Below are 108,451 nucleotides of genomic sequence, written 5' to 3'. Positions count from 1 at the left end.
TCGGCGAAGGTCATTTGATTCATCATCGAAAAGCTCGGCGATTGGTGCCCGGAGATTTTGCCAAATCAGGAAGTCTTTTTCAGGATTTCCTTAGTAGGGGTACGTAGCAGATCAAGCAACGATGGTGAGCAAGCGCTTATTTGCATGTTTGGAGTCATCGAGCTCGTGTCTCTGCCCGGAACTTCAATCGTGATTCCCCAAAAGCTGACACCTGCGGCACCTCCGCAGGTAGTCTGCAAAAACTGACCAGCACCGCCCGTCATTGGGCGGTTTTTGCATCTGGCAGAAACCAAAAAGCCCCAGCGGCCTGGGCTTTTGCGTTGAAGTGGAAAAGAAAGCTACCAGATTGTCGAGGCTCAGTCTCGCCATCAGGCTTTCTGGTTATTCGATGACAAGCAACACCTTGCCCTGGCACAGAAGAGGTGGGTTTGCTCCAGGGATCTCGAGTACGACGTTGTAGCCGCCGGATTCCATTGACGATAAATCTGCGGTGAACGAAAAACCTCACTTCAGGAGTTTTTCATTGTTGTACGTCTTCACCAGGTCAATTCGATCAACGATGGCGGGTCCTTGAACGTAGTGGGCTTTCCTTTGTAGCCGGTCAGGCGAAGTCTGATTTCTTTCGGAGCGTCCTGGTTCGCAGTGATCACCGAGCCGTTGAACATTGCGACGCCCCGCGGTACGTAAATGCTTGCTCCTGTTCCCGGGCTGATCTTCCCGGCAATTGAGTCAATGTTGCATTTGTAGGAAGAATAATAAGTGGTTTTAGTGGCTGCTGCGTTTCCCGTGCTCCCCTCCTTGTCTTTGCACCCCGTCAGTGTTGCTGAGGTGATGGCGAGAAAAGTAAGTGCAGCAATCATCTTGTACATGGTTTTTCCTGACGGGTTTCAATGTTTAATGGCATTGATTTCTTGGCATGTAAGAGCTCGGGCGATGCTGCTGGTGTGGTGCGAAAACAGTGCAGTTCATTCGTGGCGCAGGCTTCATTATTGTTGCCAGCAGCGGTGAAATCAGTGGTCGGATTATGTAGCGGATGGCTAAGCAGTACAGGGGTGCGGCGGAGGTGCTGGCTCTCGTCAGGCCTTGCTGTGCCGTAAGGTTGGCGGGTGCCGGAGGCCGGTATGGTCACGCGGAAGATGGTCGGTTTTCGACGTTGTGTCTGGTTTAGGGTGAGGCGTCATGGCCTGGCGTTGGGAGGTCCGTATGATTGCGGTCGTGCCGAGCGTGTCACTGTGGTGTTTGCTTCCTCAGTCGTTAATCTTTTTTAATCATGGCGTAGTGCAGAGTTGCAGGTCAGAAGCGTTACCTCGGTAAGTTGCACCGCCTTTCCGTGGTGCGCAGTGTGGCTGCTGCCGCAAGGTGTTTGAGCGTACGCCAGCTTTTGCCTCTGGTGGGTGACAAGTTGTAGGGCTTATCCGAGAGTAAAATTGTCAGGCGCGTCAATTGCTTGCAATGGGTGGCGCGCGTGGGTTGCGTTGTGTACGATGCGCGCCGGGTTGAATAAGGCTGCAAGCAGCCCGGCGCTATGGAATCAGCAGCGCAAAATGTGCGTTGATTCATCAGGCTTCGAGGCTGAAGCCTTGCATGGCAGGTGTGCGGAGATTTCTTTGTGTTCTCCGTTCGCCAGAGCAGAAGTGATTCAAGCGAAAGCCCGGGTCGCTGCAAGCCGCGTGAAGCGGCTTTTTTTGTTTCAGCGTATTCGCTTTACCGTTTCACGGGTCCGGTGGCTTGCCGCCGTCGGTCGAGTGGGACGTGCTACCTGGATGGAGTCGGTCGTCTCCGGCGCTGATGCTTCTTTATATAGAGGCCGTGCCAGACGCGTCGCCGAGGGTGTGAGGCTTTTTTCTTCCTTGCGCTGCAGCGCTCCGCTTTCGTCCTATAAATCCACCCTTTTTCAGTAGGGTGACTTCTTGAGTTTGACCCACTAGAATGCATGCCCTTGATTCTGGGGTCGGAAACGGTCGGCTAACGTCTGTGCAACGAGGAATATCCATGCAAGTTTCTGTTGAAAATACTTCCGCTCTTGAGCGCCGCATGACCATTGGCGTGCCTGCCGAACGCATCGAGACTGAAGTCAACAAGCGTCTGCAGCAGACCGCACGCAAAGCCAAGATCCCGGGCTTCCGCCCAGGCAAGGTGCCTATGAGCGTGATCCGTCAGCGTTATGAAGACGGCGCACGTCAGGAAGCACTGGGCGATCTGATTCAGGCTACTTTCTACGAAGCTGTGGTTGAGCAGAAGCTGAACCCGGCCGGTGCTCCTGCTGTAGAGCCGAAATCTTTCGAAAAAGGCAAAGACCTGGAATACGTGGCTACTTTCGAAGTATTCCCGGAATTCACCGTTGCCGGTTTCGACACCATCGCCGTAGAGCGCCTGTCTGCCGACGTGGCGGACAGCGATCTGGACAACATGCTGGAAGTGCTGCGCAAGCAGAACGTTCGTTTTGAAGTGGCCGACCGTGCTGCCCAGAACGAAGACCAGCTGAACATCGATTTCGTGGGCAAGGTCGACGGCGAAGTGTTCGCTGGCGGTTCTGCTACGGCTACCCAGCTGGTGCTGGGTTCCGGTCGCATGATTCCTGGTTTCGAAGACGGTCTGGTTGGCGCCAAGGCTGGTGAAGAGCGCGTTCTGAACGTGACCTTCCCCGAGGACTATCAGAATCTTGAGCTGGCCGGCAAGGCTGCCGAGTTCACCGTGACCGTCAATACCGTTTCCGAGCCAAAGCTGCCTGAGCTGAACGAAGAGTTCTTCAAGCAGTTCGGTATCAAGGAAACCGGTATCGAAGGCTTCCGCACCGAGGTTCGCAAGAACATGGAGCGCGAGCTGCGTCAGGCGATCAAGTCCAAGGTCAAGAATCAGGTCATGGATGGTCTGCTGGCTGCCAACCCGATCGAAGTGCCTAAAGCGCTGCAGGAAAACGAAGTCAACCGTCTGCGCGTCCAGGCTGTTCAACAGTTCGGCGGCAACATCAAGCCAGACCAGTTGCCGGCTGAGCTGTTCGAAGAGCAGGCCAAGCGTCGCGTCGAGCTGGGTCTGATCGTTGCCGAGGTCGTCAAGCAGTTCGACCTCAAGCCTGATGATGCTCGCGTACGTGAAATGATTCAGGAAATGGCATCCGCCTATCAGGAGCCTGAGCAGGTTGTTGCCTGGTACTACAAGAACGAGCAGCAAATGAACGAGGTACGTTCTGTTGTGCTTGAAGAGCAAGTTGTAGATACTGTTTTGCAGAAAGCTAGCGTGACCGACAAATCGGTCTCCTACGAAGAAGCTGTCAAGCCGGTGGAAGCTCCAAAAGCCGACTGATTTCTCTTTTCGTGCGAAAACACCCACAAGCCAGCCTTCGCGCTGGCTTGTGCGTATTCAAGACTCGACTATTTGGGAGTGAATGCAGGACATGTCCCGCAATTCTTATATTCAGCAGAACTCTGACATCCAGGCCGCTGGCGGCCTGGTCCCGATGGTTATCGAGCAGTCCGCCCGTGGCGAACGCGCCTATGACATCTATTCGCGCCTTCTCAAGGAGCGAGTCATCTTTATGGTTGGTCCGGTAGAGGACTACATGGCCAACCTTATCGCGGCACAACTGCTCTTCCTTGAAGCGGAAAACCCGGACAAGGATATCCATCTCTACATCAACTCGCCGGGCGGTTCGGTGACAGCAGGCATGTCGATCTACGACACCATGCAGTTCATCAAGCCGGACGTTTCGACTATCTGTATCGGTCAGGCTTGCAGCATGGGTGCATTCCTGCTGGCCGGTGGTGCAGAAGGCAAGCGTCATTGCCTGCCCAACTCGCGGATGATGATTCACCAGCCGCTGGGCGGTTTCCAGGGTCAGGCGTCGGATATCGACATCCATGCCAAGGAAATCCTGCACATTCGTCATCGTCTCAACTCGCTGCTGGCGCATCACACCGGCCAGAGCCTCGAAACCATCGAGCGCGACACCGAGCGTGACAACTTCATGAGCGCAGAGCGTGCGGCTGAATACGGCCTGATCGACTCCGTGATCAACAAGCGTCAAATGCCTGCCTAAGCGGCTCAAAATGTAGGGGGTCGGCACAACCGACCGCCTGCGGACTTGAAAAAGCCCGCAATAGCCTTCATCTTGTGTTGCAAGCCTACCGGATTGGATCGATCGAATGACTGACACCCGCAACGGCGAGGACAACGGCAAATTGCTCTATTGCTCCTTCTGTGGCAAAAGCCAGCATGAAGTGCGCAAATTGATTGCCGGCCCCTCGGTCTTTATCTGCGACGAGTGCGTCGACCTGTGCAACGACATCATCCGCGAGGAGGTGCAGGAAGCACAGGCCGAAAGCAGCGCGCATAAATTGCCTTCGCCTAAAGAAATCAGCGGCATCCTTGACCAGTATGTCATCGGTCAGGAACGTGCCAAAAAGGTCCTCGCAGTAGCGGTGTACAACCACTACAAGCGTCTGAACCAGCGTGACAAGAAGAATGACGATGTCGAACTGGGCAAGAGCAACATCCTGCTGATCGGCCCTACGGGCTCCGGCAAGACGCTGCTGGCCGAAACACTGGCCCGTCTGCTCAATGTGCCGTTCATCATCGCTGACGCCACCACCCTGACCGAAGCCGGTTATGTGGGTGAGGACGTTGAAAACATTATCCAGAAGCTGTTGCAGAAATGTGATTACGATGTCGAGAAGGCCCAGATGGGCATTGTCTACATCGATGAAATCGACAAGATTTCGCGCAAATCCGACAACCCTTCGATCACTCGTGACGTTTCCGGCGAAGGCGTGCAGCAAGCCTTGCTGAAGCTGATCGAGGGCACCGTGGCTTCCGTTCCTCCGCAAGGTGGTCGCAAGCATCCGCAGCAGGAATTCCTGCAAGTGGACACACGCAACATCCTCTTTATCTGCGGTGGTGCCTTCTCGGGCCTGGAAAAGGTCATTCAGAACCGTTCCACCCGTGGCGGTATCGGCTTCAACGCCGAGGTTCGCAGCAAGGAGGAGGGCAAGAAGGTTGGCGAGTCCCTGCGTGAAGTCGAGCCTGACGATCTGGTCAAGTTCGGTCTGATCCCTGAGTTCGTGGGCCGTCTGCCAGTGCTTGCAACGCTGGACGAGCTGGATGAGGCTGCTTTGATACAGATCCTCACCGAGCCGAAGAATGCGCTGACCAAGCAGTATGCCAAGCTGTTCGAGATGGAAGGCGTGGACCTCGAGTTCCGCACCGACGCGTTGAAGTCGGTTGCCCGTCGCGCGCTGGAGCGCAAGACCGGTGCCCGTGGCTTGCGTTCCATCCTCGAAGGCGTGCTGCTCGACACCATGTACGAAATTCCGTCGCAAAGTGACGTGAGCAAGGTGGTGATCGATGAGAGCGTTATCGATGGTACGTCCAAGCCGCTGCTGATCTACGAAAACAGTGAGCCGCCTGCCAAGGTTGCCCCTGACGCGTAACACATGCAGGCGTATGGGCGTGTGAAGTAATACGGAAGGGGGCCTTTTTGGCCCCCTTTTGCATTTTTCAGCCGTTCATTCGTTTTGTATGAAGAAATTGATCTTGGCGGGTCGTGGCTCTAGAGCTTGTTTTTTTTGGACGCTACCCCCATCTTGGCTTCAAGCTAATTCCATCTGTCCCGGCCAATTGGCCGCCGTAGAGGCGAAATCATGAAGACCACTATTGAATTGCCTCTCTTGCCATTGCGTGATGTCGTGGTTTATCCGCACATGGTTATCCCGCTGTTCGTGGGGCGCGAGAAGTCTATCGAAGCCCTTGAAGCGGCAATGACGGGCGACAAGCAGATTCTGCTGCTCGCGCAAAGGAACCCGGCTGACGACGATCCTGATGAAAAGGCGTTGTACAACGTCGGCACTATTGCCACCGTATTGCAGTTGCTCAAGCTGCCTGATGGCACCGTCAAGGTGCTGGTCGAAGGTGAGCAGCGTGGTTCGGTAGAGCGTTTCATCGAAGTCGATGGCCATTACCGCGCCGACGTCGCGTTGATCGACGAAGTCGATGCGCCGGATCGCGAGTCCGAAGTATTTGTGCGCAGCCTGCTGGCTCAGTTCGAGCAGTATGTGCAGCTTGGCAAGAAAGTCCCCGCAGAAGTCCTCTCGTCGCTCAACAGCATCGATGAGCCCGGTCGCCTGGTTGACACCATGGCAGCGCACATGGCGCTCAAGATCGAGCAGAAGCAGGAAATTCTCGAGATTATCGACCTGTCGGCCCGTGTCGAGCACGTGCTGGCCTTGCTGGATGCCGAAATCGATCTGCTGCAGGTTGAAAAGCGCATTCGCGGTCGTGTGAAAAAACAAATGGAGCGCAGCCAACGCGAGTACTACCTGAATGAGCAGATGAAGGCCATTCAGAAGGAACTGGGCGATGGCGACGAAGGCCATAACGAAATTGAAGAGCTGAAAAAGCGCATCGACGCTGCCGGGCTGCCCAAGGACGCTCTGACAAAGGCGACTGCCGAGCTTAACAAGCTCAAGCAGATGTCGCCGATGTCGGCCGAGGCGACTGTGGTGCGCTCCTACATCGACTGGCTGGTTCAGGTGCCGTGGAAGGCTCAGAGCAAGGTGCGTCTGGACCTTGCGCGCGCCGAAGCGATCCTGGATGCAGACCATTATGGTCTGGATGAGGTCAAGGAACGCATTCTCGAATACCTCGCCGTGCAAAAGCGCGTGAAGAAGATTCGTGGCCCTGTACTGTGTCTGGTAGGTCCACCGGGTGTGGGTAAAACTTCCCTGGCCGAGTCCATCGCCAACGCAACCAATCGTAAATTCGTGCGTATGGCACTCGGTGGCGTACGTGACGAGGCTGAAATTCGTGGTCATCGCCGGACTTACATCGGTTCGATGCCAGGAAGATTGATACAAAAGATGACAAAAGTGGGCGTCCGCAACCCGCTGTTCCTGCTTGATGAAATCGACAAGATGGGCAGTGACATGCGCGGCGATCCGGCGTCGGCATTGCTTGAGGTTCTGGACCCCGAGCAGAACCATAACTTCAATGATCACTACCTCGAAGTCGACTACGATCTTTCCGACGTAATGTTCCTGTGCACGTCGAACTCGATGAATATTCCGCCAGCCTTGCTGGACCGGATGGAAGTCATTCGCCTGCCGGGTTACACCGAAGACGAAAAGATCAACATCGCCGTCAAATACCTCTCGCCCAAGCAGATTCAGGCCAATGGCTTGAAGAAAGGCGAGATCCAGTTCGACGAGGAAGCAATCCGCGACATCATTCGCTACTACACCCGTGAAGCGGGCGTACGCGGTCTAGAGCGCCAGATTGCCAAGGTTTGCCGCAAGGCGGTCAAAGAACACGCCATGGAAAAACGCTTCTCCGTGCAGGTTACTGCCGAGATGCTCGAACACTTCCTGGGTGTGCGCAAATTCCGCTACGGACTGGCCGAGCAACAGGATCAGATCGGTCAGGTCACAGGCCTGGCGTGGACTCAGGTGGGCGGTGAATTGCTGACCATCGAGGCTGCGGTTGTATCGGGCAAGGGCCAGTTGATCAAGACCGGTTCGCTGGGTGATGTCATGGTCGAATCCATCACAGCTGCGCAGACCGTGGTGCGCAGTCGTGCCCGTAGTCTGGGCATTCCAGCCGATTTCCACGAGAAACACGACACGCATATCCACATGCCGGAAGGCGCGACGCCCAAGGATGGACCAAGCGCTGGCGTAGGCATGTGTACTGCTCTGGTATCAGCGCTTACACAGATCCCGGTACGTGCCGATGTGGCAATGACGGGCGAGATTACCTTGCGCGGGCAGGTGCTGGCGATTGGTGGTCTGAAGGAAAAACTTCTGGCTGCGCATCGCGGCGGAATCAAGACGGTGATCATTCCGGAAGAAAACGTGCGTGATTTGAAGGAGATTCCTGACAATATCAAGCAGGATCTGCAAATCAAGCCCGTTAAATGGATTGACGAAGTCCTGCAAATTGCGCTGCAATACGCGCCGGAGCCGGAGCCGGAGCCGGAGCCGGAGCCGTTGCCGGACGTGGCTACAGATCTGGTCGCAAAGGAAGAAAAACGCGAGTCTGACTCTAAGGACAGAATTAGCACGCATTAAGACTGGGTAGGCTTCCTTGACAGCTTTTTAGAGCCCTTGTTATAAAGCGGCTCTTTAAAGCAAGCACCAGCAAGCCTTCCAGCGCTCGTTTTGCTTAACACCTAAAACTTAGAAACATACTCAATATAGAGATAAGGGGACTTAGAGTGAACAAGTCGGAACTGATTGATGCTATCGCTGCATCTGCTGATATCCCGAAAGCTGCTGCTGGCCGTGCGCTGGACGCAGTGATCGAATCCGTCACTGGCGCTCTGAAGGCTGGCGACTCGGTTGTTTTGGTTGGCTTTGGTACGTTCTCCGTGACTGATCGTCCTGCTCGCATCGGTCGCAACCCTCAGACTGGTAAGACGCTGGAAATCGCTGCTGCTAAAAAACCAGGTTTCAAAGCTGGTAAAGCCCTCAAAGAAGCTGTCAACTAAGCCTCTCGATGCCTTTGCCCGCTGGGTCGGGTCTGTCCTGATCCAGTAGCGGAGCGGTGGTGCATTCGGTTGCAACACCGAGGGGTTCGAGCCCTATCGCTCCGTCAGTTACGAGAAGGCGCATCCTCGGATGCGCCTTTCTTCTATCCGCTTTCTACCCACGCTCCGCGGTTGGTTAGTCAGTTCAACCGTTTTGGGGGACGCAATGCTGCAGAACATCAGGGACAATTCACAAGGCTGGATTGCCAAGACAATTATCGGAATCATCATCGCTTTGATGGCCTTCACCGGCATCGAGGCGTTGTTTACCGCTACCAGCAATAAGCAGAACGCGGCTGAAGTGAACGGCGAGGACATCTCTCAGAATGAGTTGAGCCAGGCCGTCGACATGCAGCGGCGTCAGTTGGCTCAGCAGCTCGCGCAGCAGTTGGGCAAGGATTTCGATCCTGCGATGCTGGATGAAAAGCTGTTGCGTGAATCAGCCCTCAAAGGCCTGATCGACCGCAAGCTGCTGCTGCAAGGTGCAACGGATGCGAAGTTCTCGTTTTCCGACGCGGCACTGGATCAGCAGCTTTTGCAGACGCCTGAGTTTCAGGTCGATGGCAAGTTCAGTGCTGACCGTTTCGATCAGGTCATTCGCCAGCTGGGTTACAGCCGTCTGCAGTTCCGCCAGATGCTTGGCCAGGAAATGCTCATCGGTCAGGTGCGTGCGGGGGTTGCCGGCAGTGCTTTCGTAACCGATGCACAGGTTGACGCTTTTGCCCGTCTGGAAAAGCAGACCCGTGATTTCGCGTCGCTGACCCTGCCCGCCGATACCACGGCGATCAAAGTGACGGACGACGAAGTCAAGGCTCACTACGACCAGCATGCCAAGGAGTTCATGAGCCCTGAGCAGGTTGTGCTTGATTACATCGAATTGAAGAAGTCGTCTTTCTTCGACAAGGTGCAGGTCAAGGATGAGGACTTGCAGGCGGCTTATCAGAAGGAAATCGCCAATCTGTCCGAACAGCGTCGTGCTGCGCACATCCTGATCGAGGTCAACGACAAACTGAACGACGAGCAGGCCAAGGCGAAGATTGAAGAAATTCAACAGCGTCTGGCCAAGGGTGAAGATTTTGCGGCGCTGGCCAAGGAATATTCGCAGGACCCTGGTTCGTCCAGCAAGGGCGGTGATCTTGGTTACGCAGGCAAGGGTGTCTATGACCCTGCGTTCGAAGACACATTGTATGCCTTGAACAAGGACCAGGTATCGCAGCCTGTGCGTACCGACTTCGGCTGGCACCTGATCAAGTTGCTGGGCGTCGAGGCTCCATCGGTGCCGACCTTCGCCAGTCTGAAAGACAAACTGACCACGGATTTGAAATCGCAGCTGGTCGAGCAGAAATTTGTCGAAGTGACCAAGCAGCTGGAAGATTCTGCGTTTGAATCGTCCGATCTGTCTCAACCGGCACAGGACCTGGGCCTGAAGGTTCAGACCACTGCGCCATTCGGTCGTGAAGGCGGTGAGGGTATTACAGCCAACCGTGCGGTCATCCAGGCTGCGTTCAGCCCAGAAGTGCTGGAAGAGGGCTCCAACAGCAACACGCTGGAGCTGGATCCGGAGACCGTCGTGGTGGTGCGCTCCAAAGAGCATCTGCAACCTCAGCAGTTGCCGCTTGAGAGCGTTGCCAGCTCGATTCGCACTCAACTGGTCAAGGAGCACGCCACGGCCGCTGCCAAGGCCAAGGGCGAGGCTCTGCTGGCCGGGCTGCGTGATGGCAAGATCCCTCTGGCTGCGAAGCAGGATGGACGTGACTGGAAATCGATGGAGGCAGTCACTCGCAGTCAGGAAGGCGTTGATCCTCAAGTACTGCAGACGCTGTTCCGCATGCCCAAGCCTGATGGCAAGGGCAAGCCGGAATTCGCCAGCATTACTGCAGCCGATGGCAGCTTCGTGATTGTGCGCCTCAATGGCGTGAATCAGGCTGCTGCGCCGACTGACGCGGAAAAGGCGCAATACCGTCGCTTCCTCTCGTCGCGTGCGGGTCAGCAGGATTTCGCTGCGTACCGTGCACAGCTGGAAAGCAACGCGAAGATCGAGAAGTTCTAAGCTCGAAACCCGCACAAAAAAGAAGGCCGCTCACTGAGCGGCCTTCTTTTTGAGTGCAGGAAAGTTGCCTGCCGGAAAAATGCCGCTCGCGAGGAGCGGCGCTTGCCGTCTTACTCTTCCATGCTGCCCATCGCGGTGGTGTTGAAACCGCCGTCGACGTACATGATCTCACCACTGATGCCCGACGCCAGGTCAGAGCACAGGAACGCACCGGCATTGCCGACTTCGTCGATGGTCACGTTGCGGCGCAAAGGAGTCTGCGCCTCGTTGGCAGCCAGCATTTTGCGGAAGTTCTTGATACCCGAAGCCGCCAGTGTGCGGATCGGGCCGGCCGATACAGCATTGACGCGAGTACCTTCCGGGCCGAGGCTGCCGGCCAGGTAACGAACGCCGGCTTCCAGGCTGGCCTTGGCCATGCCCATGACGTTGTAGTTGGGCATGGTGCGCTCTGCGCCCAGGTACGACAGGGTCAGGAGGCTGCCATTGCGGCCCTTCATCATTTCGCGACCAGCCTTGGCCAGGGCCACGAAGCTGTAGGCGCTGATGTCATGAGCGATGCGGAAACCTTCGCGAGTGGTAGCGTCGGTGAAGTCGCCGTCGAGCTGGTCACCCGGAGCAAAGCCGACCGAGTGAACGATCACGTCCAGGCCGTCCCACTTCTTGCTCAGCTCTTCAAAGACCTTGGTGATCTCTTCGTCGCTGGCCACATCGCAAGGGAAGCACAGCTCGGGACCTGAGCCCCAGCCTACGGCGAACTCTTCGACACGGCCCTTGAGCTTGTCGTTCTGGTAGGTGAAAGCAAGCTCTGCACCTTCACGATGCATGGCGGCAGCAATGCCGGATGCGATGGACAGTTTACTGGCGACACCGACGATCAGGACGCGCTTACCGGCGAGAAAACCCATGTGTTGTTCCTCTTCAGGTTAATCGACAGCTACCGGTGCCAAAAAGGCGGCTTCCAGCAGCTGCTGTGTATAAGGATGTTGCGGTGCGGCGAAGATGTCCTGCGCTGCACCCTGTTCGACCACTTGGCCTTGCTTGACCACCATCAGCTGGTGGCTCAGCGCTTTGACGACAGCCAGGTCATGGCTGATGAACAAATACGTCAGATTGTACTTGGCTTGCAGCGAGCGAAGCAGCTCGACGACCTGACGCTGTACGGTCCGGTCTAGGGCTGACGTCGGCTCGTCCAGCAAGATAAGCGCCGGTTTCAATACCAGCGCACGTGCAATGGCGATCCTCTGCCGTTGGCCACCGGAGAACTCGTGAGGGTAGCGGTGCCGGGTATCCGGATCCAGGCCAACCTCCCTGAGTGCTTCGATGATCGCCGTCTGTTGCTCGGCGGCCGTGCCCATGCCATGGATTCGCAAGCCTTCGCCAACGATTTCACCCACTGACATACGCGGGCTCAAACTACCAAACGGGTCCTGGAACACCACCTGCATCTGCCTGCGCAGCGGACGGATCTGCTGTTGCGACAGAGATTCTAGCGCGTTGCCCTTGAAACGTATGGTGCCCTGGCTGCCGATCAGCCGAAGAATCGCCAGCCCCAGCGTCGATTTGCCCGACCCGCTTTCACCCACGATGCCCAGTGTTTGCCCTTGCGGCAGGCTGAAGCGTATGCCGTCCACCGCCTTGACGTGGTCGACCGTGCGCTTGAGCAGGCCCTTTTTGATCGGGAACCAGACTTTCAGGTCCTCGACTTCAAGCAGCGGGGCGCCGGCCGGGTTGGTCGAAGGACCGCCGCTGGGCTCTGCGCTGAGCAACACTTTGGTGTAAGGATGTTGCGGCGAACGGAACAATTCTTCGCACGATGCCTGTTCGACGATGCAACCGCGCTGCATGACACATACTCGGTTGGCTATTTGCCTTACCACGTTCAAATCGTGGCTGATAAGTAACAACGCCATGCCCAGACGAGCCTGCAATTGCTTGAGCAACTCAAGAATTTTCAGCTGTACCGTGACGTCCAGTGCAGTAGTCGGTTCGTCGGCAATCAGCAGCTCCGGCTCGTTGGCCAGTGCCATCGCTATCATTACACGCTGGCGTTGGCCGCCTGAAAGCTCGTGTGGCAAGGCTTTGAGCCGTTTGTGTGGCTCGGGGATGCCTACCAGCTCAAGAAGCTCCAGCGTGCGTTTGGTGGCGTCCTTGCCGGTCAGGCCCTTGTGCAGGCCCAGCACCTCGTTGATTTGTTTTTCGACCGAGTGCAGCGGGTTCAGCGAAGTCATCGGTTCCTGGAAGATCATGGCGATACGGTTGCCACGGATCGAGCGCAGCTTTTTCTCTTCCACTTTCAGCAGGTCTTCACCGCCGTAGCGGATAGTGCCGCTCGGATGACTGGCAATGGGGTAGGGCAGCAGGCGCAGGATCGAATGCGCTGTAACCGATTTGCCCGAGCCGCTTTCGCCGACCAGTGCGAGGGTTTCACCCCGACGGATGTCAAAGCTGATGTTCTCGACCACCCGTTGCCGTGAGTCGCCCGTCACGAACTCGACCGCCAGATCGCGGATTTCGATCAGATTGTCATTGCTCATCTTATTTCCTTGGGTCGAAAGCATCGCGGGCAGATTCGCCGATGAACACCAGCAGGCTCAGCATAATGGCCAGCACAGCGAACGCGCTGATGCCCAGCCAGGGTGCCTGCAGGTTGGATTTGCCCTGCGCCACCAGTTCGCCCAGCGAAGGCGATCCGGCGGGCAGGCCGAAGCCCAGGAAGTCCAGTGCAGTCAAGGTGCCGATGGCCCCGGTGAGGATGAACGGCATGAAGGTCATGGTCGAGACCATGGCGTTGGGCAGGATATGGCGGAACATGATCGCGCCGTTCTCCATGCCCAGCGCTCGCGCGGCTCTTACATATTCCAGATTCCGGCCACGCAGGAACTCGGCACGCACCACGTCCACCAGGTTCATCCAGGAGAACAGCAGCATGATGCCCAGCAGCCACCAGAAGTTGGGTTGCACGAAGCCGGCGAGAATGATCAACAGATACAGCACGGGCAGGCCCGACCACACCTCCAGAAAACGCTGGCCCAGCAGGTCGACCCAGCCGCCATAGAAACCCTGCAGGGCACCGGCGATGACGCCGATGATCGAGCTGAGGATGGTCAGGGTCAGGGCGAACAGCACGGAAATCCTGAAGCCGTAGATCACTCGTGCCAGCACATCACGGCCCTGATCGTCGGTGCCCAGCAGGTTTTCCCGGGACGGTGGCGCAGGGGCGGGGACTTTCAGGTCGTAGTTGATGCTCTGGTAACTGAACGGGATGGGCGCCCACAGGGTCCAGCCATCCTTCGCCGCGAGCAATTCCTTGATGTACGGGCTCTTGTAATTGGCTTCCAGCGGGAATTCGCCGCCGAAGGTGGTCTCCGGGTAACGCTCCAGCACCGGGAAGTACCAGTGACCGTCGTAGCGCACGGCGAGCGGTTTATCGTTGGCGATCAGTTCGGCGCCCAGGCTCAGGCCGAACAGGATGAGGAACAGCCACAGTGACCACCAGCCGCGTCGGTTGGCTTTGAAGCGTTCGAAGCGACGGCGATTGAGAGGAGACAGCTTCATATCAATGCTTCCTGCTTTCGAAGTCGATGCGCGGGTCTACCAGGGTGTAGGTGATGTCGCCGATCAGCTTCACCACCAACCCCAGCAGGGTGAAGATGAACAGGGTGCCGAACACCACCGGGTAGTCGCGGTTGATAGCGGCTTCAAAGCTCATCAGGCCGAGGCCGTCCAGCGAAAAGATCACTTCCACCAGCAGCGAGCCGGTGAAGAAGATACCGATGAACGCCGACGGGAAGCCGGCGATCACTAGCAGCATCGCGTTGCGAAACACATGGCCGTAGAGCACCTTGTGGTTGCTCAGGCCCTTGGCTTTGGCGGTGGTGACATATTGCTTGCTGATTTCGTCGAGAAAGCTGTTCTTGGTCAGCAGGGTCATGGTGGCGAAGTTGCCGATCACCAGCGCGGTGACCGGCAGCACCAGATGCCAGAAGTAGTCGAAGACCTTGCCCAGAGTGCTCAGTTCGTCATAGTTGTTCGAAGTCAGCCCGCGCAGCGGGAACCAGTTGAAGTAGCTGCCACCGGCAAACACCACGATCAGCAGAATCGCGAACAGAAACGCCGGGATGGCGTAGCCGACGATGATCGCCGAGCTGGTCCACACGTCGAACTGGCTGCCGTGGCGAGTGGCTTTGGCGATCCCAAGCGGGATCGACACCAGGTACATGATCAGCGTGCTCCATAACCCCAGAGAGATGGAGACCGGCATCTTCTCGACGATCAGGTCGATCACCTTGGCATCGCGAAAGAAGCTGTCGCCGAAATCCAGCGTGGCGTAGTTCTTGATCATGATCCACAGGCGTTCCGGTGCCGATTTATCGAAACCGTACATGCGTTCGATTTCTTTGATCAGTGCCGGGTCCAGGCCCTGCGCGCCACGGTAGTTGGAGCCCGCCACCGATACCTCGGCACCGCCACCCGCAAATCGGCTGGTAGCGCCATCAAAGCCTTCGATCTTGGCGATCATCTGCTCGACCGGTCCACCGGGTGCGGCCTGAATGATGACGAAGTTGATGATCAGAATGCCGAGCAGGGTAGGGATGATCAGCAGTAGCCGTCGCAGAATATAAGCCAGCATGTTATTGCTCCGCGTTCGCAGGCTTGGCCTGATCAGTGGCTGACGGGGTCGCGGTGGCGGGTTTGACATTCGGCTTCGCCCACCAGGTCATCAGGCCGATATCGGAAAGCGCCTTGGCCTTGGGATGGTCGATGTGATTCCAGTAAGCCACCCGCCAGGTTTTGATGTGCCAGTTGGGTACAACGTAAAAACCCCACAGTAATACGCGGTCCAGCGCTTTGGTATGGGTGATCAGGCTTTCCCGGGAGTCGGCGTTGATCAGCCCGTTGACCAGCGTGTCTACCGCCGGGTCCTTGAGGCCCATGAAGTTGCGGCTGCCCGGGTTGTCGGCGCTGGATGAGTCGAAATACACGCGCTGCTCGTTACCGGGTGAGCTGGACTGCGGATAGCCAGTGACGATCATGTCGTAGTCCCGCGAGCGCAGGCGGTTGATGTATTGCGACACGTCGGCGCGGCGAATCACCAGCTCGATGCCCAGATCACTCAGGTTACGTTTGTAAGGCAACAGAATGCGCTCGAACTCGGTCTGGGCGATCAGAAACTCCAGCTTCACCGGGTTGCCCTGGGCATCGACCATCTTGTCGTCGACGATCTTCCAGCCCGCTTCCTGCAACAGCTGGAAGGCCCGGCGTTGCTGTGGACGAATCATGCCACTGCCATCGGTTACCGGCAGCGTGAAGGGTTCGGTGAACACTCGATCCGGAATCTTGCCGCGCAACGGTTCAAGAATTTTCAGTTCTTCGGCGGACGGCAGGCCGCTGGCGGCCATTTCCGAGTTGTCGAAATAGCTTTTGGTGCGGCTGTACGAGCCGTTGAACAGCTGTTTGTTGGTCCACTCGAAGTCCAGCAGCAGAGTCAGCGCCTCACGGACCCTGACGTCTTGAAACACCGGCTTGCGCAGGTTGAAGACAAAACCCTGCATGCCCGTCGGATTGCCATTGGGAAGCTCTTCCTTGATCAGCCTGCCATCCCGGACTGCTGGCGTGTCATATGCAGTTGCCCAGTTCTTGGCGCTGGTTTCCACCCAATAATCGAACTGCCCGGCTTTGCCCGCTTCCAGCGCGACGGTGTTGTCGCGATAGTAGTCGGTGGTCAGCACATCGAAGTTGTAGAAGCCCTTATTGATCGGCAGGTCCTTGGCCCAGTAATCCTTGACCCGTTCATAGCGCACCGAGCGCCCGGCTTTTACATCGGCGACCTTGTACGGCCCGCTGCCCAGCGGGAAGTCCAGGTTGCCCTTGCTGAAGTCGCGATCTGCCCAGAAATGTTTGGGCAGCACGGGTAACTGGCCAAGAATCAGCGGCATCTCCCGATTGCCCTTGTGCTTGAATTTGAACAGCACGCGCAGCGGGTCTTCGACGACCACCTGATCGACGTCGGCGTAGTAACCCTTGTACATGGGCGACCCGTGCTCCATCAGTGTCTTGAAGCTGAACTCCACGTCTTCGGCACGCATCGGGTGGCCGTCATGAAAGCGCGCTTCCGGGCGCAGGTAGAAGCGTACCCAGCTGTTGTCCGGGGCTTTCTCGATTTTACCGGCAACCAGCCCGTACTCACTGAACGGTTCATCCAGGCTTGCACGGGCCAGGGTGTCGTAGATCAGGCCGATGTCATCTGCCGGCACGCCCTTGTTGATGAACGGGTTGAGGCTGTCGAAACCGCCGAAGCCTGCCTGGCGGAACGTGCCACCCTTGGGCGCATCAGGGTTCACGTAGTCGAAGTGCTTGAAGTCGGCCGGGTACTTGGGCGGCTCGTCGTACAGCGTCACGCCATGCTGAGGCGCAGCCTGTACCGTGCAGGCGAGGCTGGCCAACAGCAGGCCGGCCGCTTGCGCGCGCAGGGAATGCAATGGGTTCATCGGGGCTTCTCCAGAGTCTTGAGCCACCACGCACGCAGCCCCAGGGTGTAGGGCGGGGTGGTGACCATGGCGAATCGGTTGCGATAGGCAAGCCGATGATTGTTCAGATACCAGTTGGGAATGCTGTAGTGCTGAGCCAGCAGCACGCGGTCCAGCGCTCGCGCAGCCGCGACCTGTTGATCGCGGGTTTGCGCGCCGAGCAGTTTGTTCAGCAGGGCGTCGACCACCGGGTTGGCAATGCCGGCGTAGTTCTTGCTGCCGTTGATCGCGGCCTGGCTTGAATGAAAATATTGCCACTGCTCAAGACCGGGGCTCAGCGTCTGTTGCAGGGTCATGAGAATCATGTCGAAGTCGAAACGGTCCAGGCGTTGTTTGTACTGGGCGCGATCGACGGTGCGCAGCCCTGCATCAATACCCAGGCGTCGCAGGTCTTCGATGTAGGGCTGCAGGATGCGTTCGAGGTTGGGGTTGACAGCAGGATCTCGAAGCGCAGCGGTTGCTTGTCGGCGTTAAGCAAGCCCTTGTCCGACAGCGTCCAGCCAGCATCGGCAAGCAGTTTCAAGGCCTTGCGCAGAGTGTCGCGCGGGATGCCGCCGCCATCGGTTTTCGATGGGGCAAATGGCTGGGTAAACAGACTGGCGGGCAACTGATCGCGATAAGGCGCCAGCAATAACCATTCAGCCCCGCTCGGCAGGCCCGTCGCGGAAAACTCGCTGTTGGGGTAATAGCTGGTCGAACGCTCATAAGCGTCGCTGAACAGTGTGCGGTTGGTCCATTCGAAATTGAACAACAGCCCCAGTGCTTCGCGTACGCGGATATCGGCGAAGGCCGCGCGCCGGGTGTTCATGAACAGGCCTTGGGTCTGGGTCGGTATGCGGTGCGGAATCTGCGCCTTGATTACCTGACCGTTTGCGACTGCCGGGAAGTTATAGCCATTCGCCCAGTTCTTGGCCTGATGCTCGATGTAGATATCGAATTCGCCCGCCTTGAATGCTTCGAACGCCACATCGCTGTCGCGGTAGAACTCGACTTCCACCCGGTCGAAATTGTATTTGCCGCGGTTGACCGGCAGGTCCTTGCCCCAGTAATCCTTGACCCGCTCGAACACCAGCTGACGTCCGGGCTGCACGCGGGTGATGCGGTAGGGGCCACTGCCCAGCGGCGGTTCGAAGGTAGTCGCCTTGAAGTCTCTGTTCTTCCAGTAATGCTGGGGCAGCACTGGCAGTTCCCCAAGACGCAGAATCAGCAACGGATTGCCAGAGCGCTTGAAGACAAACCGGATGCGATGACGATTGAGGATGTCGACGCGCTGCACTTCCTGCAAGGCGGTGCGGTATTGAGGATGACCGTCCTTGAGCAGCGTTCGGTAGGAAAACGCCACGTCGTAGGCGGTGATGGGCTTGCCATCGTGAAAGCGCGCCTGCGGGCGCAGGTTGAACACCACCCAGCTGCGGTCCTCGCTGTATTCAACGGACTGGGCGATCAGCCCGTAACTGGAGGTCGGTTCATCGTCGGACGGGTCGTACTGCCCTGTGCCCACCATCAACGGCTCGTTCAGTTCATTGACGCCGTATTGCAGGAAGTTTCCGGTCGAGACCGGGCTGCTGCCCTTGAATGTGTAAGGATTGAGCGTGTCGAACGTACCAAACGCCATCATTCTCAAGGTGCCACCTTTCGGCGCCTCGGGATTGACCCAGTCGAAATGAGTAAAGCTGGCCGGGTACTTGAGAACACCAAACTGCGCATAGCCATGACTTTCTGTGATGGCTGCGTTGGCGCAGAAGCTCAAGGCGAGGCTGATGGTTAGCAGGAAGGGACGTATCACGATCCGGGCGACTTGGGCTTTCGGGTCGCTAACAGTAACAGCTTGTTCCAGCTGGAAAAAGACTGCAGGTGACTGCGCCGCCGGGGCTGCATCGGCCACCCGCCCCAAGGTTATCGAAGGGCAAGTGGCCGCGATCATCAGTGCGGCAGGTAAACGGTCAGGGTCTGACCGGGTTTGAGGGCCTGCCCGCTACGTGGATTCCAGCGCTTGAGATGTTGCATCTCGACGTTAAAGCGCTTGGCGACCAGGTACATCGAGTCGCCTTTCTGGATCTTGTACTGCATGGATTTCTTTTCGCCGTCTTTGGCGCTGGCGACCGTTTTACTGCTGGATTTGCTGGTGTCCTGCATGACCAGCGTCTGGCCGACCTTGAGCTTCTTGCCGGTCAGCTTGTTCCAGCGTTGCAGGTCTTCGACATCCACCTTGTTGGCTTGCGCGATGGTGGTCAGGTTGTCACCGCTGCGCACCTTGTAACTTCGGGTACGTGACGGCTTGTCGTTGCTGGCCAATGCTTCGAACACGGGCTGTGAATTCTGCATGCCCGGCTTGACCGGTATGCTCAGTGATTGACCGACCTTCAGGCGGTTGCCGGAGAGCTTGTTATTGCCCTTGAGCGAGCTGACCGTGACCTGATAGCGACTCGCCAGGCTTTCCAGAGTATCGCCCTTGCGTACGCGGTAAGGCTGCCAGGCGACCAGCTCTTCCTGCTTCATGGTCAGCAGGCTGGCAGTCAGCAGTTGCGCCTTGGACGTTGGCACCAGCAGATGCTGAGGCCCATCGACCGTCAGGCGCTTCTTGTAGGCAGGGTTGAGCTGGATAAGCTCATCTTCGTCAATATCGGCAGCGCTGGCCACTTTGGACAGATCGACGCGCTTGTTGAGTTCGACGACTTCGAAATAGGGCTGGTTGGCGATCGGATTGAGGTTGACGCCATAGGCTTCCGGCGACAGTACTACCTGGGACAAGGCCAGCAGCTTGGGCACATAGTCACGGGTTTCCTGCGGAAGTGGCAGGTTCCAGTAGTCGGTCGGCAGGTTGAGCTTGTCATTGCGCTCGATGGCACGGCTCACTGTGCCTTCGCCCGCGTTGTAGGCCGCGAGGGCCAGCAACCAGTCACCGTTGAACATGTCATGCAGACGGGTCAGGTAATCCAGTGCGGCAACGGTCGAGGCCTGGATGTCGCGACGTCCGTCATAAAAGCTGGTCTGGCGCAGGTTGAAGTAACGCCCGGTCGAGGGGATGAACTGCCATAGACCTACAGCCTGGCTGCGTGAAACGGCCATCGGGTTGTAGGCGCTTTCGATGACCGGCAGCAGAGCCAGCTCCAGCGGCATGTTGCGTTCTTCAAGGCGCTCGACGATGTAATGCATATACAGGCTGCCACGCTCGCCAGCGTTTTCCAGAAAGGAAGGGTTGTTGGCGAACCACAGGCGCTGCTGGTCGATACGGGGGTTTTGATCGTTGCCTTGTTGCAGTTGAAAGCCCTGACGCATGCGCTCCCACACATCTTGTGGCGGGGCGAGGGGAGTGACGGGCCTGTGAGACAGGAAAATCGGTTTTTGCTTGATGCCGGCGGCCAGATTAGGCGTGCGATGGCTGCTGACCGGGTCGACGCTGGCAGTGCTCTGGCAACCGGCCAGAAGCGCACTCGCGGTGACAGCCATGGCCTGAGCCAACCGAGTCAATGCGTCCGAATGTGAAGGCTTGCTGATAGATGACGACATTGTTCGGGGGGTACATCCAGACGAAAATGTCGGGCGATTCTAGGAAGCAGCCTGCCGTCGGTCAACCTTTCAGAATTTTATTGCGGTTTTATGGTCAGGTCAGAACTTATCTTTCCATGCCCTCAAGCTGGCAAAGACCGCACTCTGCGAGGTGTTTTGCCCGCCGCTCCGTTCGTCCGCTTTTTCTTTAACAGATGTTTCCCGGGTTCGCAGGAACGGGTTGGTGCGTTTTTCCAGAGCCAGGTTCGAAGGAAGGCTGATGCGATTTTCACTACGCCAGCGGGTGACTTCGGCGAGGCGTTGGGCAATATCCTGATTATCGGGCTCGACGGCCTGAGCGAAGCGCAGATTACTCAGCGTGTATTCGTGGGCGCAATAAATCAGCGTGCTGTCCGGCAGTTTGGCCAGACGCTCGAGGGAGTCATGCATCTGCTCTGACGTACCCTCGAACAGACGTCCACAGCCTGCTGCGAACAGCGTGTCGCCGCTGAACAGCAAGTGCGTTGTAGCGTCTTCATGGTAGAAGGCGATATGACCGAGCGTGTGGCCGGGAACTGCATGCACCACAAACTCGAGGCCGAGCACTGTCAGTCGGTCATGGTCGACCAGTGCGATATCGCGTGCCGGAATAGTCTCTGCCGCAGGGCCGAGTACGCGTGCCAGGGTCGCCTGCTTGAGTTCCGCCACGCCGCCGACATGATCATTTTGGTGGTGGGTGATGAGAATATCGGTCAACCGGTAGTCCGGATGCTCCGCCAGCCAGCCCCGCACCGGTTTCGCGTCGCCAGGATCGACCACAGCGCATTGCTGGCTCGAAAGGTCTTGTAACAACCATATGTAGTTGTCATTGAAAGCAGGAAGGGCGTGGATCTGTATCATGGCGCAGTTCGCATAGCGGCGGACAATGGTGCATCTTAGAGTCTGTTGCCGCTGTACGCGAGCACCTCTGGAGGAGAACTCATGACCGATGAAGCGTTCGCTCAGGCTGATCCTGAGTGGCTTGCATTGATCCGCGCTGCCCGTGAATGGCTTTCCGGGCCGCTGGGGCAGCTTCTGCTCGAAGAGGAACGGCGCATTCTCGACGAAGAGCTGGGGCGGTATTTCGGCGGCTACCTGGTGCATTACGGCCCGTCGGCGCAAGCGCCGCCGGTTGCCCCGCAGGTGCAACGCAATGTGCGGCTCGGAGCACCATTGCCGGGCGTCGAGATTGTCTGCGAAGAGCAGGCCTGGCCATTGAGCGAGCACGCGGCGGATGTCGTGGTACTGCAGCACGGTCTGGATTTCTGTCTGTCGCCCCACGGGCTGCTGCGTGAAGCGGCCAGCAGTGTTCGGCCGGGCGGGCACTTGCTGATTATCGGCATCAACCCCTGGAGCGCCTGGGGCATGCGTCACGTGTTCGCTCGGGATGGGCTGCGCAAGGCGCGCTGCATCTCATCCTCGCGGGTCGCCGACTGGCTGAACCTGCTGGGCTTCGCGCTGGAGAAACGGCGCTTCGGATGCTATCGTCCGCCCCTTGCTTCAGCGGCATGGCCGTCACGCCTTGCTGGGCTCGAAAGCCTCGGTGAAGGACGTCAGAGCCCCGGTGGCGGCTTCTACCTTCTGGTGGCGCGTAAACTGGTGGTAGGCCTGAGGCCTGTACGTCAGGTACGCCGCGACCCTATCGGCAAGCTGATTCCCATGCCGATGGCCAAGGTCAGTCGCAACACTCAGGATCATTCCTGAGCAATGCCATGCTGCACATGAAGCCCATCATTCTGGAAAGGTCGTAATGAGCGATAGCGTTGAACTCTTCACCGACGGTGCCTGCAAGGGCAATCCTGGCCCGGGCGGGTGGGGTGCCCTGCTGGTGTGTAAGGGTGTCGAAAAAGAGCTGTGGGGTGGCGAGGCCAACACCACCAACAACCGCATGGAGCTGACGGGTGCCATTCGCGGGCTCGAAGAACTCAAGCGTCCCTGCGAAGTGACGCTGGTGACCGACTCTCAGTACGTGATGAAAGGCATTACCGAGTGGATGGTCAACTGGAAGAAACGCGGCTGGAAAACCGCGGCCAAGGAACCGGTCAAAAATGCCGATCTGTGGCAGCTGCTCGATGAACAGGTCAGCCGGCATAACGTGAAATGGCAGTGGGTACGAGGCCATATCGGCCATCCCGGCAACGAGCGTGCCGACCAGCTTGCCAACCGTGGTGTTGACGAAGTGCGTGGCATAAAAAGCTGATATTCGTCAGTCGACGTTCAGTCAAACACTCTGTACGAAATCGAGGATGACATTGCCTGCCGCGTGCGGCGCCACGAGGACGCGGTCCGGTATTTCATGACCCCGTATTTCATGATGAGCCACGTCATTACGCGCCAGTATTGCGCGCAGATCGTTGAGGCTCGTGGTGCGCAGCCGGATGGAAATCGCATGGGGGCGCTCCCTGGTAATTGCAGGTAGCTCGACGTCCGGAAATTCCAGGGCAGCTGTCGCGGCGTCGATGGCACGCAATACGCCGCATCGGGTATCAGCCTCCAGGGCGGCACCGTTGTATGTCACCGCATTGCCGTAGATAGCTCGCCAGCGGGGTTCAAGCCGTTCGGGGTCTGCCAGATAGGTGATCGCCAGAATCCCGTCTGCACCATTGGGGTGGTTCTGCCAGCCGCGCACCCAGATCAGCTCAGGACGATGCTGATGGCAGATAAAGTTGGAGGCGTCCGGGAGTTCCGGGTCGATGAAGAGCGCCAGCGAAACAACGGCTTCATCGTCGCGACCATCGGGAAGCGTCATTTTTCGGCGAAAATCAATACGGCCCTGGCTTTCAAGCCCTGCAGCCGCCATACGCGCGTGGTCATCGTCGGCATCTTTACTGTGCAGCGCCACCAGCGAAACGCCTTCTTCGCCGCGGTCGAGGAATTGACCCAACTGACGTCCGAAGCAGAAACCGTTTACCTAGTGGGTGCCGAATTTCGAAGCATCTTCGACGCCGATCAATTCGATAAAGTTACTGGGAAACATCATCAACGAGGTGACGGTTCCCCAAGGGTGGTAGCTGACCGGCGACGGCGCGAAGCCCATTCTGCGATACAGCTCCAGAGCCTCGGCATGATTACGCACGGTGACAAGAGGATGATCGATACCCTGCGCAAATTGAGCAACGGCTGTCATGGTAATAGCTCCTGATTAGCCTTTGGATTTTGTCGTAAAGGTCGCCAGAAAAGCAGGGGCATTACCCACCACCTTTGCCGGTGTGCCAGCGACGACCGTTTCAGCCGCCACTGCTTTGAGTACGACCGGGTTGGCCGCCACAATGGCATTGGCTCCTACTTCGATGTTTCCCAGAACGGTTGCTCCGGCGCAAATAAGTGCGCCTCTGCGGATTTTCGGGTGTCGGTCGCCTGCTTCGTTGAGGGTGCTGCCCAGCGTGACACCGTGCCAGAGGCTCACTTGATCTTCGACTACAGCGGTTTCCCCGATAACAAGGCCGATGCCATGGTCGACAAACAAGGATTTGCCGAGCCGCGCCGCCGGGTGAATATCGATGCTCCAGGTGTTGGCCGCCCAGTTCTGCACAAGCACGGCGCTTTGCTCATCGCCCTCAGCCCACAGTGCATGGGCGATGCGGTATGCCTGAACGGCCTGTATGCCACGAAAGGTCAGAAAGGCCGTGAGGTGATCCGGGCAGGCAGGATTGACTGTTTCCAGATGGTTGATATCGGCAGCTGCTGCCTGAGCGATGGACGGCCTGGCCTTTATGATCGCCTTGAACCAGTCTTCCAGCGCCACGTTACTCGCTTGGGCCTGCATCTGTCGGGCAAGGTTCGCAGCGAGCGCATCCTCGAAAGTCGAATAGACCAGCAGGTGGCTTGTCGCATAATCGCCGAGTACCGGGTTGCGCTCGGTCAGTTGCCGGGCTTGATCGCGAAGGCGCTGCCAAAGAGGGCTCATATCGATCTCCTGTTGCCGATGGGTCGAGTATGGACACGCGGCAGACGCGTCAGCAATCATCGCAAACTCGGAACTCTGTTGCCTTTATCGCAACTCATGGTGCAACTCGGGAGGCGGGCGAGTTCCGGGTAAAATCGCCGAATCCGTTGTATCCCTGCAGCGCCCGCTGACGTTTATCCCTTTCAATTGCGGATGGATCCGACAGGCTCGCAGCTTCCATGGCGTGTTAGAATCGCGGCCTGTAGATGAGGCGACAGTCAATGGCATTACAAAACCTGGATAACAGATCGATCGTTCTCGATACCGAAACCACCGGTATGCCGGTGACAGATGGTCACCGGATCATCGAGATCGGTTGTGTCGAGTTGATTGGCCGGCGCCTGACCAGTCGGCATTTTCACGTGTACCTGCAACCTGATCGCGAAAGTGACGAAGGCGCGATTGGTGTTCACGGTATCACCAACGAATTTCTGGTCGGCAAGCCCCGGTTTGCCGAAGTCGCCGATGAATTTTTCGAATTCATCAAAGGCGCGCAACTGATCATTCACAACGCAGCGTTCGATGTTGGCTTCATCAACAACGAATTTGCCTTGATGGGTTCGCAGGACAGGGCTGATATCACCCAGCACTGTTCGATCCTCGACACCCTGATGATGGCCCGCGAGCGCCATCCGGGGCAGCGCAACAGTCTGGATGCCCTGTGCAAGCGCTACGGCGTCGACAACTCGGGCCGCGAGCTGCACGGCGCACTGCTCGACTCTGAAATTCTGGCCGACGTCTACCTGGCGATGACCGGCGGGCAGACCAGCCTGTCGCTGGCTGGTAATGCCTCTGACGGCAACGGCTCCGGTGAAGGCTCTGGCAACCGAGGCAGCGAAATCCGCCGTTTGCCTGCCGATCGCAAACCTTGCCGCATCATTCGTGCTTCGGAAAGTGAACTGGCCGAGCATGAAGTCCGTATGAGCACCATTGCCAAGGCATCCGGTGCACCTGCTTTGTGGGTACAAATGCTGGAAGCCGCAGCGCAGACGTCCTCCTGACAGCAACCAGCGAGTGGTGACATGAACCTGGCAAACCCTGCCTTGAGCATTCGGATCGCAGACGAATGCTTCGAGGACTACATTCTCAATAGCGAATTCACGTTTACAGTGCTTGGCTATGCCCAACCGCGTATCGGCGAAAGCGTTGATTCATGGCAGGTTGAGCTGGTCGAGCCGTACAGCAAGAATTATGGTATCGATTCTCAGGAGTTTGCCGATCATCGCGATGCCGCCACGAGGTCGGTGATGGTGGCATGGCTGGATGACCGCCCGGTTGGCCATATCGTGATGAGCACTCACTGGAGCGGGTTCGCCTACATCGATGAATTGGCGGTAGACGAGTCGGCGCGTCGTCATGGGGTCGCGCGCTCATTGCTCGATGTCGCTCAATTCTGGAGCCGCAAGCGCAATCTGCCCGGCATCGTTCTGGAAACCCAGAACAATAACCTGGGTGCCTGCAGGTTGTATGAGCGTTGTGGATACGTGGTAGGCGGGGTGGACCATATGCGCTATCGAGGCATAGATCCCAACACACGTGAAACGGCAATTTTCTGGTATCTGATCTTTTCTGACTAGCAACTTCCCGCTGGCAGCGGTAGCTCGAGCGGGAGTTCTGTTTGTATTACGGCGTTGTACGGGTGATTTTCACGCCCGATTGCACCAGTTGAAAGTCTTCACCGCCCAAATGCTTGACCCGGTCACCAATTGCCAGTCTGTAAGTGATTACCGGCTGCCCGCCCTGCACCTCACCCGGCTGCGATTCCTGGAATTCATGGACCGGGTAGACGCGACCTTCGGCGTCTCTGGCATGAAATTGTCCGACGAGAACTGAAGCCATTTGCTCTGTAACCTCTGAAACTGAATACAACTGCTGGTTTACGAATCCATCGAGGCTAGTAGACCACTGATCTATAGGTGAGTTTGCCGGCAGGAAAAAAATAATCCGGGCGGTTGTGGCGCGTCGGGGAATTGACCAGGGCAATGGTCGTCTAAAGGCGGCTGTTGTTGTATACCTGATATTCCCTATTAATCAGATGACGGATATTTTCATGAGCCAGGTTCATACCATTGCCGTATTGGTCGGCAGTCTGCGAAAAGACTCCATCAACCGAAAAATTGCGCTTGCCCTCGCGGAGCTGGCACCTGCCAGCCTTAAACTTAATATCGTCGAAATTGGCGATTTGCCTCTGTATAACGAAGACATTGATGGCGCTTCTCGGCCGCCAGCCTACAGTGCATTTCGCGACCAGTTGGGCGCTGCCGACGGCGTGCTTTTTGTAACACCGGAATACAACCGTTCGGTGCCGGGTGCCCTGAAAAATGCCATTGATGTGGGCTCGCGTCCTTACGGCAAAAGCGCTTTCAGCGGCAAACCCGGCGCGGTCATAAGCGCTTCTCCGGGTGCTGTCGGTGGCTTTGGTGCCAACCATCACCTGCGCCAGTCTCTGGTATTTCTGGACGTGCTGTGCCTTCAGCAGCCTGAGGCATACCTGGGTGGCGCTGGAAGCTTTTTCGATGAAGCGGGCGCACTGTCCGACAAGACACGGCCATTTTTGGAGACGTTCATCAACGCCTTCGCTGCATGGGTTGAAAAGAACGTCCAGCCTTCCGTTAATTGATGTGGGCGACGTGCGCCTGCGGACCCATTGCTTTATGTAACGCAGGCGCGTCGTGCTACCTCAATAAGCTGTTTCCTTTTCCTCTGCCACGTGCCCCGGCGCAGTGAGCGATGAGGGCTAGTCAAAGGAAACAGCACATGCCAACAGTACTTCCCTATTTTTTCAGCGACTCTCTGCGCAGCCGATTCACACAGGACATTCATGACGCAGTCGGCAGCTCACGCATCAGCAGTGAAGATGGCAAGTGGCTGCAATTATTGGTCGGAGTAAGTGTCGAGCCCAACAGCGATGCACCCCTTCCAAGAGCTGATCGGCTGATCATAGGCGACAATTCGCCCGATAACGCCGAACTTGCGGGTGCCTTGTTAATCAGTGACCCCACGCCAGGTGCCGCGCCAGTCTTTTTGAGTACCCTGACCTTCGGGGTCGAGCGATTCGAGAGCCGCACTTCGCTGCTAAGTGCCTTGCAGCAGCGGTTTGGCGACGTCAGCGATATATCGACTATCGAGGCAGAGCGTGTCGAGGGCTCGCTCTTCGAAGCGCGTACGCTGGCGATCATGCGCCAGCAGGCCGGGCATCTGGAACGCCTGTTGGTCCAGTTGCAGGAGCTGCAGGAGCTGCCGGACCTGCGAGCTGCGGCAGGCAAGGCCTTGCAGACGGCGTTAGTGCAGAGAGGCGTCGCAGACAGCGTCGACGTTTTCAGTCAGGTGGTGCAGATTCTGGGCACTGACCCCGGAGCCAATCCGGTGGTGTCATCGGTAGTGGGCACTCAGTATCTGGCTGATGCTGCTGTGCAGGCATTTTCCCTGAACGTTCTTCCGACGGGTCTGATACGGCAATTTCTGGATGCGCGGGGCCTTGTCTTGCCGCAAGCGCAGAGCGAGCTTTTCGAGCTGGCGCTGGCTGACGTGGTTTCGGGAGTCCGCGATGCATACGAGCAATTGCTGTCTGACTACTGGATGTCAAAACGACAGGACGGCCGTACAGCAAGAGACTTTATTGGTCATGCGCTCGCTGAGTGCTTTCTTCAGCATCTTCTATCGAGCCGGGCACATGGCACGATGACTGAAGCAGAGTATCGCTGTTTGCTCAGCCTGTTACCCTCGCAACCTGGCAATGCACAGTCGATACGCGTTCAACGGTTGTCAGTCACCGTTGCTGGACAGGAGCCTGTCAAGCTGGTGGGCGTGTTCCTGATTGATTTTCCCGCAGAACAGCCGTCGAGTGCGTTTCTCTACTCCTCGCTGTCGGGCTTCTTGCGCTTTGATGATCCGGCTCGTGCAATAGCGCACGTACTGAGCGCCCCCTCACGTGCCGAGCTGCTGTTTTATTCATCCTTGAACGATCACCTTGCCATTAAAGAGAAGGGTAAGGTCGAGTCGTATCAGGATGCGTTAGCCAACGTGTTTTTCAGTGAATTCGCTGACTCTGTGATCGCTCTGCAAAAGCGCAATTTGCGTTATGTCCTGGGCCTGCCACCGATCCAATATGAAAAAAATCCGGTTCGGGTTGATGATGCACTGGATATTCGCGCACTACTGGATGGCCGGCTATCAAACCTCCACGACTCAGGGCGCTGGCGTCCGGAAGTGCTGCCCTTTGGCTAAACCTGGGGAGCCTCGATCCAGGCTAGCGTGGGGGAGCATCCGACGCTTGTTTCCGAGCCTTCTTACAACTGGATTGGCAAACTGAAGAAGCTTGATGTGTTGCTTGAGCGCGTTGATGTTCTACATGCCGGTGTAGAGGGCTGCATGCGTCACGCGCTGAACCGTTACCTGGCTGTAATTGGAGGACCACCTCTGGATGCCCGGGCCCTTTGGATCTTGCCGGCTGCCATGGATGGGGTGCCTGTGCGGCTGCTTTCGTTGGCGCTTGACCGCGTTTGTGGCTACACGCAGGACCCCCTGTCAGACAGCGTGGTGGTGGCAGGGCTGATAACTCCGGTTCTGAACCGGCCGTTGCAACGCCTGCCGTTGGCATTGCTCGAACACATACTGGTCTGTGTACAGGAGGAGTTTCCTCGCCGCTTCGAAGAGCAAATCAGCCAATTCTATTCACGTACGGTTCGTCAGCTGGATAGCAGCGAGCGCCCCGGTGTGATATCCGGCCTGGTCCGCGAGTATGCACTGCGCCTGGAATTGCTTGTTGAAAAGCGTACAGGTTTGCTTCCCGAGTCGGTCATCGAGAGCGTTCAGCAATTACTGGACCGGCCACTGCCTGGTCTCAGGTAGGCTCTGGGTGAGTCACAGGTCGATGCGTTCACCGTTTCTGTTCAGTTCGATCCTGAATCACCTGCAATCCAGGTGCCCAACGCGTTCGTGATCAATAACAGGCTTGCTCACAGCTCGCCCGCTCTGTGGGTACTGAGCAAGGGACTTGTAAGTTTCGAAACCCTGCAGGCACTGAAAGACTACATTGCTGCGCGGTTGACAGGTTTCGAACTGGTTTCGCACTTGTCGGGGGTTCTTGCCGAGCCGGACAGGCAGAGGCTGCTTGATCATCGTACCCGGACTGGCACGCTGGATCTCAAGGTAAAACTGCAACGCATTGAAGAGCATTTCATCGAAATGTTACAACGTGGCGAGGTGGAACGTCAGCGAAGCACCGTGGCGTATCTTTATCAGCAGGCCGTGACCTGGCGGGTACCGTCAGAACTTTTCGTCAACCTGCTGAGTGCAGGAGAGCGCGATGACCGAAATCGCCAGGCTCTTGGCTATCTGGGCGTTGCCATCCAGTTCATCATCTACAAAGCCATCGTCCCTTCATGGGTCAGCGAAGCGTCGGGGACTGATCAGATTACGCTGGTGAATGCCCTGCAGCGGTTCTATGTGACCTGTATCGGCCAGAAAGATTTTTTGTTTGATATACCCAGTCTCTATGACTACTCCTGCGAGCGACTGAAAAGCAGGTTCAACACTGATTTCACCGAGCCTTGCCCTGACCCTGAAAGCGTCCGGGTGACAATGGCGCATTACATTCCTGTCCCGGTCGCACCGGGGCAGACACCCCAGTCGATACCGGCGGCCACACAATCAGTCAGCGAAACCCTTGTGGAATATGCCATCGACCGTTTCCTGTCCAGGTAGGACGGGGTCATCCTTCTCTCATCAGCGCACGATAAGCCACTGAACGCGTCGCTCACTCCGGCTTACGTTCGTGATCTGGTGAGGTCGCTGGACATCGCTGCGGGTTACCGGAGCATGCTCGACCCGATCCTTGCCGCGACTGCTCCTGATTACCTCAAGCGACGCAAACTGTTCGTCGATCAGATCCCTTCGCTGGATATACTGCGAGCGTTTGCGCTCAGGCTCAAGAATGAGTTGTCCGAGCAAGCTTATACGGTTATCGAAAACGTTCTTGATATGCCTGATGCCATTGCACGCCTTCCCGTCAACGGCTGCAAGATGGTATTCAGCCCCCTGCAGTTGCTCCCTGCCAAGGAAGGCTGGGAGCCGACCCTCGTACTCAATACGTATCTGATGGGGCCGCATGAAAGCCAATCGGGACCGTGGGTGCTTTACGCGCCACTGCACGACGAATTTGTTTTCAAGGAGTACCAGGACCAGGCTGCGCTGTTGAGGGACATCCATACCTCTACCTATCTTCAAGCGTACATTCTGGATCGTGTTGATCCCCATTTGCGCAAAGTCTATGACAAAGGTGGCTTCGTGGAGCCGCATCTCCCTTTCAGTGCAGAATCCTCTTTTGACGTGCCCTTTGATACTCCTGCACCGGTGACCGTGCAAATCGATCCCTATAACGGTAACTGTCTGCTGCTGATGTTCGAGGGCGCTCTGGATACCCTGAAGTTACAAGTGCAACAGCACAGCGTCACTAATGCCGAACAGCGCCGCGCTGCTTCCCGGTACCTGTTCACTCTGGGGGCCGAGCAAGTCATGGCACTGATGCCGGGGCGTCTGGGTGCATTGGTTGGTATCATCCAGGGGCAGGCGCTATTGAATCTGTCGGTCATCTCGGCCGGGGGGCAGCACTGGGGCAAGGCCCTGTCGGAGTTCATGGCTGCCTTGAGCGTAATGATCTCTTCCGGGCAGAACTCTTCGGCATTCACATCACGTACGGTTGACGAGACCAGCACGTTACCGGACGACGCTGCTCTGTCCGACACGCTTTTGCAACTGGAAGATGAGCCCAATGAGTCCGGGTTTTCCTGGAGCAATAGCTCACTGACGCAGCAGATAAGAGACCGCCTGCGCGAATTCGAAGCTCATGAGATCGCCTTGGACACGCTGCAAAGGGATGAGCTGTTAAGTGTCTACCGCGATCCGGCCACCGATAGAAAGTATGCAGCCATTGGTGGTAAGACCTATGAATTGCAGTCCGATGAGGACGGTTGGTTCATTATTGCGGGCAAGAAGATTGGCCCCTCGGTCAGTCTTGATGCCGATCAGCAATGGAAACTCGATATTCAGGGCGGACTAAAAGGTGGCGGTGGTGCACTTACCCGTATTGAAGGCAGCGTCATTGATGATCTGGTTGACGACCTGATAGTCATCAATGCTCGAGGTATGTCCGAGATTCGACATTCCTATCGAGAAATGGCCCAGGCCATCGAAGATGCATATGTTCAGGCTCAGCATTATCTGGAAAACTGCCTGGCCAACCTGACCAGGCGATTGCCGGACGGAAAGCCAGATCCACGGACGGAAAAGATACTGGCTGATTTTTTTGCTCAGAAGGTCCCGGATGAGCATTTATATAAAGTCACCAAAAAGGCCGTTACCAAGATTTACGAGGAGTTGATGAGCCCTTCGATGTCGCCTATCGACTCCAAGCGTTACGTGGTCGGCATTAACCGGGTGGGCAACGAGTCCGCCAGTGCGTTTATCTTCGAAGCTGACCCATTAAGGCGGGTTTTTCTGACTGAGCAGTTCTTTCGTTTGCCTACCTACCGTTTCAAGCTCAACGTCATTCGCTCGGGTGAATTCAAGCATGGTCCGCATTATCGCGCCACGATCCTGATTCATGAGTTATCTCACCTGGTGCTCAAGACTGACGACATTGCCTATCTCGAATCTCAGGCGCCATTTGTTGATTTACTGGATGATGCATCGGAGTATCGACTGCGCATCAGAAACGAGCTGACCTATCAACAGCAAAAGACCCTGTCCTACCACACTGACCGCGACAAACTGTTCAGGCAGCTGGATGAAGACGCGTGGCGCGACTTGAGGCGAACGGACGGTAATGGTAAGCAGACGATTCTGCGGATAGCGGGTAAGAAGACCCTAGATGAGGCTCAAGACGTGTTTTACGACGATGTTCGCAAGCGTATCGACATCACGCTTAAAAACGCCGACTCGGTCGCGTTGCTGGTGACACTGCTTGGGCGGGAGCGATTCATGACGCGCTGACAGCATGCCCCGGCGATAGGCATCGCCGGGGCAGTCGCGTTTATCAGACCAGGTAGTGACGCAGTTCGCGGGCAATCAGCAGACGCTGGATCTCACTGGAGCCTTCGTAGATCTGGGTGATGCGCGCGTCGCGGTAGTACCTTTCGACAGGGTAGTCTTCCAGGTAGCCGTAGCCGCCATGAATCTGGATTGCTTTGGAACACACCCACTCGGCCATTTCCGAAGCGAACAGCTTGGCTTGCGAGGCTTCGGACAGGCACGGCTGCCCGGCGCTGCGCAGGCGCGCGGCATGCAGAATCAACAGCCGCGCGGCATTGATGCGGGTGTGCATGTCGGCCAGCAGGTTGGCGATGCTCTGGTGCTCGATGATCGGCTTGTCGAACTGCACACGTTCACGCGCATAGGCCAGCGCGGCTTCAAACGCGGCGCGGGCGATGCCCAGCGCCTGCGCCGCGATGCCGATACGGCCACCTTCCAGGTTGGAGAGGGCAATGGACAGCCCCTTGCCGCGCTCACCCAGCAGGTTGGCCGCCGGGATACGGCAATTGTTAAGCGTGACGGCGCAGGTGTCTGACGCCCTGATGCCCATCTTGTGTTCGCTGCGGTCAACCACGAAACCGGGGTTTTCGGTGGGCACCAGAAACGCTGACAGGCCCTTTTTGCCGAGCTGTGGGTCGGTCACGGCAAACACGATGGCCAGTTGTGCGCGTTTGCCGTTACTGACGAACTGTTTGGCACCATTGATGACCCACTCATCACCTTGCAACTCGGCACGAGTGCGCAGGTTATGTGCTTCAGAGCCCGCATGCGGTTCGGTCAGGCAAAAGCAACCTATAGCCCGACCGGTGGCGAGCTTTTCCAGCCAGGTGTGTTTCTGCTCATCAGTCCCGTAATTGAGCGCTGGCCCGCAGCCAACTGAGCTGTGTACGCTCATCAGCGTGCCGGTAGCTGCGTCGGCAGCGGAGATCTCTTCAACCGCCAATGCATAGGCGACATAGTCGATGTAGGTACCGCCCCACTGCTCCGGCACCACCATGCCTAAAAGGCCCAGCTCGCCAAGTTTGGCGACCAGCGCATCATCGATCCAGCCGGCCTTTTCCCAGGCCTGGGCGTGCGGGGCGATTTCGTTGCGGGCAAAGTCGCGCGCCATGTCGCGAATCATTACCTGTTCTTCGGTCAATTCAAGGTCGTGCACGACTTAATTCTCCACACCGCTGAAGAAACCCTGCACATGCGCGCTGCTGACGTCCTGCGCGCTGGCGTGTTTCCATTGCGGCTTCTTGTCTTTATCGATTATCAGGGCGCGTATGCCCTCAATCAGGTCGCCGCGCTCGAACCATTTGGCGGTCCAGGTGCAGTTCCATGGCAAAGCAGTCCTGTAGTGGCAAGTGACGGCCACGACGGAGCATTTCCAGGGTCACGGCCATCGCCAGCGGCGAGTGACGCTTCATGCGGCCGACGGTATCCAGCGCCCACTCGCGGGTGTCGCCGATGACCACCTCTTGCAACTGCTCGAGTATGCTGGGGATATCCGGCAAGCCGAAAAAATGATCAATCGCCGGGCGCAGGGTTTCCAGAGGCGGGTAGGGCAGGCGCTGGGTCGCCAGCTTGGCGAGGGCACCCTGCAGGTCCTTGAGCGGCGTCGATTTCCATTTCAGGTGGTCGAGCATGTGGTCGAGGCGCGGCAGCATTTCGCTGTTCATCGACCAGTTGGCAAGCCCGCAGTACAAGGCATCGGCAGCGCCGATCTGGGACCCGGTCACGCCCAGCCAGGTGCCCAGCTCGCCAGGAAGACGCGACAGGAAATAACTGCCACCGACATCCGGAAAGTAGCCAATGGCGACTTCCGGCATGCCTAGTCGGCTGCGTTCGGTTACCACGCGCAGGTCAGCGCCCTGGACAAGGCCCATGCCGCCGCCCAGCACCAGACCGTCCATCAGGGCCAGTATCGGTTTGCGGTAACGGTGAATGGTCAGGTCCAGCTCATACTCTTCGGCAAAGAATGTGTAGTGCAGGTCCTGGCCGTTCTGATGGCTTTCGTACAGTGAACGGATATCGCCGCCAGCGCAGAATGCCTTGCTACCTGCGCCGCGCAGAACCACTGCATGAACAGACGGGTCGTCAGCCCAGAGGTCAAGCTGCTGGCGAAGTGTGCGGACCATGTCCAGATCGATTGCGTTCAGGCCTTCCGGGCGATTGAGGGTCAGGTGACCCATGTGGTTACGCACCTCGACAACGATCGAATCCCGGCTGGAGGGTTGCCGAACCGGGCGGGCCGATGAAACCTGTGAACTCATTCTGAACTCCTTGTTCGGTTGCGCTTTCTTCTTGTTCGAGTCTTTTTGGAGCGTCGCAGAAGATCCTAGCAGCGCAAATGTGCAAAGCAAAACTGCGTTTTAAGCATAGCCTGAAGTTTTACAAAGCCACTATTTAGAGCGTTTGCGGCGAGACTGAGTTTAATGCGCCGGGCTGACCGGGGTGAATCATTGCCTGGCTGATGAGTATTATGACTGTCATTAGTGTCACAAAAGGGAATTCCTCGGGTGCACCCATGAAAGTCTCCATGACCGTTCTCTATGACTGATAAATATGCCCCGCGCGAGTGGGCCGCCCATGAGCGTCCAACCATGCCCGGCTCGCCTTCGACGCCTTTGCATTCCGATGCGCGGCGCTGGGCATTTGCGCTGGTGGGGGTGATCGTCGCGCTGACTGGCGGACTAGGCAACGCGCTGGTGGTTGCCAACCTGCCCTATTTGCAGGGTGCTCTGGGTGCTACGTCGCAGGACATCGCTTGGCTGCCGGCTGCGTACATCATGACCAATGTGTCGATGAACCTGCTGCTGGTGAAGTTTCGTCAGCAGTTCGGTTTGCGCGCGTTCACCGAACTGTTTCTAGTGCTTTATGCACTGGTGACGCTGGCGCACCTGTTCGTCAACGATATTGATTCAGCCATCGCCGTGCGTGCGGCGCACGGCATGGTTGGCGCTGCACTCAGTACCCTTGGGCTGTATTACATGATTCAGGCGTTTCCGCAGAAATGGCGGCTCAAGGCGCTGGTGCTCGGGCTTGGCACCGCCCAGCTGGCGACGCCGCTGGCCCGGCTGGTGTCAGAAGACTTGTTGCAGATCGCCCAGTGGCGCGGTTTGTATCTGTTTGAACTGGGTATGGCGCTACTCTCGCTGGGTTGCGTACTGCTGCTCAAGCTGCCACCGGGTGATCGTTTCAAGGCGTTCGAAAAGCTGGATTTCCTGACCTTCGGCCTGTTGGCTGGTGGTTTTGCGCTGCTCTGTGCCGTTCTCTCGCTGGGGCGCATTGAATGGTGGCTGGAAGCGCAGTGGATAGGTCTGGCGTCGGCGGCCTCCATTGTGCTGATATGCGCCGGACTGGCCATCGAGCATAACCGAAGCAATCCGTTGCTGATCACGCGCTGGCTAGGCAGCGGGGCGATTCTGCGTCTAGGGCTGGCCGTTATCCTGTTTCGCGTGGTGCTGTCCGAGCAGTCAGTGGGTGCCGTAGGCTTTCTTCAGGCGCTGAACATGGGCAGTCAGCAACTGCACACGCTGTACATGGTGATGTTGCTGGGCAGTGTGGCCGGGTTGGCGGTCAGTGCGCTGACCATCAACCCTGCGCACCTGATCAAGCCATTGCTGATTTCTCTGGCGATGATGGCAGTCGGTGCCTGGATGGACAGTCATTCGACCAATCTGACCCGTCAGTCGAACATGTATCTCAGTCAATTCCTGCTGGCATTCGGCGGTACGTTTTTTCTCGGTCCGACGCTGGTGCTGGGGATCAGTGGTGTACTGGCCAACCCGCGCAACATGGTGAGTTTTTCGGTGTTGTTCGGGATCACACAAAACATTGGCGGCCTGATCGGGTCTGCTGCACTGGGCACTTTTCAGATCGTGCGCGAGAAGTTTCACTCCAGTCACATCGTTGAGCACTTGACCCTTATCGACCCGCTGGTTCAGGCGCGATTGCAGAGCTACAGCGCCAGTTACAGTTCAGCGATTGCCGACCCGTCGCTGCGCAACACTCAAGGCATGCGCGCGATGGCTACGGCTGCGACCCGAGAAGCCAATGTGCTGGCCTACAACGATGTGTTCATGCTGATCGCCCTGATTGCCGTACTGACCATGATCTGGATTTCAGCCCGGGTCCTGTGGCTGAAAATGACCACTCAACCTTTGGCGTTGGCACCTGTAGCACCTGCCGCTTCGCCTTCCGTATCCAATTCCGGCGTTAAATCTTCATGAACGAATCCACGACCTCAGATACAGAAGCAACCCGCAGCGCGCCGCCACCTGCACCGTTGACGTCGCCGGTGACCAGCAAGCCGCGCTCGACCCGCAAGCGAGTCGTGTCTTCGGTGATTTTCGCTGCCGTCGCGCTGGTCGGGGTGCTGGTTGTGCTATACGCCTGGCAACTGCCACCGTTCGCAAGTCCGATCGAGAGCACCGAGAACGCCCAGGTAAAGGGCCAGACCACGCTGATCGGGCCGCAGTTGAGCGGGTATGTTTACGAAGTGCCGGTTCAGGACTTCCAGTTCGTCAAGGCCGGCGACTTGCTGGTGCGTCTGGATGATCGTATTTATCGCCAGCGCCTGGATCAGGCCATTGCGCAACTGGCGGTACAGAAAGCCTCGCTGGCTAATAACCTGCAACAGCGACGCAGTGCCGAAGCGACCATCGGCCAGCGCCAGGCTGAACTGCAGAACAGCATCGCCCAGAGCCGCAAGAGTGCTGCCGATCTGCGCCGCAATCAGGCACTGGTGACCGATGGCTCGGTATCGAAAAGCGAGCTTGATGTGACCCGTGCTGCCGATGCGCAGGCAAATGCCGCGGTCGCTGAAGCCAGGGCGGTATTGCAGATCGCCCGCGAGGATCTGCAAACGGTGATCGTCAACCGTGGCTCACTGGAAGCTTCAGTGGCCAATGCTCAGGCGGCCATCGAACTGGCGCGCATCGACCTGGACAACACCCGCATTGTCGCCCCGCGTGACGGGCAGTTGGGGCAGATCGGCGTGCGCCTGGGTGCCTACGTCAACTCGGGTGCACAATTGATGGCGCTGGTACCCGAGCAGCGCTGGATCGTTGCCAACATGAAAGAAACCCAGATGGCCCATGTGCGCCTTGGCCAGCCGGTAAGCTTTACCGTCGATGCGCTCGACGGTCACGAGATGCACGGCCACGTACAACGAATTTCGCCTGCCGCAGGTTCTGAATTCAGCCTGCTGCCTGCCGATAACGCGACCGGCAACTTTGTGAAGATTTCCCAGCGCATCCCGGTGCGCATCGTGGTCGATGCCGATCAGCCAATGCTCGAGCATTTACGGCCGGGCATGTCGGTGGTGGTGAGTATCGATACCAGTGTAGAGGGTGATGAACCATCGGGTCCCGAGGCACGATAATCTCGCCACCCCTATCGTGCGACGCAGAGCGTCGCGACCTGCATTCCCACGCTGGAGCGTGCGGAACGATCATCGCAACTATCGTGCGGCGCTCCGCGTCGAGACCTGCATTCCTGCGCTGGAGCGTGAGGAACGATCATCGCAACTATCGTGCGACGCTCCGCGTCGAGACCTGCATTCCTACGCTGGAGCGTGCGGAACGATCATCGCAACTATCGTGCGACGCTCCGCGTCGCATGCATTTCTGGACGCTCCGCGTCCTCTTTGCGACCTGCATCAAGACTTGATGGCAGCAGGCACCGCTCGCTGAAGACCTCAAAACAGTTTGCCGAACACCCAGTACAGCGAACCCGAAAGCAGGATGGCAGCCGGCAGGGTCAACACCCAGGCGGTGGCCAGGTTGCGTAAGGTGCGCATTTGCAGGCCTGAACCGTTGGCGACCATCGACCCCGCTACCCCGGATGACAGCACGTGGGTGGTTGATACTGGCAGCCCGTACATGTCCGCCGCGCCGATGGTGAACATCGCCACGACTTCTGCCGACGCGCCTTGTGCGTAGGTCATGTGCGTCTTGCCTATGCGCTCACCTACCGTCACGACGATGCGTTTCCAGCCGACCATCGTGCCCAGCCCCAAGGCGATAGCGACCACAATCTTGACCCAGGTCGGAATAAAACGCGTCGCGCTGTCGATCTGCCCTTTGAACGCATCGAGCTTGGTCTGGGTATCGGCGTCGAAATTGCCTACCTTGTTCTTATCCATCACCCGAATGGTTTCCGAGGTCAGGTACATGTCGTTTCGAACGTTGGTCACCGCTTCCGCAGGCACCTTCGAGAGCGAGCCGTAACTGGCGACCTGATTGCCGATCTTGCCGGTCATGACCGCCAGCGCAGGGATCAGGTCGGGGCCTGCCTGTTTGCTGACCAGATAATCCGACAGGGTCTGGCGCGAGTCAGCCGGGGCAGGCAGGGGAGCACTGCGCATCAGTGCCTGTTGGGTGACCTCTGCCACCGCGCCGAACTGAGTGGCCTGATCGGCCGGCATGGTGCGGTTGAGCGCATAGGCCATCGGCAGGGTACCGACCAGAATCAGCATGATCAGCCCCATGCCTTTCTGCCCGTCATTGGAGCCATGAGCGAATGATACGCCGGTGCAGGTCACGATCAGCATGGCGCGAATCCACAGCGGTGGCGGTGCATTGCCTTCTGGTGCCTTGTACAGCGCGCGGTTCTTGATGAACATGCGCATGGCCAGCAATAGCAAGGCGGCACAGCCGAAACCCACCAATGGAGACAGCAGCAGCGAGTAGCCTATTTTGGTTGCCTGAGACCAGTCCACGCCGCTGGTCCCGTCCCGTCCGTGCATCAAGGCGTTGGCGATGCCGACACCGATGATCGAGCCGATCAGCGTATGCGACGAGGACGCTGGCAAGCCCAGCCACCAGGTGCCCAGGTTCCAGATGATCGCCGCGATCAGCAGGGCGAAGATCATGGCGAAGCCTGCCGATGAGCCGGTTTGCAGAATCAGCTCCACCGGCAGCAGTGCGATGATGCCGAACGCTACTGCACCGCTGGAGAGCATCACGCCGAGAAAGTTGAAGAACCCCGACCAGACCACCGCAAAGCCGGGTGGCAGGGAATGGGTATAGATCATGGTGGCGACTGCGTTGGCGGTGTCATGGAAACCGTTGACGAACTCAAACCCCAGTGCAATCAGCAACGCCACGCCCAGCAGCACGAACGGGGTCCAGGTGGTAACCACCGTGCCCATGTCATCGACATCCTGCTTGAGGCTGTAGCCAGTAAATAGCAGGCCGGCGATGAGTATCGCGAAGAAAATGACCATGGTCAGTCGACCCGGTTTGCGCCCGAAGTGAGTTGCCGACAGGCCCGCCCGGCCCGTCGCATCGGGAGAAAGTGCGTTTATAGCCATGTTCGCAATCCTGATTGAAAGAATATTGACATGGTCATTGCAAAATGTGACAGAGATGCGACATGCGAGTAATCAGTGGCCTTTTGCGCCAGATTTCTGACAACCGGCAGGCCGGGTCAATAATCGCCACGTTTGCGAAATGCCCAGCGTCCCGCGACCAGCGTAAACGTCGCGACCAGTGCCACCAGAATCCAGAAGCCTTCAGGGTCGGACGCCAGTGGTACACCCCCCACGTTCATGCCGAAAAAGCCCGCGACAATGTTGATCGGCAATGCCAGAACCGTTACCACGGTCAGGGTAAACAGGGTTCTGCTGCTCTGTTCATTAAGGTTGGCGGCAATCTCTTCCTGCAACAGTTTGATGCGCTCGCCCAGTGCCGTGAGGTCGTTGATCACCAGCGAGGACTCTTCAATGGACTGGCGCAGCGCCTGGACATCCTGCTCGCGCAGCCATTGCGGAGGCTTGTGCAACAGGCGCATCAAAGAGCCCGGTTCCAGCGCCAGCAGACGCTGCAGTCGCACCAGCACACGGCGCATGGCACCGAGTTCGGAGCGATTGTTGCTCAGTCGCTGTGAAAGCAACTGGTCCTCAATGCGGTCGACGTTGACGCTGGTCTTGCGCAGAAACTGGGTCAGCACTTCGCCCTGATCGCTCAGCAGGTGAGCGAGCAGTTCCAGCGGTGAATCGAACTGTTCGCCGCGTTTGACCGCCGAGCGCAACTTGTCTACCGAACGCAGTGGCTGCAGCCGGGCGGTGATCAGCAAGCGCTGTCGAGCGCAGACCCACAAGGTCGAGATGTCGGTCGAGAGCCTGTTGAAATCGAACACCACATCGTTGACTACTGCCAGCAACGTGGCGTCGACGTGCTCGATTCGGGTGGAACGCGAACCCTCGTGCAGGGCCTCGAAAAACTCTTCTGGAAGGTCCAGATGGGTTTTCATCCAGCGCTCGCAGGCTGCGTGCGACAGGTTCAGGTGCAGCCAGATGAAGTCGTTCTCTTCGGGAGGATTTTGCAGGTAATCCAGCGCGGCGGCCGAGCCGATTTCCTGGCCACTTTCAGCGTGGCGAAAACGGAAGCCGTAGAGCAGACCGAAAAGGTCGGAGTCCTGATGATGGTGCGCGATACTGTGGTTCATGGCTGTCCACGTGCGGCCTGGCCCGGGCAGGGAGGCGAAGGCCGCATGATGACAAGGCGTTATTTCATATTTGTGACAGCTTGTTGCCGGGTGTGTCATCTGTCACATGAAGAGACGGCCGCATTGGCGGCCGTTCAGTCAATCGACAGCTGCTACTGCATCGACACCGGTCAGACCATTGCCAGCGGTACTTTGCGAGTCGGCGCTGGCCAGGCCAGATCAATGTCGGCCAGGTCGCGCTCGGTGAGGCGAATCTGCTCGGCAGCGATATTCAGACGGATATGCTCGGGGTTGGTCGCCTTGGGAATGGCGATCATGTTGTCCTGACGCAGCACCCACGCCAGGGAAATCTGCGCCGGTGTTGCGTCATGGCGTTTGGCGATTTCGTGCAGGGCAGGGTGGTAAAGCAGATCGTCGGCCTGGCCAATCGGGCAGTACGCCATCATCGGTAAGTGGCGGTCTGCGCTCCACAGCATGAGGTCGAACTCGATGCCGCGTTGTTCCGGGTTGTACAGCACCTGATTGGTCGCGCAACGCGGGTTGTTCAGTTCGATCATGTCCGGGACATCAAAGTTGGAAACACCCCAGGCGCCGATTTTACCCGCTTCCTGCAAGCGTTCGAAGGCTTCGACGGTTTCGGTCAGTGGGTACTGGCCCGGCCAGTGCAACAGATAAAGGTCGATGTAGTCGGTGTTCATCCTTCGCAGGCTTGCTTCGCACGCGGCCGGGATACCGCTGCGGCTGGCATTGTGCGGGTAGACCTTGCTGACCACGAATACCTTGTCGCGTTGCCCGGCGATGGCTTGCCCGACGATCTCTTCGGCAGCGCCGTCGGCGTACATCTCGGCGGTGTCGATCAGGGTCAGGCCCTGTTCGATACCCATGCAAAGGCCAGCAATTTCTGCCGAGCGCAGGTGCCCTTTTTCACCCATGTGCCAGGTGCCCTGACCCAGCACTGGCACAGTTCTGCCTGCCAATTCCAGTGTGCGCATGTGACCCCCTGCAATAAATAAGCAGCTAAATGAGCGGTTGATTAAGCAGGTGTCAGGCAACAAGAAGCGCACTAGGTTCCGTGCACCCCATCGCAATGCAGATTTAAACCCGGAACTGCTTCAGCAGCCCGTTCAGTTCTTCACTCAAGTCGCGCAGGTGCAGGCTGGCCGAAGTCGATTGTTCAGCGGCGAGTGCAGTGCTTTGGGACAGTTGCGCGGCCTGGGTCACGTTCTGGTTGATGTCGTCCACCACATGCGTCTGTTGCAGAGTAGCGCTGGCAATGGAGGTGTTCAGGCTATTGAGGTTGCGTAGCGCCTGACTGATGGACGTCAGGCTCTGGCCTGCCTGGTTGGCCTGCTCGATAGTCAGTTGCGAGGAACGGCTGCTGTCGCCGATTACCTTGACCGCCGCGTCGGAATGCTTTTGCAGGCGTTCGATCATGGCCTGGATTTCTGCAGTCGACTTCTGGGTGCGCTGGGCCAGCAGACGTACTTCGTCAGCCACTACGGCAAAGCCACGACCCTGTTCACCTGCGCGTGCCGCTTCGATGGCGGCGTTCAGCGCCAGCAGGTTGGTCTGCTCGGCAATCGAACTGATGACTTCCAGTACGCTGCCGATCTGCGTGCTCTCGCTGGCCAGACTCTGCATCACTTCAACGGCTTGGCCGATGGTGGTGGACAGGTGTTCGATCTGGCGCAGGCTGTTATCGATGTTGACCTGACCCTGCTGCGCCTGTGACTCGGCATCACGCATTTCGTTGGCGGCCTGCTCGGCGTTCTTGGCCACGTCTTGTACGCCATAGGTCACTTCGTTGATCGCGGTGGCAACCAGGTCCATTTGTTGGGACTGCTGCTCGCTGCGTTTCTGCGCCTGCCCGGCATTGCTGCCCAGATCCGTTGAGGCCTGGCCCAGCGCTACTGCCGAATTCTGCAACTGGCCGACGACATTGCGCAGCTTGGCGACAAAGGCGTTGAAGTGAACGCCCAGCTCGGTGATTTCATCCTTGCCGTGGGTTTCCAGCGTACGGGTCAGGTCACTTTCGCCACTGGCGATGCTGGCCATTGCACCGACCGCCGCTCTCAGCGGTCGCACGATACTGCGCACAATCATGACCAGTAGCAGGACCATGACCAGCACGATGCCTGCGATGAAGATGCCGGCGTTCCATAGCTGTGCCTTGAACTCTGCCGCTACGTCATCGACGTATACGCCCGACCCCAGAATCCAGCCCCAGGGCTGAAAAAGCTGCACGTAAGAAGTTTTTTTCACCGGCTCGCTGGCGCCGGGCTTGGGCCAGCGGTAATTCACCATCCCGGCACCCTGGGCTTTGACCAGCGTGACCATTTCGTTGAACACCGCAAAGCCGTCCGGGTCCTTGATGGTCGATATGTCCTGGCCTTCAAGTTTGGGGTTGGTGGGGTGCATGATCATCACCGGGCGCAGGTCGTTGATCCAGAAGTAGTCGCTCTGGCTGTAACGCAAGCCCTTTATCTCTTTCAAGGCCTGTTGTTGCGCGGCTTCGCGCGTCATGCTGCCCGCGGCTTCAAGCCCTTGGTAGTAGGTGAGTATGCCGCTGGCGGTCTGGACCACATGCATGGTTTTTTCGGCCTTGGCCTGATACAGATCGTTATGGATCTGTCTGAGCAGGGTCGCCGACAAAACAAAAAGCATCAGCACTGAAACCACAAGGATCAGCCACAGACGGCGGCTGATGGAAAAACTGCGCATACTCATGATTGTCATCCCGTGCATTATTTTTTCTTTTTATGGAAACCGAGCCGCGCAACGCGCGATGCAGAGCCTTTTAAGCTTCTCGGCGCATCATGACCAAACATGAGATGACAGTCACATTTTTTTACAGACCTACATCGGTATAGCGAAAGGCTTACACCAACAGACGCGATTGGCTCTATCGACGGACCCTCAGTGAATGTAGGATCCAATTCAACAGCTGCAGCGAAGGAACGCCGCAGCGGTCAGGGAAGATCGACCATTGCCAGGAGGCTACTGACAGGATGTCGGTATGGTCATGTTGCAAAACCACCCGCTTCGGCGGGTTTTTTGCGTCTGCAGCAAAGCGGGGTGGGGTTCAGCGGTCCGGCTCGCAACCCTTGAGCACCAGCCTGAGAATGGTCCGGGTCGCGGCCTCGTAATCAGCGTCCTCCAGTTTCGCCTTGCCGGTGACGGTTGCGATCTGCCAGTCGAAATCTGCATAGGTCTGGGTCGCGGCCCAGATGGTGAACATCAGGTGATGGGGATCGAGCGGGGCGATCTGCCCGCTGTCGATCCAGGCTTGAATGCATTCGATATTGTGCCGCGCCTGCCCATTGAGCTGTTCGATCTGCTCTGACGTAAGGTGCGGGGCGCCGTGCATGATCTCGCTGGCGAACACTTTTGAGGCAAAGGGCAGGTCACGGGAAATCTGGATCTTCGAACGGATGTAGCTGCTCAGTACGTCGGCCGGTACACCTTGAGGATTGAACGGCGTCGAAGCTTGCAGGATGGGCTCGATGATGCTTTCCAGCACCTCGCGATAGAGGTTTTCCTTGGATTTGAAGTAGTAATAGACGTTGGGCTTGGGGACACCGGCCTTGGCCGCGATATCGCTGGTCTTGCTGGCGGCGAAGCCCTTGTCGGCGAATTCTTCGCTGGCAGCGCGCAGGATGAGTTCTTTGTTGCGCTCGCGGATACTGCTCATGACCCGGTTATTCCCTTGCCTGCATGGCGGTCGCGCATGTTAGCACCGGGTTCGCGCAGCGCTCAATGTCGAAGGCCCGAAGCAGGATCGCAACGAGCCGGTTGCATCAGGCGCTCATCAATTCCTGGACTCGGGCAGCCAGAGCATCAATCGCAAACGGCTTGGTCAGTACCCGCATGCCTGGCCCGAGCTGCTCGTCACCAATGGCAGCGTTTTCTGCATAACCGGTGATGAACAGGGTTTTCAGATGCGGACGTACTTCGCGTCCCGCGTCGGCCATCTGTCGCCCGTTCATGCCACCGGGCAAGCCCACGTCGGTGATGAGCAGATCGATATGCACGTCCGAGCGCAGCAGTTTGAGGCCGGCCAGGCTGTCGGCCGCCTCGATCAGGGTATAACCCAGATCCCCGAGCGCGTCGGTGAGCAGCATGCGTACCGTCGGTTCGTCGTCCACGATCAGAATGGTCTCTCCAGACTGGGTAAATTCGAACGGCGCCTGGTGCACATCGCTCTCGTCTCTGGTCGCTGTACCGTCGTAACGTGGCAGATACAGGGATATCGAGGTTCCTTTGCCCACCTGCGACTGAATGCGCACCCGACCGCCGGACTGATTGGCGAACCCGTAAATCATCGACAGACCAAGACCGGTGCCCTGACCAATGGGCTTGGTGGTGAAGAAGGGGTCGAATGCCTTGGCGATGACATCGGGCGTCATGCCTGTGCCGGTGTCGGTCACGCACAGCGACAGATAGTGACCCTCAGGCATATCGTGCATCCGCGCCACATCACCTTCTATCCATTGGTTGTCGGCCTCGATCGTGATGCGCCCGCCGTCCGGCATCGCGTCGCGGGCGTTGATACACAGATTCAGCAGCGCGTTCTCCAGCTGGCTTGCATCGACCAGCGTTGGCCATAGACCTATGGTGCCAATGGTTTCGACCACGATGCTGGGGCCTACCGTGCGCTGGATAAGGTCTGTCATGCCTTTCATCAGCCTGTTCACGTCGGTTGGCTGTGGGTCCAGTGTCTGGCGTCGGGAGAAGGCCAGAAGCCTGTGCGTCAAGGCCGCGGCGCGCTTGGCAGCGCCCTGTGCGGTGACGATGTATTTGTCTACATCGTTCCAGCGCCCCTGTGCAATACGGGTGTTCATCAATTCCAGAGCACCGGAAATGCCCGCCAGCAGGTTGTTGAAATCATGGGCGAGACCGCCAGTCAGTTGCCCCACAGCTTCCATTTTCTGCGACTGACGCAGCTTTTCTTCAGCCTGCATCAGTTCCGCAGTGCGTGCTGCCACGCGCTGTTCAAGCGTGTCGTTGAGCGAGCGCAGCGCTGCAGTGGCCCGGTCGCGCTCGGCCGCCACAGCACGTCGTTCATCGACGTTGATGAGCACGCCCGGGAAGCTCAGTGGAGTGCCGTCATCGGCACGGTCGACACGACCGTTCGCCTCGATCCAGTAGTAGAGGCCGTCGGCACGGCGGACCCGATACTGGTGGGCATAAACACGCCCACTGGTGATGACCGCGTTGATAGCATCAATCAAGCCTTGTTTGTCTTCGGGATGAACAGTGGCAATGACCTGTTCCAGACTCAAACCATCGAAGCCCAGAGCGGGGTCAAGACCAAACGCCTTGGCGAAGGCTTCGTCGACGGTAAAGCGGTCGGCCGTCAAGTCCCAATGCCAGGTACCGATAATCGCACCCGCGGCGAGGGCGAGCTGAACGCGGTCGACGTTCGCGCGTGCGACGGCTTCGCTGGTGCGCAATCGCTCCTCGGCGTTGCGTCTTTCCGTCACGTCACTGAAGATGACTGCAATCTGTCGATCAGCCGGTTCACCGACACGCACCGCTCTGACTTCAAACCAGCGCTCGAACGCCTTGGCGTAATTCTCGAAATTGGCAGGTTCGCCGGTTTTGGCGACATGGCCATAAGCCTCAAACCAGAAACGCTCCAGGTCTGGAGCAAACTCGGTCACCCACTTGCCACGCAAATCGACACCGGCCTGACGTTCAAAGGCAGGATTGACCTCGATGAACCGGTAGTCTACCGGGCTGTCGTCTGCATCGAACTTGACCTGAATGATGGCGAACGCTGCTTCGATGGTCTCCAGCATGGCTCTGGAGCGCTCTTCGCTCTGGCGCAGCGCGTTTTCTGCCTGTTGCATCTGTGACATGTCGAGCATCGCGCCGATCATGCGTACGGCTTTGCCCTCGTTGTTGCGTATCACATGACCACGGTCCAGAACATTGGCATAAGTACCATCGAATCGGCGAAAACGGTATTCATCGGTCCAGGCAGTGCCGCTGCCGTCAATCAATGCATGGATAGAGTGGTAAATGCGTGTCTGGTCATCGGGATGGATCTGGGCTATCCACCAGTTACCGGAGGTGTCAAGTGTCGCCAGGGGGTGGCCGTATGCCTGTTCCAGTGCGTCATTCCAGAGCACGTGGTTGGCGGTAAAATCCCAATCCCATATTGCGTCATTGGTAGCCTTGGCGGCCAACCGGTAACGTTCCTGGGCTTCTTCGGTTGCGCGTGCCACCAGATGCTCCCGGGTGCGGTCGCGCAGGATCTTGACGAAGCCAAGGTGAGTATTTTCCTCGTCATACAGCGGCATCATTTCGCCAGACGCCCAGAACAGCTGACCATCCTTGCGCAAGTGCCAGCGTTCGTCCGACGCTCGGCCGACGCTCAGAGCGAGTTGCATTTCATGTTCGATCCGGCCGCAGGCGCGGTCCTCCGGCGTGAAGAAACACTCCGCATCCTGCCCGACCATTTGTGCAGCGGACCAGCCTAACACCTGTTCTGCACCCGGATTCCAGTCGGTAATGATGCCGTCTGGATCCGTGAGGATCATGGCAAAGTCCAGCGCGCTGTCAAAAGCCGCACGCTTGCGAGCCTCCCGGCTGGGCAGTGCTGCTGCGCCGTTTTCCGGCCCGGCGTCGATACCGGCTTCTTCAAGTGCTGCGCGCAGGTGCACGACCTGTGCTTCCAGCTCTTCTCTTGTCAGGTATTTCAGAGCGCCTCCGGCTCACACGTTAATTGTCTGCATGGTCGGGCAGCTGCCCGTGGCTGCTTTTCGCACTGCAATCTCACTGTCGAGGTCGACGCTTGCCAGTGCCCCTCAGCGTCCGGGTGCCAGGTGCCGTACTTTGGGTATGTCTCTCTATGGCTATCGACATACAGTCGGGCTTCGGTATGCATCGGCATGCGTGCGGGTTTCTTTAAAGGGCGTCAATATCGGTGCTCAGGCCTTTTTTCCGGGTTTCTTCCGGTCGCATGCTACGATTTATCCTTTCGTTGTGCGAACAGTGCCCTTCGTATGTCCGTGAATTCAAACAGTTCTGATACACCCGCCACAGTCAAGCAACCTGCGGTGAAGCGACGTCTTCCCAAAGGGGAGGTGCGCAAGGCAGAGATTATTCAGGCAGCCATGACCATCTTCGCCCGGGATGGCTATGCGGGGGCCTCGTTGTCTAACATTGCCAAGGTTGCAGGTCTCTCTCAGGTCGGATTGCTGCATCATTTCCCGACCAAACTGGTGTTGTTGCAAGCTGTTCTTGAACATCGGGATCAGTACGTTGCTGCCAGGTTGCAGGACGCCGGGCAAGTCGCTTCGCTGGAGGGGTTCATGGCCTTTCTGAAGCAGGTCATGAGTTTCAGCATCGAAGACGCCTCCGTCAGCCAGGCGCTGATGATCATAAACACTGAAAGTCTGTCGGTCACGCACCCTGCACACCGCTGGTTCAGTGAGCGTTTCCAGATTGTGCACAGTCATCTTCAGACGCATCTGAATGTGCTGGCTCAGGCAGGTGAAATTCGCCAGGACATTGATGTCAGGCAAATCAGCCTTGAGATAGTTGCGATGATGGATGGCATGCAGATTCAGTGGCTTCGATCGCCAGCAGACGTGCAGATAGACAGCGCATTTGCCAGGTTTCTCGAACGACTGGCGCGGGATCTGACTGGGCGCTGATCAACGATCAATCGCATGAGAGTAATCGGTGGTCGCATCGACCACCGATTACCGCTACTCAGAATGGCTGTTGCTTAGTAAGCCTGCTCTGCCTTGCGCAGGGGGACTGGAAGGGGGTTTGAATCTCGTGTGGTCAGTTGCTCCGGGTAAAGCGCTACTACCGTGCGGTCGAGTGTCAGGTTTTCCGAGTCCTTTCCAACCAGGACCTTGAACTTGCCAGGGTCGACGGTCCAGCTCACCGAATCGGGTGAGTAATAAGCGAAAGAACGCGAGTCCAGTGCAATCGTGACGGTTTTGCTCTCACCTGCCTTCAGGTAAACCTTGGTAAAGCCCTTCAACTCTTTCTCCGGGCGATCAACCTGAGGCCTGGATGGCTGCACATAAAGCTGAGCAACTTCAAAACCTGCCTTGTCGCCAGTATTGGTGACCTTGAAAGAGGCCTGAATGGTCGCGCCCGGAGCCAATACGTTGCTCGACAGTTTCAGATCACTGTACTCGTACGTGGTATAGGAAAGCCCGAAACCGAATGGATAGAGCGGTTTGGTGTGCTTCTTGTCGTAACCGCGATAGCCCAGGTACAGGCCTTCGCTGTAGGTCATTTCAACTGGAGGGTTGGCGCTGCTGAAATAGTACGGCACCGGGTTCGAGTAGGAAGCATGGCTGGGGTTGTCCTGCGCCTTCTTGTCCAGGGTGATCGGAAGCTTGCCCGACGGGTTGACCTTGCCATACAGAATTTCGGCCAGTGCCTGACCACCCTGTTGCCCCGGATACCATGCGTGCAGAGACGCAGCTACCTTGTCAGCCCAGGGCTGCATATCCATACCACCGCCACCGTGCAGTACGACGATGGTTTTGGGGTTGGCTTTCTGAATGAAGCTGATCAACTCGGACTGGAATTGCGGCAGTTCGAACGGCCGACCAAGCGACTCACCCTCGTATTCGAAGTTATTGCCGGCGGCTACCACGACAGCGTCGTAATCTCCCAGGTTCTTCGGTGGACGCAACGATGCCCAGCTCATCTGCACACCGTTCATGCCACCCAGCACCGGAGTGAAGTTGCCTTTAAGCCGGCGATATTCAAGGCGCACGTTGTACTCGGTACCAGCCTTGAGACTGGCCGTTTTGACGGTGCGCGGCACCACTGGAATCAGGTCGAACGAGACTTGCGAGCCCTCATCCTCAAGCACCAGCTCGTCATTGATCCAGAGTTTATAGGCACCGTCCGCCCGTACCTTGAACACCTGAGGGCCGCTGATCGTCGGTTTGATCTTGCCGGTGAAACGCGCCGAGAACGAGCCTGCTGACGGGGTATAGCCGTTGACTGTGCTGGTGCCGTTATCGGTCTGGTTGGTGTTGGTAATCCAGTCCAGATTGATGCCGGGTTCGACGCGGGTTGCAACCGGGTCGCCGGACAGCGAGGTATTGGCGTAATACTCGGCTTTTACACCGGTATTGCTGATGGCCTGTTGGTCTTTAGCGGGCTGATACCAGACCGACGACTTCGGGTTCAGGCTCATCTGTGAAAGGTATTCCACGTTGGATGTATTCGACGCCAGTTGCTTGAGGCCGCTCAGTTCAGTGACATAGCTTGCGGGTGCCGAATAAGCCGTACCGAACGGCGCGGTCGGGGGCTGCATGGCCAGATCACCAATGACCGCTATCTTTGCGTTTCTGGACAGTGGCAGCAGAGGCTTGTTTCCGTCTACCGGCTGGTTGCGCAGCAGAACTATCGACTCCCTGGCCACGTTCAAGGCCGCCAGTTGCCCGTACTCACGATGCTCCAGTGGCTGCGCCTTGTTGATCCCCTTGTCAAAGCCGTAGCTGACCAGCGCTCTCAGGTTTCTGCGCACCTTGTCGTCGATCACGTTCTGATGCAGTTGACCATTCCAGACATAAGGCAGCAGTTTGGCTTCAGTAAACTGGAGTCCGCTGGGCATGTCGATATCGGTACCCGCCCACGCACCCTTGAAGGCGTCCTGAACCGAGTTGAAATCGCTCATGACGTTACCTTGAAAGCCCCATTGGCCTTTCAGGATGTCGGTGATGAGGTGGTGGTTTTCACACGCGTATTCGCCGTTGATCTTGTTGTAGCCGCACATGATCGAGGCGATATTGGCGTTCTTGACCAGTGACTCGAAGCCAGGCAGATACAGTTCTTGCATCGCTCGCTCGTCAATCTTCACATCCAGATAATGACGGTTCGCTTCCTGCTCGTTCATCAGGTAATGCTTGGCGGCCGCCTGGACGCCCTGCACCTGAATGCCGTTGGTCACCGCAGGCGCCAGTACTGCACCGAGAAACGGGTCTTCGCCGCTCATGTACTCAGCCGCTCGCCCGTTGAAAGGCGTACGGTAGAGGTTTATGGCTGGCGAGAGCATTTGCTGCCCGCCCGCTATCCGGGTTTCGTAGCCGATCGCCAGACCGAATTCCTTGGCCCGGTTGATGCTCCAGGTGGCTGCGAGTGCTGACGGGGAAGGGTACTGCGCACCGAACGTCTTGCCGCCGACCAGAACGCCCATCGCCGAGTCATAGGCGACCGTACCCTGCAGGTTGAACTTGTCCAGCTTCGGAATCATCCGGCCGTCGTCAACGCGCGAGAAATTGATTTTTTCCGATTGCGTCATGTTGTCGAGCATTGCGCCTACGCGCGCTTCGACTTCATTGCCTGTCATCGGCGTCACAGCGAACACGCTGCCTGCCTGGGCGATACCGAGCGCCAACAGGCTCAGGCCCAGGCCTTGTTTGATCATGGACACGGAGTTATTCCTTACGTCATTCATAGGTTGATCGGTTGCAGTCAGTGGGTCACTCAGTGGTCTTCACTGCCGGCAGGGGCGTCAGCAGTGTCGATCGGCGCATCCACCACCGTTTGCGCGCCATTGGGCGTTTTCTGTACGGCAGCGTCGGCACCGGTGATCTGCTCACGCTGAGCGTCGACCTCTGCACGCCGCTCGCTCGAGGTTGATGGCAGCGGGTTCTGCCTGTCAGCGGCAGACACCGGCAGGGCGGCGAGGGACATCAGTAAAGTGGCAACAACAGGCAGCAGGGGGCTGGCCATCGGGAGAGTCTCCAAATAGAAATATGAAACAGGCAGACATGCAAGTCGGCAGCTCGGGGCGGCCGACAGGTTCTTCAAAACGTGCGTGACAAGCAGAAAATTGCTGAACGGTAAAATACACGAATGCAATTTTATATATTTGATCGTATGTAAATTCAGGTATCAACTATACGGATTTAACTTTTATTTAATCCCATACAATTCATATTTACGGCAATAAATTAGTGTTTTCTATTATTTTATGGAAATTAATATTCTTTTTTAAAAGCAGAGTGTTCACTCTGTTTTCGGAATTGGCTACGGTTTTCCATGTGGCCGCGTGCTGATGAGGACAAGTATCGCTGCCGCCTGAATACTGGCAGCAAGTGCCAGCGCTATCAGGTCGCTGTCAGGCCCGTTGAATAAAGTCCGGACACCACCGAAGAGTGCTGGCGCAAAGGCGTAGCAGCCTTGAGCGATGGCGACGATCAACGTCACCACGCGCGCAACCTGATGCCTGGGAAATTCCGCTTGGGCAATTAGCGGAGGCAGTGATGTCGCATTGCCGATACCCACACCGAAAAGAATCATGCCGGCACATAACAGGGCAGGGCTTGTGCCTATAAACATCAGCACCACACAGCCCAGGCACTGGCAGGCGTAACTCAGGCAGGCGACGTGGCGTCGACAGGTGCCTGGCGCTAACAGCCTGCTGGACAGAAACCTGCCGAAGATAGCGCTGCAGGTAGCGACACCCATGGCCATACCTGCGGTCTGCTGTGTGACGTGATCAGTCAGCAGCAGGAATAATTGGCTGATCAGGCCGATCTGCGCAAACAGCCCGAGCGACATGGCTGCCGCCAGCGTGAGGAATGGTCGGTTACTCCGTAACGTTATGGGCGCAGTGTCCTGGAATGGAGGCAGGTCAGTGGTTATCTGGAGAATGCCGTCGGGGTGCTGACCCAGATGTTCAGGCCTGAAACGGAACACACCGAAAGCGAGGAGCGCGATCACACCTGTTGAAAGCACACCCACCACGACCGCAGCAAGGCTGAACCCGAACCGGTCGATCAGGTACACCCAGCCCGATGAAAAGACTACACCGCCGATGCTTGCGCCGTTATAGGCCATCGCCAATGCGCCAGGGCGCTTGCTGACAAACCACGGCGAGATGGTAGCGTTGACCGCTGCCGCGCCCATGGTTACCCAACCGAATCCGCTCAGCGCCGCGGCGATGAACAATTGCCAGGGCTGATTGGCGATCGACCAGCCGTACACACCGACAGCAAGGGTTGCCGCCCCTGAAACCGTAATCCACGGGAGGCCATACCTTTTGTACAACGCAGGCAGGTTGACCACGACCAACGTACCTGCCAGAAAATGCACCGTGACCGCAGCCGAGCACAGCGCGGTCGACCAGCCGGTTCTCTGAATCACGGCATACATGAATATCGGCGGACCGTAAAAGCCTATGCCCCAGCCAAACACAGCCATCAGAAACGTAGCAACGACGACTTTTCTGCCGAAAAAACTAGATTGATGCATAGGTGAATCCCTTCAAGTGGTTTGGCAGCAGTATGATGACCGCCTACGAGAACACTTCAGGGATGGCTGAACTATGGATGTTGAAGCAGCAGACCTCTCGCTGGCGGCAGTGGCGGGTGCCATTGCTGACCCAGCACGATCCCGAATGCTTTGCGCGCTACTGGACGGGCGCGCACGAACCGCGACCGAGCTGGCGGCGCTGGCCGATATAGGCGCATCGAGTGCCAGCGGCCATTTCGCGCGTTTGCGTGAGCAGGGGCTGGTGGAAATGCTCGTACAGGGCCGGCATCGTTACTATCGACTGACCAATGCGCAGGTGGCGCAAGCGCTGGAAGCCTTGCTGTTACTGACTCAACACAGCGCCGTGCCCTTCAAACCCAACACGCCTTCGGCCTTGCGACAGGCTCGAACCTGTTACGACCATTGCGCCGGTGAAGTCGCCGTCAAGTTGCACGATGCCTTACTGAAGGCCGGCTGGTTAAATGAGCAGGGCAAGGACTATGTGATCAGTGAGCGGGGTGTCGAATCACTGAATGCGCTGGGCATCGACGTAGACGCAGTACGTCAGCAACGCAGGCGTCTGGCCTACGCCTGTCTGGACTGGAGCGAACGCGCCCCGCACATCGGTGGCGCTCTGGGGGCGGCGCTGCTGGAGCTGATGCTCACGCGCGGCTGGGTAAGCCGCCATCTGGACTCCAGAGCACTGAAGCTGACGGCCAAAGGGGTGGGCGGTATGGCGAAGGTGTTTGGGGTGTGAGGCGTAACCACGCTGCTACCGAGCATGCCTGGTAGCAGCGTGGCTCAGGCTCAAAAGCTGTACTTGGCCGTCAACGCATAGCTGCGCGGGTTGCCGTAGACGTCGGTGGAGCCCCATACCGAGCTTGCGCCAATCGCCGTGTAGTAGGTGCGGTCAAAGATGTTGTTGGCGTTCAGTTGCAAGTCGAGGTTCTTGCTCACCTGATACCCCGCCATCAAGTCTGCGACGGCGTAGCTGCCTTGTTCCAGGCGATAGCTTCCATCGGTGAGCGCGATGTCGTTGTACATGCGGCTCTGCCAGTAGACGTTGCCGCCGACGCGCATCTTTTCCAGTGCGCCTTGCAGGCGGTAGACGGTCGATACCTTGAACAGGTGCTCAGGTGTGTCGGTGTTGAATTGCTGGTTCTTGTTCGCCGGATCGGTGTCCTTGAGGTAGTGGGTGCGGGCGTAGGTGTAGCCTGCGCCGACTTGCCAGTTCTCGGTCAGCGCGCCTTGCAGTTCCATCTCGATGCCCTGACTGCGTACCAGACCGGCTGCGTCGTAACAGGTCAGGACCGCGCAGCCCGCCTGGGTCGGTGACTCGGTCTTGAGGTTTTTCTGGTCGATCCGGAACACTGCCAGGCTGGCATTGAGGGCGCCGTTGAAATATTCGCCCTTGATGCCGACTTCATAGTTTTCGCCCACGACGGGGTCGAGCACCTTGCCGGACAGGCTTTGCGCGCTCTGTGGCTGGAAGACATCGGTGTAGCTGGTGTACAGGGAATGGTGTTCATCCAGCTTGTAGATCAGCCCCGCGTAGCGGGTCAGATTGCGGGTGACCTTGTAGTCTTCATCGCCAGAGCGATCGTCGTAGTCGTACCAGTCCAGACGGCCGCCGAGGAGCAGGGTCAGCGGGTCGGCCAGGCTCAGACGTGTAGTGAGGTAAATCGCGTCCTGAGTGGCGATGCTATGCGTCTTGCCATCGCGGACGAAGTCCGGCTTCGGCGCGCCAATCGGCAGTCCTGTGTCGTAGGGGCTGTATTCCTTGCTGGTCTTGTCGTACACGCGCCTGCTGGTGCCGACCACCACTTCATGGGTGCGCCCAAACGCTTCGACCGGTCCGCTGGCGTAGACATCGAATGCAGTCTGCTGCTCCTCAGGCTTGGACTGATAGGCCGTCGTTTCCAGCGGGCCGTTGTAGCGCGACAGGTAAGTGCCTGAAAACAGACCGTCCAGCGACGAGCTCGAGCCTGCTACGCGTAGTTTCCAGTCGTTGTCGAAACGGTGCTCCAGCTCACCGAACACGGTGTCTATGCGGATTTTCTTGTTTTCCCAATCCGAGCCGGAATAGGTCGAACGCGGCAGGTTCAGGTGATGGCCGTCAGTGCCGAGTGGGAGGCCGCCCCAGAAGTAATTGGTCTGATCTTCCTGACGAGACAAGCCCAGAGTGGCGGTCGTGGCATCGTTCAGATCGGCCTCGACAACCCCGTAGAAAACGCTGTGATCGCTTTTTTCCTTGTCGCGGAAACTGTTGGCATCCTGGTAGGAACCGACTATTCGGCCGCGTACCGTGCGGCTATCGTTCAGTGGTCCGGAGGCATCGAATACGCCGCGGTAGTCGTCCCAGCTCCCGACCGTGCCGGTGAGGGTGACTTGTGGAACGGCGGTAGGACGTTTGCGCACCATATTGATCGCCGCTGAAGGGTTACCAGACCCTGTCGCCAGGCCTGTAGCGCCTCTGATCACCTCGACATGATCGAACATGGCCAGGTTGGGCTGAACGCCTGCCGTGTAGCCCGAGTATGAGGCGGGCAGGCCGTCGTACATGATGTTGTCGATGTCGAAACCGCGAGAGGTATAGGTTTGCCGACCCGGTCCGCTGGACTGGTCCAAAAACAGACCTGGGGTGTATTTCACCACGTCGTTGATGCTGGTCATGGCCTGGTCGTCCATGCGCTGACGAGTGACGACGGTCACAGCCTGCGGGGTTTCGCGGATGGTCAGCGGCAATTTGGTCGCTGTCTGCATCGGGCCCGTGGTGTAGGACTGACTGTCTTCGGTAGTAGAGCCAAGTTGGTCGCTGCTGATTTGCGTCGCGCCCAGCTCCATTGTCGTCGCCGATGACGCTTCTGTGGCTTGCGTTTCAGCGCCGTAGGCAGCCTGAGAAGTTGCGATCCAGATGCCCATTGTCAGCAGGGCAGGGGTAAAAAGAAAACGGCTTTGCGATTGCTGGCCCGGCATGAACCCGACACTCCCTGAAGCCGTCCGTGGCTGGATGATAATAATGTTGATAACTGTTCGCATTGTTGTGGCAGGTTGTTTCTGTCAGAAAAAGACACTGCGAACAAATAGTTAACAAAATTTTCACATTTCCACTGCGAGCACAGGTGCCTCTGTGCCGTACATCAGATGAGCTTTTGGCAGCGCTATCGGTCTTGAAGAGAGGGATCAGGCAGGCATTTTTCCAGCTGTGGAATTGCCCATTCGACGAATGCCTTGACCCGTGGCGAGAGCTGCAAGGCGTGCGGATAAACCAGTTGAATCGGCAGATCTGCCGTTTCGAAGTCGTTGAGTACCCTGATCAGGCGACCGTCAGCCAGTTCGTCTGCAACCTGATAATGCATCAGCCGGGTCACGCCCAGACCCTGCACGCAGGCCAGGCTGGCGGCGCGGACCTGATTACAGACCAGTCTGGGGATAATGTCCTGTATCAACTCTTTGCCCTGATGCCGGAAGTACCACTGCCGGCAGTGCGAAGCCAGCGTAATGCACGCGTGCTCAGGCAGGGATTTCGGGGTGTCCAGCAGCGGGGCGGTGCGCAGGTAGCCCGGGCTTGCGCAGCTCACCAGCCGGGTCGCCCCGATCCTGCGCGCGACCATCGCCGAGTCCGGGAGATGGCCGATGCGCAACGCCAGATCAAGGCGCTCGTCGAGCAGAGGCACGATCTGGTCATTGAGGTTCAGCTCGACGTTGACGTTCTGATGCTCGCAGAGAAAGGCGTTTACCAACGGGGCGATATAACGCTGTCCGAACTCGACAGGTGCCGTCACCCGAAGAAGGCCGCGTACGATTCCGTCGCGGCCATCAAGGCGCTGTTCCATATCATCGAAGTCCGCGAGCATGCGCCGGGTCCAGCGCAAATACTCCTCGCCCTCATCGGTCAGAGCCATGCGCCGCGTGCTGCGGTTCAACAGGCGTACGCCCAGATGACTTTCCAGAGCGGCCAGCGAGCGGACCAGCGACGCAACCGATTGCCCGGTGACATCCGCCGCCGAACTCAGACTGCCACTGTCGACGATCCGCACGAAATTGGCCATTGCCTTGAGCCTGTCCATTGCCACCTTCTGATTTGTGCGATTAGTGCATAGGTCTTGTCAGGTCCGCAGCATAGGTGAAACCGCTGCCGTGGCCGACACTTGCGAAACTGCTTCCAACCGGAGTTTCAACCTCATGAGTCTGCAACCCAACCCCGCCCGGATTCTCGCATACGACCACATCGGTATTCGCGTCAGCGACCAAAACCGCGCACTGGCCTTCTATCAGGCGCTTGGTTTTGTCGAGAGTGCGCGTTTTCCACGTTACGAAGCCAACGAGATGCTCAGCCCGGACGGCGTGCGCATCAACCTGATCTTCAATGGCGTTCGCGTGCCCCGTGCTCACAAAGTGTTGCTGGATGCCCCGCTGAAACTACCCGGCATGACGCACCCGGCGTTTATCGTCGATGACTTGCAGGCGCTAGAGCGCTGGCTCGACGCGCAGGGAATTGTCGTCACTGAAGGGCCGCACCCCATCGGCCCGCGACGAATTGCACTGTTCATCCGCGACCCCGATGGCAACGTTCTGGAATTCAATCAACTCGTCGATGGAGACACACAATGAAACTGTACGATCTGCAAGCCTCCGGCAACTGCTACAAAGTCCGCCTGTTCGCTGCCCTGGCCCATATCGAGCTTGAAGTGGTAGCGGTGGACTTTCTGAACGGCGAGCATAAAAAGCCACCACTGTCTGACCTCAATCCTCTGGGCGAATTACCTGTTCTACAAGATGGTCCGGTCGTCCTGCGCGACTCGCAGGCCATTCTGATTTACCTCGCTGGCGAATATGGCGGCCTGGCGTGGTGGCCCGCTCACCCTCAAGGCCAGGCCGAAATCGCCCAATGGCTGTCGTTCGCCGGCAACGAGATCCAGCACAGCCTTTGCGCGGCGCGACTGGTGCAGAAATTCGGCGCTGCGCTGAACAAGGCCGAGGCCCTGCAGAAATCGTCTGTTGTGTTGGGGCTGCTCGACAAACACCTTGAACAGCATGACTGGCTGGCAATGGGGCGGCCTACGATTGCCGAGTGTGCGGTTTATCCGTATGTGGTGCTGGCACCGGAAGGCGGTGTGGAGCTGGGGGCGTATCCGAGTGTTTTGCGTTGGGTTGAACGGGTGGCGGGGCTGGCGGGTTACCAGTCGGTTTGATTCGGGCCGGTGGCCTGGCATTGATCGTGTAGGTGCCTGCCAGTTGCAGGACACCACTCGGCCACCGCAGCTGTACCTGCAACAACCATCACTGGTAACTCATCGAAAAACGCTATGAAAATCTTGTACATGAAATTACATTGGTACAAGTTTTGCGGCTTCGGAGTATTGGATAGCTGGCCCTGAGGCACAGGCCAATAGTCTGACGCCACAGCTTTTCAGATCCTTGCAGACGCCATGCGGAGCCTCTTCCATTGACTCAAACCCCTCGTCTCCACCTTGTCCTCGGCGATCAGCTTTCCTTCGATCTCGCGTCCCTGAAAGACCTGAACCTCGAGCGCGATACGGTCCTGCTGGTCGAAGTGATGGAGGAGGCGAGCCATGTGCCGCATCATCCGCAGAAAATCGTGCTGATCTTCAGCGCCATGCGTCATTTTGCCGAGGCGCTGCGTGAGCGCGGCGTTCGGGTGCAGTACGTCACGCTCGACGATCCGCAGAACACAGGCTCAGTGCCGGGTGAGTTGCGGCGCTGGCAGGCCCTGCTGCAAGCCGATGAGTTGCACGTCACCGAGTGCGGTGACTGGCGGCTGGAGCAGTCGATCAAGGACTGCGGGTTGCCGATTCAATGGCATGCCGATACGCGCTTTCTCTGTTCCCGCGAAGAATTTTCGTCGTGGGCGCAGGGTAAAAAGCAGTTGCGCATGGAGTTCTTCTACCGGGAGATGCGGCGCAAGAGCCGGTTGCTGTTGAACGGCGATGGCACACCGGTGGGCGGTGCCTGGAATTTTGATGCGGAAAACCGCAAGGCGCTGCCCAAGGGCGTCGCTGCGCCTTACCCGATGCGCTTCTCGGCAGACGGGATCACTCGCGACGTGCTGACACTGGTAGCTGAACGTTTTGCCAGTCATTACGGTTCGCTGGATGATTTCGATTACCCGGTGACGCATGTTGATGCTCAGGCGCTGTGGGACTACTTTCTCGATTTCGGGCTGGCTGGCTTCGGCGATTATCAGGATGCAATGGCCACTGATGAGCCGTTTCTGTTTCACGCGCGGATCAGCGCTGCGTTGAACATCGGTCTGCTGGATCTGCGCCAGATCTGCAGTGACGTTGAGTCCGCGTACTGGTCGGGCAGGGTGGCGCTGAATGCCGCCGAAGGTTTCATTCGCCAATTGATCGGCTGGCGGGAATATGTGCGTGGCGTTTACTGGCTGAAAATGCCCGAGTATGCCGATGGCAACCTGTTCGGTAACAACAGGCCGCTGCCGGAGTTTTACTGGACCGGCGAAACGAAGATGAACTGCATGAGTCAGGCGATCGGCCAGAGCCTCAAGCATGCCTATGCCCATCATATTCAGCGCCTGATGGTGACCGGCAACTTTGCGCTGCTTGCCGGTATCGTGCCGAGCCAGATCTGCGAGTGGTATCTGGCGATTTACATGGACGCTTTCGACTGGGTCGAGCTGCCCAACACTCTGGGCATGGTCATGCACGCCGATGGCGGCTATCTGGGCTCCAAGCCCTACTGCGCCAGCGGCCAATACATCAAGCGCATGTCTGACTACTGCCGTGGCTGCGCTTACAAGGTCACTGAAAGCACGACTGACGATGCCTGCCCGTTCAATGCGCTCTACTGGCATTTTCTGATGCGCCATGGCGATCTTTTGCGGCGCAACCAGCGTATGGGCATTATTTACAAGAACCTTGATCGCATGGCTGAACCCAAACAGCAGGCGCTGTGGCAGCGAGGCGAGGCATTGCTGGCCAGGCTCGATGCCGGAGAGGCACTTTGAAAAAGAGTGAACTGCCGGTCAAAACCTGTGTGGTCTGCGGGCTGCCGTTTACCTGGCGCAAGAAGTGGGCGCGCTGCTGGGATGAGGTGCTTTATTGCTCTGAGCGTTGCCGGCGAAACAAGCGCACTGCAAGCCAGTAGCGTTTTCAAAATATTTCGAAATGAAAAGTGCTGAACTATCGCTTCGCCAGCATGATCCTTTTCTATGCGCATTCAGCGCGACCCCAACAGGCGAGTGCATTCGCACTGAGCATTGATCCAGGGTCGCCGAACGAAAAGGAGCCGTCATGACTGTAACCACCCATCCCGTCTACCGATATACGCCAGGCCCGCTACACGCGACCCTGCTTGCAGGAACCGTTCCTCTGTTTCTTGGCGGATTGCTGAGCGACATCGCCTACTACCAGACCTTTCAGATTCAGTGGAGCAACTTTGCCGCCTGGCTGATTGCCGGAGGCTTGCTGTTCTGCGGGCTGGCGTTGCTGTTCGCGCTGGTCAATCTAGTGCGTGCGGATCACAAGGCCGGTCGTCCCGTGGTGTACTTTCTGTTGTTGCTGGTCACCTGGGTGCTGGGTCTGGTCAATGCTTTCGAGCATGCTAAAGACGCTTGGGCGGTCATGCCGTCTGGCTTGATCCTGTCGGTTATCGTGACCGTACTGGCCGGTGTTGCGACATGGACAGGGCTGACCAGCCTGCGTTCGGGAGGTGCAGAATGAAGCACTCTCACGCACTGACAGTATTGAGCATGGCGCTGCAGCTGAGCGCCTGTGGTGGCGAAGCGGACAGTACCCAGGCACGCGGGCCGGACCCAAAACTACCGGAACCGCAACGTGGCCTGTTGCCCAGCATGAAGATTGCCGAGCCCGTTGCATGGGGCGATCAAAAGCCCACCGTACCCGAGGGGTTCAGCATCAATGCGATTGCCACCGTACCCGAGGGGTTCAGCATCAATGCGATTGCCACCGACTTGAGCATTCCGCGCCAGTCCCTCGTGTTGCCGAACGGCGACATCCTCATCGCCGAAGGTCGCGGCGGAAGTGCTGCCAAGCTCAAGCCCAAGGATGTGATTGCCAGCGTCATCAAAGCCCAGGGCAATACCAAGGTCAAAGGCGGCAATCGCCTGACCTTGCTGCGCGACGCGGACGGTGACGGCAAGTACGAGCTGAAGACAGTCTTTGCCGAAAACCTCAATGCTCCTTATGGCTTGGCGTTTGCCGATGGCAAGCTGTACGTGGCCAATCAGGACGCGCTGGTTCGCTTCGATTATCAGGACGGTCAGACCAGGGCCAGCGGTGAGCCGGTCAAGGTTACCGATCTGCCTTCGGCGATCAACCACCACTGGACCAAGGCACTGACTGTCAGCCCTGATGGTCGCTCCCTGTACGTTGGCATCGGCTCGAACAGCAACGTGACCGAGCGTGGCATGGAAGTCGAAATCGATCGCGCGATGGTCTGGCAGATCGACGCCGCAACCGGTGCCCACAAGCCTTATGCGACCGGTCTGCGTAACCCGACCGCGTTGACGATTCAGCCGGGTACCGGGCAGTTGTGGACGGTGGTCAATGAGCGTGACGAGTTGGGCCCGGACCTGGTTCCCGATTACCTGACCTCGGTGAAGGAGGGCGCGTTCTATGGCTGGCCGTATAGCTATTGGGGCCAGAACGTAGACACGCGTGCCCAGCTACAGAACCCGGCCAAGGTCGCTGCGGCGATCAAGCCGGATTACAGCCTGGGTTCGCACGTTGCCGCTCTGGGTGTGGATTTCTCCATCCCGGCCATGGGTGACAAGTTCGCTGACGGCGTCTTCGTTGGCGAGCACGGCAGCTGGAACCGCGATAATCCGGTTGGCTACAAGGTCATCTTTGTGCCGTTCAGCAATGGACGTCCTGCGGGTGAACCGGTGGACTTCGCAACGGGTTTCCGTGGTGCTGATGGCAAGACTCGCGGGCGGCCGGTAGGCGTGACGGTTGATCCGAAGGGCGCGCTCATCATCGCCGACGACCTGGCCAACACCGTCTGGAGAGTGACCCGCAACAAGTAGGTCACGACTCCCTGTGTGAGCGTTCCCATGCTCTGCATGGGAACGCCGTTCGTGACGCTCTGCGTCACCCACGAAACCTCGACGCAGAGCATCGGCCGGATAGCCAGTTTCCGCAGAAACTATCGCGGGTCGTTGACACAGAATTTCTCTCGCAAGGTGGCTTCGTCAAGGCTTTACACGTTAGGGTTACGCGCATCCACGCGCTGGCCCGACGGGTCAGCTGCTGACGTCCCCGAATTCTGGAACCGCTGTGAGTCGTTTTGAAACTGCTGGAAACCTCGTAATAAAACCCGCTTCATGGTGGGCTGTAGGCAGTGTATCCCTTGGGTCATTCGCTACCGTCACTACTGAATTTCTCCCTGTAGGGCTGCTGCCCGATATTGCTCGTGACCTGGGAACCAGCATCAGCCAAGCGGGCTTGATGATGGCTGTCCCCGGCATCCTCGCGGCCATTTCCGCACATGTTGATCGCAAGCGCCTGCTGCTGGGGCTGCTGTCGATATTGCTGGCGTCCAACCTGATCGTGGCGCTGTCGACGCACTTCTGGCTGACGCTTGCCGGCCGGGTCCTGCTTGGCTTCGCACTGGGAGGTTTCTGGACGATTGCCGGTTCGCTCGGGCCTCGCTTGAGGCCCGGCAAGGAGGGCGTAAAGGCCACCGCGTATGTGCTGGCGGGCGTCTCGATCGGCACTGTTGCCGGTATTCCGGCTGGCACGTTGATCGGTGAAGCCTTCGGCTGGCGGGCGGCATTTGAAACAGCGGCAGCGGTCACGGTTGCGGTAGGGCTGTTGATCGTAGCGTTTTTACCGGCGTTACCGGGTGAGCGCTCTGCCGGCATTAGTCAGATGCTGTCGCTGGCTGGCGAGCAACGCATTCGTCGTATGTTCGCCGCCGCACTGTTGATCTACGTCGGGCACTTCGCGGCTTACACCTACCTCGCGCCCTTCGTGCAGGAGTTCGCGCATATCCAGGTGCAGGCCCTGGGAGCATTGCTCTTCACCTTCGGTCTGGCAGCGGTGGCAGGGAATCTGGCCGGGGGAGCCCAGGCAGCCAGAAGCGCGCCGTCCTCGGTGCTGATCATGACCCTGCTGATGCTGGGATCGTTGACCGCATTGCTGATGTTTGTCGGCAACCCGTGGCTGCTCTGGCCGGTGATTCTGGTCTGGGGGTTCGCTTTCGGGATGATCCCCATCACCACGCAGATCTGGTGTTTCGAAGCCTCCAATGATCGCGTGGAAGGTGTTCAGGCGCTGCTGGTCTGTGTGGTGAATCTGTCGATTGGCGGTGGGGCGTTCATCGGCGGCGTGGTGTCCGGTCGGGCCGGCTTTACCGCCGCCATCGTCATCGGTGCGGTATGTGCCGCGCTGTCCATGTTCACCGTGATGCTGGCGATGCGTAGCTCAAGACCGGTCAGTTGCACAGACTGATCTGCCGATAGCGGAATACCGCGGCGATGCCGAATGCATCGTCGCGATACCTCATTGCACCCTCAGCCTGCCTTGAAAAACGCGACCTTGCGGGTCAGGCGATCCGCAAGCTGTGCCAGCTCTTCGCTGGCGCTTGCCACCTGCTGCGATCCATTGGCGGACTTGAGTGTCGAGTCGTGAATGCTGTTGATGTTCATGGCAACGTCTTCTGCCACCGAGCTTTGCTGAACCGCAGCGCTGGCGATTTGCGCATTCATGTGATTGATCGCGCCCACCTCCTGATTGATTCTGGACAGAGCACTTTGTGCGTTGCGTGTCTGGTCAACGGCGCGATTGACCAGTTCGCAGCTGTCGCGCATGTTCTGCGCCGCAGTTTCAGTACCGCCTTGCAGCGTGCTGATCATGTTTTGAATTTCCTGGGTCGACTGCTGGGTACGATTCGCCAGGGAACGAACTTCATCGGCGACGACCGCAAAGCCTCTGCCGTGCTCACCCGCACGGGCTGCTTCAATGGCCGCATTGAGCGCCAGCAGATTGGTTTGCGAGGCAATCGAGTTGATCACCTCGATCACCGTTTCGATCTGCTCGCTGTGCCTGGACACCTGCTCCACAGTATTTGTTGTTTCAGTCAGCGTGGCCGCCAGTTGCTCGATGGCAGTGGTAGTGGCTTCGACGAGTCGGTTACCGGTCGCCACTTCGCTGTCTGCCAAACGTGCAGCGTCCGCTGCCTGTGCTGCATAGCCCGAGACTTCATTGACCGTGGCGGCCATCTGGCTGATGGCGGTCGCCACCTGTTCGGCTTCACGGGTCTGCACCATGATCTGGGTATTGTTGGCAGATGAAGCCGCCGACAGCACGGTGGATGATTGGCTGACCTCTTGGGCAGCCGTCCTCACCTCTGTGATGGTTTCCGAGAGACGAGTCAACGCGGTTTTCAGTACACCCATGACGCTGTCGGGATGCGCGGTGGTGATGGTTTGCTGCAGATCGCCGGCCGCCAATCTTCGAATGGCCTGCGCAACCTCTACAGGCTCCGCGCCAAGCGTCTTTTTCACAAAGCGAATGATGAAAACCGACAGCACGATACTCAGCAGCACGGCGAAAGCCGTTGCCAGCAGCATCAGGCCACGGAACTGGCTGGCGGTCGCCTGCACATTATCCAGCTGAACCCTGATCGAGGCTTCCTCATGGTCGATGAGCGCGTTGATGCGCTTCAGCCATTCGCTGTAGTCCCCCGATGTCTGGCTCAGCAAAAGGGCCTGGGCACCGGCGATGTCACCGGTACGGCGCAAGGCAATGACGCTTTTGGTAGAGCCCAGCGTCTGCTGTTCGATTTCCTTGATGCCACGCAGCAGTTGCCGCTCTTCGGCACTTACGGTCGGTCTGGAGAACAGTTGATCCATCGGTGCAGCCGAATCGATGTAGTCCTTTTCCAGCCGGGTCATCTCTGCCAGATGGAGCGCGAGGTCCTGATCATTGTTGACCAGCACCGCATCGCGCAGGGCGATCGCCCGGTTATGCACGCTGCCACGAAAGTTGATCGCATAGCGTTGCACCTTTGCGGCATTGTCTCCAACGTCTTCCAGGGTGCTGTCGATGAAGCCAACCCGCTGAATGCCGACAGCGGTGATCAATATGAGCAGTGAAACGACCGCGGCAAACCCCAAGCCGATGCGGGTAGCCAGAGAAACCGGATTTTTCATGGAAGGAACTCGAACTGGGGAAGTGGGTAAAGTCGAATCAAGCACTGGCAAACTGCCATTCATTGCGAATGGCAAGACAATACCGTGCAGCGGGTCGGTCACCCAATAGATATTTGCATGCGGCGAGATAGACAGGTGTTATTTCAGAAGTGTGTGACGGTTACGAGGGTTGTGATGTTGTGTTCATAAGATAAGCGTTGCTGGTCACCGTTCTATCGGATGACTGCGGTCCATCAGGTTACCGGCGACGCTGTAACGTTCGCCGGCGTCGGGTTTCTGCTGTGCGGATCAGACGAATCCGGTCACCAGATGCGGTACATAAGGTGCCTCAAGGCGTTGGATCTCTTCGTCGCTGAGCACCAGCTCCAGTGCGGCGATGGCATCGTCCAGTTGGGACGCTTTGGACGCGCCGACAATCGGCGCTGAAACCCCTCGTTTGGCCAATACCCAGGCCAGTGCGACCTGCGCCATCGGCACACCCCGTTCTGCTGCGACCTGTTCCACAACGTCGATCACCCGACCGTCTTCCTTTTCCGTCGCCTGGTAAAACGATTGACCGGAAATGTCGGTCCTGGTCCGCTCGGTCTGCTGCCCATGGGGCCGGGTCAGCCTGCCACTCGCCATCGGGCTCCAGGGCATCAGGCCGACACCCTGATCGATACACAGCGGGATCATCTCGCGTTCTTCTTCGCGATACACCAGATTCAGATAATTCTGCATGGACACAAACTTGCTCCACCCGTGCGCGACCGCGACCTGCTGGGCCTTGGCGAACTGCCACGCATACATGGACGAGGCGCCGATGTATCGGGCTTTGCCTGCCTTGACCACATCGTGCAGGGCTTCCATGGTTTCCTCGATGGGCGTGTCATAGTCCCAGCGGTGAATCTGGTACAGGTCGACATAATCAGTGCCGAGCCGCGTCAGGCTCGCATCGATACTGGACATGATGGCTTTGCGCGAGAGCCCTTTCTCGTTGGGCCTTGTCGAGCCTTCCCACATGTTTGCCGGGAAGAACACCTTGGTGGCGATCACGGTTTCGTCGCGGCGCGTGAACTCTTTCAGCAACTTTCCGACGATGGTTTCCGAGGTGCCTGCCGAGTAGCTGTTGGCGGTGTCAAAAAAGTTGATGCCTTGCTCGACGGCGTGCTTGATGATCGGTCTGCTTGCTTTTTCGCCCAGTGTCCAGGGATGCGTTCCGGCATCAGGTTCGCCGAAGGTCATGCACCCAAGGCACAGTCTGGAAATATCCAGCCCTGTGTTTCCAAGCTTCACGTAGTTCATGAATTCTCCATCCATCGTTGATTGGCCAGTCGCCGACCGGTTTCGATATCACTCATTACCTCTTCAACGAGGGCAATGTCTGCCCGGAAACGACTGTCCTCCGAGCGACTGCTTGTGTAGAACTATAAGCGACGATACACATTACCGGAGCGATAATATGGCCAGATTTGCACAGGTGGGTTTTCTCGGGTTCGACGTATTCGGCACCGTTGTGGATTGGCGAGGTGGTGTGGCACGCGCCGCGGCGCCCTTTCTGCTGCGTCATGGCGTGAACGTCGACCCCCTCGATTTTGCCGATCAATGGCGCGGGCTCTACCAGCCTTCCATGCAGCGCGTTCGCTCGGGTGAGCGTCCTTTCGTGACACTTGACGTGCTCAACCGGGAGAGTCTGGAAACCGTGCTGGCACGGCACGAGGTAGACTTCGGCAGCATTCCGGATACCGAACTGATTGAGCTCAACAAGGCGTGGGAACGGCTTGATCCATGGCCCGATTCCGTCGCCGGCCTCACGCGGCTCAAGCGCAGGTTCTCGATTGGCACGCTTTCCAACGGGCATATTGCCGGCATGCTCAACCTGGCAAAGTTCGCTGGCTTGCCGTGGGACGTGATTGTCGGCGCGCAAATAGCGGGCTCTTACAAACCAACGCCGCAGACCTACCTGAAATCGGCAGACGCCGTGGGCCTGGCCCCGCAAGCAGTCGCGATGGTGGCTGCGCATAATTCCGACCTCGCGGCTGCCCGTGCGAATGGCTTCAAGACGGTATTCGTCCGACGCCCGTCCGAGCACGGGCCAGGCCAGACGTCTGACCTTACTGCCGAACAGGACTGGGACGTTATTGTCGACTCTCTGACCGACGCAGCCGAGGCGCTCGGATGCTGAGCGCAGATAATGGCTAGGGGATAACTTACTCCCGTAAATCCTTCCACATATGCACCTTGGAGACGAACCGGCTGCCTACGGCAACTGCAAGTGGTTCAACGCCAAAGGTCACAAAGCCCATGCGCTCATAAAGCCCCTGTGCTGCGGCATTACCCTCGTGACGGTGAGCTGTACGACCAGAAGCTCAGGACGTGATCTGGCATGGTCGAGCACGCTGCACATCAATTGGTAGCCAATGCCTCTGTTTCTGTGAGCCTGAGGCACGTACATCCCGAACAAGGTTGACTTGTGCCGGGCCTTATTTCGGGTTTCAACGGACAACCCGGCTACGCCCAGCAGTTTGTTGTCTTCGACGGCGGCAAACACTGCTTCGGTCGACGCATTGCTGTTATCCAGCCTGTTTTCCCACCATTCGCCAGGCAGCGTTTCACGCTCTTTCACATCTGAGGTAAAGGCGTCCGGGTGGCGATCATATGCCTCAAGCATCAACGCGCGATAAGCCACTGCATCGGTCGGTGTCAGTCGTCGGTAAGTAAGGGTCATAAAAGCAGGATTCGTCTGACTCAAGCGTTGAGTATTGCACCCGGAGGCGGGAAAAGTCTTAACCGCACGCTGAGTTTTAAACAGATGTCTGGTTCGCGCAGCAGTGCCGTTTGACGGACACTTTGGGGGTTTGTAACTTTTTGTTTGCCTCACTGCCAAAAATCATGGTTATTATCCCGGGCGCTCAGGGCCAAAAACCCAGCGTCAATGATTGCCATGGGTCTACAACCCCGCAGTCGCAGCCGATCGGGTCCACCCTGGCGCTGACACCAGGCGCAGGCCGTTCCCCGTCGTTGACCCTCAAACGGAAGATGAGGTTTCAATTGGTCACGCGGTATGCAAACGTCAGTTCCAAGGGCAGAGCGATCAGTCTCGTCAACGAGCCAGCCACCCCCCTTTCTGTATGCGAGTCGCGCCTTGCCGCGTTCGCCCGTCATTTCTCTGCGATCCCCCCAAGCGCTTCCATGTCTGGTCATGACGTGAGCGCAAGAGCACGCGCCGCACCTTCTCCCTGAGTCTCAAGGTACATCCGGCATTTCCTATGCCGTGCCTGACGGGCGGGACGCTCTGTGCCTCTGTCCGTTCATAAAAATAATCTGCTCACGGACGGTGGTTCCTGATGGTCGACAAATCTTCCTCGCGCGGGACGGGCTTCGCTCATCCCGATACAGAGCAACCCTTTGCCGAAAACCGGTGTGTACACGGCCTGTTCGAGGCTCAGGTGCGGCGCAATCCCGACGCCATAGCCGCGCGCTTCGAACAGGGCGCGCTTGACTACGCGACGCTCAATACCCAGGCCAACCGTCTGGCCCATTACCTGCGCAGCCTCGGCGTCGGACCGGATGTGCGCGTCGGTGTGTGCCTGGAGCGCTCGCTGGACATGCTGGTCGGCGTGCTTGCGATACTCAAGGCGGGCGGCGCTTATGTACCGCTCGACCCCGCTTACCCAAAAGCGCGTCTGGCACACATGCTGGCGGACAGTGCACCGCGCGTGCTACTGAGCCATGCAGCTGCGCGTCCGGCGTTGTTGGCAGCGCTTGAGGGTGGTGCGGCATTAGCGCCGCTGCTTGATCTGGCCGATACCCGGCTGTGGGCAGCGCAGCCGGTAGACAATCCGGACCCGCATGCGGTCGGGCTCACGTCGCGTCATCTGGCTTATGTGATCTACACCTCGGGCTCGACCGGCACACCCAAGGGCGTCATGGTCGAGCATCGCGGGCTGATGGCGGTGAGCGCTGCATGGGAGCGGCTATACGCACTGCACAAACCCCTCAATCACCTGCAAATGGCCGGGTTTTCCTTCGATGTGTTCAGCGCCGATCTGATTCGCGCACTGGGCTTTGGCGGCACGCTTGTTCTGTGCCCGCGCGACACGCTGATGGACCCGCCCGCGCTGTATCGCTTGTTGAGCGAGGCGCGCATCGATTTTGCGGACTTCGTGCCTGCGGTGCTCAACCCGTTGCTGGTCTGGGCGCAGGAGACGGGGCGCAATCTGTCGTTCATGAGCACGGTGGTCTGCGGATCGGACATCTGGACTGCCCATAGCGCGCGGCAACTGCGCAGGCTGTGTGGCGAGCGCGTGCAGATTGTTCAGGCCTACGGGGTCACTGAAGCAAGCATCGACAGCACCTGTTTTGAGTTCGATAGCAACAGCCACGTTGATGCGGTGCTGCCCATCGGGCGGGCGTTGGCCAATACGCGGATTTACCTGCTCGATGCGTTTGCCGAACAGGTTGCTCCAGGTGTTACGGGGGAGCTGTATATCGGCGGCGCAGGTGTCGCACGCGGCTATCTGAACTTGCCGCAATTGACCCTTGAACGCTTTGTCGACAGCCCGTTCGTGGCCGGTGAGCGCTTGTACCGCACCGGCGACCTGGCGCGTTATCGCGCAGACGGCAACCTGGAATTTCTCGGGCGTAATGACTCGCAGGCCAAGCTGCGTGGTCTGCGTCTGGAGCTGGGTGAAATCGAGGCGCGTCTGGCCGAAGTTACCGGCGTGCGTGACAACCTGGTGGTGCTGCGTGAGGACAGCGTCGGTGTGCCCAGGCTGGTCGCCTACTTTCGCGAACAGGCTGATGCAGGGCTGACGCCGAAAAGCCTTCGCCAGCACCTGCAACTCAGCCTGCCGGACTACATGATCCCCGCAGCGTTCGTGCGCATGGACGCGCTGCCGCTGACCGCCAACGGCAAGCTGGACCGTAGTGCATTGCCGGAACCGGGTGCCGATGCGTTCGATCAACACGCGTTCGAGGCGGCTCAGGGCCCGCTGGAAACGACACTCGCGACTATCTGGGCCGAGGTGCTGGGCGTGGAGCGGGTCGGTCGTCAGGATCACTTTTTTGCGCTTGGCGGCCACTCGCTGCTGGTGATGCGCGTGCTGGCCAAGGTTCGGCAGACATTGCGTCTGGACGTGTCGCCGGCTGCGCTGTTTGCCGCCCCCGTGCTGCGGCAGTTTGCTGAGCAACTGAGCAGCGCTTCAGGCAGCGCTCGTCCGCCCATCACAGTCATAGAGCGTTGCGGCGCACACGCGTTGTCGTCTGCTCAACAGCGGCTGTGGTTTCTGGCGCAGATGGAGGGTGGCAACGCGGCCTATCACATGCCGTTGAATCTGCGCCTGCGCGGACCGTTGCAGGTGGCTGCACTGCAAAGCAGTTTCAACCGGCTGGTGGCCCGCCATGAGGCGTTGCGTACCACGTTCATCGCCGTCGAGGGTGAGGGGCGGCAGCGGGTTGCTGCGACGGGGACGATTGCTGCATTGCCGATCATCGACCTGCATGGCGAGCCTGATGCCCAGGCGCGTCTGCCTGAGCTGATGGGCGAGGAGGGCAGCAGGCCGTTCGACCTGGCGGTCGGGCCGCTGATGCGCGTCAGCCTGGTGAAGCTGGCCGAAGACGATCACGTGCTCCTGCTGACCCAGCACCACATCATTTCGGATGGCTGGTCGATGGGCGTGCTGACGCGTGAGCTGGGGGTGTTGTACGAAGCAGCCCTCCACAAACACGCCGACCCATTGCCGCCCCTGTCGATCCAGTACGTGGATTACGCAGTCTGGCAACGCCAGTGGTTGTCTGGCGAAGTGCTGGAAGCGCAGCGACGTTACTGGCGTGAAACGTTGAGCGGTGCGCCGATACTGTTGGAGTTGCCTACCGATCACAAACGTCCAGCGGTCCAGAATTACCGTGGCGGCTTCGTGCCGCTGGTGTTTGACCGTGCGCTGAGCGCACGGCTGCGCGCTTTGGCAACCCAACAAGGCACCACGCTGTTCATGAACCTGCTGGCCGCCTGGTCGCTGTTGTTGATGCGCCTGTCGGGGCAGGACGATGTGGTTATCGGTGTGCCTTCGGCGAACCGCAGCCAGCAAGAGCTGGAGGGCTTGATCGGTTTCTTCGTCAACACCCTGGCCTTGCGCATGACCCGCTCCGCCAACCCGACAGTGGCGAGCTGGCTGCAACAGGCGCTTCACGTCGCGCTTGCGGCCCAGGAACATCAGGACCTGCCGTTCGATCAGGTGGTGGAAGTGCTCAACCCGCCGCGCAGTCTGGCTTACAGCCCGGTCTTTCAGGTGCTGTTCGCCTGGGAACAGCATCAGGATTCGGACCTGACGTTGTCCGGACTTGACGTCAGCGTGCTGCAAAGCAGTCAGCCAGTGGCCAAATTCGACCTGCAACTGGCGCTCAGCGAGCGTGACGGGCAAATAGTCGGCGGTCTGGAATATGCTTCGGGCCTTTATGAGCCCGAGACCGTGGTGCAGATGGGCGAGTACTTGCGCCGCATCCTGACGCAGATGGTCGAGGACAGCGAACAGCCCCTTGCGACGGTCGCCTTGCTGAACACCGAGCAACATCGCCAGATTGTGCATGACTGGAACCGCACTGAACGCGACACCTCGCGGCAGCCCGATTGTGTAACGCGCTTCGAGGCTATCGTGCAGCGCGTGCCCAATGCCGTGGCGTTGCTTGCCGATGAGCAAGCGTTGAGCTATGCCGAGCTGAATCAGTCTGCCAACCGGCTGGCACATTACCTGATCCAGCAGGGTGTAAAGCCCGAGCAACGTGTGGGTTTGTGTCTGGAGCGCTCGCCGCAGATGGTTATCGGTTTGCTGGCCATTCTCAAGGCCGGTGCCGCTTACGTGCCGTTCGATCCCGCGTACCCGGCCGAGCGGCTGGCGTTCATGTTCGGTGACGCCGCACCGACCCTGCTGCTGACTCAGGCCTCCCTGCGCGCAGACCTGCCGCCGCTGCGCGACACGCTGTCGATCTGCTGCCTGGACGTGGATGCGCAGCAGTGGGCGCAGTGTTCGGATTGCAATCCACACGTGCCCGTCAGCCCCGGCAATCTGGCTTATGTGCTCTACACCTCCGGCTCGACCGGGCGGCCCAAGGGCGTAGCGCACAGCCGTGCCGCGCTGGACAATCTGATCGCCTGGCAACTGGAACAGGCACCTGTTTCGCAACGGGTGTTGCAATTCGCCTCGTTGAACTTCGACGTGTCCTTTCAGGAAATCTGCAGCACCTTGTGTCAGGGCGGCAGCCTGGTGCTGATGAGCGAAACTGCTCGCAAGGACCTCGCTTCACTGCGCCCGACGCTGGTGGCCGAAGGCGTACAACGGGCGTTTCTGCCCTTTGCCGTGCTCCAGCAACTGGCCGGTCTCAGCGAGGCCGATGCCGCGCGTCCGGCGTATGGCTGTGAAATCGTCACGGCCGGCGAGGCGTTGCTGATCAATGACGAACTGCGTGCCTTTGTTTGCGGCCTTGGCGGCGCGCAGTTGCACAATCAGTACGGCCCGACCGAAACCCATGTGGTCAGCCAGTTCAGCCTGAACTGTGACGAAGCCGGACAGTGGCCGGACGCGCCACCGATTGGCCGGCCCATCGCCAATGCGCGTCTGTACGTGCTGGACGGCGACTTGAACCCGGTGCCGGTCGGCGTGGCCGGGGAGTTGTACATCGCGGGTACCTGTCTGGCCCGTGGCTACCTGAATCGTTCGGCGTTGAGCGCCGAACGCTTCCTGCCGGACCCGTTCGATCCGCAGCCTGGCGCGCGCATGTACCGCAGCGGTGACCTGGCGCGGTTTCACGCCGACGGCAACGTGCAGTATCTGGGGCGGATCGACCAGCAGGTCAAGCTGCGCGGCTTTCGTGTTGAACTTGGCGAGATCGATAGCCTTCTGCAACAGCAGCCGGGCGTGCAGGAAGCGGTCGTGCTGCTGCGCGAAGACGTGCCGGGCGACCAGCGTCTGGTGGCTTACGTGGTGGGCCTGGCAAGTACTGAAACCCTGCGCGCCGGGCTGCAGCGCCACCTGCCGGAACACATGGTCCCGACCGCCTGGGTTTCTCTGGCGCAACTGCCACTGACCCGCAACGGCAAGCTTGACCGTCCAGCCCTGCCTGCGCCAGAGCGCCAGAACGCAAGCACTTACGTGGCCCCGCGTGATGAGACCGAGCGGCAGATGGCGCAGATCTGGGCCGAGGTGCTCAAATGCGAGCAGGTCGGCCTCCACGATAACTTTTTCGACTTGGGCGGGCATTCGCTGCTGGCCACGCGGATGGTCTACATGATCAACCAGCGCATGGCCGCGCAGTTGTCCCTGAGCAGTCTGTTCAAGACGCCGGTGCTGGTGGATCTGGCAGAGCAGGTACGGCTCGGGCGTGGCGAAGGTCATTCGGTTGAAACGCCGTTTACCCCGATTGAAGCTGACCGCGGCGCACGTTACGCACCCTTTCCATTGACCGATATCCAGCAAGCGTACTGGTTTGGCCGCGAGTCTTCGGTCAGCCTCGGCGGTGTCAGTGCCCACGGCTACGAAGAGCTGCGCATTCCCGGCCTCGACGTGCCACGTTTCGAGCAGGCGCTGAACCGCATGATCCAGCGGCATGACATGCTGCGCGTGGTGTTTCGCAGCGACGGCACGCAGCAGGTTCTGGAGAGCGTACCGACGTATCGGATGCCACGCAGTGATCTGCGCGGCTTGCCCGTCGCCGCTGCGCAGCAGGCCCTGCAAGAGACCCGCGAACGTCAGTCCCATCAGGTGCTGGACGCCAGTCGCTGGCCATTGTTCGAGTTCAGTCTGTCGTTGCTCGATGACGGCATCAGCCATCTGCACATCAGTCTTGATGCCCTGATCGTCGACGCGGCGAGTACGCAGATTCTGGCGCGCGAACTGATGGCATTTTATGCCGACCCGCAGTTGCAACTGCCTGAGCCGGGCTTGACCTTTCGCGACTACGTGCTGGCCGAACAGCGCTTGCGCAGTGACCGCCGCTACGAACAGGCGCTGGGCTACTGGCGCGAGAAGGTCGCTACGCTGGCGCCCGCACCGGACCTGCCGCTGGTGTGTCAGCCGGAAAGCATCAGCCAGCCGCACTTTACCCGCCGCGATCGCGAACTGTCGGTGCAGCAGTGGTCGCGACTCAAGGAGCTGGCCCGACAATTTGCCGTGACGCCGTCGGTGATGCTGCTGACCGCGTTCAGTGAAGTGCTGGCGCTGTGGAGTCGACAGCCGCGCTTCACTTTGAGTCTGCCGCTGTTCAATCGCATGCCCTTGCACGCGGATGTCGATGACATCATCGGCGACTTCACCTCGCTGATCTTGCTCGAAGTCAGCCTTGAAGCGGCAGCCAGCTTCACTGACAAGGCGCGTGCCGTGCAGGCCAGGTTGTGGCAAGACATCGACCATTCAGTGGTCAGCGGGGTCCGGGTACTGCGCGAGCTGTCCCAGGCCCGTGGTGTGCAGCAGACCGCCATGCCGGTTGTCTTCAACAGCACCCTGTCGGAGGCCGCACCGGAACTGGCCGAATTCAATCTGGCCGACGCCCTGAACGCCGAGCACATGCACAGCATCACCCAGACCCCGCAGGTGTGGCTGGACCACACGTTGCTGGAGCTGGAAGGGCGCCTGCTGTTCAACTGGGACAGCATCGACGAATTGTTTCCGGTGGGCATGATCGAGCAGATGTTCGTCGCCTACAACGCGCTGCTGGACCGTCTGCTGGCGCCGGATGCCTGGAGCGCCAACACCGCGCAGCTGATACCGCTGGCACGCTTGCCTGTGCCCGATGCCAGTCCTGTCGACTCGGCGCTGATGCACGAATTGTTCGACCGTCAGGCGCTTGCTGCCCCGGACGCGCTGGCGGTGATCGGCACGCAGCGCCAGTTGAGTTATCGACAGCTGCGAGCCAAAGCGCGGCATCTGGCGGCGCGGCTTCAGCGTATGGGCGTGGTGCCCAACAGGCTGGTCGCTGTGGTCATGGAACGTGGCTGGGAACAGGTCGTCGCAACCCTGGCGATCCAGTACGCAGGCGGTGCCTACCTGCCGCTCGACCCGGCGTTGCCGACAGAGCGTCTGGAGCACATTTTGCAGCGTGCCGAAGCGAGTCTGGCCCTGACTCAGCCTGCACTGTTGCAACGCATCGAATGGCCCGAGCAGGTCAAGGTCATCAGCGTGACCGACCCGGTCATTTCCGGCGATGCCATTCCCGATCAGCCTGAATTGCACGCTGTAGACCTCACGCCAGACGACCTCGCCTATGTGATCTACACCTCGGGCTCGACCGGCATGCCCAAGGGCGTGGTCATCGATCATCGCGGCGCGGTCAACACGTTGCTCGACATCAACCGGCGCTTTGCCGTCGGTGCCACGGACCGGGTGCTGGCGATTTCTTCGCTGAGTTTCGATCTGTCGGTCTATGACTTCTTCGGCACGCTGGCCGCGGGCGCTGCGGTGGTGTTGCTCGAACCGCAGCAGGCGCTCGACCCGGCGCACTGGCTGGCGCTGATCGAGCGGCATCAGGTCAGCCTGTGGAACTCGGTGCCAGCCTTGTTCGGCATGTTGCTGGAGTATGCCGAAGGCGAGCGCAGTGCATTGCCGTCGAGCCTGCGGGTGGCGATGCTGTCGGGCGACTGGATTCCCCTGACGCTGCCCGAACGCGCCTGGGCGTTGCAGCCGACCTTGCAGCTGATCAGCCTGGGCGGGGCGACCGAGGCGTCCATCTGGTCGATCCTGTATCCGTTGCAACAGGTCGATCCCAACTGGCGCAGCATTCCCTACGGCAAGGCAATGGATCACCAGCGCTTCTATGTGCTGGATGATGCGTTGCAGGTTCGCCCGACGTGGGTGGCCGGTCAGTTGTATATCGGCGGTATCGGTCTGGCCAAGGGCTATTGGCGCGATGAAACCCTGAGTGCCGGGAGCTTCTTCGCTCACCCGCTGACCGGCGAGCGTCTGTATCGCACTGGCGATCTGGGCCGTTGGTTGCCCGATGGCAATATCGAGTTTCTCGGTCGGGAAGACACTCAGGTCAAGGTTCAGGGGCATCGTATCGAGCTGGGCGAGATCGAAGCTGCGCTCAATCGCCATCCCGGCGTGCAAAGCGCCGTGGTGCGGGTGCTGGGCGAAGCGCTGGGCGAGAAGCGTCTTGCGGGCTACGTACTCAAGGCCGATCCCTCGTTGCAGGCCAGTGATTTTGCCCAGTACCTGGCAGACAAGTTGCCCGCCTACATGGTGCCGAGCTCGTTTACCTTCGTGCAGGAATGGCCGCTGTCGGCCAACGGCAAGGTCGACAAGAAACGCCTGCCGGAACCAACGCAGGCTCAGGCGTCAGGTCCCGCGCTTGAAGTCGAAGGGCCACAGGAGCAACAACTGGTGACGATTGTGCAGGGCGTGCTCAAGCGTCCTTCGATTGCTGCCGACGCCAATCTGCTGAACCTGGGCGCAACGTCGATCGACATTGTCAGGATCAGCAATGCGCTGTCTGGCGAGCTGCAGTTCCGCCCCAACGTTGCGCAATTGCTGGCGCAGCCGACCCTGCTCAATCTGCTCGGCATGTACCGCCAGACTCTGGCCGATGGCAGCGTGGTCGACAGCGTCCGGCAACGGGCAGCTGCGCCCGAGCAGGTGATTGAAGATCCGCAGCAGCGGGCGCGCTTCAAGGCCGACCAGCGCGGGCGTCGATCCTTCAACGCGCAGGTTCCGGCGCTGGACCTTGCGCGCCTGGATGACCCGGCGTTGGCGCGGCGCTTCAGCGATTACCGCTCGGTACGCCAGTTCGCTACCCAGCCGATCCCGACCGCAGCCTTTGCAGGGTTGCTGGCCAGCCTGGCGCAGGGGCAACTGGATGGAGAGGTCAAATACCAGTTTCCGTCCGCAGGCGGTCTGTACCCGATCCAGAGCTACCTGTACGTCAAGCCGCAGCGGGTAACCGGTGTCGCAGCGGGTGCCTATTACTACGACCCGGTTCAGCACCGCCTGCTGAGGCTCGACAGTGATGTGCTGGACCCGGACACCTACGACTACTTCGTCAATCGTCCGGTGTTCGAAAACGCTGCGTTCTCGCTGTTCTTCATCGCCGACATGGCCGCAATCCGGCCGCTGTATGGCGAGCGCAGTCGCGACTTCTGTCATATCGAAGCCGGAGGCATGGCGCAATTGCTGACCATGACTGCGGTCGAGCAGGGCCTTGGCCTGTGCGGCATGGGCTCGCTCGAAGAGCAGCAATTGTCGGCGTTGTTCGAACTGGGACCGAATCATCAGTTGATCTACTCGATGGTGGGCGGCCTGCGCACTGCTGATGAACATCGCCGCACGCAGATCGAGGCGTTCGCTTCTGCTGCGGATCAAACGGACGACGCCAGCGACATGGAGGAGATAGAGATATGAATGCCTATCAATTGCTGGAGTTGTTCGGTCGTCATGCCGTGGTGCTTGAAGTGGACGGCGAAAAACTGCTTTGCAAGGCTCCGCGCGGGTTTCTGAATGACGAGATGTTGCAGGCACTCAAGCAACACAAGGCAGAGCTGATCGCTTTGCTGAGCGGCACCGACCCGGCGGCGATCCCCCGTCGTGCTGTCGGGCTAACGGCGCTGCCGCTGTCCTTTTCGCAACGCCAGCTGTGGTTTCTCGACCAGATGGAACCGGGCAATGCGTTCTATAACGTTCCCACTGCGATCTTGCTGAAGGGCACGCTGGATGTGCCGGTGCTGGAAAAGGCGCTGAACGAATTGATCATGCGCCACGAAATGCTGCGCACCACGTTTGCCAGTGTGGACGGCGAGCCACGGCAGATCGTGCACCCGGTGATGGCGCTGGCGATGCCGAAGGTCGACCTGCGTGACCTGTCGCCAGAGGCGCGTGAAGTGCAGGTCGGAATGGCTGTCGATCGGGAGGCCAAAGCGCCATTCGACCTGGCCAGCGGCCCGCTGTTGCGGGCTTCGCTGCTGCGTCTGGCCGATGACGAGTATCTGTGGCTGTACAGCGTGCACCACATCATCGCCGATGGCTGGTCGATGGGGGTGATCCTTCACGAAGTGAGCACCTTGTATGGCGATTTTCTGCGCGGTCAGGCGTCCAGTCTGGCACCGCTGGCGGTGCAGTACGCCGACTACGCCTGCTGGCAGCAACAGCGTCTGAGCGGCGAGGCGCTGGCGGGGCAACTGGCTTTCTGGCAGCGCACGCTGGCCGACGCGCCGCCGCTGCTCGACATGCCTGCCGACCGACCACGCCCAACCGTGCAGCGTTACGCTGGGGCGACCTTCAGCTCGACAGTCGATGGCAGCACCTTGCGCGGTCTTAATGCACTGGCCAGACAAACCCAGGGCACGCTGTTCAACGTGTTGATCGGCGCGCTTTCCGTGCTGCTGTGGCGCCACAGCGGTCAGCGGGACCTGTGCATCGGTACGCCGTTTGCCAACCGCAGCCGTCCTGAAATCGAGCCTCTGATCGGCCATTTCGTCAACACCCAGGTGATTCGCCAGCGTCTCGATGCGCAGCAGACCTTTGCTGAACTGTTGCGCGAGGTACGTGCCACGCTGCTGGATGTCCACGCCCATCAGGATGTGCCTTTCGACAGGGTGGTCGAGGCCGTCAACCCACAGCGTGATACCGGTTATTCGCCGTTGTTTCAGGTGATGATGGTGCTACAGAACACCCCGGGTACCGCTGTGCACTTGCCGGGACTGAGCATGACGCCGTATGGCACTGGCAGTGCCACGGCCAAGTTCGACCTGGCCTTCGAATGGGTCGAGCGCGACGGTGCGCTGAACCTGTTAGTGGAATACAACACTGATCTGTTTGATCAGGCCAGCATCGAGCGCCTGAGCGGGCATTATCGACACCTGCTGGAGCAGGTTGCGCTGGACCCGAAACAGCCGGTTGGCGCACTGACGCTGATCACTGACGCCGAACGTGAACAGATTCTGCACGACTGGAACAGCCCGGCAGCGCTGACGCAGCCTGTCGATTGCGTGCATCGTCTGATCGAAGCTCAGGTAGCGCGTCGCGAAGATGAGTGCGCGGTCATTTTCGAAGGTCAGTCACTGAGTTACAGCCAGCTCAACAGCCAGGCCAACCGACTGGCGCAGCACTTGCTCACCCTTGGCGTCGGCCCGGATGTGCGCGTGGCGGTGTGTATCGAACGTTCGCTGGAACTGCCGGTGGCCTTGCTGGCGGTGCTCAAGGCCGGGGGCGCCTATGTGCCGCTGGACCCGGATTATCCGTCAGGGCGCCTGCGGCATATTCTCGATGACACGTCCCCGGTAGTACTGCTTGCCCAAGGGCCGACGCGCAAGATCCTGCGCGAGGCCCTGCAAGGTGCGGATTTCGAGGTGCCGATCCTCGACGTGCAGGCCGATGCCGTGCTCTGGGCCGAGTGCCCGTCGGACAATCCGCAGCCGCAGCGTGTCGCGGTGAACGCCGACCATCTGGCGTATGTGCTGTACACCTCCGGCACCACGGGGCTGCCCAAGGGGGCGATGGTCACGCATCGCGGGCTGAGCAACCTGCTGCTCTGGTGTCAGCAGTTCTGCGGCGAACGCGGGAGCATGCTGCACAAGATTCCATTCGGTTTCGACGCTTCGGCCTGGGAGATCTTCTGGCCGTTGCTTACCGGGGGCAGGCTGGTCATCGCCCGTCCCGGCGGGCATTTCGAGCCCGGCTACCTGGCGCAGGTGGTACGCGAACAAAGCGTCACCGCGATGGTGTTCGTGCCGGCCATGTTGCAACTGTTTCTGGAGGTCGAAGAGGTCAGCGCCTGTCACACCCTGAAGGATGTGTTCAGTGGCGGCGGGGAGCTGTCGCCCGCAGTGGCCAGGCTGTTTCAGGCGCGTCTGCCACATGCCCGCCTGCATAACGTCTATGGTCCGACCGAAACCACAGTGATCAGCAGTGTCTGGACGCTGGAGCCCGGTGCCGACGTTCCGCCGCGCCAATTGCCCATTGGCCGGCCCATCGCCAACACCCGTTTTTACGTGCTCGACGAGCGTGATGCGCCGGTGCCGGTCGGGGTCACCGGTCAGTTGCACATTGGTGGGGTCGGCGTTGCACGGGCTTATCTGGGGCTGGACGAGCTCACTGCCGAACGGTTTATCGATAACCCGTTCGTTGCCGGTGACCGGTTGTACCGCAGCGGCGATCTTGCGCGTTATCGTCCGGACGGTCAGTTGGAGTTTATCGGTCGCAACGACTTTCAGGTCAAGTTGCGCGGCATTCGCCTGGAACTGAGTGAAATCGAAGCGCGGCTCGACCTTGTCCCCGGTATTCGCACCAGTGTGGCATTGATCGTCGGTGACAGCGCACAGAACCAGCGCCTGGTGGCGTGCTGCGTCACCGACAGCGCAGTGGACGAATCCGCACTGCGTGCGCACCTGGCAACGACCCTGTCCAGCGCCGTCATGCCCAGCGCTTATCTGTGGCTGGACGCCTTGCCGTTGACGGTCAATGGCAAGGTCGACCGTGTGGCTCTCGCGACACTGGCCGATCAGGACCTGGCCGAACGGCAGGTCAACCTCGGCAGCCCCAGGGACCATATCGAGCTGGCGTTGTATCAGATCTGGAAAGACCTGCTGCTGGTGCCGCAAATCGGCATCCGCGACAACTTCTTCAACGTCGGCGGCACCTCGATTGCGGCGATCAAGATGGCCTACGAGATCGGCCGGGCCTTCGCCGTCGAAGTGCCGGTGCGTGTGATCATCGGCCATCCGACCATCGAGGCGCTGGGCGGTTGGCTGCGTACCGGGGCCAGCCTGACTTCGGCGCAGGGCAACCTGATCGAATTCCGCCGCGGTGCCGGGCAACGCAACGTGGTGTGCATTCACCCGGCGGGCGGCACTGCGTTCTGCTACCTGTCGCTGGCCAAGGAACTGCCGGACGCTATCGGTGTGTACGGTGTGCAATCGCCGGGGTTGAACCCTGGAGAGAGCACCGAGCCGAGCGTCGAAGCGATGGCCGACGCCTATCTACGGCGCATCGCGCCATTGACGTCTCAACCGCTGATACTCACCGGGCTGTCGTTCGGCGGTCTGGTGGCTTACGAAATGGCCCGGCGCCTGACGGCTGCCGGCCATCGTCAGGTCACGGTGGTGCTGCTCGATACCCAGGGCTCGGATGATCCGGGGTTTCGGCAACAGATCGGCACCGTCGACATGGCTGAATTTCGCGACAAGCTGGTGCGCTTCAACGGCATGTACCCCGGTATCGAAGACGCGCAGGTCGAGCGTTATTTCCACCTCTACAACCACAACCGCCTGGCCATGGCTGCTTACGAATGCGAACCGCACGCCGGGCGCATCGTGCTGATTCAGGCCCGTGAAGGCTTCAGCCGCACGCAGTTGCATGAGCTGCGCAGCTTCTGGCGTCGCCGCGCTGGTGACGGTTACAAGGCCCGGCTGGTGCACGGCGGGCACTGGGAGATGCTGGAAAGTGCCGAGGTGCATCGTGTCTCGCAGACGCTCAGGCAGGAATTGCAACGTTTCGACACGCAGGAGGCGCAATGATGAGTCGGCACGAGGAGAATATCGCCCGCAACTCCATGACCCTGCTGTCGCGTTTTGCCGAGCAGGTACGCCGTGATCCTCAGGCGCTCGCCGTAATCGACCGGCAGGTACGGCTGACCTACGCGCAATTGGCCAGCGCCAGTGAACGCATCGCCAAAGGGCTGCTGGCACAAGGCGCAGGCCCTGCGGAGCCGATTGCCCTGTGCATGCCGCGCGGCTGGCAATGGGTCGCCACGATAATCGCCGTGCTGAAAGTAGGGGCTGTGGTGGTGCCGCTGGATCGGGCCAGCCCGGCCCGGCGTCGACAGCTGATGCTCGACGACGGGGGTTGCGTCGGGCTGGTGACCCTCGGCGAAGACGCGGACACCCTGGCAGCGCCACAACGTGGCTGGTACGTCAGCGTCGAAACCCTGCTGGAATTCCCCGATCAACCGGCACTGCCGCTGCCCGAGGATTTCGCTGCGTCGAGTTTCCTGTTCTACACCTCAGGCACCACCGGCACCCCGAAGGCTGTGGAGGTGGGCGAGCGCGGCCTGTTGCGTCTGGCCCGGACCTACGGCTGCCTCGACATTCGCGCAGGCGAGCGCGTGGCCTGCCTGTCCAACCCGGCGTTCGATGCCTGTAATTTCGAACTGTGGGCACCGCTGCTCAACGGCGGTTGCTGCGTCATCATTGCCGACGCAGACCTGCAGGACGCACAACAGCTGGCCAGCGTGCTGGAAACGCAGCGGGTCGACAGTCTGTTCATGACCGTTTCGCTGTTCAACACCTTGAGCGCAGATAACCCCACCTGTTTCGCCAGCCTGCGCCAGGTGCTGATCGGCGGTGAGCAGGTCAGCGCCGCGGCGGTGCGTGCCTGGTATCAAGGCAATCCCGACAGCCGCTGCCGGATTTTCAACGCCTACGGACCCACTGAATGCACCACCTTTGCCGTGTGCTATCCGATCCCCCGGGACTTTTCCGGTGATGCGGTGCCGATCGGTCGGCCATTGCCCGACACCAGCGTGCAAGTGCTCGACCCGCAACAGCGCCCGGTTGCTCAAGGCGAGGCGGGTGAGCTTTACCTGAGCGGCAGCGGGGTCGCACGCGGTTACCGCAACCGTCCCGCAGAGACCGCGCAGCATTTCCTGCGCCTGCCGACAATCGAGGCCGGTGACGTGCTGCATTACCGAACCGGCGATCAGGTGCGGGTCAATGCCGACGGGCTGATCGAGTACCTGGGGCGTATTGACCGTCAGGTGAAGGTCCGCGGTTTTCGCATCGAGCCGGGCGAGGTCGAGCAGCGTTTTCTGGAGCACCCGAAGGTGGCGCAGGTGCATGTCTGTACGCGCAGGCAGGCAGCTGAAGACCACCAGTTGCTGGCCTTCATCGTGCCGCGCGAAGCGCTGGACTATCGCGATTTCGATCAGCATCTGCGCGAAAACCTGGCGGTATGGATGCGCCCGCATCAACTGTTTGTGCTGCAGCGCCTGCCGTTGACCCGCAATGGCAAGATCGATCAGCGTGCGCTGCTGGAACAGCCCTTGAAGCCGTGGCGACCACAGGCCGGTTCACGTCCTGACGAGCAACACTCGCCCACGCTGGACTGGCTGCTGACACAGGCCCGCAGGTTGCTGGCGCAACCTGAGCTGAACGGCGAGGATGACTGGCTGGGCAGCGGCGGCGACTCGCTCAAGGCCATGCGTTTGCGCTCTGCAATCCGCACACACTGGCGCCGGGAAATCACCCTGGGTGCGCTGCTGAGCGAATCGTTTTCGGCACTGGCCGAGCGCCTTGGCGATGATCAGGGTGCGGAATCTGCCTATCCGCCCGCGCCGCCCGTCAACCGTTCAGGGCGTGCGCCGGCCACTGCCGAGCAAAGTCGCCTGTGGTTGATGCAGCAGCGCGCGCCGCAGGCGACGGCCTACAACGTGCCAATCATCCTGCACCTGGCGGCAGGCGTTCCTGTCCGCTGCCGACGGTCTGCATCAGCAGGTTCACCGACGGGACGCGGTGTGCCAGAGCTTTGCCACAGGAGCGTTCAGTGAACAGACCTGGCGCAGCTTTGCAGCCCTGGTGTTCGGCACACCTTTCGATCTGGCAACATCGGCGCTGTGTAAGGCCTGGCTGCTGCCGTTTGCCGATGGCAGCTGTCGCTTGCTGCTGAACCTGCACCACGTGGCCATCGACGGCTGGTCGATGAACCTGTTGTTCGATGATCTGGTGCAACTGTACGACGATGCGCTGCAGGGGCGGCCGAGTGCCGAAACCTCGCCCGGTCTGGGCACGCTGGAGTTCGCACTCTGGCAACGGCAATGGCGTGTCGACCCGCGTTACCGCGATCAGCGCCGCGCCCTGGCCGGGTTGCACCGTCAGCACCCGGCGTCTTCGCCCGCGCTGCTGCCGGTTCGTGAGCCAGACCCGCAGGCACGGCTCTATCGTCAGCCGCTGGGAGCCACGCGCAGTGCTGCACTGGATCGGTTTTGCAGCCGCCAGCGCGTCACTCGTTATGAGGTGCTGTTCAGCGTTTATGCCTGGAGCATTTACGCCCTGACCGGTTGTGAACGGCCACGCATCGCCAGCCCGGTATCCAACCGTCCGCTGAGCGAATTCGAAGACGCAATCGGGATGTTCGCCAACACCGTGCTGATCCCCACGGTGTTCGACGGCGACAAGCCGCTCGACCAGCAGCTGCATCAGCAGACCGCCACAGTGCGTGAGGTGCTGGCCTTGCAGGACGTCGCTCTGGCGGACCTGGTGGAAGACCTGCGGCTGTCGTCGAGCAGTGCGCTGTTCGATTTCATGTTCGTACTGGAAAACACCGACTACGCCAGGCTGGCCCATACCGGCCTGCGGGCCACGCTGGAATTCAACGAGACGGTGCAGGCCAAGTGCCCGCTGACCTTGCTGGTGGTCGATGCTGGGTCCCAACTGGAATGCTGGTGGGAGTACCAGTGCAGTTATTTCGATGCGGCACAAATGATCGCCGTCAATCGGCTGTTGCAACAGGGGCTTGATCTACTGCTGGAGAAGCCGTCGGCCACCCTTGATGCGCTGCTCACGCCTTACCGCTTCAGCCTGCCGCCCGCCAGTCAGGGCGACAGCGCTGAGCCGCCGTTCAACACCGTGGCCGACTGGTTCGCCTATCAGGTGAGTTGCACGCCGGATGCTCCGGCGCTGGTCGCCGATCAGCAGTGCATCAGCTACGCCGAACTGGATGCACTGGCCGATACGCTGGCGGCCACCCTGATCGAGCAGTGTCCGTTGCCTGAGGAAAATGGTGCGCCGCTGCAAGTGGTCCTGTACCTCGAGGCGTCGGTCGAGCACATCGTGGCCTTGCTGGCGCTGGCCAGGCTCAAGCTGACGGCTGTGCCCCTCGATCCTGGCTATCCGCTGGCGGTGCAGCGTCAGGTCATGCAGCAGGCACAACCCGGCTGTGTGCTGTACAGCGCGGCCACTGAGGCGGCACTGGAGCAATTGAACGCAGACCGGCAGATCTGTCATCGGGTCGACCTGAGCGCTGCGGCACGACCGTTCGAGCGTCGCCGTCACGCGGGGCAACGACCGTTGTACACGCTGTTCACGTCCGGTTCGACGGGGACCCCGAAAGGGGTTCAGGTGCCGGACCGGACCCTTTGCAATCTGTTGCACTGGCAGCGCAATGAGGGGCAGTTGCCAGCGAAGTCAGTGACCCTGCAATTCTCCATGCTGTCGTTCGATGTGTCGTTTCAGGAGATTTTCAGCACCCTCTGCGGCGGAGGCTGTTACCACTTGATCAACCCGCGCTGGCGGCAGGATGCCCAGGCATTGCTGAGCTATCTGGTGCAGACGCGCATCGAGCGGTTGTTCCTGCCATGCGTGGCCTTGCAGCATCTGGCGCAGACCGCTGTCAGCCAGGGCGTGTATCCGCAGGCGTTGCGCGAAGTGATCACGGCGGGCGAGCAACTGCTGTGCACCGAGGCATTGCGCAACTGGTTCGGCGGCATACCCCAGGCACGGCTGTTCAATCATTACGGCCCGACCGAAACCCACGTGGTCAGCGCCTGGCGCTTGCCTGCGGCGGTTCAGGACTGGCCGCTGCGCGCGCCGATCGGGCGTGCAGTGAGCAATGCACGTCTGCTGCTGGTGGATGAACACGACCGGCCGGTGCCGCGTGGCAGTCAGGGCTATCTGCTGGTGGCAGGGCCGATGATTTCGCGCTGCTACCTCGCTGACCCGGTGCTGAATGCCGCGCGCTTTGTCGAGTTGCCGCAAGCTGAGGGCATGACCCTGTTCTATCGCACCGGGGATCTTGCGCGGGCTGATGAAAACGCCTGCCTGCACTACCTGGGTCGGGACGATCAGCAGATCAAGATCAGTGGCCAGCGTCTTGAACTGGGGCAGATCGAGGTCGCGCTGATGCAGGTCGCTCAGGTGAGCAACGCGGTGGTGGTCACGCAGGGTGAGCCGCCCCGGCTGGTGGCCTGGTTGCACAGCGAGGGTACGCTGCCCGATGCACAGCAGTTTGACCGACAGATCAGCCTGCACCTGCCAGCGCATGTGCGTATTGACGAGTACCGGCGGGTTGTCACCTGGCCGCGCACGCCGAGCGGCAAGATTGATCGCAGGGCGCTGGGAGATCTGGGCGAGGTGTTGCAACGGCAATGCACCGGGCTGCCTGCGGCGCCGTTGAGCGCACTTGAACAGCAACTGAGCGAGTTGTTCGTGGCGGTCATCGGTCGCGACATCGAGCCTGATCAGACCTTCTTCGAAGCCGGTGCCACCAGCCTTGGCCTGATGCGCCTGCACGCCCGTTACAACGAAGCACTGCCGCAGCCGGTGGCAATGGCAGCGTTGTTCGAGCATGTCAGTGTGCGTCGCCTGGCGCAGCATTTGTCCTTACCAGCAGGGCAAATGCCCGCGGCTGCTGAGGGCAATGAGCGAGGTGCCAAGGCTGGCGAACAACCCATGGCGATCATCGGCATGTCGGTGAATGTGGCCGGGGCGAGCAACCTCGCCGAGTTCTGGGCGATGGTCCAAGGAAACCGGTTGGGCATCGAGCAGTTCGACGCCGCCGAAGGGCTGGTCGGAGCGCGCAGTCAACTGACCGGCCTGCTGGATTTCGATCCCGAGTATTTCGGCATCAGCCTTCAGGAAGCACGGCTGATGGACCCGCAACAGCGGCACCTGTTGATGGGCTGTGTGCAGGCGCTGCAACATGCTGCAATCACGCCCACAGCCGATGGCCCACGCATTGGCCTGATCGCCAGTTGCGGCGAAACCACGTATTTCCAGCAAATGCTGCGCGAAACCGCCGAGGGTGATCTGCCGGACGGCTTTCAGATGGCGTTGCACCACGACAAGGACTTTCTGGCCACCAAGGCGGCGTACCACTTGGACCTCGGCGGCCCGGCGCTGAGTGTTCAGGCAGCGTGCGGCAGTTCGCTGATTGCCGTGCACCTTGCGGCGGTGATGCTGCGCCAGGGCGACAGTGATGTAATGCTGGCCGCCGGCGTGCTCGTCGACCCGACTTTGACGGATGGCTACCGTTATCGCCCGCAACACATTTTCTCTCGTGACGGGCTGTGCCGTCCTTTCAGTGACGATGCCAGCGGGACCATCGGGGCCAGCGGCTATGGGGTGGTGGTGCTCAAACCGCTGGCCCGCGCCCAGGCCGATGGCGACCGAATCTATGCGCTGGTCGAGGCCTCTGCGCTGAACAACGATGGCCGCGCCAAGATGAGTTACACCGCGCCGTCGGTGGCGGGGCAGAGTGCTGTGATCAGCGAGGCGTTGCGCAAGGCCGGGGTCAGTGGCGCCGACATGGGCTACATCGAGGCCCACGGGACCGGCACACTGATGGGCGACCCGATTGAAGTGGCTGCCTTGACCAAGGCGTTCGGCGCGGCGCCGGCCGCCAGTTGCGCACTGGCTTCAGTGAAAAGCCAGGTGGGTCATCTGGGTGCGGCTGCCGGGGTGGTCGGGTTGATTCGCGCGACGCTTGCCGTGTTCCACGGAGTGATCCCGCCCAACCTCGGCTTTGCCCGAATCAATCCGCAAATCGATCTGCAGCGCTCGCCGTTCTACATACCCAGCACCTCACGGCCCTGGCCCGAGGGGCGTCGGCGTCTGGCCGGGGTCAGCAGTTTCGGCATCGGTGGCACCAACGCGCATGTGATTGTCGGCGCCGCGCCGCAGCAGACAGACCGCGTCGAGGATTGCCCGGCGTGCCTGCTGCTGTCAGCGCAAAGCCGTACTGCTCTGGAGCGGGACATGCTGGCGATTGAAGCCTGGCTCAACGCCTTTCCCGAGCAGCAGGCCGCGTTGCTGCGTTACCTGCAAAACGGTCGACGCGCGTTGCCCTGGCGCTTCGCGATGATCTGCCCGCCCGGTCAGACGCCGCGCCTGCAAGCCGCGTCGATCCAGGAGGTGAAGCTTTCTGACGTGCGAGTAAACGCCAGCGAGCATTCGCCGCAGGCCCTGCTGGACGCCTGGTATGCGGGGGCCAGTATCGAAGGGGCGACCGGTTCGGCACCGCCACCCTGGGACTTGCCACCGTCGGCATTCGATCTGCAGACCTTTCGCTTCAAAGCGGCCGCTCGCACCGAACTGCAGAAATCGTCAGTCGTCGAGCGTCAGCCGCTGGCGGACTGGTTCTATCAGCGTCAGTGGCAGCGGGTAAACCGTCTGCGTACAAACCCGACTGGCGAGGGTCGTGAGGTGCTGGTGGTGTGCAGCCATGAGCGTCTGGATGACACCACGCTTGGCAGCCTGCAGAGCGTCTATCGGCACGTCATTGAGGTGCAGGCCGGCAATGGCTACCAGCAGCTTGGCCTGAATCGTTATGAGCTCGACCCGCAGGACCCTGTGGCGTTGGGTCGACTGATCACTGCGCTCGATCAGAGTGGGCAGACGGCGACCGAACTGGACTGGCTGCATGCCTTGCCGCTGTCGGTGAGCGGGGCGGTTGACGAGCAAAGCCTGGCGGCCGCGCAATGGGCCTGTCTGGATACGCTCAGCGCGTTGTTGCAGGCGTGGGGGCAGAACGCACAGAAGACCGCCCTGCGGCTCTGGCTGCTGTCCTGGCGAGCGTGCCCGGTGAACGGCCAGGTCATGCGTCCGGAACTGGCGGCGCTGGCCGGTATCACCGAAGTGGCGCCGCAGGAATACCCGATACGCTGTCACTGGCTGGACCTGCCCACGGCGCAGTTGAGCACCCAGGCTCCGCACCTCGCGGCGCTGCTTGCCGAACCGGCGTCGCTGCCGCGACGCATGGCCATTCGTGATGGTTATCTGTGGCAGCCACAGCTGCTGGCCAGTCCGCTGGCGGCTCCGACGGCGGCTTCGAATCTGCTGCCGGCGAACGGCACGTTCCTGGTGCTGGGCGGCACAGGCGGCATCGGTCGTACCTTGTGTGAACACCTGCTGCGATCCGGCCAGCGCCGGGTAGTACTGCTGTCGCGAGGTGGCGGGTGTCCGAAAGAACTGGACGCCTATGCTTCGCGCATCGACAGCATCGCTGCGGATATCGCCGACCTGGCGCGCTGGCCCACGGTGCTGGAATACTTGCGTGAGCGTTATGGGCACTTTGACGGCGTGATTCACGCGGCTGGCACCGGAGCAGGCAGTCTGATCCGTCAGCGCGATGCTCAGGTGCTGTCTGGGGCCATGGCCAGCAAGACCCGCGGCATGCTGGCGGTCGAAGCGTTGATCGAGCAGATGACGCCGGGGTTCGTGCTGTACAGCTCTTCGATGTCGGCACTGTTCGGCGGCGCCGGGCACCTGGACTATGCCGCCGCGAGTGCCGTGCTTGACGGTTTTACCCACTACCGTGCGCATGCCGAAAATGGCTGTGTGCGTCTGGGCATCAACTGGGACATCTGGCGCGATGTCGGCATGGCCGCTGCCAGTGGCGTCGGGGATGACGCGCATCAGCGACACCTGGCGATCGGCATGTCAGCGCAGGAGGGCTGCCGGGTGTTCGATGCAGCCATGACGGCTCAACTGCCGCAACTGCTGATCTCGACCACCGATCCGGACAAGGCGCGACAGTTTTACCCGGTTCGCCACAGCGCAGGTTTGACGCTGGCCGACACTGCGCCAGTGCTGACGGCAGACACTGCAGCGCCGGACCGTCTGCCCGAGCATCTGCATGACTGCCTGTGCAAATGGCTCGGCGTGAGTGCGCTGCAGCCGGACGCCTCGCTCTATGAATGGGGTGCCGATTCTCTGACCCTGCTGGACCTGATCGACGAACTGCAGGCCGCGACTGGCGTGGTCTTCCAGTTGTCGCAGTTCAGCCACAAGGTCAGCCTGGCTGAGGTGCTGGCGCTGGTGCGGGCGTCAGTGCCCGAAACGGCTGCGGACGAAAACCAGTGGGCTGATGCAGTGAGGATCGATCAGTGGCATGCGGGCGCGGGCCGCGAGCGCCTGTATCTGATTCACCCGGTGGGTGGCGACGTGCAAGCGTATCGCGAGCTGGCCTCGGCGCTGCACCCTGATCTGGGCGTGTGGGTGATCGCCGATCCGGCCTTGCGCCTGCCCGAACTGCCGAACATCAGCGTGGATGAGCGCGCGCAGCTGTATCTCAAGGCGCTGCAGGCCCATCACCCCGACGGCACGGCATGGCGTCTGGCTGGCTGGTCGTTCGGCGCATGGGTGACGCAGGCGATGTGCAGCCTGCTGACGGAGGATTGCGAGCAGCCATTGTTGTACCTGATCGATCCCCCCGCGCCGGATGCGGGTAACGAGCTGGCGCAGATCGGTGAAGCGCAGATTCAGCAGGTCTTCCAGCGCGAGTTTTCTGCACGGCGCGGCCTCAATACAGCCACCGGCGCGGCCAGTGAAGACACATCGCGTTACCTGCAAAGCCTGATTGTCTGCTGTCAGAACAACATGGCGAGCATGGCGGGCCACCGGCCCGTGGCGTTGTCGCGCACCCCCGTGCGGCTATTCATTGCCACGCAGCCCAATCCTTACGGCATGGGCAGCGCCTGGCGGATGGCCGATCTGCAGCGGGCCTGGCAAGGGCTGTTGCCGCACCTGCTGAGCTGGCAAGCACTGGACACCGATCACTACGGCATTGTCGCAGCGCCCTGGGCGCAGGTGATGGCCGAGATGATCAATGCCGATCTGTCGGCGGAGCAGGGCTGAACGTCAGCGGCAGGCTTTTCAGGCGGGGCTTATGTCCCCGCAAACGAACCACGGGCATGGTGATCGGCCATGCCAACAACCTGAAGGTGAGGGATCATGGATCAAATGGCACTCAAGGCCATAGAAGGCATCGCAGGCGCCGTGCGTGCGCCGTATCAGAGCATCACGGTCGACCGCCTGACACCGATCATCGGTGCCGAGGTCAGCGGTGTCGATCTGTCGCAGCCACCCAGTGCGGAGCAGTTGATGGAAATCCGCCGGGCCTTTCTGGAAAATCATGTGCTGGTGTTTCGCGATCAGCACCTGACGGTCGAACAGCACAAGGCGTTCGGCCGACTGTTTGGTCCGTTGCGCGCCTTGCCGGTGGACAGCATCGATGGCGATGACCCGGAACTGGTCGTGGTGCGCGCCAACGCGCAATCGCGTTTCGCTGCGGGCGAGCTATGGCACACCGACGGCACCGCTGATCTAGAGCCGTCGATGGGCTCGATGCTGTACGTCAAGGAAACCCCCGCCATCGGCACCGGCGGCGACACACTGTTTGCCAACATGCACCTGGCCATTGAAATGCTCTCGCCGGCGATGCAGCAGTTTCTCGGCGGGCTGACAGCCATTCACGATGGCGAGATTCCGTGGAAAGGCTATCAGCCGCCCGCCAACCTTCCGAAAAGCGAACACCCGGTGGTGGTTCGTCACCCTGAAACCGGGCGCCGCAGCCTATTCGTGAATTCCGGGTTCACCTCGCATATCGTGCAACTCTCGCCCGGCGAGAGCCGCACCGTGCTGAATATGCTGTTCGATCTGATCGCCCGCGAACCCTGCCTCAGTTGCCGCGTGCGCTGGGAACCGAACACGCTGGTGTTCTGGGATAACCGCTGCACTCAGCACCACGCGGTGTGGGATTACTTTCCACACTCGCGCTATGGCGAGCGGGTGACGATTCTTGGAGGGCGGCCCAAAGCCTGAGCCGCCGCTTGCCGCAGCCTGGCGAACGCCCGGCTGCGGGCTTATCACCTCAGCCGCAGGTGGTATTTCAGGTCATCGAACCATTGATCGCCGATCTGATAGGCATGCGGGACGCGGCGTTCGAAAGAGAAACCGCATTTCTCCAGCACCTTGCAGGAGGCAATGTTGCCATCGGTCACGGTCGATTCCAGTGAATCGAGGCCGATGGCGGCAGCGTAGTCGATGATTGCCCGGCGGGATTCTGTGCCGAAGCCTTTGCCTTGATGTTCCGGCAGCAACAGACAGCCCACTTCGGCATGCCCTGGCGACATGATGCGAAAGCCGCTGACCCCTAGCTCCACGCCGCTCTGCTTGGCGACGACCACCAGGCACAGCCAGTGATCGGACTCTGGCGTCCACACCGGGAGGCGATGATCAAAGCCTTTGCGAACTTGTGCTTCTTCGATTTCCCCGAAGACGTACTGCATCGTCTGAGGCTCGGAGTGCAGCCTCAGAAACAACGGCCAGTCACTGGCGAACAGGGTCCGCAGATAAAGCCGTTCGGTGTGTAGTTTCAGCATCCGTTGCTCCTTGCACGATCAAAAAGGCACAGGGTTTTGTACTCGGCATTCGGCCAATGATCAATAATGCACGCGCATTTCATCGCCATCGCTCGCGGCAATCGCTGAGCAGCAAGGCATGGTCATACCCTTCAGCATTTCAGGGACGAGTAAATGGCACTTCGCGTACTGGTCATTGGTGGCTACGGTAACTTCGGCAGCCTTATCTGCAATCATCTGGTGATGATGCCGGACATTGAACTGGTCATTTCCGGCCGTGACAGCCGCAAGCTGGCGGAAAAAGTCGCTGAGCTGCAAACACAGGGTGGCAAATATTGCGAGAGCTGGTGCGTGGATATCATGCAGGACGGCGCTGGCAGCCAACTTCGCGCGCTGGGCATTGATCTGGTTATCCATACGGCGGGGCCTTTTCAGGGGCAGTCGTATGCCGTGGCCCGGCATTGCATCGCGGCGGGTGTGAATTATTGCGACCTGTCGGATTGCCGGACCTTCGTCTCCGGTATCGCTACTCTGGATGCCCTGGCGCGTGAGGCGGGCGTCTGCGTGCTGAGCGGATGCAGCTCGGTGCCGACGCTTTCGGCAGCCATCATCGATCAGCATCGTCAGCGTTTTCTGCGCATCGATTCCATAGAACATGGCATCTCCTCGGGCGCAAAAATGCCCGGGTTGTCGACCGTGCGCGGCGTTCTGGCCTATGCCGGTCGGCCGATCCGGCAGCTGCGGAACGGCCAGGTATACGAAGTGCCCGGCTGGATGGACCTGACCCTGCGCCGAATGCCCGGCATGGGCACACGGCTGCTGGCCAATGTCGACGCCCCCGACATCGACGTATTCGCCACGCGCTACGCTGCGCAGAACCTGAGCTTCAAGGCGGGTTCCGGGCTCAAGGCTGGCGGCATCGCCACCTGGCTGCTGGCATTGGCGATCAATTGCGGGCTGGTGCGCGATCCAGCGCCATGGGCCGCACGCCTGCACCGCTGGGGGACTCGCTTTGAACAATGGGGGGATCGAAAAAGCGCGATGTACATCGATGTCGACGGCGTAGACCTCGACGGCCGGCCGCTGCACATGCGTGCGCAACTGACCGCGCTGAATGACAAGGGACCGGAGATTCCCGGCTGCGCCGCCGTCGCCCTGAGCGCCAAAATGGCCAGAGGCTACCGGCCGCAGCCAGGCGCACGGGCGTGCGTTGGAGAGATCACCGTGGACGAGTATCTGGCGGCGATCAATGAACCGGCAAATATCCGTGTGGATGTCCATTTCACCAACGGGGATATCTGACGGTGCTTTATCTGTACCTGAAATACTTGCCTAGCGCCGTTACGGGCACGTTTCTCTGGTCAGCAAGATGACGCCGATGGTTTTTTGCACACCTGACGTTATTCAGTTCCACAGCCCTTCACCAGTCATCGGAAACAAGCCCTCCGAGCAAAGCTAAATAAATATTAATAAAGGCTGAAGGCCACGTGAAACGGGGTCTATGTGGTTTTTTCCATTATCTTGCAAGCTAATTGTTATCACGCTAACTATAAAGTTACCTGACTAAGCGCCGATTCACGTGCATCCCGAAAAATCAAAGGCACACACGTAATGAGCGCAAAATGGTTGGACAATCTGAAAGTCAGCAAGAAGCTCGGACTGGGCTTTGCCGCTATTTTGCTGGGCGTGCTGACCGTTACCGCCATCGGTTACTCCAGCACCAACCTGCTGATCGAGCGCATGGGCAAAAGCAGCAAGGTCGCCGAGATCAAGGCTGACGTTCTGAATGCCCGGATTGCTGCGCAAGCCTATGCGACCGGCCCTACCGCTGCGGGTGTGCAGAACTACGCCAGCGCGCTGGATACCTTGAGCCGCAGTGTCGATCAGGGCCTGCAGGTGTTCGTGATATCGAGCAACCTGGCCAAGCTGCGCGAGATCAAGGAGCAGGTGGGCGGTCTGAAGCAGACGTTCGACCAATTGGTCGGCATCAATCAGAAAGTCGACGAGGCGTTGAAACCGATCATCAAGGTTTCCGATGACGTCAGCGCGACCTTTGAGAATCTGCTGAACAAGACCATTGACGACACCTTGCGTTTGCCGAATGAAACCGGCATCAGGCAGGTCAAGATCGCTGGCGACCTGCGTAACGGCATGACCAATTTCCGTCTGGTGTTTCGCCGCTACCTGAGCGTTCCGAATGCCGACAACCGTCAGGCCACCTATAAGGCCGCCGACGCCCTGATCGCACAAGTGGACGCCGCTCGCAGCCAATTGCCTGTCGAGGCAAATGCTGCAGTGGATGCCGCGCTGGTGGCGTTGAAACAATACAAGGTCCTGATGTCGTCGATTTCGGACATGCTGCAGCAGACCGAGCAAGTCCGTACCGATCTGCAACAGCAATCCATAGCGACCGCTGCCCGTGCCGATGATCTGGCGGCGTTGCAGGTCATCAGTGCCAAGAAGGAACAACAAACCGCTGTGGTGCAATTGCTGAGCGTAGCGCTGGTCGTGCTGCTGGTCGGCATCTTTGCTGCGTTCCTGATCACACGTCAGATTACCGTGCCGTTGAACAGCACCGTAATTGCGGCGCGCCGGATTGCCGACGGCGATCTGACCCATGACAGCAGCACCACCCGCCAGGACGAACTGGGCCTGTTGCAGAACACCATTCAGCACATGACGGTTTCTCTGCGCGGCCTGATCGGCGGCATTGGCAACGGTGTGACGCAGATCGCCACGGCAGCCGAACAGTTGTCTGCTGTCAGCGAACAGACCAGTGCCGGCGTCACGTTGCAAAAAAACGAAGTCGACCAGGTTGCCACCGCCATGAACGAAATGGCGTCGACCGTGCAGGAAGTAGCACGCAACACCGAAGACGCTTCGCTGGCGGCCAAACAGGCCAGCGAACGTGCCGCTCACGGTAGCAGTGTGGTGCAGCACGCTACTCGCGAAATCGGCCAATTGGCCGGTGAAGTGAAACAGCTGGGCGAAGCCATGCAGCGCCTCACCGAAGACAGTGGCAAGATCGGTAGCGTGATTGACGTGATCAAGGCCGTTGCCGAACAAACCAACTTGCTGGCGCTCAACGCGGCCATCGAGGCTGCACGTGCGGGTGAGCAGGGCCGTGGTTTTGCGGTGGTGGCTGACGAAGTACGTTCGCTGGCTCAGCGTACCCAGAACTCCACCACGGAAATCGAAGCGCTGATTCAGGCGTTGCAAAAAGGTACAGGTGCTGCATCGGGTCTGATGGATGCCAGCCTGCAACGCACCGAAGGCACGGTAGTGCTGGCTCGTCAGGCCGAACAGGCACTGGTTGAGATCAATCAGTCCATCGGTACGATCGAGCAGATGAGCCAGCAGATTTCTGCCGCGGCTGAGCAGCAGAGCGCCGTGACCGACGAAATCAACCGCAGCGTGCTCAGCGTGCGCGACATTGCCGATCAATCGGCTTCGGCAACCGAGCAAAGCGCCGCATCGACTGTAGAACTGGCCCGCCTGGGCAGCGACTTGCAGAGCATGGTGGCGCGTTTCAAGATTTAACTTCCCTGCATCAGGCGCCTTGTGACTCGGTCACGAGGCGACCTGCCGCGCTTCCGCCCGTACGACCATCCACACACCGACACCCGACACCGCCATGCCTGACGCCATCTGCCAGGACAGCGGCTCGTTGAACATCACCCAGGCCCAGAGCATTGTCACCGGTGGGCTGAGGTACAGCACGCTGGCAACGCGGGTGGCTGATGCGCGGCGCAGACACACCCAATACAGTCCGTACCCGCCCAAAGTTGCCAGCCCCACCGTCCAGATCACGCTCAACGCAAACCCGGTACTGGGAATGGGGGCCAGGCTGCCCTGTGTTCCCTGGATGATGGCGAACGCGAAGCTCGATATAAAACATTGCAGCCACAGGTTGGGAAGCAGGTCCATGGGCTGCATGTGGGTCGAACGCTTCTGCCACAGTGTCGCGATGGCCAGTGACAACATGCCCAGCAGTGGCAGGCCGTAGGCCCACAATGGCGCATCTCCCACCGCCAGCGCGCTGTACGTGACCAGCACCACGCCGACCAGACCGACCACCAGCCCCGCCCAGATTTGCCAGACAAGCCGCTGCCCGAGCACGGCGGCAGCCAGCAGTGCCATGCCCATCGGCAACAAGTCGGCAAACGGCGCCGCGAGTCCCGCAGGTACGCCCAGCGCGATGCCCTGCGTAACGCCTGCCACGTAGCCCGCCATGGCCAGCAGACCGATTCCCGCATTTTTCAACAGCGTGGCAAGCGGTATCGATCTCAGTTGCCTGGCGACGAAAGGCATCAGGATCAACGTGACCACCACACAACGCCAGAACACCACCAGCAATGGTGGTGCGTAATCAAGCGAAAACCGCGCGCCGATGAAACCCGAGCTCCATGTCAGGACAAGGGCTGCTTCCAGCAAGATAAGGGGAATGGCCTGATGCCAGGCAGGCCGCGTTACGCTCGGAGAAATCGATAGGTGCTGATTCATGGACACAGGTTACGAAGTCAGCGTAATCTAATAAATCAAAATTAAGTGCAGTAGTTGTTCGGGATTTATGAATCATGAGCGCAATTCTCGATATCGAACTGATACGTACTTTTCATGCCGTGGCGCGAATAGGGAAGTTTTCTGCGGCTGCCGAGCAACTTCACAAAAGCCCCGCGGCAGTCAGTGTGCATATCCAGCGGCTTGAGGCGGTAGCGGGCGGGCGTTTGCTCAATCGGGACAACCAGGCAGTGTCTCTCACTGCGCTGGGCAAGCGTTTGCTGGTCTCGACGACGGAATTGCTGTCCACCCATGACCGCGTGCTGGCTGACCTGCAAGGGACTCATCTGGCTGGGCGCATCACGCTGGGTGTTCCGGATGAGTACGCCGTTCATGTCATCCGCGACATCCTGCCGGTGTTCGCTGCGGCCTGGCCCAATGTGGTGCTGGAATTGAAAACCGCACCCAGCTACACCCTGCGCGAGCAGGTTGCGCGCGGCAAGTTGCAGACAGCAGTGATCGCGCAACCCAAAGGGCAGCCAAGTGCTGATACGCAGTTTCTGGTATCTACCAAGCCGGTCTGGGTCGGGCCGGCCAGCGTCGCACTGGGACCTGCGGACCCGTTGCCGCTGGCCATTCACGCAGCGCAATGTCCTTATCGTGAAGCCATGATGGCGTCGCTCAAAGACAACGGCCGCAAAATCCGTGTAGTTCTCGAAAGCCCGTCCAATCAGGCGATCAAAGCCTGTGTGGAAGCGGGCCTGGCGATCAGCCTTATTGATCGGAGCGGAGTCACGGAAGCCATGCAGATTCTCGATGACCTGCCTGAAATTCCCGAGCACGAAATCGTCTTCCTGCGCTCGCCGTCGTCACAGAACGACGAGGCGGTGAGCCTGCTGGCGCAGGCGCTGCAGAAGTATTTTCGGCTTTAGTCGATAGCGCTGCAGTTGGCAGCGCTATCGACTGTCAGAGCGCTGGCGCTTCAACCATCCTTGAACAAAAAGCTGTACGCATTCAACGCTGGTACGCCGCCCAAATGTGCGTAGAGCACTTTCGAGCCCTCGGGGAATTCACCATTGCGCACCATGTCGATCATGCCGTGCATGGATTTGCCTTCGTAGACCGGGTCGGTCAATACGCCTTCAAGGCGCGCGCAAAGGCGAATGGCTTCAAGGGTGCCATCGTTCGGCAGGCCGTATTCGGGGTAGGCGTAGCGGGTGTCGAGCACCACGTCTTCGGCGGTGATTTCGCGGCCCAGCTCTACCTGTTTTGCGGTGTTCTGAGCGATACGCAGAACCTGCGCGCGGGTCTTTTCCGGTTTGGCCGACGCGTCGATACCGATCACACGCTGTGCCCGGCCATCGGCAGCGAATCCCACCAGCATGCCTGCGTGAGTACTGCCGGTTACCGAGCAGACCACGATGTAGTCGAATTTGAAGCCCAGTTCCTCTTCCTGCTGGCGCACCTCATCGGCAAAACGCACGAATCCCAGGCCGCCATAAGGGTGTTCCGAGCAGCCCGCTGGAATCGGAAACGGTTTGCCGCCGCTTTCCTCGACGTCGGCCATGGCCTTTTCCCAGCTCGGCCGAATGCCGATATCGAAGCCTGCCGAATCCAGGCGCACATCGGCCCCCATGATGCGTGACATCTCGATATTGCCCACTCGGTCGTACAGGGCGTCCGAGTAGTTGACCCAGTTTTCCTGAACCAGCACGCATTTCATACCCAGATGCGCCGCGACTGCTGCCACCTGGCGGGTCTGGTTGGACTGGATGCCGCCGATCGACACCAGTGTGTCGTAGCCGCCGTCGATGGCTTCCGGCACCAGGTATTCCAGTTTGCGGGTCTTGTTACCGCCAAAGGCCAGACCGCTGTTGCAATCCTCGCGCTTGGCATACAACTCGACCTTGCCACCCAGATGCTCGCTCAAGCGTTTCAGAGGGGTGATGGGCGAGGGGCCGAAGGTCAGAGGGTAGCGCTTGAACTTGCTCAGGTTCATATCGGGGCTCCGTTGATAAGTTGATTCAGGCCTGCAAGGAATGAGTTCGACGTTTGAACGGTGTGCCTGAAGTGGTTCCTATCATAGGAAATAGCTGAATAATCGTGGTTGCAAGAAATTGTCTATTTGCAAAATCAGCGTTAGTGTCATGCCACTAATGCAAACTTTTATTTTGTGAAATTCATCATGAAAGCAATAAATGAACGCACTAAAAAGTCCGCTGGCGATGTAGCACCGCTGCTGGACAGGATTGACCGCGCCATTCTCAAGACCCTGCAACGTGACGCCTCGATTTCCAACGTGGCACTCGCCGAGAAGGTCAAGCTGAGTCCGCCTGCTTGTTTGCGGCGCGTCGAGCGGTTGAAGGAGGCGGGCGTTATCAAGGGCGTGGTGGCGTTGCTCAATGGTGACGTTCTGGACTCGGGCATGGTGGTGCTGATCGGTGTGGTGCTGGACCGCTCGACCCCGGATTCATTTGCCCAATTTGAAGAAGCCGCGCAGAAGGTGTCCGGCTGCATGGAGTTTCATGTGGTCACCGGCGAGTTCGATTACTTCATGCTGCTGCGCACCAAAGACAGTCAGAGTTTCAACCGCCTGCATGCCGAACAGCTGCTGTACTTGCCCGGTGTCAGACAGATCCGCTCGTTCATGGGACTGCGTCAGGTGGTGTCGACCACGCAATTAATTACCCATTTAACCGGTTGCTCGACGTGGCCTGCTTGTACTACGCAGCGTCAAACGTTCACGTCTGATGAAGGTCAGAGTTGTTGACTGCCACACGATTGACCCTGGCGCATGATTCAATCAGTGCTATTTCCTTTTTTTACTTGCTCAAGGATTTTTATTTTGGCTGCTGGAAGCTTGCTTACCCTGCTCGACGATATTGCCACCCTGCTGGATGACGTGGCACTGGCCACCAAGAAAACCGCGGGTGTGCTGGGGGATGATCTGGCGCTCAATGCCCAGCAGGTCACCGGAGTTTCAGCCGATCGCGAACTGCCCGTTGTCTGGGCCGTGGCCAAGGGCTCGTTGCTCAACAAGGCAATCCTGGTTCCGGCGGCACTGTTGATCAGCGCCTTCGCGCCCTGGGCGATTCTTCCCTTGTTGATGATCGGCGGCGCGTTCCTATGCTTTGAAGGTTTCGAGAAAATCGCCCATAAATGGCTGCATCCCGAAACCGGCGAAGAGCATGATCAGCGCAAGCAGGCGGCCACGGATGCTTCAGTGGACATGGTGGCGTTCGAAAAGGACCGTATCAAAGGCGCGATTCGCACCGACTTCATTCTTTCGGCAGAAATCATCGTGCTGGCGCTGGGCGTAGTGTCGGCCCGACCGTTCATGGATCAGGTCGGTGTACTGGTTATTGTCGCTGTGCTGATTACCGTGGGTGTCTATGGACTGGTGGCAGGTATCGTCAAGCTTGACGACCTGGGCCTGTACCTGAAAAAGACTGCAAGCTCTGCGGCGCAGAAAATCGGTGGTGCTTTGCTCTGGCTTGCGCCGGTATTGATGAAGGTACTGTCGATTGTCGGTACTGCGGCCATGTTCATGGTCGGCGGCGGGATTCTGGTTCACGGTCTGCCGTTTGCTCATCATTGGGTCGAAGGCGTGACCGAAGCTGCAGCCGGTGCTGTGGGCGGGCTGTCGATGGTCGTCCCGACGCTGATCGATGCGGTCGCCGGGGTTATCGCTGGCGCGGTGCTGGTGTTGGTCGTGACGCTGATTGGCAAGGTCTGGAAAGCGGCTAGGGAGTGAGTGGAGGCGGGCGCCGCGCAGGAGTTGAATATCGTGCCAATGCTCCGCGTTGGCATGCATCCCGTGACGCTCCGCGTCACAGATCTGCGCAGCAACACCCTCTCAAGGTTGGGCGCAGAGGCTTCAGAAATGCGTTCCCGTGCTGAGCGCGGGAACGAGCGTCACAACCGGATCGTGCTTAGAAGAACACCTTCACCAGCAAACTCGCGGTATTCTGGTCGGTGTCGAACGAGCGGCTGTCCTTGATGCCGTATTTGTTGGTCCAGTAATCGTATTCGATACCGACGTACAGCTGACGCTCAGGGTAATTCAGTGCCTTGCCCAGGTCATATTTGATCTGCGGGTTGAAGTGCAGGTTGGAGTGGTAAGTACCACGCGACGTCTTGTCGTTGTCCACTACCCAGTCCATGAAACCGTCGATCAGCACATCCGATTTGCCCATGGGGATGGTGTAGGACCACACCGGGGTAATCTGCCATACACCATCGCCCGGACGGTTGCCTTCGGTCTGGCGCTGGTAGAAGTTCAGCTGGAAGTAGTCGAAACCCGGGATCTTCAAATCGAACGCCGGGCCGATCAGGTAAGACTCGTTATCGCCTTCGCCAAATTCGTAAGTTGCCGCAATCAGCACATCGCTGATCGGGCCGAACTCAAACTTCTGGCCAAATATCTTGCCCAGCGACAAGCGTGGCGAGAACTCACCGTAATAGGTGTTATCGCCAGCCGTTGCGTCTCCCTTACCGTTGTAGAAGATCTTGTCGACGAAGAAGAAGTTGTCGCCGTACTTCCAGCTGTCAGCATGTTCAAACGTGAACGTCTGCTGGTTTGCCGGGTTGACGGCAAAGTCTCGTCCATTGAGATAGGTCAGGCTATTGCTCTGCCACTGGAAGATATCCCCGGCCATGGCTGGCGCAGCGGCCAGCAGACTGCTGGCCAGTAACACGCTGGAAAACGTACGGTTCATGCGGTGAGTCCCTTGAAGTAGATCGTGATTTTTTCAGACTGGCGTTCTCTAAATGACGCCTTGTCTGTGGTTGCAGTAATTTGTCTGTCTGGTCAGCTTTGTGTTGTTAGCAAGAGCTGCGCCAAACAGCGAAAAAAGTTGAAGTAATCCCCAAACCGGCATCAACGTGTCGGTTTCAAGTCATTTTTCCGGGTCGACAGAGTCCTGACCGTACAGTCAGCTAGTTGGCTGTTCGGTCAAAGTCAGCGTACAAGGAGCGGTTGTCCGGTTTTGCAGCGGCGGCGGAGAATACTGACTTGCGTTGTCTGGCTCAAGTGCTCCAGCGCAGGGCGTCTGGAGCGAAAGTGGGGCGAGTGCGCCCCTTTTCAGGGGCGCTTGGTTAGCGAGGGACTCAGTTAGTGTGTGCGCCTTGATCGACCCAGGCACCGACCAGTTCGCGTTCCTGCTGTGTCATCTGGGTGATGTTGCCCAGCGGCATGATCGGCGAGGTGACGGCCTGCGCCTTGATGCGCGGGGCCTGCTGCTGAATCTGTTCTGGCGTATCGAACATCACTCCCGCAGGCGCAACGCTGAACAACTTACTGGTAGGCGTGGCCGAATGGCACACCGTGCAACGATGCTGAATCACTTCATGCACTTTGGCGAAGTCCGCGCCGGTACTGGCAGGCTTGGCCTCGACCGGCGCGGTGACCGGCTCCGGAGGTTTCTCGTCGGCCCGATGACCGCCGACTGCGGTGCCGGGCAGCGGTTGATAGACGATTTTCGCGGGAGGTTGCGCAGGGCCGGTGACGTACGCCAGGCAGAGCATGCCCAGCGCAGCGACCGGCAGGGTCCAGGCGAATCGATGGCTGTCATGTCTTGTATTGAAATAGTGGCGCACCAGGACCGCCAGCAGTGCGATGCCCGCCAGAATCAGCCAGTTGTACTCACTGCCGTATGTGCTCGGAAAGTGATTGCTGATCATGATGAACAGCACAGGCAGAGTGAAGTAGTTGTTGTGTCGTGAACGTAACAGGCCTTTTGCCGGCAGGCTTGGGTCCGGCGTGCGGTTCTCGACAATGGCGGCTACCAGCGCGCGCTGAGCCGGCATGATGATGCGGAACACGTTGCCGACCATGATGGTGCCCATGATCGCGCCCACATGCAGATAGGCACCGCGACCGCTGAACACTTTGCTGAACCCGTACGCCGCGGCCACCAGCAGCAGGAACAGAATCAGGCCCAGCAGTGCAGGGCGCTTGCCCAGTGGCGAATCGCACAAAAAACTGTAGACGAACCAGTCGACAAACAAGGAACCCAGGCCAATGTGCACGCCTTCGGCACCACTGAGGCTGCTGCCCGGCGCCAACAGGTACAACGTCGGATTGGCGTAGAACACCACGCACAACAGGGCCACGCCCGACAGCCAGGTTGAATACGCTTCCCATTTGAACCAGTGCAGATTCTCCGGCATGGTCGGCGGCGCGAGCTTGTACTTCTCCAGGTGATAAATGCCACCGCCGTGGATCGCCCATAAATCACCGGACAACCCTTCACGCGGGTTGCTGCGGTTGAGGTTGTTCTCCAGCCAGACAAAGTAGAACGATGCGCCGATCCAGGCCACGCCCACAATCATGTGAATCCAGCGTACGCCCAGATTCAGCCATTCCATCATATGTGCCAGCACGGTTTTTACCCTTCCAGTGGGTTGGGATCGAGAACCAGCAACTGGCTCTCGGCAAAGTAATGCTCGTCGCAGTTGTTGCCTTCGCCACTGCGATCAACCACCAGGAAGTCATCCCGCTTTTCGATCGTCAGCACCGGATGGTGCCAGACGCCGCGATGGTAATTGACACCCTGCCTGCCGTTCGACACGAAGGCGCGGGTCAGCTCTGATTCAGGCACATCGCCAACCGGTGCGACCACGATCAGAAAGGGGTTGCCGAGCAGCGGGATGAAGGCCTGGCTGCCCTGCGGGTGACGCTCCAGCATGCCAATGGTCAACGGCATCGGCAGCGCTTCGGCGCGGAATATGCTGATGATCGCCTTGTCATCCGGTTGCGCGGTCTGTACTTCAGCCAGACGATGAAAGCGCATGGTCGAGCCGTTATTGATCATGAAATGATCGCTGCCATCGGTTTCGATCACATCACCGAATGGCGCAAAAGCTTCCTTGGTCAGTGGCTCGATTATCAGTTTGCGCATGCGGATTCTTCTTCAATGGCTTCAGGGTTTATCGCACTTGGCGCGCCTGGAATACGGTTCTCGCCTGCTTCTGCCCGAAGGGCGTGGGAGCGAACTTGTTCGCGAAAGGGCCGGTACACCCTCTGAAGATGTACCGTTTGGAACAAAGCCTTCGCGAACAAGTTCGCTCCTACAGCCTTCGGCCAGAATCCAAATCAGGCCTGTGTATGATGCGGAGCGTGGGAACGAGAGTTCACACGTTGTTACCTGGACACCTTGCCCAGCACTCGCAGGCGGCTCACGCCACCGTCAGGGAATACGTTCAGGCGGATATGGGTGATCGGCCCGATGGCGTTGATCTGCTCGGCGAACTCGTGTTCGGCGTGCATGGTCAGCTTCTGGCTTGGCAGCAGTTCGCGCCAGAACAGGCTCTGGGTTTCGATCTGGCTGTCGGCACCGCCCTTGACGAAAGCACCCTGGATCGAGCAGCTGTCCGGGTAATTGCCCTTGAAGTGCAGAGTGTCGACAATGACTTTCTCGACTTCGCCCTTGTGCCCCAGCGCCACAATCACCCAGTCGTTGCCCGGTGTGCGACGGCGGGCGGTTTCCCAACCGTCGCCCATGTTCACGCCACGGCCGGGGTTGAGGATGTTGCTCATGCTGCCGTAGTGCTCGTCCGAGCAGGCAATCGACCGGCCACCGTTGAGTGCCGCCACCAGATCGATCTGCTCGTCCTCGCTGACTTTCGACCAGTCGCGATGCGGCACGCCGTAGACCCGCAGGCGCGCTACGCCGCCGTCCGGGTAGATATTGAAGCGCAGGTGGCTGAACGCCTGATCGTTGGTGATCTCGTGGTAATGATGGCTGTTGCCTTGCAGCTCCACAGACGGCAGCACTTCGGTCCAGGCGGTGTTTTCATCGGGTTCGCCAGAAGCCAGAAAGCACGCTTCCAGCGAAGCGGAAGGCGGAAAGTTGCCGGTGAAAAACGAGGTATCAATGTCTACACCCTTGATGGTGCCAGCTACACCGAGGCGGATCACTGCGCTGTCGTATCCTTCGAAACGCTTGCGGCGCGACTCCCAGCCGTCCATCCACTTGCCGTTGTCGTCGAACACGCCTTCTTTCCAGACCGCCGGGGTCGGCTGGAACAACCGGTTGGCATCTGCGAACCAGTCATCGGTGACCGAAAGGATTTTGGTGCCCAGGCGCGCGTCGGCCAGGTTCACGAACTTCTCGAACGGTGCGGCGTAAACTTTCATGCTTCTTGTCTGCCTTCTGAACAGGTTGATAACGGCGACGCTCAAAGCGCCTGTAGACGAAACAGTGCGATTTTGTTGATCTCGGCCAGGGCGCAAGCGAACTCGGCCTCGGGCGAGTGATGGATGCGTTGCTCGAACGCCGCCAGGATTTTGTGCCTGTCGCTGCCCTTGACCGCCATGATGAACGGAAAGCCGAAACGTGCCTTGTAAGCCTCGTTCAACTCGGTGAAGCGCTGAAACTCTTCAGGCGTGCAGTGGTGGATACCGGCGCCTGCCTGCTCATCGGTACTGGCCTGAGTCAGCTCACCCTGAACGGCAGCCTTTCCGGCCAGGTCCGGGTGGGCATTGATCAGCGCCAGTTGCTGCGCGTGTGTTGCGCCCAGCAGGATCGCGCTCATGCGAGCGTGCAGGGCCTCGACCTGATCCAGTTCGGGGCCTGCGCCCTTATCGAAAGCCTGCTGCGCGACCCACGGTGAGTGTTCGTAGATGTCGGCAAAGGCTGCGATGAATGCGTCCCTGTCGAGGGTCGAAGGTGTCAGTTTCTGAAACTCGCTCATTGCGCTGCCTTGCCGGTAAACGGATGTTCAGTGTGCCAGTGGCGGGCGATATCGACACGTCGGGTGAACCACACCTGCTCATGGCCTCTGACGTACTCAATGAAACGCTTGAGCGCAGCCAGCCGGGCAGGGCGACCGATCAGGCGGCAATGCAGACCGATGGAAAGCATCTTCGGTGCGTCTTCGCCTTCGGCATACAGCACGTCGAACGCGTCCTTGAGGTATTGAAAGAATTGCTCGCCGTTGTTGAAGCCCTGCACCTGGGTGAAGCGCATGTCGTTGGTGTCCAGCGTGTAAGGGATGACCAGATGCGGCTTGCCGGTAGGGTTGTTCGGCTCCCAGTACGGCAGGTCATCGTCGTAGGTGTCGCAATCATAGAGAAAACCGCGTTCCTCCATCACCAGTCGCCGCGTATTGGGCCCGGTGCGCCCGGTGTACCAGCCCAGCGGCCGTTCACCACTGATCTCGGTGAGGATCTGAATCGCCTGGCGCATGTGTTCACGCTCGTCGGCTTCATCCATGTTCTGATAGTCGATCCAGCGATAACCGTGACTGCAGATTTCGTGACCTTCGGCGACCATGGCGCGAATCACCTCGGGGTGACGCTGCGCGGCCATGGCCACGGCGAAGATGGTCAGGGGAATATCGAACTGCTTGAACAGCCTGAGAATGCGCCAGACACCTGCGCGGCTGCCATATTCATACAGCGATTCCATGCTCATATTGCGCTGGCCCTGCAATGGCTGCGCAGCAACCATCTCGGACAGAAAGGCTTCTGACTCCTTGTCACCGTGCAGAATATTGCGCTCGCCACCTTCCTCGTAATTCAGCACGAATGACAAGGCAATGCGCGCGTTGCCCGGCCAGCGTGGATGAGGCGGGTTGTTGCCGTAACCGATCAGGTCGCGTGGGTAGTCAGCGCTCACTGCAAGCTTCCTTTTGTGCGTTATGTGCGTTAAGCCAGGTGCGGTGCGAATGGCAGACAAGGCACTGCAACGCGCAGATTGTATACAATTTTATTTTCGGCTTGTAACCCTGTAGGTTTCGTTACCGATTTGTGCCGGTTCAAATAAAGAAAGCAAGAAACCTGCCTGAGTGGTCAGCTAATCGAAAAAAATCTGATATTTTTCCTTTGCTTCCTTTCTTTTCAGGTAATTCGACGATTGGCGAGCAGTACAGGCGTCAGCTGCAATCCGCTGAAGATTTTATTGTGTACAGGTTTTTGCGAAAGTGTCTTAATCGGTCGCAATCGCACCATGCAGAGCACTTCATTGGTGCACTGTTTCACCATCGCCGGATGTGAGGAGTGAAGTTTTGGGGAAATTGACCACACACGTGCTGGACGCTGCCCACGGTTGCCCAGGCAGTGCCATCCGTATTGAATTGTATCGGGTCGAAGGCCAGCAGCTTCTGCACGTTGTCAGCGCTGTCACCAACAGCGACGGACGTTGCGATGCGCCCCTGTTGCAGGGAGACACTTATCAGTCCGGGGTTTATCAACTGCACTTTCAGGCTGGCGATTATTACCGTGCGCGAGGCGTGGTATTGAATGAACCGGCCTTTCTCGATGAAGTGGTGCTGCGCTTTGGCATTGATGCAGGTCAGGAACACTTTCATGTACCGCTGTTAATCTCGCCGTACAGCCACTCGACGTATCGGGGCAGCTGAGTGCCTCTTGCCCGCCCCACACTGCGGGCCTTTTTTTTGCGCGCGTTTCCGGTTTTGCCCTGTGTACAATGCGCCAGTCCCAACGCCGTAATCCATCTGCGCACGAGTGCCCATGAACGACCAGTCCCTGCCTCTCAAGAAACAGCCGCGCGGCACGACCAGCGCCAGCCGCAGCGTTACTCAGGACGATGTCGTTTACGAGCATATTTTCGATGCCATTCTGGAGCAGCGGCTGGCGCCGGGCACCAAATTGAGTGAAGAGGCGCTGGGCGAGATCTTTGGTGTCAGCCGCACCATCATTCGTCGCGTTCTATCGCGGTTGGGGCATGAAGGTGTGGTGCTGTTGCGCCCTAATCGTGGCGCGGTGGTCGCCAGCCCCAGCGTCGAAGAGGCGCGCCAGGTATTTTTTGCCCGGCGCATGGTCGAGAAGGCAATCACTGAACTGGCAGTCGCGCACGCCACTGCCGAGCAACTGGCCGAACTGCGTCAGATGGTCAGCGACGAGCGCGACAGCTTTGCCCGTGGTGATCGAGGTGCAGGCATCCGTCTCTCCGGCGAATTCCATCTGCAACTGGCCGTAGCCGCCAGAAACGCGCCGCTGATCAGCTTCCAGCGCAGCCTGGTATCGCAGACTTCATTGATCATTGCCCAGTACGAAACCGGCAACCGCACACATTGTTCCTATGACGAACACACTCAGCTGATCGACGCTATCGAAGCGCGCGATGCGCCGCTCGCCGTCGAGTTGATGATGCATCACATGGACCACATCGACGGCAAGCTCAACCTCGACCAGGACAGTGCCTCGGACGATTTGCATGCGGTGTTCTCGCACGTCATGGGTCGGAAAAAGACCGGGCGTTGAGGCTGTGTGGATGAACAATTATCGTGCGACGCTCTGCGTCGCATGCCGTTCTGGACGCTCCGCGTCCTCTTGCGACGCAGAGCGTCGAGACCTGCATTCCCACGCGGAGTGGTATGCCCCCCGAAGGTTGGACAATTATCCACTTACGCTGCCTTGGCGGCCTGCATCCTGAATTCCACAGGACTCAGGCCGTTA

64 protein-coding genes and 9 pseudogenes are annotated in these 108,451 nt (G+C 59.2%); 36 read left to right on the top strand and 37 right to left on the bottom strand.

Features of this window, described 5'->3' with window-relative positions; translation table 11 throughout:
• Window positions 1–381: 381 nt before the first annotated feature.
• Window positions 382–869 (bottom strand): annotated as a pseudogene (locus AO277_RS14900) (hypothetical protein).
• Window positions 870–1,992: 1,123 nt separating this feature from the next.
• Here AO277_RS14900 and tig point away from each other — a divergent pair.
• From tig to AO277_RS14870, 6 genes are all read left to right on the top strand, one after another.
• Window positions 1,993–3,303: a trigger factor gene (gene tig, locus AO277_RS14895; protein ID WP_044317513.1), complete on the top strand. Its 1,311-nt coding sequence runs from the start codon at window positions 1,993–1,995 to the stop codon at window positions 3,301–3,303.
• Window positions 3,304–3,394: 91 nt separating this feature from the next.
• Complete coding sequence (clpP, locus tag AO277_RS14890) at window positions 3,395–4,036, top strand: ATP-dependent Clp endopeptidase proteolytic subunit ClpP (protein WP_002552734.1); 642 nt, start codon at window positions 3,395–3,397, stop codon at window positions 4,034–4,036.
• A gap of 106 nt (window positions 4,037–4,142) precedes the next feature.
• Entirely contained in the window at window positions 4,143–5,426 is a 1,284-nt protein-coding gene (gene clpX / locus AO277_RS14885; protein WP_044317512.1) for an ATP-dependent Clp protease ATP-binding subunit ClpX, read from the top strand.
• A gap of 210 nt (window positions 5,427–5,636) precedes the next feature.
• Complete coding sequence (lon, locus tag AO277_RS14880; RefSeq protein WP_044317511.1) at window positions 5,637–8,057, top strand: endopeptidase La; 2,421 nt, start codon at window positions 5,637–5,639, stop codon at window positions 8,055–8,057.
• Window positions 8,058–8,203: 146 nt separating this feature from the next.
• Window positions 8,204–8,476, top strand: a complete 273-nt coding sequence (locus AO277_RS14875) for an HU family DNA-binding protein (protein WP_002552737.1) — start codon at window positions 8,204–8,206, stop codon at window positions 8,474–8,476.
• Window positions 8,477–8,681: 205 nt separating this feature from the next.
• Window positions 8,682–10,565, top strand: a complete 1,884-nt coding sequence (locus tag AO277_RS14870) for a SurA N-terminal domain-containing protein (RefSeq protein WP_044317510.1) — start codon at window positions 8,682–8,684, stop codon at window positions 10,563–10,565.
• Between the two features lie 110 nt (window positions 10,566–10,675).
• Here AO277_RS14870 and fabI read toward each other — a convergent pair whose 3' ends face one another.
• From fabI to gloB, 8 genes and pseudogenes are all read right to left on the bottom strand, one after another.
• A complete protein-coding gene (gene fabI / locus AO277_RS14865; protein WP_044317509.1) occupies window positions 10,676–11,470 on the bottom strand; it encodes an enoyl-ACP reductase FabI in 795 nt (264 codons plus the stop codon).
• An 18-nt stretch (window positions 11,471–11,488) separates the two neighbouring features.
• Complete coding sequence (locus tag AO277_RS14860) at window positions 11,489–13,099, bottom strand: ABC transporter ATP-binding protein (protein ID WP_002552740.1); 1,611 nt, start codon at window positions 13,097–13,099, stop codon at window positions 11,489–11,491.
• A 1-nt stretch (window position 13,100) separates the two neighbouring features.
• A complete protein-coding gene (locus tag AO277_RS14855; RefSeq protein WP_044317508.1) occupies window positions 13,101–14,120 on the bottom strand; it encodes an ABC transporter permease in 1,020 nt (339 codons plus the stop codon).
• A 1-nt stretch (window position 14,121) separates the two neighbouring features.
• A complete protein-coding gene (locus tag AO277_RS14850; RefSeq protein WP_044317507.1) occupies window positions 14,122–15,195 on the bottom strand; it encodes a microcin C ABC transporter permease YejB in 1,074 nt (357 codons plus the stop codon).
• Between the two features lies 1 nt (window position 15,196).
• Entirely contained in the window at window positions 15,197–17,053 is a 1,857-nt protein-coding gene (locus AO277_RS14845; protein WP_002552743.1) for an extracellular solute-binding protein, read from the bottom strand.
• A pseudogene (locus AO277_RS14840) lies at window positions 17,050–18,878 on the bottom strand (extracellular solute-binding protein). Before AO277_RS14840 ends, AO277_RS14845 begins: the two are co-directional and overlap by 4 nt.
• Window positions 18,879–19,015: 137 nt before the next feature.
• Window positions 19,016–20,602 (bottom strand): lytic transglycosylase domain-containing protein, encoded by a 1,587-nt coding sequence (locus AO277_RS14835; RefSeq protein ID WP_044317506.1) that lies wholly within the window; start codon window positions 20,600–20,602, stop codon window positions 19,016–19,018.
• Window positions 20,603–20,701: 99 nt separating this feature from the next.
• Entirely contained in the window at window positions 20,702–21,481 is a 780-nt protein-coding gene (gloB, locus tag AO277_RS14830; RefSeq protein WP_044317505.1) for a hydroxyacylglutathione hydrolase, read from the bottom strand.
• A gap of 81 nt (window positions 21,482–21,562) precedes the next feature.
• Between gloB and AO277_RS14825 the strand changes: the two genes are divergently transcribed.
• A complete protein-coding gene (locus AO277_RS14825) occupies window positions 21,563–22,324 on the top strand; it encodes a class I SAM-dependent methyltransferase (protein WP_044317504.1) in 762 nt (253 codons plus the stop codon).
• A 46-nt stretch (window positions 22,325–22,370) separates the two neighbouring features.
• A complete protein-coding gene (gene rnhA, locus AO277_RS14820) occupies window positions 22,371–22,820 on the top strand; it encodes a ribonuclease HI (RefSeq protein WP_002552748.1) in 450 nt (149 codons plus the stop codon).
• 21 nt (window positions 22,821–22,841) lie between these two features.
• On the opposite strand, the pseudogene AO277_RS14815 reads toward rnhA, so the two are convergent.
• Both AO277_RS14815 and epsC read right to left on the bottom strand, forming a co-directional pair.
• Window positions 22,842–23,747, bottom strand: a pseudogene (locus AO277_RS14815) (VOC family protein).
• A 15-nt stretch (window positions 23,748–23,762) separates the two neighbouring features.
• Window positions 23,763–24,527: a serine O-acetyltransferase EpsC gene (epsC, locus tag AO277_RS14810; RefSeq protein ID WP_044317503.1), complete on the bottom strand. Its 765-nt coding sequence runs from the start codon at window positions 24,525–24,527 to the stop codon at window positions 23,763–23,765.
• A 260-nt stretch (window positions 24,528–24,787) separates the two neighbouring features.
• Between epsC and dnaQ the strand changes: the two genes are divergently transcribed.
• Both dnaQ and AO277_RS14800 read left to right on the top strand, forming a co-directional pair.
• The gene (dnaQ, locus tag AO277_RS14805) at window positions 24,788–25,567 is read left to right on the top strand and encodes a DNA polymerase III subunit epsilon (protein ID WP_044317502.1); all 780 of its coding nucleotides are present in this window, start codon (window positions 24,788–24,790) and stop codon (window positions 25,565–25,567) included.
• Between the two features lie 21 nt (window positions 25,568–25,588).
• Window positions 25,589–26,143 carry a GNAT family N-acetyltransferase gene (locus AO277_RS14800; RefSeq protein ID WP_044317501.1) on the top strand — a complete coding sequence of 185 codons (555 nt, stop codon included), beginning with the start codon at window positions 25,589–25,591 and terminating at the stop codon, window positions 26,141–26,143.
• Between the two features lie 46 nt (window positions 26,144–26,189).
• Here the strand turns inward: AO277_RS14800 and AO277_RS14795 are convergent, their stop codons facing one another.
• Window positions 26,190–26,405, bottom strand: a complete 216-nt coding sequence (locus AO277_RS14795) for a hypothetical protein (protein ID WP_002552753.1) — start codon at window positions 26,403–26,405, stop codon at window positions 26,190–26,192.
• 211 nt (window positions 26,406–26,616) lie between these two features.
• On the opposite strand from AO277_RS14795, the gene AO277_RS14790 reads away from it, so the two are divergent.
• Together AO277_RS14790 and AO277_RS14785 are read left to right on the top strand one after the other, a co-directional pair.
• Window positions 26,617–27,186: an NADPH-dependent FMN reductase gene (locus AO277_RS14790; RefSeq protein WP_044317500.1), complete on the top strand. Its 570-nt coding sequence runs from the start codon at window positions 26,617–26,619 to the stop codon at window positions 27,184–27,186.
• Between the two features lie 137 nt (window positions 27,187–27,323).
• Window positions 27,324–32,558: pseudogene (locus AO277_RS14785) on the top strand (dermonecrotic toxin domain-containing protein).
• A 43-nt stretch (window positions 32,559–32,601) separates the two neighbouring features.
• Here AO277_RS14785 and AO277_RS14780 read toward each other — a convergent pair.
• Together AO277_RS14780 and AO277_RS14775 are read right to left on the bottom strand one after the other, a co-directional pair.
• Window positions 32,602–33,753: an acyl-CoA dehydrogenase family protein gene (locus AO277_RS14780; RefSeq protein WP_044317499.1), complete on the bottom strand. Its 1,152-nt coding sequence runs from the start codon at window positions 33,751–33,753 to the stop codon at window positions 32,602–32,604.
• Window positions 33,754–33,756: 3 nt separating this feature from the next.
• A pseudogene (locus AO277_RS14775) lies at window positions 33,757–34,855 on the bottom strand (enoyl-CoA hydratase/isomerase family protein).
• Window positions 34,856–35,134: 279 nt separating this feature from the next.
• Between AO277_RS14775 and AO277_RS14765 the strand changes: the two are divergent.
• Both AO277_RS14765 and AO277_RS14760 read left to right on the top strand, forming a co-directional pair.
• On the top strand, window positions 35,135–36,814 hold the full coding sequence (locus AO277_RS14765; RefSeq protein WP_044317498.1) for an MFS transporter: 1,680 nt from the start codon (window positions 35,135–35,137) through the stop codon (window positions 36,812–36,814).
• Entirely contained in the window at window positions 36,811–37,968 is a 1,158-nt protein-coding gene (locus AO277_RS14760) for an HlyD family secretion protein (RefSeq protein WP_005733139.1), read from the top strand. Before AO277_RS14765 ends, AO277_RS14760 begins: the two co-directional genes overlap by 4 nt.
• Window positions 37,969–38,283: 315 nt before the next feature.
• On the opposite strand, the gene AO277_RS14755 is transcribed toward AO277_RS14760, so the two are convergent.
• The 6 genes from AO277_RS14755 to AO277_RS14730 form a co-directional block, all read right to left on the bottom strand.
• A complete protein-coding gene (locus AO277_RS14755; RefSeq protein ID WP_044317497.1) occupies window positions 38,284–39,900 on the bottom strand; it encodes an inorganic phosphate transporter in 1,617 nt (538 codons plus the stop codon).
• 116 nt (window positions 39,901–40,016) lie between these two features.
• A complete protein-coding gene (locus AO277_RS14750; RefSeq protein ID WP_002552763.1) occupies window positions 40,017–41,036 on the bottom strand; it encodes a transporter in 1,020 nt (339 codons plus the stop codon).
• Between the two features lie 170 nt (window positions 41,037–41,206).
• Window positions 41,207–42,028 carry an aldo/keto reductase gene (locus AO277_RS14745; protein ID WP_044317496.1) on the bottom strand — a complete coding sequence of 274 codons (822 nt, stop codon included), beginning with the start codon at window positions 42,026–42,028 and terminating at the stop codon, window positions 41,207–41,209.
• A gap of 103 nt (window positions 42,029–42,131) precedes the next feature.
• Window positions 42,132–43,763 (bottom strand): methyl-accepting chemotaxis protein, encoded by a 1,632-nt coding sequence (locus AO277_RS14740; RefSeq protein WP_002552764.1) that lies wholly within the window; start codon window positions 43,761–43,763, stop codon window positions 42,132–42,134.
• Between the two features lie 355 nt (window positions 43,764–44,118).
• Complete coding sequence (locus tag AO277_RS14735) at window positions 44,119–44,727, bottom strand: TetR/AcrR family transcriptional regulator (RefSeq protein ID WP_004660707.1); 609 nt, start codon at window positions 44,725–44,727, stop codon at window positions 44,119–44,121.
• Window positions 44,728–44,833: 106 nt separating this feature from the next.
• Window positions 44,834–47,704 carry a PAS domain-containing hybrid sensor histidine kinase/response regulator gene (locus AO277_RS14730; protein ID WP_044317495.1) on the bottom strand — a complete coding sequence of 957 codons (2,871 nt, stop codon included), beginning with the start codon at window positions 47,702–47,704 and terminating at the stop codon, window positions 44,834–44,836.
• A 342-nt stretch (window positions 47,705–48,046) separates the two neighbouring features.
• Here AO277_RS14730 and AO277_RS14725 point away from each other — a divergent pair, with 342 nt between their 5' ends.
• Complete coding sequence (locus tag AO277_RS14725; RefSeq protein ID WP_029241051.1) at window positions 48,047–48,700, top strand: TetR/AcrR family transcriptional regulator; 654 nt, start codon at window positions 48,047–48,049, stop codon at window positions 48,698–48,700.
• Between the two features lie 74 nt (window positions 48,701–48,774).
• On the opposite strand, the gene AO277_RS14720 is transcribed toward AO277_RS14725, so the two are convergent.
• The 3 genes from AO277_RS14720 to AO277_RS14710 all read right to left on the bottom strand — a co-directional run bounded on the left by AO277_RS14720 (window position 48,775) and on the right by AO277_RS14710 (window position 53,282).
• A complete protein-coding gene (locus AO277_RS14720) occupies window positions 48,775–51,450 on the bottom strand; it encodes a beta-glucosidase (RefSeq protein WP_044317494.1) in 2,676 nt (891 codons plus the stop codon).
• A 59-nt stretch (window positions 51,451–51,509) separates the two neighbouring features.
• Window positions 51,510–51,758, bottom strand: a complete 249-nt coding sequence (locus tag AO277_RS14715) for a hypothetical protein (RefSeq protein WP_004660712.1) — start codon at window positions 51,756–51,758, stop codon at window positions 51,510–51,512.
• A gap of 297 nt (window positions 51,759–52,055) precedes the next feature.
• Window positions 52,056–53,282 carry an MFS transporter gene (locus AO277_RS14710; RefSeq protein WP_044317493.1) on the bottom strand — a complete coding sequence of 409 codons (1,227 nt, stop codon included), beginning with the start codon at window positions 53,280–53,282 and terminating at the stop codon, window positions 52,056–52,058.
• Between the two features lie 73 nt (window positions 53,283–53,355).
• Here AO277_RS14710 and AO277_RS14705 point away from each other — a divergent pair, with 73 nt between their 5' ends.
• On the top strand, window positions 53,356–54,039 hold the full coding sequence (locus AO277_RS14705; protein ID WP_005744280.1) for an ArsR/SmtB family transcription factor: 684 nt from the start codon (window positions 53,356–53,358) through the stop codon (window positions 54,037–54,039).
• 50 nt (window positions 54,040–54,089) lie between these two features.
• Here the strand turns inward: AO277_RS14705 and AO277_RS14700 are convergent, their stop codons facing one another.
• Together AO277_RS14700 and AO277_RS14695 are read right to left on the bottom strand one after the other, a co-directional pair.
• Window positions 54,090–56,258, bottom strand: coding sequence for a TonB-dependent siderophore receptor (locus tag AO277_RS14700; RefSeq protein WP_044317492.1), 2,169 nt, complete (start codon window positions 56,256–56,258; stop codon window positions 54,090–54,092).
• A gap of 185 nt (window positions 56,259–56,443) precedes the next feature.
• Complete coding sequence (locus tag AO277_RS14695) at window positions 56,444–57,352, bottom strand: LysR family transcriptional regulator (protein ID WP_044317491.1); 909 nt, start codon at window positions 57,350–57,352, stop codon at window positions 56,444–56,446.
• A gap of 115 nt (window positions 57,353–57,467) precedes the next feature.
• On the opposite strand from AO277_RS14695, the gene AO277_RS14690 reads away from it, so the two are divergent.
• The 7 genes from AO277_RS14690 to AO277_RS14660 all read left to right on the top strand — a co-directional run bounded on the left by AO277_RS14690 (window position 57,468) and on the right by AO277_RS14660 (window position 63,736).
• Entirely contained in the window at window positions 57,468–57,896 is a 429-nt protein-coding gene (locus AO277_RS14690) for a VOC family protein (RefSeq protein ID WP_044317490.1), read from the top strand.
• Complete coding sequence (locus AO277_RS14685) at window positions 57,893–58,477, top strand: glutathione S-transferase family protein (protein ID WP_002552773.1); 585 nt, start codon at window positions 57,893–57,895, stop codon at window positions 58,475–58,477. Before AO277_RS14690 ends, AO277_RS14685 begins: the two co-directional genes overlap by 4 nt.
• 254 nt (window positions 58,478–58,731) lie before the next feature.
• A complete protein-coding gene (locus AO277_RS14680) occupies window positions 58,732–60,270 on the top strand; it encodes a cryptochrome/photolyase family protein (protein WP_044317489.1) in 1,539 nt (512 codons plus the stop codon).
• Window positions 60,267–60,410, top strand: a complete 144-nt coding sequence (locus AO277_RS14675; RefSeq protein WP_004658371.1) for a DUF2256 domain-containing protein — start codon at window positions 60,267–60,269, stop codon at window positions 60,408–60,410. The genes AO277_RS14680 and AO277_RS14675 overlap by 4 nt, the downstream gene beginning before the upstream one ends.
• Before the next feature lie 146 nt (window positions 60,411–60,556).
• On the top strand, window positions 60,557–60,985 hold the full coding sequence (locus AO277_RS14670; RefSeq protein ID WP_002552775.1) for a DUF2231 domain-containing protein: 429 nt from the start codon (window positions 60,557–60,559) through the stop codon (window positions 60,983–60,985).
• The gene (locus AO277_RS14665) at window positions 60,982–62,310 is read left to right on the top strand and encodes a PQQ-dependent sugar dehydrogenase (protein ID WP_044317488.1); all 1,329 of its coding nucleotides are present in this window, start codon (window positions 60,982–60,984) and stop codon (window positions 62,308–62,310) included. The genes AO277_RS14670 and AO277_RS14665 overlap by 4 nt, the downstream gene beginning before the upstream one ends.
• A gap of 250 nt (window positions 62,311–62,560) precedes the next feature.
• Complete coding sequence (locus AO277_RS14660; protein WP_044317487.1) at window positions 62,561–63,736, top strand: MFS transporter; 1,176 nt, start codon at window positions 62,561–62,563, stop codon at window positions 63,734–63,736.
• Window positions 63,737–63,798: 62 nt separating this feature from the next.
• Here AO277_RS14660 and AO277_RS14655 read toward each other — a convergent pair whose 3' ends face one another.
• Together AO277_RS14655 and AO277_RS14650 are read right to left on the bottom strand one after the other, a co-directional pair.
• Window positions 63,799–65,439, bottom strand: a complete 1,641-nt coding sequence (locus tag AO277_RS14655) for a methyl-accepting chemotaxis protein (RefSeq protein WP_044317486.1) — start codon at window positions 65,437–65,439, stop codon at window positions 63,799–63,801.
• Window positions 65,440–65,727: 288 nt separating this feature from the next.
• Window positions 65,728–66,723, bottom strand: a complete 996-nt coding sequence (locus AO277_RS14650; RefSeq protein ID WP_044317485.1) for an aldo/keto reductase — start codon at window positions 66,721–66,723, stop codon at window positions 65,728–65,730.
• Between the two features lie 157 nt (window positions 66,724–66,880).
• On the opposite strand from AO277_RS14650, the gene AO277_RS14645 reads away from it, so the two are divergent.
• On the top strand, window positions 66,881–67,603 hold the full coding sequence (locus AO277_RS14645) for a haloacid dehalogenase type II (RefSeq protein WP_016982390.1): 723 nt from the start codon (window positions 66,881–66,883) through the stop codon (window positions 67,601–67,603).
• A gap of 25 nt (window positions 67,604–67,628) precedes the next feature.
• Here AO277_RS14645 and AO277_RS14640 read toward each other — a convergent pair.
• Window positions 67,629–68,146: pseudogene (locus AO277_RS14640) on the bottom strand (GNAT family N-acetyltransferase).
• Window positions 68,147–68,765: 619 nt separating this feature from the next.
• Between AO277_RS14640 and AO277_RS14635 the strand changes: the two are divergent.
• From AO277_RS14635 to AO277_RS14620, 4 genes and pseudogenes are all read left to right on the top strand, one after another.
• A complete protein-coding gene (locus tag AO277_RS14635) occupies window positions 68,766–77,801 on the top strand; it encodes a non-ribosomal peptide synthetase (protein ID WP_044317484.1) in 9,036 nt (3,011 codons plus the stop codon).
• The gene (locus AO277_RS14630) at window positions 77,798–81,910 is read left to right on the top strand and encodes a non-ribosomal peptide synthetase (RefSeq protein WP_044317483.1); all 4,113 of its coding nucleotides are present in this window, start codon (window positions 77,798–77,800) and stop codon (window positions 81,908–81,910) included. Before AO277_RS14635 ends, AO277_RS14630 begins: the two co-directional genes overlap by 4 nt.
• Window positions 81,907–91,021, top strand: a pseudogene (locus AO277_RS14625) (hybrid non-ribosomal peptide synthetase/type I polyketide synthase). Before AO277_RS14630 ends, AO277_RS14625 begins: the two are co-directional and overlap by 4 nt.
• A gap of 96 nt (window positions 91,022–91,117) precedes the next feature.
• On the top strand, window positions 91,118–91,987 hold the full coding sequence (locus tag AO277_RS14620; protein ID WP_044317482.1) for a TauD/TfdA dioxygenase family protein: 870 nt from the start codon (window positions 91,118–91,120) through the stop codon (window positions 91,985–91,987).
• Window positions 91,988–92,031: 44 nt separating this feature from the next.
• Here AO277_RS14620 and AO277_RS14615 read toward each other — a convergent pair whose 3' ends face one another.
• Window positions 92,032–92,547, bottom strand: coding sequence for a GNAT family N-acetyltransferase (locus AO277_RS14615; protein WP_044317481.1), 516 nt, complete (start codon window positions 92,545–92,547; stop codon window positions 92,032–92,034).
• Between the two features lie 153 nt (window positions 92,548–92,700).
• On the opposite strand from AO277_RS14615, the gene AO277_RS14610 reads away from it, so the two are divergent.
• The 3 genes and pseudogenes from AO277_RS14610 (at window position 92,701) to AO277_RS29730 (ending at window position 96,066) form a co-directional block, all read left to right on the top strand.
• On the top strand, window positions 92,701–93,828 hold the full coding sequence (locus AO277_RS14610) for a saccharopine dehydrogenase family protein (protein WP_044317480.1): 1,128 nt from the start codon (window positions 92,701–92,703) through the stop codon (window positions 93,826–93,828).
• Window positions 93,829–94,137: 309 nt separating this feature from the next.
• Window positions 94,138–95,160: pseudogene (locus AO277_RS29735) on the top strand (methyl-accepting chemotaxis protein); the annotation flags it as partial.
• Between the two features lie 42 nt (window positions 95,161–95,202).
• Complete coding sequence (locus tag AO277_RS29730; protein WP_371411883.1) at window positions 95,203–96,066, top strand: methyl-accepting chemotaxis protein; 864 nt, start codon at window positions 95,203–95,205, stop codon at window positions 96,064–96,066.
• A 30-nt stretch (window positions 96,067–96,096) separates the two neighbouring features.
• Here AO277_RS29730 and AO277_RS14600 read toward each other — a convergent pair whose 3' ends face one another.
• Complete coding sequence (locus AO277_RS14600; RefSeq protein ID WP_044317478.1) at window positions 96,097–97,029, bottom strand: DMT family transporter; 933 nt, start codon at window positions 97,027–97,029, stop codon at window positions 96,097–96,099.
• A 74-nt stretch (window positions 97,030–97,103) separates the two neighbouring features.
• On the opposite strand from AO277_RS14600, the gene AO277_RS14595 reads away from it, so the two are divergent.
• On the top strand, window positions 97,104–97,958 hold the full coding sequence (locus AO277_RS14595) for a LysR family transcriptional regulator (protein WP_004658390.1): 855 nt from the start codon (window positions 97,104–97,106) through the stop codon (window positions 97,956–97,958).
• A gap of 50 nt (window positions 97,959–98,008) precedes the next feature.
• Here AO277_RS14595 and AO277_RS14590 read toward each other — a convergent pair whose 3' ends face one another.
• Window positions 98,009–99,025 carry a 1-aminocyclopropane-1-carboxylate deaminase gene (locus AO277_RS14590; protein WP_044317477.1) on the bottom strand — a complete coding sequence of 339 codons (1,017 nt, stop codon included), beginning with the start codon at window positions 99,023–99,025 and terminating at the stop codon, window positions 98,009–98,011.
• 186 nt (window positions 99,026–99,211) lie between these two features.
• Between AO277_RS14590 and AO277_RS14585 the strand changes: the two are divergent.
• Window positions 99,212–99,709 (top strand): annotated as a pseudogene (locus AO277_RS14585) (Lrp/AsnC family transcriptional regulator); the annotation flags it as partial.
• A 162-nt stretch (window positions 99,710–99,871) separates the two neighbouring features.
• Window positions 99,872–100,780 carry a DUF808 domain-containing protein gene (locus AO277_RS14580; RefSeq protein ID WP_005744311.1) on the top strand — a complete coding sequence of 303 codons (909 nt, stop codon included), beginning with the start codon at window positions 99,872–99,874 and terminating at the stop codon, window positions 100,778–100,780.
• Window positions 100,781–100,958: 178 nt separating this feature from the next.
• On the opposite strand, the gene AO277_RS14575 is transcribed toward AO277_RS14580, so the two are convergent.
• The 6 genes from AO277_RS14575 to puuE all read right to left on the bottom strand — a co-directional run bounded on the left by AO277_RS14575 (window position 100,959) and on the right by puuE (window position 106,649).
• Window positions 100,959–101,744, bottom strand: a complete 786-nt coding sequence (locus AO277_RS14575) for an outer membrane protein OmpK (RefSeq protein WP_002552796.1) — start codon at window positions 101,742–101,744, stop codon at window positions 100,959–100,961.
• Window positions 101,745–102,135: 391 nt separating this feature from the next.
• Complete coding sequence (locus AO277_RS14570; protein WP_044317476.1) at window positions 102,136–103,410, bottom strand: urate hydroxylase PuuD; 1,275 nt, start codon at window positions 103,408–103,410, stop codon at window positions 102,136–102,138.
• A 5-nt stretch (window positions 103,411–103,415) separates the two neighbouring features.
• The gene (locus tag AO277_RS14565; RefSeq protein ID WP_002552798.1) at window positions 103,416–103,928 is read right to left on the bottom strand and encodes an ureidoglycolate lyase; all 513 of its coding nucleotides are present in this window, start codon (window positions 103,926–103,928) and stop codon (window positions 103,416–103,418) included.
• A 242-nt stretch (window positions 103,929–104,170) separates the two neighbouring features.
• Complete coding sequence (gene alc, locus AO277_RS14560; protein ID WP_044317475.1) at window positions 104,171–105,166, bottom strand: allantoicase; 996 nt, start codon at window positions 105,164–105,166, stop codon at window positions 104,171–104,173.
• Window positions 105,167–105,207: 41 nt separating this feature from the next.
• Complete coding sequence (gene uraD / locus AO277_RS14555; RefSeq protein WP_044317474.1) at window positions 105,208–105,723, bottom strand: 2-oxo-4-hydroxy-4-carboxy-5-ureidoimidazoline decarboxylase; 516 nt, start codon at window positions 105,721–105,723, stop codon at window positions 105,208–105,210.
• On the bottom strand, window positions 105,720–106,649 hold the full coding sequence (gene puuE / locus AO277_RS14550; protein ID WP_044317473.1) for an allantoinase PuuE: 930 nt from the start codon (window positions 106,647–106,649) through the stop codon (window positions 105,720–105,722). Before puuE ends, uraD begins: the two co-directional genes overlap by 4 nt.
• A 388-nt stretch (window positions 106,650–107,037) precedes the next feature.
• On the opposite strand from puuE, the gene uraH reads away from it, so the two are divergent.
• Together uraH and AO277_RS14540 are read left to right on the top strand one after the other, a co-directional pair.
• Window positions 107,038–107,391, top strand: a complete 354-nt coding sequence (gene uraH / locus AO277_RS14545; RefSeq protein WP_044317472.1) for a hydroxyisourate hydrolase — start codon at window positions 107,038–107,040, stop codon at window positions 107,389–107,391.
• A gap of 112 nt (window positions 107,392–107,503) precedes the next feature.
• Window positions 107,504–108,256, top strand: coding sequence for a GntR family transcriptional regulator (locus tag AO277_RS14540; RefSeq protein WP_044317471.1), 753 nt, complete (start codon window positions 107,504–107,506; stop codon window positions 108,254–108,256).
• The last annotated feature ends 195 nt before the right edge of the window (window positions 108,257–108,451 follow it).

Origin of the sequence: Pseudomonas amygdali (assembly GCF_002699855.1) — a bacterium.
GTDB classification, from domain to species: domain Bacteria; phylum Pseudomonadota; class Gammaproteobacteria; order Pseudomonadales; family Pseudomonadaceae; genus Aquipseudomonas; species Aquipseudomonas amygdali.
Note: the sequence above shows the minus strand (reverse complement) of the source record. Positions and strands in the feature narration are given on the sequence as shown.

What these genes read in the sequence shown, in the direction of transcription:
- clpP (WP_002552734.1), top strand. Translation starts at nt 3,395, where the DNA reads ATGTCCCGCAATTCTTATATTCAGCAGAACTCTGACATCCAGGCCGCT.
- AO277_RS14600 (WP_044317478.1), bottom strand. Translation starts at nt 97,029, where the DNA reads ATGAATCAGCACCTATCGATTTCTCCGAGCGTAACGCGGCCTGCCTGG.
- AO277_RS14655 (WP_044317486.1), bottom strand. Translation starts at nt 65,439, where the DNA reads ATGAAAAATCCGGTTTCTCTGGCTACCCGCATCGGCTTGGGGTTTGCC.
- AO277_RS14795 (WP_002552753.1), bottom strand. Translation starts at nt 26,405, where the DNA reads ATGGCTTCAGTTCTCGTCGGACAATTTCATGCCAGAGACGCCGAAGGT.
- AO277_RS14745 (WP_044317496.1), bottom strand. Translation starts at nt 42,028, where the DNA reads ATGCGCACACTGGAATTGGCAGGCAGAACTGTGCCAGTGCTGGGTCAG.
- AO277_RS14620 (WP_044317482.1), top strand. Translation starts at nt 91,118, where the DNA reads ATGGATCAAATGGCACTCAAGGCCATAGAAGGCATCGCAGGCGCCGTG.
- fabI (WP_044317509.1), bottom strand. Translation starts at nt 11,470, where the DNA reads ATGGGTTTTCTCGCCGGTAAGCGCGTCCTGATCGTCGGTGTCGCCAGT.
- AO277_RS14615 (WP_044317481.1), bottom strand. Translation starts at nt 92,547, where the DNA reads ATGCTGAAACTACACACCGAACGGCTTTATCTGCGGACCCTGTTCGCC.
- AO277_RS14645 (WP_016982390.1), top strand. Translation starts at nt 66,881, where the DNA reads ATGGCCAGATTTGCACAGGTGGGTTTTCTCGGGTTCGACGTATTCGGC.
- AO277_RS14800 (WP_044317501.1), top strand. Translation starts at nt 25,589, where the DNA reads ATGAACCTGGCAAACCCTGCCTTGAGCATTCGGATCGCAGACGAATGC.
- AO277_RS14705 (WP_005744280.1), top strand. Translation starts at nt 53,356, where the DNA reads ATGGATGTTGAAGCAGCAGACCTCTCGCTGGCGGCAGTGGCGGGTGCC.
- uraD (WP_044317474.1), bottom strand. Translation starts at nt 105,723, where the DNA reads ATGAGCGAGTTTCAGAAACTGACACCTTCGACCCTCGACAGGGACGCA.
- AO277_RS14565 (WP_002552798.1), bottom strand. Translation starts at nt 103,928, where the DNA reads ATGCGCAAACTGATAATCGAGCCACTGACCAAGGAAGCTTTTGCGCCA.
- AO277_RS14695 (WP_044317491.1), bottom strand. Translation starts at nt 57,352, where the DNA reads ATGGACAGGCTCAAGGCAATGGCCAATTTCGTGCGGATCGTCGACAGT.
- clpX (WP_044317512.1), top strand. Translation starts at nt 4,143, where the DNA reads ATGACTGACACCCGCAACGGCGAGGACAACGGCAAATTGCTCTATTGC.
- alc (WP_044317475.1), bottom strand. Translation starts at nt 105,166, where the DNA reads ATGAAAGTTTACGCCGCACCGTTCGAGAAGTTCGTGAACCTGGCCGAC.
- rnhA (WP_002552748.1), top strand. Translation starts at nt 22,371, where the DNA reads ATGAGCGATAGCGTTGAACTCTTCACCGACGGTGCCTGCAAGGGCAAT.
- AO277_RS14635 (WP_044317484.1), top strand. Translation starts at nt 68,766, where the DNA reads ATGGTCGACAAATCTTCCTCGCGCGGGACGGGCTTCGCTCATCCCGAT.
- AO277_RS14725 (WP_029241051.1), top strand. Translation starts at nt 48,047, where the DNA reads ATGTCCGTGAATTCAAACAGTTCTGATACACCCGCCACAGTCAAGCAA.
- AO277_RS14610 (WP_044317480.1), top strand. Translation starts at nt 92,701, where the DNA reads ATGGCACTTCGCGTACTGGTCATTGGTGGCTACGGTAACTTCGGCAGC.
- tig (WP_044317513.1), top strand. Translation starts at nt 1,993, where the DNA reads ATGCAAGTTTCTGTTGAAAATACTTCCGCTCTTGAGCGCCGCATGACC.
- epsC (WP_044317503.1), bottom strand. Translation starts at nt 24,527, where the DNA reads ATGAGCCCTCTTTGGCAGCGCCTTCGCGATCAAGCCCGGCAACTGACC.
- AO277_RS14790 (WP_044317500.1), top strand. Translation starts at nt 26,617, where the DNA reads ATGAGCCAGGTTCATACCATTGCCGTATTGGTCGGCAGTCTGCGAAAA.
- AO277_RS14595 (WP_004658390.1), top strand. Translation starts at nt 97,104, where the DNA reads ATGAGCGCAATTCTCGATATCGAACTGATACGTACTTTTCATGCCGTG.
- AO277_RS14860 (WP_002552740.1), bottom strand. Translation starts at nt 13,099, where the DNA reads ATGAGCAATGACAATCTGATCGAAATCCGCGATCTGGCGGTCGAGTTC.
- AO277_RS14760 (WP_005733139.1), top strand. Translation starts at nt 36,811, where the DNA reads ATGAACGAATCCACGACCTCAGATACAGAAGCAACCCGCAGCGCGCCG.
- AO277_RS14750 (WP_002552763.1), bottom strand. Translation starts at nt 41,036, where the DNA reads ATGAACCACAGTATCGCGCACCATCATCAGGACTCCGACCTTTTCGGT.
- AO277_RS14710 (WP_044317493.1), bottom strand. Translation starts at nt 53,282, where the DNA reads ATGCATCAATCTAGTTTTTTCGGCAGAAAAGTCGTCGTTGCTACGTTT.
- AO277_RS14720 (WP_044317494.1), bottom strand. Translation starts at nt 51,450, where the DNA reads ATGATCAAACAAGGCCTGGGCCTGAGCCTGTTGGCGCTCGGTATCGCC.
- AO277_RS14665 (WP_044317488.1), top strand. Translation starts at nt 60,982, where the DNA reads ATGAAGCACTCTCACGCACTGACAGTATTGAGCATGGCGCTGCAGCTG.
- AO277_RS14575 (WP_002552796.1), bottom strand. Translation starts at nt 101,744, where the DNA reads ATGAACCGTACGTTTTCCAGCGTGTTACTGGCCAGCAGTCTGCTGGCC.
- AO277_RS14670 (WP_002552775.1), top strand. Translation starts at nt 60,557, where the DNA reads ATGACTGTAACCACCCATCCCGTCTACCGATATACGCCAGGCCCGCTA.
- AO277_RS14850 (WP_044317507.1), bottom strand. Translation starts at nt 15,195, where the DNA reads ATGCTGGCTTATATTCTGCGACGGCTACTGCTGATCATCCCTACCCTG.
- AO277_RS14845 (WP_002552743.1), bottom strand. Translation starts at nt 17,053, where the DNA reads ATGAACCCATTGCATTCCCTGCGCGCGCAAGCGGCCGGCCTGCTGTTG.
- AO277_RS14825 (WP_044317504.1), top strand. Translation starts at nt 21,563, where the DNA reads ATGACCGATGAAGCGTTCGCTCAGGCTGATCCTGAGTGGCTTGCATTG.
- AO277_RS14715 (WP_004660712.1), bottom strand. Translation starts at nt 51,758, where the DNA reads ATGGCCAGCCCCCTGCTGCCTGTTGTTGCCACTTTACTGATGTCCCTC.
- AO277_RS14650 (WP_044317485.1), bottom strand. Translation starts at nt 66,723, where the DNA reads ATGAACTACGTGAAGCTTGGAAACACAGGGCTGGATATTTCCAGACTG.
- AO277_RS14690 (WP_044317490.1), top strand. Translation starts at nt 57,468, where the DNA reads ATGAGTCTGCAACCCAACCCCGCCCGGATTCTCGCATACGACCACATC.
- AO277_RS14735 (WP_004660707.1), bottom strand. Translation starts at nt 44,727, where the DNA reads ATGAGCAGTATCCGCGAGCGCAACAAAGAACTCATCCTGCGCGCTGCC.
- AO277_RS14685 (WP_002552773.1), top strand. Translation starts at nt 57,893, where the DNA reads ATGAAACTGTACGATCTGCAAGCCTCCGGCAACTGCTACAAAGTCCGC.
- AO277_RS14700 (WP_044317492.1), bottom strand. Translation starts at nt 56,258, where the DNA reads ATGCCGGGCCAGCAATCGCAAAGCCGTTTTCTTTTTACCCCTGCCCTG.
- AO277_RS14630 (WP_044317483.1), top strand. Translation starts at nt 77,798, where the DNA reads ATGAATGCCTATCAATTGCTGGAGTTGTTCGGTCGTCATGCCGTGGTG.
- AO277_RS29730 (WP_371411883.1), top strand. Translation starts at nt 95,203, where the DNA reads ATGACGGTTTCTCTGCGCGGCCTGATCGGCGGCATTGGCAACGGTGTG.
- AO277_RS14855 (WP_044317508.1), bottom strand. Translation starts at nt 14,120, where the DNA reads ATGAAGCTGTCTCCTCTCAATCGCCGTCGCTTCGAACGCTTCAAAGCC.
- dnaQ (WP_044317502.1), top strand. Translation starts at nt 24,788, where the DNA reads ATGGCATTACAAAACCTGGATAACAGATCGATCGTTCTCGATACCGAA.
- lon (WP_044317511.1), top strand. Translation starts at nt 5,637, where the DNA reads ATGAAGACCACTATTGAATTGCCTCTCTTGCCATTGCGTGATGTCGTG.
- AO277_RS14740 (WP_002552764.1), bottom strand. Translation starts at nt 43,763, where the DNA reads ATGAGTATGCGCAGTTTTTCCATCAGCCGCCGTCTGTGGCTGATCCTT.
- AO277_RS14540 (WP_044317471.1), top strand. Translation starts at nt 107,504, where the DNA reads ATGAACGACCAGTCCCTGCCTCTCAAGAAACAGCCGCGCGGCACGACC.
- AO277_RS14765 (WP_044317498.1), top strand. Translation starts at nt 35,135, where the DNA reads ATGACTGATAAATATGCCCCGCGCGAGTGGGCCGCCCATGAGCGTCCA.
- AO277_RS14590 (WP_044317477.1), bottom strand. Translation starts at nt 99,025, where the DNA reads ATGAACCTGAGCAAGTTCAAGCGCTACCCTCTGACCTTCGGCCCCTCG.
- gloB (WP_044317505.1), bottom strand. Translation starts at nt 21,481, where the DNA reads ATGATACAGATCCACGCCCTTCCTGCTTTCAATGACAACTACATATGG.
- AO277_RS14870 (WP_044317510.1), top strand. Translation starts at nt 8,682, where the DNA reads ATGCTGCAGAACATCAGGGACAATTCACAAGGCTGGATTGCCAAGACA.
- AO277_RS14835 (WP_044317506.1), bottom strand. Translation starts at nt 20,602, where the DNA reads ATGTCGTCATCTATCAGCAAGCCTTCACATTCGGACGCATTGACTCGG.
- AO277_RS14755 (WP_044317497.1), bottom strand. Translation starts at nt 39,900, where the DNA reads ATGGCTATAAACGCACTTTCTCCCGATGCGACGGGCCGGGCGGGCCTG.